Origin of the sequence: Vibrio sp. D54 (assembly GCF_021728075.1) — a bacterium.
Taxonomy (GTDB): domain Bacteria; phylum Pseudomonadota; class Gammaproteobacteria; order Enterobacterales; family Vibrionaceae; genus Vibrio; species Vibrio alginolyticus.
In genome coordinates, this window is sequence record NZ_JAKKCS010000001.1 from 115,344 (window position 1) to 230,686 (window position 115,343).

Consider the following 115,343-nt stretch of genomic DNA (forward strand, 5'->3'; position numbering starts at 1 on the left):
AGCCCCTTCCGAGTAACGGAATAAGAAAAATTGTCGTGAAGTAGAGAGAGGGTGCGCCCTTGTTTGCCAAGGGCGCGAGCTAGTCCATTCCTATAGGGGAAGAATGATTTAGCTTAAATCGACGTCTTTGCAGCCAAAGAAGTAAGTCGCGAGGAAGCCGACGATGTAAGAGATAAGCAGGCCGGCAACAAACACCATCATGCCCGGGAAGATGCCATTTTCAGATGTCATGAGAGGAATCGCCACGATACCGGATGGGCCAAACACCGTATTAAGACCAACTGGTAAGCCAAGGTAAGAAACTAAACCGATAAAGAAGCCGCCCGCAGCACCACCAATACAAGCGGTAACGAATGGTTTTACGCGTGGTAATGTCACGCCGTAAATCAATGGTTCGCCAATGCCTAGAAGACCCGGAATAATAGCGCCTTTAACTTGAGTGCGCAGTAGAGCGTCTTTTTTTGCTTTGAAATACAGCGCCATTGACGCGCCAACCTGACCGCCACCAGCCATCGCCAGGATAGGAAACAGCGAGTTAAAACCCTGTGCTTCCATCAATGCGAAGTACACTGGAACAAAACCCTGGTGGATGCCAAACACCACAGAAATTAAGAACAAACCTGCCAAGATTGCAGCGCCTAATGGGTTATCGTTTAAGTTGAGGAACAACCAAGACATCCCTTTAAATAACTCGCCGCCGATCGGCATGATGATCAAGAAGGTTACCGCACCCATGATCAATAGAGTTATAACGGACGTTAAGATCATGTCCAGATCATCAGGCATGTATTGACGAACCTTACGCTCGACTTGCGCACCGATGATCGCTGCCAAAAGTACGCCGATAATGTTGCCGCGCGGATCAATCGCAAAGCCGAAAAACTCGTTCATGCCAGAGTAAATGCCGGATGTCGCCTCTGGGTTGTAACCCAGCACAAACAAAGAGGCGAGAATGGCACCATTAACACCAGAGCCGCCAAATGCTTGCTGCGCGTTGTAACCAATCAGAATACTTAGGAAAGCAAACAGACCCTTACCAAAGACTTTCATGTAGGCGATCAAATCCAACATAAACTGGCTTGGTGTCTGGTCGAGAACAAACATCTGTTCCAATAACGTCGCAAAACCTAGCAACAAACCAGCGGCAATAAAGCCTGGGATCAACGGCGTAAAGATAGTGGCAAACTTGCTTAAAAAACGCTGAACCGCACTGGTTTGCTTACTCTTCATCTGTTTTTTCTGCTCGGCTGCGACGGCAGAAAGATCTTGTTGCGGCATATCTGCTTCTTCACTGTCACCAGAGGTTAAGCTGTCGATCAATTGATTCATCATCTCAGCCGCTTGTTGAGCTTTTCCGGGACCGAGAATGATCTGAAACTGCTCATCGCTTTCCACCACACCCATTACGCCGGGAATTTGCTTGATAACTGATTGATCAGCCAAGCCATTGTTGGCGAGCGATAAACGCAAACGCGTCATACAGTTACCACATTTGCTTACGTTGCTACTGCCACCCACTGCGGACAGCAACTGCGATACTGTGTTTGAAGTTATTTTTGCCATAGGGTCTATCCTTCAGAACTCGGATTATTTAGTTATTATTTAGTGCTGCGCGAATAAAGCCGTTGTGCGCGGCGAGGCGTGATTTGGCTTGTTCGGCATCCAAATCGGCCAAAATCATTAAGATGGCGGTTTTGCAGTGGCGACCGCAGGCATTTAATGCTCGCTCTGCTTCTTCTTTTGATGCGTCGGTTGCTTCCACAACAATGTTGGTTTGGCGTTGTATGAGCTTGGCGTTAGTGGCTTCTACATCCACCATTAAGTTGCCAAATACCTTACCGCTACGAATCATTGCGCCTGTCGTGAGCATGTTTAGCACCAGTTTTTGTGCGGTGCCGGCTTTCATGCGAGAAGATCCAGTGACAACCTCTGCGCCAACTATCGGCAGAATCGCGATGTCGGCTGCTTCTGCCATGGCACATTCTGGATTACAGGCGATAGATGCGGTCGTGGCTCCGATGGATTTAGCGTAGTCCAAACCACCTAGTACATAAGGTGTACGGCCACTCGCTGCAATGCCTACAACCACGTCATGCTTGGTGAGGTGAAGTGCTTTTAAGTCGTCTTGACCCATTTTCGCGTTGTCTTCTGCGTTTTCTACCGCTTTTAAAATCGCTTGATGCCCACCAGCAATTAAGCCAATCACCATATCTGGATGCGTGCCGTAGGTAGGAGGACACTCGCTTGCATCAAGAATGCCTAAGCGACCTGACGTACCAGCTCCCATGTAAATTAAACGGCCACCATTTGCAAAAGCTTGGGTAATTGCGTCAACTGTCTCTGCAATTTGTGGTAGCACCGCTTTTACCGCGAGCGGGACTTTTTGATCCTCTTCATTAATGACTTGCAGCATCTCGATGGTCGAAAGCGTATCGATCTCGGCACTGGCTGGGTTACGGCTTTCTGTCACCAATCTGCTTAAATCAATTTTCATGTTTTGCACTCTTCGTAATGTTCAATCTGAGGGCGATTTTATGGAATAAAATATTCAGGTTTGGTGATAAAAATCACACTTGAGGTTATTCTTTATGCAGGAGAAATTTGGAATAATGAGAGAAAATATACGTCTATTACATCCAGGATTAACTGCCTTGGTTTGAATAATCAGGGGGTTAAATCAAACTCTTATTATTTTTGTTTTGGAATAATTTATTTAAAATTTTTGAGGTTTTTGTTGTGTCAGTTATCAATAAGATAGTCGCGAGGCGTACTCAGCTTTCGCAAAGTGGTCGTTTGGTCGGCGATTGGATTGTTGAAAACGCAGAAAAGGCAGCGCAGCTCACCAGCCAAGAACTTGCGGCGCAAGTAAAAGTGAGTCAATCGAGCATTGTAAAATTTACTCAGCGTATTGGCTTTAAAGGCTACAGCGAGTTTAAGTTAGCTCTGAATGAAGAGATTGGCCGTAAGCATGCGATGCAGTCGACACCGCTGCACAGTGATATTTTGGCTGACGACCCCATTGCGGTTATTTCACAGAAACTGGTGAAAGCGAAAACCGACGCTATGTTTCAAACTACCAATACGCTGTCTTACGAAGTGTGTCACCAAGCGGTGAAATGGTTGAGTGAAGCGCGTCGAGTGCAAGTGGTCGGGATTGGGGGCTCTGCACTGACCGCGAAGGATTTAAGCTTTAAACTGCTTAAACTTGGTATTACGGCGCTTTCTGAACAAGACAGCCACGTGCAGATTGCTGTTGCCCGCACGCTCTCTCCAGAAGATGTTCAGATCGCAATCTCGTTTTCGGGTGAGCGCAAAGAAATTCTCGTCGCGGCAGAAGCGGCAAAAGAGCAGGGCGCGAAGGTGATTGCGTTATCTGCGCCTGGAAGAAGTCGCTTGCGCGGTATTGCCGATATTACGTTTGATACGATTGCCAATGAAACGGAACATCGCAGCTCATCCATTGCTTCGCGTACCGCGCAAAACGTGATCACCGATTTGCTGTTTATCATCTTGGTTCAACAAAGAGACGACAGTGCCCGTCAGTTGATCAGCGATATCAGTACCGACATCAAACAGATCCTCACATGATCGCTTAACCAACAGCGGACTAAAGATCCGGATCGTGCCTCAGCAAAGCAATAAAAGCAGAGAGATGTTTTTCAATGGTGAGATCGGCAGAAATCGCGGGTAATTCCAACGTGATGCAAGGTAAATCACGTTCACTACACCAAGTGCCGAATGAGCCGGGTGTTTCGTAGTCGACATCGTCAACGATTGGCAGTTGGAACTGCTCGCCGAGCCATTTGGCAAGGTCGGAATGTTTGGGATCATCCACAAAAGCAAGCGGTTCATGAAACGACACCACAAACTTTGGCTTGCGCAGTTCAATCAAGTTAATTAATGCGCTAACTTCAGGCTCTAGTTGGTTTTTAGTGCCAGTTTTCACCTGTACGTCTCGAACGGGTGTGTGAGAGCTCCATCGATACACTGTGCCATGCTCAGTCCAATTTGGGGTTGGAAACGCGCGATTGAGATCCACTTGGTTTGCATTTGCGCGTGTGCCTAGTTGGTTGCCGTCAGGATTCATTGACAGAATCACATCATGTCGTAAGTTTTCTGCAGGCAAGCTTCTTAGCGCGCAGGACAAACCTGCAATCGAGGCCGTCTCGTCCCCGTGAGTGCCTGCCAAAATCAAACCTCGCGAAGCACTTTCGACTTGAGCCGGAAAATACAGTAATGGCGCACCAAGCACGGATTGACCGTATGATGTTGGCCGAATTAAAAATGCCGCTCTTTCCGTTCTTGGAATTAGACTCACCGTAATCTCCTGATTGATGAAGTAGTATCAATATCTAAGCTAATTACACCTAGCTAAACTGAACCGTTTAAACTCGTCAACGGTTGAAATGTTAATTGTGGCACTTGCTTCACAAGACGCGTTAGGAGAACGAAAAACGATATGGATTTTAAAAAACATTCAACGGCGTTGCTGATTTCCTCTTTATTCACCCCTTTTCTTGCTACATCAGTTGCTGCGGAGACCTTACCTAAAGGCATTCAACTTGCCGCAGAACAGCATTTAGTACGTGCGAATGACGCAGAGGCGGCGACGCTTGACCCAGCGAAAGCCGAAGGTCTGCCAGAAATGCATGTGATTCGTGACTTATTTGAAGGGCTTGTGATTCAAGATCGTGACGGAAACATTATTCCCGGTGTGGCAGAATCATGGGAAACCAACGACAACCAAACCTTTACTTTTCACTTGCGCAAAGACGCGAAATGGTCGAATGGCGAGCCTGTGACAGCGGATGATTTTGTCTATTCACTGCGCCGAGCGGTGGACCCGAAGACCGCTTCTCCAAATGTTTGGTATCTCAAACTCACCAAGATCAAAAACATCGCCGATGTAGCAGAGGGCAAAAAGCCTTTGGACGATCTCGGTATCAAGGCAGTGGATAAATACACCCTACGTTTTGAGTTGGACAGTCAAGTGCCGTACTTTGTTGCTATGACTGGGCACACGTCCATGATGCCAGTGCATCAAGCGACAGTGGAAAACCGCGACAAGCCGTGGAGCGATCCAGACCAATTTGTTAGCAACGGTGCATTCACATTGGATAAGTGGGTCGTGAATGAGCGCATTGAACTGGTTAAGAGTCCAAGTTACTGGGACAGCGCAGATACGCATCTAAACAGAGTGACTTACATTCCGTTTGAAAACCAAAACGCGTCTATCAATCGCTATGCGGCAGGAGAGCTGGATATCACGTCAGATGTGCCGACTCATATGGCGCAGAAGCTTAAACATGATTACAAGCAGGCTTACACGGTGGTGCCATTATTGTGTACGTATTACTACGCGTTCAATACCACTCGTCCGCCATTTGATGATGTGCGAGTGCGTCAAGCGGTGTCGTACTCCATCATGCGCGATGTGATTACGAATGGTGTCACGCAAGTGGGTAACCTTCCTGCTTATACTTTTGCGCATCAGTACACCGCAGGGTTTGATGCGACGCCGCCTGAATACAGTAAGTGGAGTCAGCAACAACGTGACGAGAAAGCGCGTCAGTTGTTAAAAGAAGCGGGTTACAGCCAAGACAAGCCGCTCGATTTTAAATTGCTGTACAACACCAGTGAGGCAAACAAATCGATCGCGGTTGCGATAGCGTCGATGCTACAAAAAAATCTCGGTGCACACGTGGAGTTAGAAAACCAAGAGTGGAAGTCATACTTAGTGGCGCGTAAACAAGGCAATTTCGATGTGATGCGCGCTTCCTGGTGTGGTGATTACAATGAAGCGTCTACTTTCCTGAGCTTACTTCGCTCAGGTTCTTCGGGTAACTTTGCACGTTACAGCAATGAAGCGTACGACAACGCGATGAACAGTGCATTGGCCGCAACCGATGAGAAAGCGCGCCAAGGTTTCTATGATCAAGCCGAGCAATTGTTGGCGGCGGATATGCCAATCGCACCGATTTACTACTACATGCAAGCGCGTTTGGTTCGTCCTACGGTTGGCGGTTTTGCCAAGAACAACGTAGAAGGTCGTATCTACTCGAAAGATCTCTACATCAAGAAGTAGCGCTCAAAACAAGCGATAAATATGAAGCCCCGAAGATGTATCTTACGGGGCTTCTTTTTATTGTTAGCGAGTGGAGAGCTTGTTCACGAGCATAGCGACTCGTTTGCCAAGATACTCCGCTGTTCCAACATCAGAAGTATGCAACTGACCACCTTCACCACCTTGTGCAACAATACCACCTTGTACACCATAACGATTCAGGTTTTGCTCACCAGAATTGCTGATCTTATCCAACCCGACCCACATCATGCCGTGTTGGTTAGCGAGCGTTTGTAGATATTGTAATGTGCAAGATTGGTCGCCATTCATTGCCCCACCACTGGTAAAGCCAGCCGCGATTTTGCTCGCCCATTTTTGGTAATACCAAGATTCACTGCTTGCATCTGCAAATGCTTTAAACTGCGCTGCTACACCGCCCATATAGGTCGGTGAGCCAAAGATAATCGCATCACACTCAGCAAGTTCATCCATTAGTTTAGGGTTCACAAAACGTCCCTCAATAATCTCACTGCCTTCAATTCGGTGAGAGAGGATTTCACATTCATCTTGCTGCTTAATGCCTTGTTGTTCAACGCCTGCGGCAATCGCGCGAGCAAGCTGACCAGTAACGTCGGTTTTAGAGAAATAAATAATCGCAATTTTGGACACAATGGTTCCTTTTTTCATTGTTGATTTTTAATCGTGCGACTAAGGCTAAAACCTCAAGCTAAGTTGAGGTCAACACTAAAACTTAAAAAGAAGTGTATTAAAAAAGCCGATGTAGATACATCGGCTTTTTAGTGGGTTATTTCTTTCTGCGAGTATAAATCCGAGATTTTACTTTACTTGGCTCTGGCTTGTTTTTCGCCAGCTTTAGCACTGCTTTTTGCAAAATCTGGTTGTTTGGGTAAGTGATTAAGTTTCCGTTGTCGTGCTTAATTAACACGTGAAACATACTGATTTCTTGAATCTCACCGCAGATGTCTTCATCTTTGTCTACGACTTTAATTCGGTCACCCACTCGGTACGGGAAGACAAAAAAGATCAAAAAGCTGGCAGTGATGTTGCTCAGAATTGACCACTGCGCAATAAACGCCACACCTAATACGGCAAAAATGGACGATAGGAACAAAGACACATCGCCATAGCCAATACCTGTGATAATGGCAAAAATAGAGGCGGTCAAAAATAGCAGCGCGACATTGAAACAGCGCTGAATAAAACTCAAACGAGCCTTTTTTACACCTTTCGTTGTTGCCAAATTTAGGATGGCTCTATTTACAATCCTCTTCAGGATGCGATACGCGATCAGGACAAAAATGCCCATCATTAGTTTGTAACCGAGGGAGCCCGTAGTGAAATACTGGCTCACTTGCTCTAATTGGATCCAATCATTCATTTCTTCATCTCGACGATATCTAGAAAGCGGCTTTTATAGCTGATTTTTTGCTGTAAGTAATCACAATTTTTCTTTACACCATTTGTCTCTGTGTTGAGGTTCCACAGAGTACTATATAAGTTAATCAAAGACTTAGTGAGTATTACGAACTCTTTGGCTTCATTACTTATATTCAATCAAAGCTGACGTGATTTTGAAGAGAGCAATCTTTGAGCTGTATCCCATATCCGACATTCTATGACGCTAGTTCCCTATAAACGAGCTGAATATGACTTTTGTCCTGATAACCTAAGGTGTATTAATTGAAATAGCTTTTAGGGCGTTGAAAAATGGAAGAAGATGAAAAGGCGATTATGATTTTATTCGTCATTGTTGGCCTTGTACTCGTTTGGGTCGCGCTTGAAGAACTTAATTATCTCGGGCTCCCAATAAAATAAGCCCCGTTAAACACAAGTTAAACGGGGCCCTTGTCTTTTATCAATGTGAATTCAGGCTAGCTAACCGCACGCACTTTGCCTTGTTTCAAATCGTTCAGCACTTGCGCTTTAGGACCATCTGCAATGATGCTGCCTTTTTCCATCACAATTACGCGATCAACGATGTCGAGCATAGACGTTTTATGCGTAATCAGAATCAGCGTTTCACTAGGTTTCAACTGTGCTAATTGATGCTTAATGTGCATCTCTGAGCGGTTATCCATCGCACTGGTTGGTTCATCCATGAGTAGAACAGGAGGACGACCCAAAAATGCACGAGCGATCGTGACTGCTTGACGTTGACCACCCGAAAGCATTGCACCACCTTCACCAACTTGGCGTTCTAAGCCCGCTGGGTCAGATTGCGTAAACGCAGTAACACCGGCACGATTCGCTGCGTCTAGTACGTCACGGTCATCGGTTAATGGGCGACCTAGCGTAATGTTGTCGCGGATAGAACCAAAGAACAGATTCGAATCTTGCGGCACACAACCAATATTACGGCGAATGTCGACATGATGCAGTTGTGCGATGTCGGTATCATCAATGCGAACATGACCTTCCGTCGGCTGATACAAGCCCATGATGAGACGTTCTAACGTGGTTTTACCCGAACCGATACGGCCTATGATCGCTACTTTTTCGCCTGGGTTAATGGTCAAGCTCAAATCTCGAATCGACGCCACCGGTGAATCTGGGTAGTGGAAGGTCACGCGTTCAAGTTCAATTTTGCCTTGTACTATCGGACGGTGAATGTAACGTTTACCTTCTTCTTGTTCATCCGGCATTTCCATGACTTGATTGATAATTGTCATAGAAGACTTCGCTTGGTTGTAGCGCGTAGAGAGTAAGGATAACTGAACCAAAGGACCAATCGCGCGGCCGCTAAGCATGGTTGCGGCAATCAAACCACCCATGGTTAAGTCGCCCTCTGCAATCAAGTAAACGCCTAGGATGATCATCCCTACGTTACTACTTTGCTGCACAAAACCTGCTGCGTTTTGAATGCTATCCGTAATTCGGCGGCTTTTTATATTCCAGTTCGCCATGTGCGCAACTGCCTCTTCCCAGCGGTATTGGAATTGGCTTTGCGCACTGAGCATTTTTACGGTTTCTAACCCAGCCAAGCTCTCTATCAAATTGGCATATTTTTGCGATGCTAGGCGTGAACCCTCCTCTATGGAGCGACGCAGCGGTCCTTGTATCAGTAGCGAATGAATAATCAAAATGACCACGCCCACCATCGGTACATACACAAGATCGCCAGCCATTAGCCATATAATCACTAAGAATAAAATGGCAAAAGGCAAATCAATGAGAGCACTGACGGTCGCTGAAGTAAAAAACTCTCGAATAGATTCGAATTCTTGTAAATGGCGAGCGAAGGCACCGACCGAAGGCGGCTTCGATTCCATTCTAATCCCCATCACTTTGCTGAACAGTTTGGATGAAATCAGAATGTCAGACTTCTTGCCCGCCACATCAATGAAGTAATTTCTCAGCGACTTGAGAATGAAGTCGAACAGGAACACGACAAAGATGCCACTTGCTAGTACCCATAGGGTTTCAAACGCAAGATTCGGAACCACTTTGTCGTACACCAAGCGAGTGAATAGCGGAGCGGCAACCGCAAAGAGGTTGATGAGAAGTGATGCGATTAAAACATCACGGTAGATGCGTTTTGACTGCCACAAGGTTGACCAGAACCAGTGGCCTTCGTTGGTTTTGAGCACTTCGGGAGAGCGCTCATCGAAACGGAATTGCTTTTTAACTAAAAAGTACCGACCAGTGTATTGCTCAAGTAGGTCTTCTAATGGAATAGAGATCGGCACCATTCCACTTTCTAGGGTGGTGACTTCGGCCTCGCGTTTCTCCATATTGATGCTGTTGAGAACGCAAGAGTCACCGCCTTTAAGAACTAAGATTGCCGGCAGAATTAGGCTGGAGATGCTCTCCAGCTCTGCGCGGTTTTCCTTGGCAACCAATCCGGCCCTTTCCGCTGCTCTTGGTAGCAAAAATGGGGTCAGTTTACCGTCAGATAGCGGTAGTCCGTTGACTAGCGCTTCTGGCGAGTTAGCTAACCCATAGTAACGGCTAACGTAGATGAGCGAATTCAGTAAAGGGTCTTTCATCGTTGATAAACCTTTTTATTCCTTGTCGACGATGAATCCTTGGAATACCTCAACAAAATGTTCAGTGAGGAAATCCAACTGGATTTGAGTTTCGATACGCGATGCGATAGTCGTAATACCAAGGTTGTGGGCAGTACGAGAGATCGACGTTAGCGTGAATTTCTGTTTTTCGTCGTGCAAGTTGTGTGTGAATAGGTAATCGAGCTTCACATAGTTCGGGCGGAACTCTTGGATGTATTCCAAAGATTGGAAGTTACGTCCGTAGTTATCTACGCCGAACTCAGCACCTGATTGGCGAATGGCATTACATAACAGTGCTGTGTGGTGAGGCTGATCGATAAAGCATTCCTCTGGAATTTCAAAATGTAGCTTAGAGGCCACTTTGGCGTGTTTCTCTAGCATGCTCGTTGTCCAGCGAATAAACGATGGTTGAGATAAGCTGCTTTGCGCGATGTTAATCGCGACTGGGTCATTAAGTTCACCACTTTCTAGCATCTTAATCATTGATTCAATGACATACTGGTCAAAGATGTTGGTGGCGTCTAACTGTTCTAGTGCGAATAGGTATTGATTCGCACGATACGTTTCACCATCTTTTTCGATGCTTGAAAATACTTCGTTGTGGAATACTTTACCCCATGTGTTTTTCGCAGCTTGGAAACGGAATTTAACCCAATCACTATGAATGGCTTCTTCAACCAACGCTTTCCATTGCTGTTTACCCATCAAACTAGAAGGTGTATCACTGCCAATGAAGCCGTATGGCTTGTCTGGTTGCGCTTTGGCTTTCGATAGTGCGTTGTCCACCATCGAGAGGATTTCAGAGCGCGTTTTCTGATCTTTGCTGTGTGCAACCCCTAGTGACGCTTTAGGTTTTGCTAAGCCTGTTGGGTCAGTATTTAGGCCGTTCACACAATTGACGATGCTGTCCGATAAAATGCGTAACTCGCTCTCATCCATATGAGGGAAAAGCAAGCCGAACTCATCACTAGACAAGCGAGCAATAGTGGCACCCGGTACATCAATGGTGTTTTTCAAACGTTGAGACAGTTCTTTAACGTGGGCATCTGCGCGTTGGTAATCTTTGGTCTCGTAAATGTCCCCAATGTATTCAGCATGGAGTAGCGCGATACCCCCTTGCGTTTGCTCTGCAAGCCATTGGTCGATTTGGTTGATGTAGAATGAGCGGTTACCCAATTTAGATATAGGGTCGAGGTAAGCCTGAGCACGCAGACGTTGCGCCTCTTTGGCTTGCTCTTTGAATGATAGCTCGATTTGAGCAGACATCATGTTAATGCCATCTACCACCGCGATAAGATCTTTGGTTCTTGGACGAGCAAGCGGTTCACCAAATTGGTTATTCGCGATTTCATGCATTTTATTTACGATGGCCGTTAATGGTTTTAGCGAGCGACGTAGGATGTATGAAATTGCCACTAAACCAGCTAGAAAAATGACACTGAATACAGACAGCAAGCCAATAAAACCTTGCCAGAGCTGCTCGTAAGCTGCGCCTGGGTGGCTAATGATTTCTACTTCGGCGAGCTGCATCCAACCACTGGTCACAACACGCTTATCGTGAATCGCTTTAAATAGATTCATGTCGATAAACCATTGTGGCACCGTACTTGGTTTAACTGGGTAAGTACGCACGATCTGGTAGTCAGAATCTAATGCTGTAAGACGAACAACGGAGTAGGTGCTGCCGTCAAATAGAGCATTAATCACGGACTCAACCGCGACTTTATCTTTGTCCTTTAGGTAAGGAGCCAATGCCAAACCTACGGTGTTAATAGTGTTGTTGACCTCTGAACGTTGCTGTTGCTCCAAGCTGTCTCGAGTCGTGTTGAATTGGATTACGAATACTGATGCCAACAAGAGTATAAAGACCGTAACCATCCCCACCACAAGCTTCTTATATAGGGTCATGTTTCTCACTCGTCATAGTTAATTTTAGGTTTATTTAACTGCAACTTACGTTCGCGCGAGCGTAAGTCATTCCAAAGGCTCAACCGTGATGCTTTCCCTGCCAGCTCTCCAGTGCTAGCAGATGACTTCATCAACCACAGGTTTGTACCATTAAAACTGTATATCGGTAGCAAGTCGCTACGCTTAGAGGCTCGGACAATGTCAGGATTGATATTATCGAGAATGAGCGGCTCAGAACTTGGGGTAGGGTAGTAAGCTAATACCATGTGAAACTGATTCAGTTCGATGGCTTTTACGTATATTAACCGCATCTTTGAATCTGGTATTCCTAGCTCGAGTAAAGAGAAGTACTTAGCAATAGTGAAATCTTCACAGTCTCCTGCGTTACTCCCTAAAAATTCGAGTGGCGTAGCCCAATAATCTGTCTTTCCCCACAGTTTTATGTCGTCAACGAAATACAGCTGATTAAAAAAGTCGTTAACGCCAGCGAGCTGTTCATGAGTCTCTAATTGTTTAAATAAGTCGAGGTTCTTTCGCCATGTATTTACGCGCAATCCCGCACGTTCGCCGTACACCGCTGTGACCGTATTGACCCATCGTTGTTCTTTACTGTTCAGCGCACCAAGTTGGAACGACAAACAACTTAAGCTGATTAATAATGTAACTTTACGCTGCAAATTGGATCGCATATTCGACTCGTATCACAAGTATACTCTTCTAGAGAGTTCGTCAGTGAGAAATAAGTGCTTTTTATTTAATCACTTATCGCTCAATACTCCCTATCGCGAGTATCTTAATGTGGTTTACTCCTTCAAGGCGTTAGTTTTGGCACTTAAGATAGGCTTAAGTAGATACTCCAAAACGGTTCGCTTCCCTGTGATGATATCGACCGATGCTGTCATTCCTGGAATGATTGGTAAATCTGCATCTTGACCAAAGTTTGTTTTTTCGGTGCGTACACGAACAATGTAGAAGCTGTTGCCTTCTTCATCTTGAGTGGTATCCGCGCTGATATGTTCCAACTCACCCTCTAAACCGCCGTACTTTGTGAAGTCGTAAGCTGTAAACTTCACGATAGCATGAAGATCTGGGCGTAAAAATGCGATGTCTTTTGGCGCAATTTTCGCCTCTACCAATAGTGTGTCTTCTGTTGGTACGATCTCGACGATATCCATACCAGGTTGGATAACACCACCGACAGTATTGATGTTCAGTGTTTTGATTTTGCCTGTTACTGGCGAATTCACAACCGTTCGGTTTACTCTATCTTCCAAGCCCACCGCTGATTCAACCAAAGCAGATAACTGGTCTTGGGCGCTGTTGAGTTTCTCTTGCTGTTCAGAGCGGAATTTGAGTGCAACATCAATACGGTTGAGCATGGATTCTCGAATCGCTGATTGCAATACGGGAATCTTGAGCTCACTGGACGTCATTTCACGACGGGTATCGTTGACTTGGCGCTGTAATTTGAGCAGTTCAATACGAGGAACAACGCCCTCGTCTGCCAAAGGTTTGGTGATATCGAGTTCTTTTTTCGCGTATTGGTAGCTTTGACGCAAGTTCCTTACTCGCGCTTGGATCTCTACCAAGTCCTGCTGCTTTTGCTGCACTTGTTGGTCAATAACAGAAAGTTGGTTGCGCAAATTATCTAGATCTTCGCGATATTCTGCTTTTTGACGCTGTGTGAGTTGAGGTCGAGTCTCTTCCAAGGTTGGTGGGAAGGTCAGTTTACCGTAATCAAGTAGTACACTTTGACGCCAGTTTTCCGTTTCAAAATCACGATTAACGGCAACACTGTTAATAGAAGCGGATAGTTGCAGCACAGATGCGGTAAGGTTGGCAACTTGTTGCTCACGTTCACGAAAATCTGAGCGAAAGCGGGTGTCATCGATAAGCAGTAACTGTTGGCCTTTTTCAACCAACTGACCTTCTTTGACCAAGATTTCTTTGACTAAGCCACCTTCTAAGTTTTGGACTACTTGTATCTGTGAGGAGGGAATCACTTTGCCTTGACCAACCGTGACTTTGTCGATTTCAGCCCAAGATGCCCAACCTATTGCTGCAATGAAAAATAGCACCATAACCCAGAGCATAAAACGCGCGCTGTTGGGGGTATTGAGGAGCAATGCTGCAGTTTTGTCATCAACAAAATCCAACTCTTCATCGTTGAGTTTGTTGTAGTTATCTCGGCTCATCACAGTCCCTGCTTATATAATTACGGATTATCTTTTTGATCTTATTATTATTAACCGATCATGTCAGCATGCTCGGCTAATAAAATATGAGAAGAGGGTTATTCTCTCTTCAAATGAGCTTTCTTACACTTTCTAAATCAAACAAAAGCATAATTAGCGCCGGAGTATAGCTATTACGCCTTGAACTTGGCTTTATCCAACTGATGTTTTTTTAGTTTGTCGTACAAGGTTTTGCGTGATACCTGTAATTCTAGTTGAACCTCTTTGAGTCTGCCGCGATGTCTTTGCAATGCATCGAATAACAAGCAATATTCAAAGTATTCTGTGCGCTGAGTCATACTCTGAATTTCAAGACTTTTCTCACTATTCCAATCTTCCATTCTAAAAGTATCTGGCTTGAGGGCACGAAGTTCAGCAAATTGGCGTAGCTGCTTAACGTTTTCTGGCCATTCGAGATTGGTGAGGTGTTTGACTTCTTCTAGGCTGATATGTGGTGGCTGTAACTGATATCGGCTCGCGGTGTGGCGCACAAAGTGCTTGTATAAAGGCCCTATATCTTCCTTTCTTTCATCGAGCGTTGGTAAGTGAATTAGAGTCGCCAGGGATTTTAGAGGCGGCTCGGCTTGGGTGGTCGCGCCAAAAACACGTTCAAGTTTTGGGTGCTTGAACAAGTATTCCCATTGCTCAAATGATACATGCTCTGCGCTATGTAAGTACAAACTGCAGTGGCGTTTTCCTTCACTTAAGCGGTGTATGGCTTTGTCGAGCGCTTCTAATGAAAGCTCATAGAGGTCTTCACCAGAAGCGGCGATTAGCTCACTATCTGGTGTTGCATGTATGTCGTGGGCAAATTGTGCAGCGAGTCGCCGACCCGTACCATCTTGACCTACAAAAATGAGCGGCTGGCTTGTAGGCGCACTGATCAAGGCGCGACGAATACTAACCATGGCCTTACTGTGACCAATCATTTTCGGACCAACATGAGTTTGCATGTCGAGCTCTTTCTTAAGCCAGATGTTTTCTTGCAACAAGTTCAGTTTATCGCTGGCATTGTTGAGCGATTTCATGAGCTGTTCCGTTGAAAACGGTTTTTCTAGAAAGTCGTACGCGCCGCTTTTCATCGCATCTACCGCGGTTTTCACATCTCCATGTCCAGTAAGTACGATGAATTGAAAGTGATCGTTTTTGCTTCGCAAAGTTCGCATAAACTCCAAGCCATCCATCACGGGCATATGGATATCGGTAATGATAATCGCAGGTGTATTTGAGTCGATTACGCGTAAGGCTTCTACTGCGTTTGGTAAGCAGGTGACGTCTATCCCTTCAATCAGCAGGGCTTGAGACACGGCATCACGAATGTGTGGTTCGTCATCAACAAAGAAAACTGGGTTATTCATGGTCGTTTTCCACTTCTGGGGTACGTTTATTCTGATTGACTATTGGCAGCGTCACGATAAAGGTCATCCCTCCTGCTTGTTGTTCTGTGTTCTGATGTTTATAGGCACAGAGGGAGCCGTGATAGCTCTCTAAAATGCGTTTGGAGATGGTCAAACCTAATCCTAAGCCCTCTGGCTTAGTCGTAAAAAAAGGATCAAAGATTTTTGCTAGGGCTTCGTCCGACATGCCAGGCCCGTTATCGGAAACAAGGATGTCGCAACTGTCATCATGACACTGAACAGCAATGGATATTTGCGGATCGATACAGTGGTTTTCCATCGCTTGTGCGGCGTTGTGGAAGAGGTTTATCAGTACTTGTTCTAATTCAACGCTGTGAATGGCCAGCTTCACATCATAGTCGATGGCCGGAACTTTTAGTGTTACTCCTTGCTTAATAAGCTTGTTGCTCAAAATGCTGGTGGCAGTATGTACCGCGTCGTGCAGTACTGAGATTTCATTGTGTGAATCGTGCGTGGCTTTCCGAGTAAAGACTTTTAAGCGGGCAATGACTTCCGAAATGGTGTCATTAAGTGTCAGCATTTTGCCCAAATTGTCGGCGACCATTGGGTATTTTTCCATTGCCAACAAACGCTGCGAGTTTTCGGTATAGGTTCTTAGTGCGGAAAGTGGCTGATTTATCTCATGATTAATACTGGCTGATAGCTCGCCCAACAATGCCAATTTCGCGGCTTGCGTCAGTTCTTGTTGTGTTTGTTTAAGCTCTTGTTGGCTTTGCTCATATTGGCGGATGGTCTGTTGTAGTTTTTGGTTGGCTTCACTCAGAACTAGTGTCCGTTGCACTACTTTTTCTTCTAGGCTCACATTGAGATGGGCAAGGCGTGCTTTGTTAACTAGGGTTTGGAACCACGCTAACGCAATTAGAGCAATGAGCGCATATAAGATCAGGAAGACGATATCGGCCTGTAAAACGGCGGCAAGAACGCTGTTGTGGTTAATTAAGGCAACGACGCGAAACCCTTTATCCAATAAGTGTGTTGCGTATGCGAGGTAATTCGGTGATAGAAGCAATTGATTGTCATCAAACTCCGTGACACCACTGTGTGCCGTTAACTCACCAAAATATTCGGGTAAGGTATCGCCATATTGACGCGTTTCGGTAAGTTCATTTATTGCACTCGATGACAGTGGGAAAAGTGCACGATAGCGCCAGTCTGGTAAATTGCTCATAAACACGACATTGTGTTTATCTGTAATGAGTACGTCAGTCGTGGTTTGCGAAAGGCGCTGTTCTAATTGCTCCAAATTCACTTTTACTGTGATCACGCCAACGACTTCCTCATTTACCCACAGCGGAGATGAGAAGAAGTACCCACGTTTATTCGAGCGTACGCCTAATCCAACGTATTGAGCGGGCTCACCGCGTCGCGCATTTTTAAAATAGGGGCGATAGCTAAAGCTAGAGCCAACAAACGTATCTTCTTGCTGAAAGTTACTTGAGGCTATGACTAACCCGGTGCGGTCATGAACGTAAATCGTATCGGCCAAACTTTGCTTCAACCAATCTGATAACAGTAGGTTGAGCTCTTGAGAGGGCGTTCCGCGCTCTACTGCTTTGAGTAGCCTTGGGTCGTGACTTAATAGGTTTGGTATCTGTTCAAACTTTGCCAGTTCGTAGTCCACTTCTTGTGACACTTGAGTGGCTTGTCTCTCTAGCTTTTGTTGCCATTGATCATGTTGGTATTGAGTTGCGTAATGATGAGTAAGCGCAAGCCCTGAAATGCCGACGGCACACAGTAGCAGTAAAAAATGACGTAGGGCTTTGGGGTTGAGTAAGTTCACGATCGGCTCACTGGTTTTTTGTGTCATGGTATCAAATGACGCACTGTGATGCTGTGAGCGGCAACGATAACAAGCACAATGATGTCCTTGTATTTCCTCAGTATCGGGAGCACAATCGACAAAAACGAGTGAAGGAGTAAAGATGGAACTTGCTGATATTCGTCGTGAGTACACCAAAGGTGGGCTGCGTCGTAAAGATTTGAAAGCTGATCCTATTGATCAATTTAATCTGTGGCTAGAGCAAGCAGTTGAAGCGGGTTTAACGGACCCGACTGCGATGACAGTTGCAACGGTTGATGAAAATGGCATGCCGTTTCAACGCATTGTTCTATTGAAAAACGTCGACAAAGATGGTTTTGTGTTTTACACCAACCTAGGCAGTCGCAAGGCCCAGCAGCTAGAGCATAACAGCAATATTAGTTTGCACTTCCCTTGGCACCCGTTAGAGCGCCAAGTTCATATTACTGGTGTGGCTGAAAAGCTTACCGCCGTAGAGAATATGAAATACTTTACTTCTCGTCCTAAAGAGAGCCAGTTGGCCGCAATCGCGAGCAAACAAAGTAGCCGTATTTCTGCCAGAGGTGTGTTGGAAGGTAAGTTTTTAGAGCTAAAACAGAAGTTTGCTAAGGGTGAAATACCAGTACCAACCTTTTGGGGTGGCTTTCGCGTAAAACCAAAGAGCATCGAATTTTGGCAAGGTGGCGAACATCGCCTTCACGATCGTTTTCTTTTCTCCCAGCATGATGGAAGTTGGGACATTGATCGTTTAGCGCCATAGGCTTATGGTCCCTCATGAATAAACAAACACCGCCGAATTGGGGCGGTGTTTTTGTAGGTAGAAGCGATGCGAATTATCGCTCTCCATTCAACACAACCGATAATTGATGCTTAAGCAGCGTTTTGGGTACAACAGAGCCGTAGCCTGCTTCCATTGCTTTATCTATTAGTTCGTTCTTGCTGTTCGCTGCAAACTTATTACGTAAGCGTGCGACGTGACCTTCAACGGTTTTTGTTGATATGCCCATGACCTGAGAGATAAATTGAGGCTTTTTGCCATAGAGCAAGAGGAAAAGCGTTTCTTGCTCGCGGCATGTGAGCTTCTCTGGTTTTGGTTGTAAGTCAGAAAAACGAAAGATGGATTGTTGATTTGGGTTGGTACTGATTGCACGACAAACCCAATACCCGACTTCAATCACGGCGGTGTCGGTGAGTTCTCTTCCGTAGAAAATGGTGCCTACAATGTCGCCATTGTCATCTCGCCACGGTGTTTTAGTAAATATATGTGCTCGCCAGCGGCCATCTGGATAAGGGTGGATATCCAGAATTTTTAATGACTCGCCAGTTTCGAGAACGTGTTTATCTTGGCGTTGAAATTCTTGCGCGCATTCAGTGGTTGGGCTGGCCATATCAAAATCAGTTTTACCCAAGCACTCCTCGGGCGATGTGTGCCCTAACAGTTCTGCGTATTCCTGGTTTACGTATAGGAATACCGAATCTTTATCTTTGCATCCCCAACAACCTGGTAGCTGTTTAAGGAGGGATTGTTCTATGGTATCGACTGAAATATTCACAAAAGGACTCACTACATACTGCTTATACCAATACAGAGACGTCCGTGTTATATGGCTCGTATTGATGTTGCCAAGTAGGCAGTTACGTTGCTAGAACACGTTCGTTGATTGGCGCTCAATCCAATTAAATTCATGGTGTTCGATGTTTTCGTCAGGTAGTCATAGACAACGACGAAATGGAACGAAGAGTTTAATTGGGAAAATGGTCTGTTTCATTACAGATATGTGCGCTCACGGATGTCCGCCTAATGTTCGGCTTACAACTCGTATCGTCCTTGATCATGCTTCCTACAACTCAGTTGTAATGTGTTTGACTTTCATATCACTTGTGAGCGAAAGAGCAGCACCTAAGCATATGAGAGGGACAGTGAGACAAAAGCTATGATATCAGCTTATGCCATTGTTTTCATTGTTGAGAAGCGAAAAAAAAGCCAGCCTGAAGACGGGCTGGCAACACAAGATATAATCTTGTCGACGTGTAGAAGAGGTTCTAAATTACCTAGCGAGGGTCTGCTAAGTAAGTTAGAGGTATCAATGAGATACCGAGAGCTTTAGATCGTATGCATCTTAAAGCTCGATAACTAATGTATTGAATCAGAGGCATATTAGTAAGGGGGGAAATCCCTCTATGTTGAGTTTAAGCGTGGGTTTCGATCCGTTTCAGAGACGACTTATCTAATATGGAGCACGGTGTTTTACAAAATAACAGATTGTTCGGTAACAAGGATCTTTACATTGATTGATTATGTATACGTAAGGTGTTGCCTATCTATCCGTTTTTGTTAATAAAATTGGTTGCTCACTGACCGTAAATTAACCTCGCATGATCATCGTTCCGGAACTATGATCATGTAAATGAACTTGATCATGCTGATTTGATCTTGTCGATTGAGTTGGGTAAAAGTTGCAACCCAACAAAGAAGGTATATGATGCGAAGACGTAAGCTGACCGTGTAAAGACGACTGTTTAAAATGAGTGATTCAGATAACCAAAAAATCCTTTCATATCAAGAGATTATGCTGCCAAAACCGGCGGAGCTGATCACACTTCCGTCTTATATGGATTGCCACGATCATTCTTATACGCAGATCGTGATTGGTTTAAAAGGGCAAGCCGAATTTGAAGTGCGCGGGCGAGGTAATCTTGTCGGCCCTGGTCAAGGTTGTGTGGTCACCGCATGCTCTGATCATGCTTTCGGTGGCGTCATCAATCAATCGGATATTTTGGTGCTGAATATGCCCAAACCGACAAATGATGATCCCGAAATGCTTCAAAAAATCAATAACCTGGAGAGAGATCATGTCTACTTCCAGTTAGATAGTCAAATTCAGAAGCTGATACAGATGTTGGTTCAGGAAATGCGCAACCATCCGGATGACCTGCTGTTAAGTCGTGCGTGTAACGACACTGTGATTGCATTAATGCAGCGCCATATCTCGGCATTTGAGACCAGTCGAAAAGAGTCGCGCTTTGATTTGGAGGCGATTGATCGTTACATTGAGCAGCACCTGAGTCATAAGATTAGTGTGGCTCAATTGGCCGGGCGAGTGTTTCTTGGGGAAAGTCAGTTCCATTGCTTGTTTAAAGAGCAGATGGGGATTACACCTCATCAATATGTTCTCGGAAAGCGTATCGACATGGCTCGTGAATTAATCGAGCAAGGGCACCTTTCTTTAGGGCAAATTGCCGAGTTTACTGGCTTCTCAAGCCAAAGTACTTTTACTCATACTTTTACTCGCTTACAGGGAATATCACCTTCCCGTTATAAAAAACAAGTTGGATAACAACGCGTGTTTTAGGTCAAATAATCATCAATTCAGAATAAAGCCATGCACTCTGCATGGTTTTTTTATGTTTTATTCACGTGACCTATCTCTCGTTTTTTAAATTCTCTGTTCTTTGCAGTGGCTGATATGCCACTTGATCCTACATTTTCTCTTAGAACGAGCTCTTCACAAAAATCTTATTGATATTCTTGATATTTTGTTGTGAATGCAATGAAAAAATTAAAATTTACAACACAAAATATTACCTATTTGAATGTGACTATGTGGATGTTTTGTTATAAAAGCGAGTTTTTGGCAAAAATGTCGTAGTTTTTGACAAGTATTCTTATCGGCCTCAAAATACACTGCCAGCCATTGATAATCCTCGAAGCGGTTTTCGAGGAGTGAGATTGAGGAACACACATGTTTACAGCTACGAACGTGTTGACACCGGAATTTATCGGGCAGCCGCTTGATAAGTTGTGGTCACTGATCTCGCCATTATATATGGTGGACGAGTCTCAATGGCTAGAGCAACTATTGCCACTAGCGACGCCGACAGAGGATGAAAAATCGGCGATCACTACCCAAACGACCCACCTTATCGAAGCCATTCGTGCCGATAAGAAGTCAATCCAGATGATTGATGCTTTATTGCTGGAATACAGCTTAGATACTCAAGAAGGTATCTTGCTGATGTGTCTTGCAGAAGCATTAATGCGCATCCCAGATGCCGCGACAGCAGATTCTTTGATTAAAGATAAGTTGAGTGTCGCAGACTGGAAATCTCACCTGAAAAACTCTGACTCTGTGTTTGTTAACGCCTCAACATGGGGCCTCATGCTAACAGGTAAAGTGGTTGGTCTTGGTGAGCAAGGCACCCAGAGCCCAGGTCAGGCTGTAAACCGTCTGGTAAATAAATTCTCTGAGCCCGTGATTCGTAAAGCCATGTATCAGGCAATGAAGATCATGGGTCACCAGTTTGTTCGTGGTCGTACGATCGAAGAAGCGCAAAAGAACGGTCGCCCAATGCGCGACAAAGGTTTCACCTACTCGTTTGATATGTTGGGTGAGGCGGCGTTAACTACAGCGGACGCGAACAAGTACTTCAAAGATTACCTAATGGCGATCGAAGCGGTAGGTCGAGAAACTTACGGCAATGACACCAGTCCAGCGCCTTCGATTTCCATCAAGCTTTCTGCATTACATCCGCGCTACGAAGTCGCAAATGAAGAACGTGTAATGACAGAGTTGTATGACTCACTAATGCAACTACTAAAACGTGCTATTGAAGTCGACGTTGCAATCACAATCGATGCAGAAGAAGCGGATCGCCTTGAGCTTTCTCTGAAGCTATTTGAGAAAGTGTACCGTAGCGATCTTGTGAAAGGTTGGGGCAAGTTTGGTTTGGTTATTCAAGCCTACTCAAAACGTGCGCTACCAGTCTTGGTGTGGCTAAATGCACTCGCAAAAGAGCAAGGTGACGTTATTCCTCTGCGTTTGGTTAAAGGCGCGTACTGGGACAGCGAAATCAAGTGGTCTCAACAAGCGGGTTATGCAAACTACCCAGTATACACTCGCAAAGAAGCGACGGACGTTGCATACCTAGCTTGTGCTCGTTTCCTACTTAGCGAAGGTGTTCGCGGTAATATCTACCCACAATTTGCAAGCCACAATGCTCACACAGTTACGGCAATTGCTGTCATGGCGGAGCACAAAGAATACGAGTTCCAGCGCCTGCATGGTATGGGTGATTCACTGTATAACCATGTTATGAAAATGTACGGTCAGCCAGTACGTATTTATGCTCCTGTCGGTAGCCATGCTGATCTTCTTCCGTACTTGGTTCGTCGTCTGCTTGAAAATGGTGCGAACAGCTCGTTTGTACACCGTCTAGTTGATGCGCGTTGTCCGATTTATGAGTTGACCCATCACCCTGTGGATGTGTTGACGGGTTTTGACACGCTACACAACGACAAAATTCCATTGCCTGCCGATATTTTCCCTGAGCGTAAGAACTCATACGGCGTCAACATTGATATCGACAGTGAGGCGAAGCCATTTGAAGCGCAGGTAGAAAGCTTCATGGACAATCAGTGGGTTGCAGGCCCGATGATCAATGGTGAGCGTTTTGCCGAAAGCATGATCAAGGAAAATTCGGCTGAGATCATCACCGCACCATACGATCGCCGAATTGAAGTCGGCAAAGTGGCATTTGCAACTCTTGAACACGTTTCCGCTGCAATTGATGCGGCGCAAACTGCTTTCTCTGATTGGAAAGCCGTTCCTGTTGAGCAAAAAGCGGCTTGTTTAGAAAAGCTTGCTGACTTAATGGAAGAAAATCTGGCTGAGCTGGTGGCGATTTGTCACAAAGAAGCGGGCAAGACGATTCACGATAGTATTGATGAAGTTCGTGAAGCGGTGGATTTCTGTCGTTATTACGCGAAACAAGCGCAAAACCTACAGCCATTTGAGCTAGAAGGTTTTGACGGTGTGAAAGGCATTTCTAGCCGTGAAGGTCTTGGTGTGTTTGTGTGTATCAGCCCTTGGAACTTCCCGTTGGCTATCTTCCTTGGTCAGGTAACGGCAGCACTGATTGCAGGTAACACTGTGGTTGCAAAACCTGCTGAGCAAACAAGCTTAATTGCCGCTCGCGCTATTGAATTAATGCTTGATGCGGGTTTCCCTGCTGGTGTGATTCAGTTACTTACTGGTCGCGGCGCTGAGATTGGTCATGCACTGACTTCTCATGATGCCATTGCTGGTGTGGCATTCACTGGTTCAACGGCAACGGCGCAACGCATTAACGTCACGCTTGCGGAGCGCAGCGCGAAACCGGTTCCGTTTATTGCGGAAACAGGTGGTCAAAACGCAATGATCGTGGACAGTACTGCATTGCCAGAGCAGGTGGTGCGTGATGTGATTCGTTCGGCGTTTGCATCTGCAGGTCAGCGTTGTTCTGCCCTTCGTGTTCTATTTGTACAAGAAGATGTAGCAGACCGTATGATCAACCTGATTCAAGGTGCGATGAATGAGCTGCATGTTGGTTTACCTTACCTACACAAAACGGATGTTGGTCCGGTTATCGACAGCAATGCAAAACAAAAACTCCTCGCTCACCTTGAGCAAATGAGCAAAACACAGACTAAAGTCGCTCAGCTACAGCTGGATGAATCGTGCCAGCATGGTGACTTTGTCTCACCAAGTGCGTTTGAAATCTCGGGCATCGATGTGCTGAAAGAAGAACAATTTGGTCCAATCTTACACATTGTTCGCTTTAAAGCGTCTGAATTACCGAACGTGGTTGCGCAGATCAACAAAACGGGTTTTGGCTTGACGATGGGGATCCATAGCCGTAACGAAACCACGTACCGTTGGATTGAGAAACATGCTCGAGTAGGTAACTGCTACATCAACCGAGACCAAGTTGGCGCTGTGGTTGGTGTACAGCCGTTTGGTGGTCAAGGCTTGTCGGGTACTGGCCCGAAAGCTGGTGGTCCACACTACCTATTCCGCTTTACTCAACATCTTCTTGCTCAAGCAGAAAACGCATAAGGAGTCGCATTATGGTTCATCAGATCACCTATTTTAAAGATGCATTCTCTGCGTGGGAGCAGTGGAATCTGACTGATTTTGATTACAAATGCGAGCATGTTCTGGCATTTAAATCTGCACTAGAAGGGCAGCAGTCTACCGTTGCCAAAGTGGTTTCTTACCACTTGCAACAAGCATCAGCTCTTCTTGCAGAAACTCACCAGTTAGTTGGCCCTACAGGGGAAACTAACGAACTGTATGCCGCAGGACGCGGTGTGGCTTTGGTGATTTGTGAAAACAACATCGAGCCTGCTGATAATGCGTTATACAGTGCTTTTGCGATGATCGCCTGTGCCTTAATTGCAGGCAACAGTGTGGTCGTTTGCAGTGACAATGCAGAGCTAAACCAATTGGTTAAGCAAGCTGTAGCGTTGGCAAACTTCCCATCTAACTTAGTCCAGGTTGTTGCGTACGATGCGTCTGCCCCGTTGCTTGAGAGCGATGTACGTAGTGTGGGTTATGTTGGGCGTTCACAGATTGAGCATGCGCTCAATCTTCAACTAGCTAAGCGTGACGGTGCAATCGTCGGCTTAGTTTCTGAAACGGATTTAGAGTCACCGAAATTGGCTCATGATCCTCATCTCTCGTTGCGCTTCATTACTGAGCGCACTCGAACGATAAATATTACCGCGGTGGGTGGTAACGCAACTCTACTCGAGTTGGGGAACGAAACTCACTAACCTGACTTGTAATGCCAATCTGGAGTAACTGGACTGAGAGCCGGTCCAGATTGGTTTTTTATACTCTGATGTATTGCTGAGACGGTAAAATATCAGGGCAGGCAAGGAAGGAAATAATTATAACGAGGACTATCTAATGATAGAAAATAGCTTTGCTATCACGTCCACTTTTGTGGCGTATTTACTGATTATGGTTGCTATTGGCGTTTACGCGTATAAGAGGACTTCCAATTCATCTGACTACTTCCTAGGTGGCCGTAGCCTAGGTCCGTGGCCTGCTGCATTATCTGCAGGTGCTTCAGACATGAGTGGTTGGTTGCTGCTAGGCTTGCCTGGCTATGCGTACGCTGCGGGTATCGAGGCCTTCTGGTTAGCCGGCGGTCTACTTCTTGGTACATGGGCAAACTGGCTCATCAGTGCAAAACGCCTTCGTACCTACAGTATCCAAACTGACGCGCTAACGTTGCCAGAGTTCCTGTCACGTCGCTTCAACGATAAGTCGAAACTGATTCAGACAATCTCTGCGTTTTTCATTCTTCTATTTTTCCTTTTCTACACCAGCTCAGGTTTGGTCGCAGGGGGCAAACTGTTTGAGACGGTATTCGGTCTAGATTATACCTACGCTGTTATCATCGGTACGGTGTGTGTCGTTTCTTACACATTATTCGGTGGTTTCCTAGCGGTATCTTGGACTGACTTAGTGCAAGGTCTGCTAATGGCGGCTGCGCTAATGATTGTTCCTATAGCGGTAATGGACGGTGGTTTAGGTCAGCTAAGTTCTGATCTACATGACATCAACCCAGAACTTGCAACGCTATGGAATGACGCGAAAGGCGAACCATTATCTGCGATTGCCATTATCTCTCTAGCGGCGTGGGGCCTTGGTTACTTTGGTCAGCCACACATCCTAGCGCGTTTTAAAGCGTCTCGTTCAAACAAAGATCTAACGACTGCACGTCGTATCGCAGTGATTTGGACGGCACTATCTATGGTTGGTGCAATGCTTGTTGGTCTTGTTGGTCTGGTTTGGGTTACGGGTCATCCGGGTACTCAACTAGAAGACGGCGAGAAGATCTTCATGCTATTGGTTAACGCAGTATTCCACCCTGTCGTTGCGGGTATGTTGTTAGCAGCAATCCTAGCGGCGGTAATGAGTACCGCTGACTCACAGCTCCTTGTTTCATCTTCAGCGCTTGCAGAAGATTTCTACAAGCAAGTATTCAAGCCAGAAGCGTCTTCTGAAGAAATCGTAATGATTGGTCGTATCGGTGTTATCGTTATTTCGCTTGTTGCGCTATTCCTAGCGATGACGCCTGATAGCTCAGTACTTGGTCTTGTATCTTACGCTTGGGCTGGTTTTGGTGCGGCATTTGGTCCTGCGGTTGTACTTAGCCTTTACTGGAGCGGTATGAACCGTAACGGCGCGTTAGCAGGTATTCTTGTTGGTGGTATCACTATCGTGGTTTGGAAGCAGCTAACTGGCGGTTGGTTTGATGTGTACGAAATCGTACCGGGCATCATCTTCTCTACGCTTGCTATCATTGTGGTAAGTAAAGCAACGGGTGGTGCTGCGCAAGACGTGTTAGACCAACACCAGTCGTTCGAGAAAAAACTGGTTGAACTAGACTAGTAACTTCCCGTATATGAACATAAAGCCCGCTATTTTAGCGGGCTTTGTTTTATCTGAAACTTAATTAACGTTAATGGTGGTAGCTTGAGATCAAAGCTTAGCATTGCTCGGTTAGATTAGAGTGTTAGTCGCGACGAATTTTGGCGTAAATAACGGTGTTACTCAACTCTCCCGATGTAGTCAGACGTTCGTTTCTGAGCTCTCCTTCGAACTCATAACCACAGCGCTCGGCTACAGCCCGGCTCTTTTGGTTGGTGCTATCAGCATGAATTGCGATTCTCTTGGCGCCCAAGTCATCAAACGCATAGCGCTCAACTTCGAGCACAGCCTCGGCAACATAACCATTGCCAACGGCAGCATTATCTAACCAATAACCTATCTCAAAGGATGGTACGTCGGGATCTCGAATCATCAGGCCGACCGCACCCAGTAAGCGATCGCTTTCCTTTTCAATCATGTAGTAACGCAGCTCTTCTTCGAAGTTTTCAAAGTTTGCGATGGCTTTCTCTGTCCCTTCTATCATCGCTTCTAATGTCAGCACATGAGGCACCCACGGCAGATAGACTTCGAGAGTTTTTTGGCTGCGAACGACAGCTTGATGCGCCTCTTCGGCTCGTTCTAAACAAGCAGGGATGAGTTTGAGACGTTTCGTTTCCATGCCGACTCTCCTATGGGTGAAAAATGAACGGAAAATCATTTAAACAGATGTACTTAGAATGATCTAGTCAACGCCGTCATATTATTCACTTGGTTTGCCAGAGAGAAACTGAGAGAATCGAACCGTTATCAAACCAACTAGGTTCATTATGAAACTTTTAGTAAGAAACTTGGCTCGTCACATGACCGAGCAAGATATCCGCAAATTATTCTCAGCGTACGGCAAAGTAGAACTGTGTTCGCTAGTGCTTGATCAAGACACGGGTTTGTCGAAAGGCTTCGGTTTTGTCATCATGCCGGACGAAGCAGAAGCCATTTCTGCTCTTGAAGCACTGAATTTGACGAACGTAGAAAAAAGCAAAATTCGCGTGAAAGTCGCACAAGACTAACACAGAGAAAAGCCAGCGTAATTGCTGGCTTTTTTGTCTTTCTATTTAGAGACCAAATTGGAAACTTCTGGAATATCCTCTCTTTTTGCTTTAACGACGTTGATCATCAAGCCTCTTTTCAAGTTGTTTCATTAAATCTTTTAACTGCAGAGAATCGAAATTGTCTGAATTCGGCACTTGGTAAGCGTCGTTGACTGTGTAGAGCATCAAACTTTTGCTAGAGAAGAACTCTTTCTGTATTTGGACTTTGACAATGTCATCAAGAGGTAGACGGAAGTAAACCGTTGAGCCCTGGCGGTACTTCAAGGTGTTGGTGCTTGCATCGATATCTAGCGTTTTAGGATTGAACGCGCGGCGCGTGAAGTACGTTGAGAGCAGTTTCAATCCTATTATTGTGAGTGCTACGAGTCCAAACTCGACGATCTTGTCTGCTAGGTAGGAAAAATAGAACAGCGACAACAATACAGTTCCTAGCAAGAAAGGGTTGTTCTTGGGCAGATTTTGTGAAGTTTCATGGATAATCATCCGACATATTCCTCGACTTTATTCAGAAGCGACGAACGTGAGTTGGTAGACACAAACCTTTCGTTCTTTGCCTTGCATGCGCAATGTTTTGTCACCGATGTAAGGGATATTTAGTTTTTGGATCACCGATTTAGAACGCTGATTGTCCACCAAATGCATCACGGTTATTCCGTTTAACTCAAAGTGCATTCGAGCAAATTCGAGTAAGGCTTTGGAGGCCTCGAATGCATAGCCTTTCCCCCAATGTGGCACGCCAACCCAGTAGCCTAATGTACCGTAGCCCTCTTCGATACGCGGTAAACTCACCGCACCAAGTAACTCCCCAGTGTTTCGCAAGGTAATAGCGTACACCACGCCTTGATGCTGCTGATACATCGGTTCGTGCCTATCTATCCATGCTTGCGCCATCGGTCGCTCATAAGGATGAGGGATATTTGCTGTCATGTCGGCAATTCGCTTATCTCCAGCGAGTAAAGCCACTTGTTGGCAGTCATCGATATTGAATGGCCGGAGGACGAGTCTTTCGGTAGTGAGAATCGGTTGTATCGTCATGCATTTCTTCCTTGATGAGACGGCTATAGCTGCTAGCAACTGGTTTGCGGGGTAAATCAAGATAACAAGGCGTCTCGAAAGCTCGATCTAGCCAGCTGTAAAGTTGTCATGCGCCTTACTAAATAATAAGCCCGTACAATTGCTTATGTGTAATGTGTCGTATTATTACACACATAAGCACGTTTGCTCATATTGATGGTGCAAAAGTTGAGGTCTGACCAATGTCTCAGTTTTTTGATACTTTCGTTCAATTTTTTGAAGATAGGGCACAAAAAATTAAAGGAGCTTTTTAATTGTGGAATTATTTTGAACAAAATATGTCAATTGTCAGTAGGACGAAAAAGTAGGGAGAAGAGAAATGCCGGATATATATTGCGCAGCTTGTAGAAAATCAACGCAACATAAAGTGATTATGAAGCGTTGCGAGCCTCAGTCTGTTGAGTCGTTAACAGGCAAAATGGTGAGTTTTACACAGCTGATGGCGAAATTTGTATCAGGTGAACATTATTACGAGATGGAGCCACAATACTACTGCCGTTGTTGTAATCATCGTGCAATTGGAGAGGTTGTTCCACATCCTACACGGCATACATCGGCCGCACTCTAACTCTGAGTGATAGCCATGATTAATGGCTAAATAGGGCGGCGTTGCCCGAACGACATATCTATACAGGCGTGTCATGCGCTTTCAAATTTGCGACTCCGCGGGAGCCGCTAGGTTGCTTTTTCTCTTCATATCACGGTTACTAAGTGAAAGGCAATAATCATAGCTCTTTCCCTCCTTCGTTGTTTTCTAGTTATTCTCTGCTGAATTTCACATGCTGTGCATTTGATGGTTTGCAATTGTTTGAGCAACGATTAATGTGATGCTTTCTAAGTGGTTACAAGGAAGCGGGTTAATGAGTTATCAATTGGACCGGATTGATTTACATATTTTGAGAGTGCTTCATTCGAGAGGCAGAATTCCAGTTGTAGAACTAGCAAAGCTGATTAACTTAACGACTTCTCCATGTTCTGACCGTGTAAAGCGACTAGAAAAAGAAGGGTATATCAATGGTTACCATGCAGAGTTGAATGCGGAAAAGTTGGGGCTGGATGTGCAAGTATTCATCCATATTCGTTTAGACCAAACCAGTTTTTCTATTTTTGAAAAGTTTGCGAAAGCGGTGGAATTGATGCCTGAAATTGAAGAGTGTTACTCGCTCTCTGGAGATTTCGATACCATGATAAAAGTTCGTGTTAAGAGCATGAAAGCGTATCAGGAGTTTATGTCGAGCAAGTTAGGCACGCTTCCGGGCGTGATTCAAACTCGTAGTGAAGTGGTCATAGAAGAACATAAAACGGGATTTGGTGTTAATCCCGAACTCCTTGGTTAGGCGAGGCATGTGTTGAGCCTCCTTATTTAGCGTGGCTTGGTATATTACTTTTTCTCGATTAAAAAAGGAGCCGAAGCTCCTTTTTTAATAAATCGGTGAGCGATTATGCCCCGATAAAGGTACTGATAACGCCAATTAAACCACCAAAAACACCGCCCCAAACGACTAGCCAGCCAAGGTGTTCTTTGATCATCTTTTGCACCATTTCTTTAACTAATGCCGGTGTTAATTCGCTTAAACGTTGATCGATGATACCTTCAATGTTCTGCTTTATCTCATCCATCATTGCAGGAGATTCGAATTGCTCTTTCAGTGCTTCTTTGATGTTATCGCTCTTGCTCAACTCAATGATGGATTCTTGCATCTTTTCGACGAAAGGTTGGCGCATGGGTTGTAGCGCTTCCGAGCCGCCAAACATCGCTAGCATGCCGCCAAATTGAGAGCCTTCAATTACTTCCACTAGGGAATCAAATGCTGGATTTAAATCTACTTTCTCAATTACTGGTTGAAGATCGATGTTCACACCGCCCGCCATTTCTTTATTTAAGAATCGGTCAATGTTCGCTTCAGTAAAAAACTGTTCCATCATCAGGTTTTTGATAGCTAGTTTAAACTCTTCAAATCGCGCGGGGATCACGCCAGAACCGTATAATCCAGGCACTTTCTCAAACAGCATATGGATGGCAAGCCAGTTGGTGATGGCGCCTGAGAACGCAAACAGCCCTGCATACCAAAGATAGTCGTTTTGTAATTGATGACCTCCAGCCATCAAAGCGATAGCGAGGACATTCGTTAGCAAACTTTTGTTCATAGTGACCAGTTATATGTGAATATCGGAATAAATAAGTGGGCCTGATTCTATACCTAAGTCACATTGAGATGCTAGGTTTTGCCGTGATGAGTGACCGTGTTGCGAAGGGATAAAAATGGATGTACAGAAAAACAAAACCCGACAATCATTGTCGGGCCACTGCTTTTTCTTAGAAAAACTAAGATTCTATTTTTAATTTTAGATGCGGTAGATCTTACAACAAAGTTGGCATTTCCATCTTTCAGAGTAGCCAAATAGCTTGTCAGCCCAACTTGGTTTGAGTTGTACGATCTGCATTGAACCACATTTACACATAAGCTAATTACCTTATTGTTAATATAATAACTAAGCCATCTATTGAGTATAGCTGTTTCTCAAAAAGTGAAATGACAAATGAAGACGGCTCAATACTCTGTATTGTGTTCATTGCAATGGATACGCAACGAGGCGGTATATTAGCAGAAAAAGTGTGAGCTTTATCATGGAGAGTGTTTCATATATGAGAAACCACAATGGCTATATGAGCATCTAGCCATGGATTTAAATAAAAAACGGCGCTTAAAGCGCCGTTTTTATTGAGCTTATCACTCGTTAAGAAGCGTGTTGATTGTCTAGTTCTTCAGCGATAAATCCGCCAGTTTGATGCGCCCAAAGCTGGGCGTAAATGCCGTTATTCGCAATGAGTTCTTGATGAGAACCTTGTTCAACGATGCTGCCTTTATCTAGCACGATGAGGCGATCCATTTGTGCGATGGTCGATAATCGGTGAGCGATAGCAATAACCGTTTTCCCTTGCATTAATTCATTCAAGCTTTCCTGAATCGCTGCTTCGACTTCTGAATCTAGAGCCGATGTTGCTTCATCCAATACCAGCAATGGTGCATCTTTGAGTAGCACACGAGATATTGCGATACGCTGACGTTGGCCGCCAGACAGTTTCACACCACGTTCACCAACTTGCGCATCGTATCCGACATTACCAAATGGGTCGGTCAGAGTTTCGATAAACTCATGGGCATGCGCTTGCTTAGTGGCTTTCAGCAAATCTTCTTCTGTCGCATCTGGATTGCCATACAAAATATTGTCTCGAATTGAACGGTGTAGCAGAGAAGTATCTTGGGTCACCATACCGATCTTTGAACGCAAAGAGTCTTGTGTAACTTCTGAGATGTTCTGTCCATCGATCTTAATGCTGCCGTCTTCGACATCGTGGAAACGAAGTAACAAGTTCACCAAAGTCGATTTTCCGGCGCCGGAGCGCCCAACCAAGCCTACTTTCTCTCCTGGTTTGATGTTGAGATCGAGATGGCTAATTACGCCTTTGTTCTCACCGTAATGGAAGCTGACGTTATCAAAGTGAATGCCTCCTTCAGTGACAACCAAGTCTTTTGCGCCTGGTTTATCTTTAATATCAATAGGCTTAGAGAGCGTTTTCATTCCATCGACAACGGTTCCCATGTTTTCAAAGAGGGCGCCAACTTCCCACATTATCCACATCGACATACCGTTTACGCGCAATGCAAGACTAACAGCAATCGCAATCGCGCCAACGCTAATGGCACTATCCAACCACAGGTAAATCGATAAAGCAGCAACGGAAAATACCAAAATATAGTTTGAGATCTCTACAGCGACGTCGAAGCCGGTCACTAGGCGCATTTGACGATAGACCGTATTCAAAAATCCTTTCATGCCTTGCTCGGCATATTGGGTTTCGCGCTGGCTATGAGAAAACAGTTTGACGGTTTGAATATTGGTATAACTGTCTACGATGCGCCCTGTCATTGTCGAACGTGCATCGGCCTGCGCTGAAGCGACGTCTTTGAGCTTAGGGACAAAATAGATTTGGATAGCGATGTAAGCGAGTAACCAGACGATCATTGGGATCATCAAACGCCAGTCTGCCGTCGCTAACATAATGATCATGCTGGTGAAGTAAACCGTAACGTAAACAAACACATCCATAGCTTTCATTACGGTTTCGCGCACAGCTAATGAGGTTTGCATGACTTTCGTTGCGACTCGGCCTGCAAAATCATCTTGATAGAAGTTCAAGCTTTGATTGAGCAAATACCGGTGTGCAAGCCAGCGGATAGACATTGGGTAGTTGCCCAATAACGTTTGATGAACGAGCAACGAGTACAAGATCACCAATATAGGCATGACAACCAGCAATAAGGCTCCGTAGAAAATCAAATCCGATTTGTTGTCTTGTAAGAACGTTTCTGGATTGCTGGTAGACAACCAATCAACCAATTGTCCCATGGCGCCAAACAACATTACCTCAACAACAGCCACAATTGTGGCCATCAAAGACATGATGATCAAAGGCTTTTCATAACCACGAGTGTAATAACGCAGAAAAGCGAACATCCCTGAAGGAGGCTGATCCGGCGTAGATTTGGGGAACGGCTCTGTAAAGCCTTCAAATCGTTTAAACATAACTCATCCTAAAGTTAAAACAATGCCATATGGGGTGGCTAAATCCATCGATTCACGCTGCTTTGGACGAAACCGCGTGTATGAGAGTTTCTTGCCTGCTCCTCGAGAAAGCAGACGGATTGACGAGAGGGGCGAAAAAATAGTCTAACCGATTGTGTTTTAAATGTAACTAGTTGGTTATGGGTGTGGTTGTCTATGGTTCTGATTCTTATGATGAATTCTTAGCATGTTCATCGCGATGCCATAAAACCTTAAACCTGCATAGTGACAATAAAATTTCGGGATAAATAAGCTAAGTGCAGTGAAAATTACTTCTAGATAATTAAATTAATTGTGAAAACAGCAAAACTGAAGTTAACAATAAATTTACAATCTCCTCATTCTAGTGATAAGGAATGTATTGGATGCTATTACACGAATCAGTGACCCAATTTGCTAATGGGAAAGAAGAAAGCACGCAAAGTGCTCAGCGCCAAACCGCAAACTGCGTAGTGATGGTGCCACCGAAAGAGTTTCGTTTTAATGAAGAAACCGCACAAGATAATGAGTTCCAACATAAAGTGTCACTCAGCCAAGAAGAAGTCTCACGTCGAGTAATGGCCGAGTTCGCGAGTATGGTTGCAACGCTGCGTCAAGAGGGCGTTCAAGTTGTTGAGTTTGATTATCCAACTTCAGATGTTGCAACGCCAGACGCGGTATTTCCAAACAATTGGTTTAGCACTACGCCAGATGGCACGTTGTACACCTTTCCAATGGCCTGTGAAAACCGTCAAAAAGAAGTACGTCCCGATGCACTTGTGGCAGCACTAGCGCAAGCAGGGCGAGAAGTTCATCGACGCAGCAGTCTAACTGAATATCTTGACGAGCAAGCGTATTTAGAAAGCACGGGTGTGATGGTGTTTGACCACCTAAATAAAACGGTCTACGCCGCACTCTCACAACGTTGTGATCGTCTGGTTTTAGAAGATTACGCCGATCGTATTGGCTATGAACGAGTGATTTCTTTCCAAACTCGTTTGCCGTCTGGTGCGCCGATTTATCACACCAATGTGATGATGGCGGTTGGCGAACAGTTTTGCGTGATTTGTGACGAAGTGATCCCAGAATTTGAGCGTCGTTTTGTAATGAAGTCACTCGCCAAAGACAAGCAAGTCATCTCAATTTTGCTTGATCAGATGAACCAGTTCTGCGGTAACATTCTGCAACTAGAAACGATCAACGGCGACAAGGTGATTGCGATGTCGCAATCGGCGTACGATGCATTCTCACCTGCACAAAGAAAGCAATTGGCAACGCACGGTAAATTGCTGCCATTCGACGTTTCTACCATAGAATCTATTGGTGGTGGTTCGGTTCGTTGCATGTTGGGTGAAGTGTTCTTACCGAATCGTAAAGCTGTGCTTTAATAAACTGCACATTTCTTTTCAGCCGCAGTGAAAGGCTGACGAAGCGTTCACTTCAAGGGTTTTTAGCCGTTAGCTCTGTGGCAGTACAGACTAACGGCTTTTTTGCGCTTTTTTGTTTTCTGACGATTTGCGTAGGCGCCGCTTGGTTTAAGCGCCTAAAATAGGATGGTTCACCTAACAGATTGTGGTAAAGTCCGCGCCTGCGTTTTACCGCATCTTCATTGTTTTTATTGCCTCTTCAACCAAAAGTACAAGGTTTCGCTAATGCCATTTTCTACTCTCTCATTGAGTTCTGAGCTGATTCACTCACTGCCAAAAGACTTCAAGAAACCGACCGATATTCAAGCGTTGGCCATTCCTGAGCTGTTGGCTGGTCAAGATCTATTGGCTTTGGCAAATACAGGCAGCGGCAAAACCCTTGCTTATGGTTTGCCTTTGTTGGAAAAGCTGGGTGTCAATCCAGAGCAAAAAGCGCTGATTCTTGTGCCAACTCGTGAGCTGGCAATGCAAGTGAGTGAAGCAATTAACCAAGTTGGTCAAGTTCTTGAACTCAACGCAGTGTGTTTGTGTGGCGGCGTTGATAAAGAGCAACAACAGCAGGCGCTAGCGACAAATCCTCATATCCTTGTCGCGACGACTGGTCGTTTGGTTGACCTAGCAAATAATGGCTTGGATTTGAGCAATGTTCATTATCTAGTATTGGATGAAGCGGATCGTCTGTTGGATATGGGCTTTTGGCCTGACGTGCAAAATATTGCGGGGCTGATTTCAAACCAGCGTCATACCGCAATGTTCTCGGCAACGTTTTCAGATGAGTTGAAGGGTAAAGCGAAGCTGCTTATGCAGGCACCAAAGCAAGTTGCAGCGCATCAAGAAAACAGCACCAACCAAGATATTGCTGAAACGCTGTACCTCGTCAACAAAGGCAGTAAAACCAAGGCATTGATTGAACTGATTCAAAAAAACGCGTGGACTAAGGCATTAGTCTTTATTGGTGCGAAAGAGAACGCCGATGGCTTAGCGAAGAAGCTGAATAAAGCGGGCATCTCAACCAATGCGCTGCATGGCAATAAGAGTCAAGATGAGCGAGAAGAAGCACTGGCGCAGTTTAAATCTGGGCAAATTCAGGTGTTGATTGCCACCGATCTACTAGCGCGCGGCATTCACATTGAGCAATTGCCTGTAGTGATCAACTTTGAACTGCCAATGCATGCAGAAACCTATGTTCACCGAGTAGGACGCACCGCTCGCGCAGGCGAACAAGGTGTGGCGGTGTCATTGGTTTGTCATGGTGAAATGGACGCACTAAGCGCGATTCGTCACCTGACTCAACGTGCATTACCAGTGCAAGATCTGGTTGGTTTTCCAGTAACGGATAAGCCATCAACTGGCGAGAGCAAACGCGCGCCACGCGATAAAAAAGCCAACCGTCGAACTCATGCTAAGAAGAGCATTAAGCAGTTCCGAGGTAAGTCGAGACGCCCAGCCCCGAGTGCGAAGTAAACCAAAAAAACACGCTCTGACGGCATAGTCGGTTCAGAGCGTGGCTTAAATTTTACTTTGGGGTGTTAACCCACAGTTGGGCCAACCAAGCGCATTTCCCAATCTTCAACTTCGCCAGTTTCTAGGCGGCGCTCGACCAGCTTGCCCCAAGACTCGACTAACGGCAGCTCAGACAGCTTAGTGAGTTCTTTTCTATCTAAACAGCCAGTGAAAACCGCACCCATGATGCGAGCCAATGGCCATTCTGGATAAGGTCTTTCGCGCAGAATAATATCGTCACCTGCACCGATATCGCCTTCTTCCAGCACTCGGAAATACCAGCCTGTTCGAAGCGTATCTTGCAGTCTTCTCGCCATGTCGTGTTGGTCAAAGCGTACGTTAAGTTTCCAACAAGGCATACGACCTTGCGACACTTCCAGTAGTGTTGAGCCGATGCGAATTTTATCTTTCAAGCAAATCGTGGATTCGGTGACGCCTTCGGAGCTGATGTTTTCGCCAAAGCCGCCGGCGGATTGGAAAATTGGTCTTTCGCCTAATTCTTGTTGCCAGATTGGGTAGTGCTCGCTTGGGTAAATATGAAGCGCTTTTTGAATGCCACCATGAAAGCGCGGATCACCTTGCTCATCACTGGTAAAACCAAGCTCTGTTGCGTGCTGGCGCTCAGGTAGCACTTGTTTGTTGATTGCGCTTTGCGCTCCATGAGCATAAGGGACGGTTTTCCCTGCTAGCACAGCTTTTACGACGCCGATTTTCTTCATATAACCTCCTTATTATTTGAATGAGAGATAAAGTGTTTACCTTCATTCGCGATGCGGAGCATGATAGCCTAGTAAACGTGTGTCGGCATAGGGATGAAAAGACAACTAACAATGCTAACTCGCCAAATTGATTCGAAGTCAGGCGTCGTCACCTCCAATGAGATGATGGCCGCGAATTCCCATTCTCCTGTTTTAGTGAAAACCATCGACATGCCAAAAGGTTACATTGATGCGCTGCATCGACACACTTGGCATCAAATCATCTTTCCTATCAAAGGGTTATTGCAAACACAAACGGAGCATTATCAGCATTTGGTTCCGCACACTTCTGCGTTATTTGTTCCTGCGGGTGTTCAACACGAGTCGATTGCTCTAAGCAATACGATATTTGTTGGCATTTACCTCAACCCTGAGTTTGGCGCAACGTACGAGTCACAAGTGAGAACCATTGCTTTAACGCCGTTTTTAAATGAGCTTTTACAAGAGATCCGCAGACAGTGTGAAGGTGAGACAAGCCACGAAGAAGTGCTGCATTTGCTGGCGGTGTTGCATGATCAAATTTTGAAAAGCAACGTGCAGACATTTCAGTTATTGCTACCACAAGACAGACGACTAAAACTGATTTTCGAGCAGTTGACCGACGAGCCCGCGTTGAGCTGTTCGCTAAAAGAGTGGGGGGAGAAAATTGGGGCGTCTGAGCGTACTTTATCACGGCTGTTCGCCAAGGAATTCAACACTTCATTTCTACTTTGGCGGCAACAAATTCGGCTAATTTACTCGCTTTCTTTGTTAGATGAATCGTTGCCAATCCAAGCCATTGCAGACCTAGTGGGTTATCAAAACGACTCATCCTACATCAAAGCATTTAAAGCCTATTTTGATATGACGCCACAACAGTTTAGAGTGAACGGCGCATCGCGCAGGTAGAAATACAGAGCTTCGACTTCACTTAATGCTTTTGAGTAGAAGTCGCGAAACTTCCTTTTTGAATTTCAATTACATGGTATGAATAACAATGGCACCAACGATAAATACTCGAGTGAATCAACTCTGTTTTGGTCAACCCAAAACGTCGCTGTCGTTGGAAAAAGAGCCCCTCAAACCGCTTGCTCAGGGCAAGGTTCGGGTGCGACTGGAAGCCACCAATATTAACTCAAGTGACTTGCTTTCCATTCATGGTGTTGGGCAATACCGCCGCGTTCACGTACCACCTCGCGTGCCGGGATTTGAAGCGGTTGGGCGTGTGGTGGAAGTCAGTGCAGTTGATCAAACTGACCTTCAAGTTGGGCAAAAAGTGTTGGTGGCGATGAGTGGTACTTGGCAATACTACATAGATGCCTCGCCTGAGAATCTTTTTCCGCTACCTGAGAGTTTGGAGAACGGCTATGCCTGTCAGTTGTACATCAACGCGTTAACCGCGTGGGTGATCACCACTAAAGTAGCTAAGTTGAACAAAGACGATGTGGTGATCATCAATGCAGCAGGGTCAGCGATCGGTAAGATATTTGCCCAGCTCGCCCATTCACTGGGTTTTACACTGATTGCTGTGACTTCAAAGCCAGACGAGTATCCGTACGATACGATTCCAGTATTGGACGCGAAGCAAGACTTACACGCGCAGCTGCAAACGCGCCAACTGCCACAACCAACGGTCGCTCTGGACGCGATAGGTGGTGAGGCTGGCACGGATCTTATTCGTACCTTGAAAGAAAACGGCCAATACATCAACTACGGAACATTGTCGTTAACGCCTTATACGCCTGAGTTTTTTGAATCGATGAAGGCGAACAACATCGACTTTAGTACATTCTTTTTGCGGTATTGGGAAGAATCGGTAGGTAAAGGCGGGAGAAAGACGGTGTTCGCTGAAATGTTAGAACACTTTATTAGCAGCGACATAAAGTTAAACGTTGCATATGATCTGTCGTTAGAGGACTTTCAAACAGCGATTGAAATGGTTGAGCGACGCTCGTCAGCAGTGTCAGGTAAAATCATTTTGACGCTATGATTTACAGTGAGTCTGTTGAGAAAAGGGAGGATAAAATCCTCCCTTTTTTATGGGTTTATTTGTAATGATAGGGCTATTTTAGATGGAAGATTTGCTCTGTTTCGAGCGATGTCATCGCACGTACCTGACGCCAAATGTAATAAAAAATACCGAACATCATCAACATACTTGGGATGGCAATCATTGGGTAACTGTACAGCGTCATTTTTCCTAACTCTTCGTTAAAGGCAGCAGTACCAGAAGGGCTAGTCACAATCCAAGTCGCAAGGAAGTAGTTCATTGCAGATGAGAACGCAAAAGTACTTGCAAACAGGTAGTTAGAAGACATAAGGCAACGTTCGAACGCATCGGTTTTACCATTTTCTTTTAAACGTTGGTTAATCAACGCGAGGTTCAACACAGTGTCATTCAGTACTAACTTCTGCATCAGCGGGTAGCGGGTAAACGTTGAACCCAAAACCGCTAAACCGATCAGGCCAGGAATCAGGGCTTCTTTTAGTGCTAACCAGCGTGTATCAAGCTCTAACAAGCCGATGCCACCAGTTAGTAGAACACTGATAAAGCCCAGAGCAGAAATAAAGTTAAATTTCTTGTTACGGACAAGGTCCATACCGCCATAAATGATAGGAAATAGCAAAGCGACAACCAGCGCCATTGCTGTCCCTAGATGCTCATCGCCACTAAACTTCATCAAAATGAAGGAAGGGATAAATACGTTGAAAAGGATTTCAAATAAGGGATTCGGCTTTTTCGCCGTCGTGTTACTCATAATGTTTTACTGACTCTACTCTATGTCGGCTGTTATTGTACTTTGACAAGAAGTGTTCATCTAGTCGCGCTTGATGTAAAGCGTTAAAGCGTCGAGTTGTGTAACGACTTATGAAATAGACCGGAGCATAGCCAGTTAGTTTACATGGTTGACTACTTTTTGTGTCTTAATGACTCTCCTTCTGTGCGATGATCTGATTACGCGCTCTGAATAATCGAGTCGCCACTGTGTTGTGGTTGAGCCTCAAGGCTTGGGCAATTTCATCATGATTCAACCCAGCCACTAAGCTCAAGAGCAACGGCTCTCGGTATTTGGGTTCGAGAATCATCATTTGTTTTTGAAGCCAATTTTGGGCCATATCGTAGTCACTGCCAGGGTAGGTTTTTGTCTGTATTGCACACTCATCAATGTCGACAAAATCGTACTGTTTTCTATCAAAGCGCCGAGCATTCTCACGACGCAAAATAGTAATGAGCCAAGACTTCGCGGCGTTGGGGTCATTTAATTTATCAAAGAATCGCCACGCTTTCAGAAAGGTTTCTTGCGCTAAATCTTGAGCAAGGTGGTGATCTTTGCATAACCAATACGCGAGACGGTAGATCTCTTGGTATCGCTCTTTCGTCAGTGCTTCGTAACGTTTACGTTTTTCCATAGCATTAAGATAAAAAGTTTGGAGAGCACGTTGTGTCTGCCAGATGAACGACAACCCTTTTTATCGCTTTTACAGTGATAAAAAGGGTTGTTCGATTAGGAAGACAAATTCGAAGAGTTAACCTTCCAAATATCGAAGGGTGACTCTGATTTCTTTCTTACACGCTTAAAATGGTTGGTTGGAAAAGCGTGAGTACTGGATGGCATCTGCGACTTCCTGGGCTTTAGACTCTGAAGTCATAAGGTGAAGTAGCTTAAGAGCAGCTTGATAGCTAACTAGGCTACCGTTCGAAGTGATAACGCCATCATCAATGACAAAATTCTGGTCGACTTGTACTTTGACTGCAGGGTAATCTCTTTGAAAGCCGTTTTCACCTCCGGCCCAAGTTGTTGCTTTTTTGCCGTTTAAAAGGCCAGCTTCGGCTAACAAATACGCGCCAGAGCAATTACTTGCCATCCAATCTGCCGCCTTTGAGGTAGTTTTAATAAAGTGAATGAGATCTTTATTTTCGATTAGTGCATCCATGTCATAGCTAGATGTTAAAACCAATACGTCGAGTTCCGGCAGATCACCAATCCAAGCATCCACACCAATTTTTAATCCTTCTTCAGTGGTGATGGTTTTCTGATCTGAGACGGAAATGGTGAGCACGTCATAATCGCTAAACCAAGTGAGACGACTTGCGACGCCAAAAACCTCTAAAGGCGCAGTAACATCAGAGGTCAGTACGCCATCGTAAACTAGAATACCAATTCGTTTATCTTCGGCATGTGCTGTTTGAAGCACCCCAAAGAATAGGACTAGTGTTGCTATCAATAGTTGTAGTGCATTCTTCAATCCGTTTTTACCCATGGTTTTTTCCTCGCTAACAGAGCATCAAGTTATTGAGGTTCATTATATTTAGGCTAATTAGTGATTGAAGAGCCACTTGGTCTTTACTAAAGTGAATAAAATTCATGAATAGAGTTCATTGGTTATATGGATAAGATACGGTCCCTACGATTTTTTATTGCCACTTTAGATGGCGGTAGTTTTGCTGCGGCTGCCAAAGTGTATGGCACTGACCCTTCGACTGTGAGTAAAGCCATACATCGTCTTGAAAGCGATTTGGGTATACAGCTTTTTCAACGTTCTACGCGACAGAGCCGCCTGACAGAAGCTGGTCGTCGGTACGCAAATACTGCTAGGTTTGTACTGGAAGAGCTGGCGGCATGTGAGGATTCATTAAAAAGTCACAATGATGCGCTTTCAGGGCAGCTTAAGATTAATGTACCAGTCTCGTACGGTCGCCTCTATATTCGTCCTTTATTAAAAGAGTTTTGCCGCCGCTACCCTAACATCACTATCGATATTCATTACGATGACGCCTACGTTGATATTATTGAGCAAGGTATTGATGTGTCGATTCGCTCTGGTGTCGTTCACGATAGTCAATTGATTGTGCGTCAGCTGAGCCCTATCGATTTTATCATTTGTGCCAGTCAGGATTACTTAGCGCGCCATGGTGTCCCGAGTGGCCCGGATGTATTCAATGACCATTCTTGGGTTCGTTTTCGTTTTAAACAAACGGGGAAACTGTTGCCGATTCGGATGCCAGAACCAGACGGTGCGAGTGAATATGACCCCGAAAGAAACTATATTGTAAATGACGGTGAATCCATGGCAGAGCTTTGCGCAGAAGGCTTAGGATTAACTCAGATTCCTCATTTTATCGCGAGAGACTGGCTTAAAGCGGGGCGTTTAGTGCCGATATTTCCGAGCATGCGCCAAGCAGGAAATGGCGTGTATCTTCTCTATGCCAACCGGGAATATGTGCCTGCACGAGTTAGGGTGTTCATCGATTTTATCACTCAAGCAATACAGGATATGGATGAAACGCCATTCCATACTTGGGCTGAAACGTTGCCGATTTATCGACCGAACCAAGGCGATTGAAAACTTCACGTGAGTCTTTGGTTAAAACCCCCTAAGCTATATGGCGCTTTTATTGGTTTTTGTTAGTTTATTGGGCGTTATTATCGAAAAGCGCAGTTTGCTCTTCGTCACTCATAAAGGAAAGACAATGCCAACTAAGATCTTAGTGCCTGCTTTGGCCCTGCTTCTCAGCGCATGTGGCGGCGATGGGGAGTCGTCAGCCTCAGCAGAAAGCGGCTCACAAAACACAGGTTCCACATCGTCACAAGGCACATTTGCCGAGCAGATGCTTGCAGCGGTCAACAGCGCCCGCTCTACTACACAACAGTGTGGTGCAACCACCATGCCACCTGTTGGGGCCCTGACTTGGAGCTACGATTTGGAAAGCGCCGCTTATCGACATTCAAGCGACATGGCGAACAGCGATTTCATGAGCCACACAGGCTCTGATGGCAGCAAGATGTCAGATCGAGTTAACGCAACGGGTTATGCTTGGAGCGCCATTGGTGAGAATGTCGCCGTAGGGCAAAGCACCATTAACGCCGTCGTGAATGCTTGGTTATCGAGTGAAGATCACTGCCTTAATATCATGAGTGCGGATTTTGATCAGATGGGTGCGTCGCTTGTCGAAAATCACTCTGCACGCTACGGGTATTACTGGACTCAGGTTTTTGCCAAACAGCGCTAATGCGATAAAGAAGCCTGATAGATAAAATAAAACGCCAGCAGTCACTATCTGCTGGCGTTTTATTATTTACATCTCTTTTAGCTTGTCAGGTTACGAAGTTTTGGGTCATCCACCAGGTATTCAACAAATTCAATCTCAAAACCGGCAGGGTCAACAAAATACACATTTTTGCGGTATGGTTCATCAGCACCAGGTTGGGCAATCGGATAACCTGCATCGGTTAGTCTTTTGATGATTGCATCGACGTTGTTGGTCACATAAGCAAAATGCGCTAGCCCAACTTGGTGCCCGCTCAACTCGCGGTTTTCTCCTTCGCCATGGTCACTCATGGCTATGTATTGATACTCGTCGCCAAAATGTAGCCAGTTTCTTGGTTTGCCACTCCATTCGCCTTTACCTTCATCACGCACGTACCAATGTGGAAATGCAGTTTGGTAAAACTTCAGCATTTCAGGGATATCTTTCACGACTAAGTTAATATGTTCTAGTTGGATCATGATGTGCTCCTTTTTGTCATTTTCTAGCCAACGATGAATATGCTAAAACCTCAAGTTAAGTTTAGGTAAAGGGCTTTTTTAAAATTTTTTAGGGTTGATATCTTTGGATCTGGATACATTGAGAGATTCGGTGGGTTTGGTGCTTTGAATCTGAGAGCTGGGTTAGGGGCTTGCAACCTTGTTTCAACTTTTGTTTGTTCGTGCTACTCATTTTCGATCGAGTTTACGGTGAGTAGATTCCCAGTCTCACCTAGGTTCGCGGGAATGACGGGAAGAGAACGCTAAACGAACAGCGTCATTCTAAAAGAGCCTAAGCGAGTATTCAGAATCTATTTGCAGCGCGTTTTGATGCCGGTGGAGTGAATTGAATTATCTGTGACTGTAAAACTTGCCACCTGCACTCGGAATGCTGAGATCTTAAGAGTTTGATATAAGCGAAGGTTAGATGGGATTGGTGGTTGAATGTTGGGTTAGGTGCTTGCAACCTTGTTTCACCTTTTGTTTGTTCGTGCTACTCATTTTCGATCGAGTTTACGGTGAGTAGATTCCCAGTCTCACCTAGGTTCGCGGGAATGACGGGAAGAGAACGCTAAACGGACAGCGTCATTCTGAAAGAGCCTAAGCGAGTATTCAGAATCTATTCGCAGCGCGTTTTGATGCTGGTGGAGTGAATTGAATTATCTGTGACTGTAAAACTTGCCACCTGCACTCGGAATGCTGAGATCTTAAGAGTTTGATATAAGGGGGAGGTTAGGTGGGGTTGTTGGTTTGAGGCTGAATGTTGGGTTAGGTGTTTGCAACCTTCTTTCACCTTTTGTTTGTTCGTGTTCTTGCTAATCATTTTCGATCGAGTTTTTGGTGAGTAGATTCCCAGTCTCACCTAGGTTCGCGGGAATGACGGGAAGAGAGCGCTAAGCGAACAGCGTCATTCTGAAAGAGCCTAAGCGAGTATTCAGAATCTACTTTCAGTGTGTTGTTATGTTGCGTTGTGAATTGAATTATCCGTGATTGTAGAGCCATTCCCTCCAGTTTGAACTCGGAGCGCTGAGAGATTTGCTTACACCTCTCCCCAAACAAAAAAAGCCAGCAGTTAATATCTGCTGGCAAAGTCTTTGGGCTTCTAGGTTTTTTGATTTTATTTCTTGTTACTCATCGCTGTCACGGTGCCCCGATTGGTTTTCCGGGGAAGAAAACACAGCACCGTGCGCTTTGTGCTCAAGAAATTGGAGATTAACCTTGCTTACGGATTAGGTAGTCAAATGCGCCTAAGCTTGCTTTTGCACCTTCACCCATCGCAATGATGATCTGTTTGTAAGGAACGGTTGTTGCGTCACCCGCTGCGAACACACCTTCTAAGCTAGTATCGCCACGGCTACCGACTTCAATCTCGCCGCGCTCAGATAGGGCTACTTCTGAATCTTTTAGCCATTCTGTGTTTGGTACTAGACCGATTTGAACAAAGATACCTGATAATTCAATCTCTTTGATTTCATCTGTGTTGCGGTCTTTGTACTTCAAGCTTGTTACGCGAGTACCGTCGCCCACTACTTCTGTTGTTTGCGCCATCGTGATGATGTCTACGTTTGGTAGTGAGTTCGCTTTGTCGATAAGCACTTGGTCTGCACGAAGTACGTCTGCGAATTCAAGAACCGTTACGTGTTCGACGATACCAGCAAGGTCGATAGCTGCTTCGATACCTGAGTTACCACCACCGATAACCGCAGTTTTCTTGCCTTTGAACAGTGGACCGTCACAGTGTGGGCAGTACGCGACACCTTTGTTGCGGTACTCCTGTTCACCCGGAACGTTCATTTCACGCCAGCGTGCACCAGGGCTAAGGATTACACTCTTACTCTTCAGCGTTGCGCCGCTTTCAAGTTGGATGTGAATCAAACCATCTTCTGTGTGTGCTGCGCCCATTAGCTTCTCAGCTTGTTGCTCAGTCACGACGTCTACGTCGTATTCTTTTAGGTGTTCTGCTAGGTCAGTTGCCAGTTTTGGACCTTCAGTACGTTTTACCGAAATGAAGTTCTCGATTGCCATGGTGTCCATAACCTGACCACCAAAGCGCTTAGCGACAACGCCAGTACGAATACCTTTACGAGCAGCGTATAGAGCAGCAGCGCTACCACCAGGGCCACCGCCGACAACAAGTACGTCGTATGGGTCTTTTTCGCTCAGTGCTTTCGCGGCTTTCTCGCTTGCGCCGTCATCCACTTTGTTTAGGATTTCTGTCAGAGACATACGGCCTTGACCGAATAGCTCACCGTTCACGAATACGCTTGGTACGGCCATGATGTCGCGTTGTTTCACTTCATCTTGGAACAAACCACCGTCGATCATGGTTGCTTTTATTTTCGGGTTGATCGCCGCCATCATGTTGAACGCTTGAACCACGTCCGGACAGTTTTGACACGACAGTGAAATGAAGATTTCTACGTCTAGATCTTTGTCTAGTGCTGCGATTTGCTCAATCACTTCTGGTTCTAGTTTGATTGGGTGGCCGCCAGAGTGAAGCAGTGCCAATACTAGAGAGGTAAATTCGTGACCCATTGGCAAGCCTGCAAAGCGTAGTGCTGTGCCTTTTGCTGGGTTAGTTACCGCCATCACTGGTTTACGTGCGCTTGCGTTGTCGTCACGTTCAACGGTGATTAGGTCGCTCATCTCTGCGATTTGGTTCGCTAGAGACAAAATGTCATTCGATGCTTTGCTTTCATCTAGACTAACCACTAAACGAACTTCTTCTTTTACATTAGCCAGATATTGTTTGAGTTGTTGTTGGATCGCTTGGTCTAACATAGTTGTTACTACCTTAATTAAATAGTTACCAATCAAAACAAGTATTTGTTCATTCTTGCTAGCTAAAATCGTTGATAACTGCGTTATAGATTTTGTAGTTAGAGTAACTAGCTATCGAAAATCTATGCCTGGTTCTAAACGATTTTTTCTACGCAATTACTGCACACCTACTTATTCAGATAGGTAATAAAAAGTGGTTACTGTAGATAAAACCTGAGGGGGAGAGAGCAAATCAGGCAGAAGGTCGTCAAGGTATCTAACCTGAAGTGCTCTCTAATTCAGTTCTAATCAGAAAAAGGAAATCGGAACTGATTAGAACTTAAATTTCAGTGGCTTAGATTTTGCCAACTAGGTCTAGTGATGGAGCTAGAGTCTCTTCACCTTCTTTCCATTTAGCTGGGCAAACTTCGCCTGGGTGCGCTGCTACGTATTGAGCTGCTTTCACTTTGCGTAGTAGGTCTTCTGCGTCACGACCGATACCTTCAGCAGTGATTTCCATTGCTTGGATAGTACCTTCTGGGTCGATTAGGAACGTTGCACGGTCTGCAAGACCTTGACCTTCACGCATCACACCGAAGTTGTTTGTGATGTTGCCTGTTTGGTCGCCAAGCATGTAGTACTGAATCTTACCGATTGTGTCTGAGCTGTCGTGCCATGCTTTGTGAGTGAAGTGTGTGTCAGTTGATACTGAGTAAACTTCTACGCCACGTTTTTGTAGCTCTTCGTAGTGGTCTGCTAGGTCGCCCAGTTCTGTTGGACATACAAACGTAAAGTCTGCTGGGTAGAAGAAGAATACTGCCCATTTACCTAGGACGTCTTGTTCTGTTACTTCAACGAATTCGCCGTTTTTGTACGCTGTAGCTGCAAATGGTTTGATTTGAGTATTAATCATAATTTACTTTCCTTTGAATGTTTTAAGCTGAGCTGTTGTTGCTTTCGGAAAGTATATTCTCATCGGAGTGTGTTTAAGGAAAATCGCTTATAACTATCCTATTGATAGCCATTTCCTATTTCACTTGATAGGGAAATCCGATGTAAGTGAGTTTGCATTGATAAGTTTTATTGAAGATGAAGGCAGATTAGCAATAGAGAATACCGATGATTACTTTGAGTAGATCTTCTCGCTAAGATCGAAGGAGCCTGCATCTCGGCAGGCTCTTTCTAATAGGAAGTGGTGAAGCGGATGCTTCTATCTTGTTAGCTCAGATTTTCGAGCACTTTGCCGCACAGTTTCTTCAGCATGATCATTTCATCCAGCTCTAAGGTGATTTTACACATCATGGCGTTTGGCACTGACTTGGCTTGTTCCTTAAGATCACGACCTTGTTCTGTTAGGTTGAGTACGCGAACACGCTCATCGGTTTCACTGCGACCACGCTCTACATAGCCTTTTGCTTCTAAACGTTTAAGCAGCGGTGTGAGTGTGCCTGAGTCCAAATGCAGTTGTGACCCCAATTCTTTTACGCTGGCACCATCTTTCTCCCACAGCACCATCATCACTAAGTATTGTGAATAAGTCAGATCAAGCTTGTCCAGCAACGGGCGGTAAGCTCGGATCACTGCATTTGCTGCGCTGTAGAGCGGGAAGCAAACTTGGTTTTCGAGTAAGAGTTTATCGTCGTCGGTCATGGTGTTGTCGGTGTAACACTGGCTCATTGGCGTTGCCTACCTGATCACAGAGAAAGAGAGTTATAAAATAAATTGTGCACAATATAGTTGCAAACTATCTTTACTTCGATATAAGATTGCAAGCAATTAAATTGTGCACAACTTAAATTAAGAAGGACACTCGCATGACTACTCTATACAAAACTCAAGCTACCGCTTTGGCTGGTCGTAATGGTCAAGTAAAAACAGATGACGGTCTTCTCGATCTAGAGCTGTCATACCCGAAGGAAATGGGCGGCACAGGCGCAGCAACTAACCCAGAACAGCTGTTCGCAGCGGGCTATTCAGCGTGTTTTTCTAACGCGATTTTGCACGTAGCACGTGAAGGTAAAGTAAACCTGAAAAGCGCTCCTGTAACGGCAGAAGTGGGCATCGGCCCGAACGATAACGGCGGCTTTGCACTGACAGTGAGCCTAGCGGTAGAGCTAGACATGCCACAAGAACAAGCGCTAGAACTAACGCGCATCGCACACCAAGTTTGCCCATACTCAAACGCAGTTCGTGGCAACATTGATGTGGCAGTAACGGTAAACGGCGAAGCAATTTAAGCGGTTCTTACCACGTTACAAAGACAAGAAAGCCTGCAAGTACGCAGGCTTTTTCTATATTTGAAGTAGGAGTCTAAATTTAAACTTAATTTGGTTTGTTCGAAATGCACAGGTATAGTTGGAAAGATTAGGTCAAAATCTAAACGAAAAATAGAATGTGATTAGCACTTTCTATTGATTCAAATATTTCGGTCAAACCTGCAGTATATCTCGGCTGGGTTCGCTTGTTGTTACACCAGCGAGGTTGCCGATAGGAGTCATGTGATGAGCACTGAAACGGTAAGTTATCTAAAAAAGAATGCTGCGAAGCTTGAACTGGATGAGCCAATGACGATTACGCAAAATGGTAAGCCTATTTATGTCGTTGAGTCTTATGAAGAACGTCAGAAGCGTGATGAAGCCATTGCTTTAATGAAGTTTGTTAGCTTTGCTCAAAATGATGTTGCGAATGAACGTGTAAAGTCATCAGAAGATATGAAGAGCACGTTAGCAGCACTCAAAGATTGAGTTTGATACGAGCATGGAAGCAAAAGTTCTCTATACACAAACCTTTGAAAATACGGCTATTCAGAGTATTAACTATTTATCGAACTGGAGCGCTCGCAACGATGTGATTGATAGATTAATTGCGGTTCAGCAGAGGTTTGAACACAACGTTTTGAATAACCCGTCTATCTATCCGCCTTGTTATGAACTGACAACAATCGGTGTTTACGACATCCGGCAATTTAGCTTTGATGGTTTCAAGCTGCTTTACCGAATTGGTGACAAAAATACTATCTATGCTCTAGTGATTCTGAGTGACAAACAAAACCTACAAAACGCATTGATTGACCACTGCATCATGTTCAAATGATTCTATGAGAGACCGCATTAACGCGGTCTCTCTTGCTTTCTGGCTCTAGTGTATTAACGCGACTCTAGCGGGTAAGAGCGGTAACTCCACATGCCGTAAGTACGCAGTGCATCGCGGTAAATACCAAGCAATTCGCCATCGCTGGCTTTGACTAAGTCTTTCAGTGGTTTGTCTGGGTAGCTCACTGTGTCGAAAGTGATGCCTTGTGGGCCAGTTTGCCAGCTTGCGATTTCAAACAAGGTTTGACCGCGGCGTACGTGGCTCGCTGAGCTTATGATGGTTGCGTGTTTGATGTTATGACGCGCCAACGCGTAGCTGCTGAATAGGGCGTTACCTACCGTGCTGGTGGCGTAGTTTTCTTCAATGATGCGATCTTTGCTGATGCCTTTTTCAATCAGCCAATCTGCCATTAACTTGCCTTCGGTTTTGTGGTTCTTTGGTACGCCGCCCGTCAATACGATCAACGCGTCTGGGTTTGCTTTTGCCATGGCTAGCGTGGTTTCCAAACGCTCAACCAAGATCTGGTGCATCGAACCATCTGGGTTCAGCGCGTATCCCAGCGTGACGATTGCGCCTTTGTCATCCAATTTGCCTTTGTCGGCTTTCTCTTTTAGCGGCGTGGCAAGTACGCGGTCAACGGTGTCGAAGATACGTTGGATGTCTGCCGCTTTACCTGCATTGAGCTTAGTGAGCGTCGCCATGAGTTTCGCTGATTCTGCTTGGTTGCCCTCAAAGCGTTGCCATACCGCTAAGTAAGCGTGCAAATCCACATCGTCTGGTGCAACAGAAAGGGCTTGTTCAAACAGTTCAATCGCGCGGTCTGCATTCTTGTTGTAGATCTGCGCGTTGGCCGCAGAAATCAGTAGGTCAGTACGGTACGGCTCAAGTTTGTAGGCTTCTAGTAAGCGGTCGGTAACAATCTCCATGTTGCTCGGCATTTTGGCGGTAAAACCCGCATGCGAGATACGCGCAGGGGATTTGAATGCTTGTACCGCGTCATTCAGCAGTTGGTCGACAACCTGACGTTTGGTGACGATCTGTGAGTAGTCGGCGGAAGATTGGACAGCAGCATCGTTAGCCGCGATAGAGTATGGGGCAGCAGTCAGCGCAATCACGCTACCAAGAGCAATGGCAAGTAAGTTCTTCTTCATGGAATGTCCTAGAGGTGTTGTAGTACCTAGTTTTTATTGTGCCTAGCGTTGCAGGTCGAACGGGGTCGATGGAATTTTTTCAGTCTAGGTTCGCTTCATGAATAATCTGTGAAATGAATCCCAACTCAGCCGAGCAAATGAACGCGCGTGGTCAAAACGCGAAGTAGGATCACGAAAATACTGAGGTATTCATTCGTGTTCTAAGTAATTGGATTAAAAGATAAACAGCGTTTGGAAGAACGGATTTAAGCAACCAGAGTAAGAAATGAAAAAGCCTGCAACGATGCAGGCTTTTGGTTTATTTGATGGCAGTGCAGAAGCTAACGTCTGCATGGTGCGTTTGTGGGTCGAAGCTGTGGTAAAGCTCAAAGCAAGGTCGGTCGTCGTTCTCAATACCGGATTCAATCACTTTGCTCATGACATCATCCCACGCTTTTGAGTATTGGCTCGGGTCAGTAATGTGCTGGCGCATCACCGCATACTGACCGCCGGGGAAGTCTTGCAGTTCAATGCCTTTCGGTACTTCGGTATCTTCTGGCACCATTAGACAGATGTCAGTACGGCACTTCTCGTCTGGCGTGATTTCTGGGTTGTCATGGTAGATGAAGATGCAGGTATTGCCTGCCAAACCTTTCATTCCTGCCCATTGATACAAGCGACCTGATGGCTCCTCATAGCCTTGGCCGTAAGGGCCGTTTACACGAATGTAAGCCAGTTTTGCTTTTTCAAAGTTTTGCGTTTCCATTGTCATGCTCCATTTGGTGAGTTCAGAGCCAGTATATGAATCGCTTGGTGTTACTTCGTTTCCATTCTTGCGCAACGTGTGTCCAATCTTGCTGTTTCGTGCTAATTCAGAAAACTGCTGGTAGTTTTCGCAGTCACGAAAGGCTGTAGGTGTGACGCCATAATGTTGTTTGAAGGCTTTGGCTAAGCTCTGTGAGCTAGAAAATCCGTACTCTAGGGCAATGTTCAATACCGATTGCTTGGATTTGAATAAGTCATCGGCAGCGGCTTCTAAACGCAAACGTCGAATGAAATCGGCTAATGTCTCGCCTTGCACGGCTTTGAAGGTGCGATGAAAGTGATAAGGGGAAAGGTTCGCCAGCGCGGCCACTTCTGGTAGGTTGAGCGGTTCATTAAAGTGTTGTTCTAAATAACGAATCACAGGAACCAGTCGTTGGTGGTAGTCGACGCGCATCGGGGGATTTCCTTGTTCTGTTCAGCTTGTATTCTCTGCTCAAAGCCTACCGCAATCCAACAAGCTTGCAAGGGAGCAGGGTGAGAAATGCGTGGCGAGATGAGCGTCAATCAGTCACACTCAACGAGCAGATGTTTAAGCAAAAACGTTGCGCTTATTATCTTTACTAACCGCTAGGACAATCATGATAGCTTGGAAACAGTCTCTGCCAGAGTACGAATGGCTCATTCATCAAATTTGGTACTTGGAAGTGCCAGAGGGTGAAGTCATTGACCCCAAGCCGCACCTTATTCCAAACCCGCGTGCTCATTTACTCTTTACGCCACCAGAGCAAGGCTACAGTTACGACACGAGGGACATTAAGCTTGCTGGCAAAGGCTGCCACTTATTAACGGCTAACGAACATTTGCTGTTGTTGGAAGATAGGGCGCCCATCAAGCGTATTGGTATCACCTTTCGTCCAGAGGGTTTGTATGCCATTGAGTCACTTTTTAGTGATGCATCCCAAGTTACAGCAATTAACCAATGCGAATGGTTTGATTGGCTCAACACGGCGTTTGATGAGCGCTTTCAACAAGGTCTATGGCAGTTAGAGTTGCAGGATTCACCGCAATGTTTGCTGGACTATATCAAGCGACATTTAGATGCGTTAGATATCGAACCTTGCCGTATCAAACCGTTTTTGGCATCGCAAAAAGCGGTGTCCGTGATGGATGCTCAGGCGCTACGCTCACCTGAGTTAGCGATGGATATTGATGAGATAGCCAAACAGTGCGCCTGTTCTCGCAGAACGCTTGAGCGCAGTTTCAAGCAGGTGGTGGGGTTGAGCGTTAAGCAGTATCAACAAATGGCACGTCTGGAGCAGATGATTTTGACTCTCTACAAGCAACAAGAAGCGATTGATTGGGCGAGTTTCTCCCAACAATTTGGTTTCAGTGACCAATCGCATTTGATTCGTACCCTCAAACAGCAGCTAAGAAAAACGCCGAGCAAGTACTTGAAAAAGCGTGACTTAACCATCGATATCTATGGCGACTTTGAGTCGTAATACATTGCTAATCAGCCCGAAAGTTGTCGCAAAAATCCAATTTTTCTCTTATCCGCTGGGCTACTATCTTCAGCAGATAACGAGGTAACACATGTCATATCAAAAACTAAAACAAGGCGAAGCCATCCCATTTAACGAATCGTTGACTATCCAGCTGATTCAAGGCTCTGATCTACAAGATATTATCGAGATGCTGAACGACGATAAGGTCAATCAATATCTGTTCTTCGCACCTGCTGACAACAGCCTATATGAAGGCTTCTTTGGCCCTATTATTGAAAATACGGCACAAGCGATCAAAGACGGTGTTTGGCCAGACAGTCCAACGTTCGTGATTCGTGACCAGCAAGGTCAGTACATGGGAATGTGTGCGGTGACCGCAGTGATGTTCTTAACTGGCAACTACGAAGTGGGTTATCAGTTACCTACTTGCGCATGGGGCAAAGGCGTTGCGACTCGCGCTTGCCAAATGATGACCGAGATTGGATTTACTGAGCTAAACGCCCATAAAGTCAGTGCCGATTGCTACGCTTCTAATGCTGGTTCTTACAAGACGTTAGAGAAAAATGGTTTTACTCAAGAAGGCCGTCAGAAAGACTACTACAAACTAGAGCAAGGCTTTGACGACAAGCTTTACTACGGCATGACAGCAGAGCAATTCGTGTCTTTAAATCGCTGATTATTAGCTGACAAAAAAGTCGCCAACAAAAAAGGCCGTTAACCCAAATGCTCGGGTTAACGGCCTTTTCTATATTCAGCGCTAAATGGCTAAGACTTATTTGCCTTGGTTTTGGCTTTGAAGCTTCTCTTTTGCTTCTTCAACCTTTGAGAAATCCAATCCCAACTCGTCTACGGCTTCTTTGATTAGCGCAGGGTTTTGCATCACTTGCGCCATCAGCATTTGTAGCTTGTCTTGTGGCAAACCTAGTTGGCTGATGGTTGCCATTGCCGCTAGAGGGTTTTGCGTCAGAGTTTGAAAAATCTCGTTGATTTGTTCGTCGCTGATGTTGTTCTCTTTTAGCAAGGCGATAATTGGGTTCATCATATTTCCTTTCAATTATTCATTGGATGACACTGAGGTGCAGTGTATCACTCGGTTACCTGTGTTTGTACTAGCTGAATAATTGGGGTAATCACTCAACTTTTCAATACCCCGTTAGTTCCATATAACCTGTCCCAGAATGAGAGCCCTCAATACGCACTGGGCCTTCCCAATAAGGCACAGAAAGGGGCATTTTCGCGTTCGGGTTGAGGGCAGAAACCGTAAGTTCGATTTGCTGGTTAGGAATCGATACTTGCCACTCGGTTGGATACTTTCGCCCTTGGATTTCTGTTTGCTTAGTTGCCTTTAACTGAATGTCTTTTTGAGAAATGGCGATGCCAGAGCCATCTTGCTGCATCAGTCTTGCGTTGGAGTAACTGGCTGCTCCGGTTTTGGAATCCCGCAACTGGAACACCACCAAGCTGGTCTCGTCATTCAATCTTAGGGCAAACCAGTCCCAGCCTTGTTGCGAGTCTAGTAAGAATTGCGAGCTCCACTCTCGGTCTATCCAACCTTTGCCGGATACTTGATGGGTTTTGCCATCGATCGTGACTTCACCGGACACATCAATAAACGGTTGGCTGTAGTAATAGGAAGCCACACGGCCATCGGCACTTTTGGTGCTGTAACCTTGTTCGCCTTGCTTTTGATAAGGCGCGCTGCTGGTAAGCATCAGCGAATAGCCAAACTGTTCGGAGTTCGCCTTCAATGTTGCAGGGAAGAGGTCGTTGGTTGAAGAGGTCCACTGCCAATCATCGAGATAAACTCGAAATGGTGAAGTGTCGACGCCAGCGAGGGATGTTTGAGCGCGCGACCATTTTTCATCGGCGTAGTGTTTGTCTGCGGTCGTCACTGCGCTGTGCGCCATGTAGATTTGCTGAGTTTGCCATTCGGTTTTCTTTACGTCATCTTCGCCTTTTGGCGGCGCAGCAGCAAAGCGAAATTGTGTCCACTGGACGCCAAGTGGAGTGCCATCTTCATCAATTAAGTTAGCGGTTAAGTACCACCATTCATGACGAAAATCCCGGTGTGCTTGATGGTCTGCCGGGAAGGTGAGTTCAATCCCTTTTTCTACGGGAGTGAATAGGTTGCTCTCGCTTTGCGTATCTCCGCTTCCCAGCAACGTGCCCATATTTTGCGTGCCCATATTTTTTTGTTGGGCATCTTCACAACCGAACAGGAATAAACTGCTTATGAGTAGAGTAAGTTTGCTTGCTATTCGAACCATCACAACACCTCGCTTTGCAAACTGGATACGACAGGCTTACTGACCAATCGCCACAGCGGAATCAAGGTTGCGATCACTGCCACCAAGATGGTGATTGCCGCAATGCTCAGCGCATCACTCCAATTCCACAGATAATTTAAGCTCCAACCAAAAGCTCGTAAGGTGACGATGTCTGTCAGTACATAACCCACCATCGCACCGAGGGGCAGGGCAATAACCAGCGTAAAACTGACCAAAGCGACGATCTGCCCGATCACCATGGTCATTAATTTACGACGGCTGACGCCAAGTGCATACAGCCTTGCAATGGCGGCTTTGCGCGCGTCGAGCAACATAAAACAAGCACTGAACAAACCAATCACCGCGACCATCAACGTCACGCCGTTGAGTGCGCGTGTAATGGCGAAGGTCTGCGAGAAAATATCTAACGCGATGGATTTGATTTGCGCCTGATCGTAGAGCTGACTTGGATGCAGATTCAATTGCTCGCGCAGTTGGTCGTAGACGATTTGTGGGTCACCAGAGACTTTAATGCCAAGGCTTGTTGGCAGGTCGGTAAAGCCACTCTCTTGCCATAATTTGGGTGCTAATAAGACTTCACCGTTAGGTGAGCCGTAATCATGGAATACCGCACCCACAAGTAGGTTCTTATTTGGAACGGCATCAAGCGTGAGCTCGCTACCCAGTGATAAACCCAGTTTGACCGCGGTTGGTTCACTGATGGCGACTAATTCACCTTGGTAAAAGCGTGGCCAGAAGTTCTCCAAATGCGATTTGAACACCATGGTTTGCTCTAAGGTGTCTTTGTCTTTGGTGCCAAGCAAAATCGGTAAGCCTTGCAGGTTATCGTCGACGTAGTATTGCTTGTAGACGGTCTCAACCTTGTCGAACTGCCCTAATGCGCGCTCTACATCAGCGATTTCTCCTTGGGCAGGGCTGACGTAAATATCGGCGTGTAACCTTTGTTCTAACCACTGTTTTAGGGTGGATTCAAAACTGCCAACTAGCGTGTTCATGCCCATATTGGCCGTAACGGCGAGTAGCAGTGCCATCATGGCGAGAGAAAGCGGAGAAATCAGCTCGCGCAGCTCAGCAAATAGATACTGCATCAAACCGGAAGTGGTGCGCTTTTCACACCAATTGGCTAGTACGCTGAGTGTTTTGGGTAGATACAAAGGAATCGACACTACAAGCACGCCGAGCCACGCCATGGTGAAGCGGTGATGCTCACTCAGCCATAACCCTGCGAGTGCGAGAGTCGTCAACGCAGCACCTATCACGAACAATTGGTTTTCGTTAGAGGCTTCAGGTGCTTGATAAAATCCACCATGAGAGGAGAGCGGTTGGCGCACTCGCTGTTTAAAGTGCTGCCAACATGCTAATAGGGTGGCGGCTAACGTGAGCAGCAGGGCTTGCGCCCACCATTGCCACTGCCAAGTGCCGGGCAGCAGTGTCGCGCCGTAAAGTTGTTCAAGCGTTAGTGCCACGGTCGGGTGTAACCAATGGCTGAGCTGCATGCCCAATACAAAACCGAGGGAAGCACCGATGGTAACGAGAAGAGTGAGTTCAACTAACAGCGCAGAGAACACAATGCTCGGCGCAACACCCGCTTGTTGAATTTGCACTAACAGCCGATTGCGTTTAAGCAAGCTGTACTTTACGCCGTTGTAGGCAATGAACAGCCCGACTAAAAAGGCAAGCAAGCTCATTGCGGTGAGATTGAGGTGAAAGCTGTCGGTCAGCGAACCAAGGTCTGTACTTTGATTATTGGCAATCCATTGTCCTTGCTCGCCAATCAGCTTCTGCCATTTTGCTTGCGTGTCTTTATTCCCTTTATCACCGGAATGGAAAACCGCAATGTAACTGAGCTGCCCTTGTTTATTGAGCAGTTGTTGGGCAAAACCAATATCCATCAACATTCGGCTACCTAACTGCCACTCGTCAGGTAGCACCACCACTTGGGTTGGAATGTCGTCCAGAGTTAGGGGTTCTACCTCACCTAAGTTTTGATGTTGAGATTGGCTCATCATCACGATTGGCTTGCCAGCTAAAAGCTCAGGCAAAGGTAAAGCACTGTCGAACAAAGACACGTTTTGCTCACTATCCGATGAATAGCGCGAACGTGAAGAGATGGCGGCAATTAACTCGTTACCTTGTACTGACCAACGACGACCTTGTTCGTCTCTCACTCGCCCTTCGATTACAGGTAGTGTTGCACTGAGTCCGTTTTGTCTGAGGGTGAAGTAGAGCGATTCGGGCAGATAGTTTTGCCCTGCGGGTGGAATAATTACGTTCTGAGCTTGTGCGCTAAGCTGCTCGGTAGACTCCGCATAACTGCGCTTGGCATTGAGGTTGATGGCTTGTACCGCAACAAACAAGGTCACAGCCAGCACGATACCGATCAGAATTGCGGCGGCTTGCAGTGGCGCCTGCCGATAGTGCGCTACAAACAGATCCAGGGCGAGTCGAGTATGAGTAAATCTGGTGTTTGATAGCTTAGCTTGCTTCATGGCGAAGCTCATGTTTGTTTACTTGATGACAGTTCTGTAGCTGACTATTATCCAATCGCAGCCGTGTTTTCATAAATTCAGCGCATTCAGGGCTGTGGGTGACTAACAGCACTGCCGTATTGCCTTGGGTGGTGATTTCACTGAGTAATTTCATCACTTCCAAGCCGGCTTTTTGGTCGAGGTTACCTGTGGGTTCATCGGCGAGTAGAAGCTTAGGTTTGTGTGCCAATGCGCGCGCAATAGCGACTCGTTGTTGTTGACCGCCGGAAAGGGCAGAAACATGTCTATCAAGCAGTTGGCTGATCCCTAGAGTCTCGACCAAATAATCGCACCAGTCGTTCCATTTCTGCTGATTCAAATACAGAGGGAAGGCGATGTTTTGCTGCACGTTGAGCGGCGTTAATAGATTGAATTGCTGGAAGATAACCCCCAGTTTTTGGTGTCGAAATCGGCTCCATTGTGGGTCTTTCCAAGCCGCTGTGTTATCGCCATCTAACCACAACTCACCTTCGGAAAGTGGCTCAAAGCCAGCGATGACATTGAGTAAGGTACTTTTGCCGCTGCCACTTGCGCCCGTCAGCGCAACACTCGATCCTGTGTTCAACGTAAAGTCGACGCCTTCCAACACGCGATGTGTCTCTTTACCATCAACAAAGCTTTTGCTGGCGTGTTTGAGTGTGACAAGTGGGCTTTCCATTTCCTCTCCCTGGATTAAAAAGGTGTCGTTTCTTTTGGCAATCGCTATTGCAGTTCGTTCTTTAGAAACTTTAGACAACAATCAGATAAAAACAGCGATTTATATCGAGTTTAGGGTCTGTTGACCTTTCGAGCTGATTTTTGCAGCGAATTGTTGGGTATTTGTGCAAGGCAGAAGCTTTGATGTGTAGTTAGCCTACATGAAAAAGCTGATAACGCAGTAGAAATGACCAACAAACGCTGCCCAAAGGGTTCGGCTAAAATCGTTCTATGCTTTGTTAAGGAGTATTTACTTAGAATGCTAGGCTACACACTCCTTGCCTCGCCTAAAACGATTTTATCTCGAACAAAACTTAATCTCGAAAGATAAACAGACCCTACTTTGTACTGAAAATAAGAGGGAAGAGATTAAATGAGGAAGGGATATGACAGGCATTAAAAAAGCCCGAGTCAAACTCGAGCTTTCAAAGATATTCAGCGTGGTCAGCTTACACGTAGTACGCTTCAACTTCGCCTTTAAGTTTGATTAGCATTGGGTTACCGAAACGGTCTTTTGCTTTAGGAGAAGCAATTTTCACCCAACCTTCGCTCACGCAGTATTCTTCTACGTCTGTGCGCTCTTTGCCGTTGATACGAATACCGATTTGGTGCTCGAAGCATTCTTTGATGAAGAATGGGCTACGTGGGTTACCCGCTAGGCGATCTGGTAGAGCTGGTTTAGCTGTATCTGTCATGTTTGTGACCTAAATTCCGTAAAAAGTGCGCCATTGTAGTCAGTGCACAGTGAGTGTTCAAGATATGTTGAGAGTCGATGCGTTGTTTAACTTTCAAGTACCGCCTATAACCCCTTTAAATACTGCGCGTTGGCTGTCGGTTGAATCATGGGATTCAGCGTTTGGATGGCTTGTTCGCTGTACTCTGCAAGTAGAGCTAAGAACGCGTCAATCAACTCAGGTTTGCTTGCTGAGACTTTCGTTTCGGTCTGGATATCACGCAGATCGATCAACACATCAGTACACAATTGCGGCAGATCGTGCAGCACTTGCAGGTTTAAGACGTTGTACTCGCTGTAGATTGAATTGTGACTGCCTTTTTGTTTTTGCACCACATACGGATTGTCTTTTAAGTTGATGATAGACGTACGTTTATCACAGCGTTTCAAACAACCTTTGTTGACCTTAATCTTGCGGCATCCTTCGGTTTGTTGGAACAAACATTGGCGGCTCGTGAGTAGGGTATTTGGATGATAAATGCTGTAGAAGCAGCGCATGTTTTTCGGGCGCTTTATATGGCGCATCTGCTTCATATTCAGCTCATTAGAAACAAACGCGCCACTTGCCGCGAACTCGTCTTGAAGGCATTTAAACGCGTATGAGTTCACCGTGTTCAGTTGTGGGCCTGCCACCCAGCCTAAGCCGAGCTCTTTTGCGATCATGCCGACGCCTGAGTTGTTGGTGATCAACAATTCAGGTTGGATGGTTTCCAAAAATACGCGCGCGGCTTGGTAGTCTTCGCCAATCAAAATGGCAGGGAACCAAGGTTTGAGCATTGGGTTGGCTTGGAACAATTCAATCATCGCGCTCAGTTCACCAGACAATCCCATTGGCAATTGATAATAAACATCAATGTCGCGGTATTCGCACAGCATGGCTTCTTGTGCTGACGAGATCAGAACCGATAATTTTGGCGCACCTTGGCGAGGGTCTGGTTGAGGTAACGCTGGTAGAGTTGGCACATCAATCGACCCTTTCAAGCTGCTGCCGGATACTTGTGTTGAAGTGACATCGAACGACTTAGTTTGCTCTGCCACTTTCTCAATGATCGCGGTTTTGTCGTCGTAGAGTTTCTTTTTCACCGCTTGTACATCATCAGCAGACTGGCATTGGTAAACCTTCGAAAAATGCTTTACAGCGTGGTCGCGCGGGTTGTCGATGTACATCGCCTTGCCGAAATCACCTTGCAAAAATGCGTTGGAGAAATCACGGTTGAACACCGTGTATAACTCTGTGGTGTCTTCAGAGAGTTTCAAACCCTCGCACAAGCGATCAATCTGTTTACGCCAGTTATCGACCACGGTGTACACGTAGTGGGATTTCTTAATGCGGCCTTCCACTTTCAACGAATACACACCCGCATCAGCAAGCGCTTCTAAATCGCTAAATGCGGAGTTGTCTTTCATATTAAGTGGGTAGTTGTTGCCTGTTTTGGTCGTTTCGTACTGTTCGCGACAAGGTTGGCTACAGCGTCCACGGTTACCTGATGCGCCATTGCGAGCTGAACTGATGTAGCAAATTCCGGAGAATCCGATGCAGTATGAGCCGTGGACAAACACTTCCATCATTACGTTGTGCTCGCGACCAAATTGCGCCAGATGTTTTATTTCATCGATGTTAAGTTCGCGAGATAAGTTTACTCGGCTTGCGGTGAGCTGGTTGAGAAAGAGGATTTGGCCTTCGTTATGCGTGTTCAGTTGTGTTGAAGCGTGCACATCCAAATCGGGAAAGTGATGTTTGAGAATATAGGTCAGACCGAGATCTTGCACGATCACGCCATCGATTTTGGTGGTGTTCAGTTGGCTGAGTAAGCGAACAATCGCTGGAATTTCACTTTCTAAAATCAGCACATTCAACGTTAGGAAAATCTTACAGCTGTGCTGATGGGCTAACGTTAACACGCCATTTAAGTTATCTAAGGTGAGGTTGGTCGCTCGGTTACGAGCATTGAAGCGGTCGAGCCCACAGTAAATTGCATCGGCGCCAGCGGCAATGGCGGCTTTGATGGAATCTAAATCACCACCGGGTGCTAATAACTCAAATTGATCGCGTGTCACTACTTTTCTCTTTCTTACCAAAATAGGCTGCAAATGTTACGTATTTCACGCTTTTGATGCTCGGCTAGTTAATGCTTTATTAATCTGAATCAATTAATCCGTGTTACACGGTCGACTCTTGAGTGGGTAGAGTGCAATTCGCGATAGTGGGATCTGACTTCTATAGTTTTCCTACACTTGGTTTTTCTATATCTAGTTTTCGACTCAGAGAGAGGAAGGGACGACAAATGAAAAAAGTAATCATCGGGTTGGTCGTGGCGTTGACGTCATTGAGTGCGTTGGCTGGTGAGGGTGTGGTAACCGTTGCGAGCACGCATTCAGCAAAAGATACGGCGGATAAATTTGTCGCTATCGCGCAAGAAAAAGGGTTGAACGTCTTTGCGCGCATTAACCATCAAGAGAATGCCACGAAAGTCGATATGACGTTGCGACCAACCGAAGTTATCGTGTTTGGAAACCCTAAAGTGGGCACGCCACTGATGATCTGTGCGCAGGAAGTGGCGCTCGATTTACCCCAAAAAGTGTTGGTGTATGAAGATGCTGAAGGCAAAACGTGGTTAGCTTATAACGATCCTATGTATTTAAAGCAGCGCCATCATATTGAAGGCTGTGACGAGGTATTGAACAAAATCAGCGGCGTGCTGGGCAATTTAACCAACGCGGCGGCGAAGTAGGGTGCAGTATTAGGGCTGCTTGTTATGTTGAAGAATAAAAAAGCCCCAATGATTGGGGCTTGAATGAAGCGAAGTATGCCGTTTAAAAATAGTAGAAGATCGGCGGTTCATGCATCAAGAAATTTTGATGGGAGATGTTCCACGCATAGGCGCCCGCTAAGGTAAACACAACATAATCACCAATATCGACGTGGGCGACGTGTTGATTGCGTGCCAGCACATCTTTGGGCGTACAAAGCTGGCCGACAAAGGTCGCTTGTGCATGCTGAATTGGATGAGAAATCTCATGGTGTTGCTCGCTTTTCAGGATGACGAATGGATGGTCATGACTCTGCGCCGCTGGCGTGCGGAAGTGGTGAGTTCCCCCGCGCGCGATGACAAAGTTTTCGCCAAGATTTTGCTTAATATCGAGCACTTCCATCACGTAATAACCGCATGCCGCCGTGATGAAACGTCCGCATTCAAAACGCAGTGTCCAGTCTTGCACTTGCTCTTTGGCTATGAGGAATTCCAACTTGTCGCAAAACTCCATCCACGGAAAGTGTTGCTTAGGGTTTTGGTAGTTAATCCCCATGCCGCCGCCCAAGTTGATCATCAGCTCACCGAGTTCAAACTCTTGTTGCCACGCTTTCACGACTTGGAAATAGCGCTGCATTAACGCTAAGTGACGTTCAACATCGAGCTGATGCGACATCAAGTGAAAATGGAATCCTTTGAGTGACACTTGCGGGAAATCGCGCAGCAACATCAAAGCATTGCTCAGTTCGGACTCGTCAAAACCAAAAGGGGTCGGCTTGCCGCCCATCGCCAACTTGCTGAGCGTGATGTCGCCGATATCAATGTTCATACGCAAAAAGATCGAAGCAGGGCGGTTGAGGCGCTCGGTTAGTGCTCCAATGCGTTGTAGCTCGGTGAGGCTTTCGACATGAATTGCATCAACATCAAGCTCAATCGCTTGTTGCAATTCACTTAGCATTTTTCCGGGGCCACCGAAGATCAATGGCTTATCGAGTTGTTGCTGGTGGAGGTGTGTCAACTCCCCGCCAGATGCCGCTTCAAAACCATCGACATACGGCGCGAGCGTTTTAAGAATCGGGCCCGATGGATTGGCTTTGGCTGCGTAAAATAGCTCGACATTTTTCGGCAAAACGTGACGCAGTTGTTTGATGTGTTCTTCTAAGGCGTTTAGGTCATACACGTACGCGCACAAGGGTTGATTTTGCTGCTGTGCGAGCGTGTGAACTTGCTGGCAAACGCGTGTCGGTAGAGAGAGTGAATTAGACATGTTGCGCTCCTTTTTCGTGTTGCTGCCAAGGCGCGGCGACTTGGGTATAGCCCGACTCCTTATCGGCTTTTTGCATCAAACGCGTGGTGAAATTATTTTTGCTTGGGAAGTGACCGCCATTTAGCAACGTTTCTAGTTCCGGCTGTTTTCCATTCACTGATTGCCAATGCACAATGGCACTTTGCACCGCATTCCACAGCGTTTGCTCTAGTGGCTCATCACCTTCTGCGATGAAGAAAATCGCTTCGCTGATGTTGTTGATAAAGGTGCAGTATCCGATGCGATTCCAGCCTTGTTCGCGACTGTAGTAAACCGATTGTCGTGCGCGTTCAGACAAGTCAGTTAATGTTTCTGCTGGCCAGAACTCCGGCAGTAATTTAGTGCCTTCCAAATCACGAATCCAAACACAACACGGCATCTCTTGTTCAAAGCCAATCAAGGTGTTTTGCAAATGCGGCTCAAACGCCACCCCGTGTTTGAAGTAGTAGTTAAACACACCTGGAATTAGGCAATGCAAATAGCGTTCAAACCACAGTGTCGCGATGTCGGAATAGCGATTTTGCGTTGTACGCGCTTTGTTTTTAAGGCGTTGAGCAATGCAACTGTTGCCGTTTTTGTCGTAAGCAAACAGAGCGCCAGCGAGGGTTGGTTTTAAGATATCGACTTCGCTCAACGAGAAATTTTCGCGATACAAAATCCCAAACGATTCGCGCGCTTTGGTGTTGTCGTCCCAGTTGTGCTCAGCGACACTTTCTAGATTCAACGTGGTGGCGTAAGGCTCTGTCATCACTTTAAATACGGGGTTGTGCAGCTGTTCGTTTTCTCTAATTGGTTTGAGAATCGACGTGAGCTGCACGGCGCTGTCGAGTTCGTACCACGCGTTTTTGCGCACGCAATTGGTTAATCGTACGTTGATGGAGAATTTCGCAAACCAGTCCATGTCAGGGTGGTAGAGGGTACGAACTGAAGAGGTCGGCTGCATCTTTTCACCACCTAAACCCAGTGGCGTGATCTTGCCTTGTTCAATGGCGCGCTTCACGCTTGGGTTGCTCAAAATGGTGTAGCTTTCCCAAGGATGACAAGGGTAGAGGGGCTTCCTATCGCTGGTGGCGTGTTGTGGCGCGAGCTGTTGTAGCATGCGTTGTGCAGGGTTAGCTTCTCCGTCGGAACTCAGCACATCAAGTAAGGACGTATCGACTTCAAACCAGTACAGCGGGACTTGCGCGCCGACTTCTGGAGAAAACGCTAAGAGATCATCCATGGTGACGCCCGAACGACTTTTCGGGGTCGGATGGAAAGTATGCCCCCAAATCAGAGATTGTTCCGAAGCGATAAATTCGTTGTGATGCGATTTGGGCGCGACGTTGAGAAACTGCTCGGTAACCAGCACGCTATTTTCCAGTTGTTCGATCAGCTCATGGTTAAACGGGATCGCCAACACCTGCTTGAGATAGTTAAGCAAAAGCGTAAGAGTTTGCGTGGCATCCAATTTCGCCCAACCAGATCCCGGCATTTTTGCCCAAGGCAGTTCTGCTAATTTGATTTTGCCCAGTTTGCTCGCGTAGTGAATCGGTAAAACCAGCACGCCATTTTGTTGAGAAAGATGAACGGCTACCCGTTGCTTGGCGGAATAGTTGCGTTTTAATGTTTGGGGTAGCGATGTCGATTGGTAGTGCCATTCTACTTGTTGATTCGGCAGTGCAAATTCACGTAAGTAACAATTAAGAACACCCATTATCGTGTTGAGTTGGGCCTTCTCCCGATTGAGCTGCACATCATGCGCGCGCAGCTCGCTAGTCTGAGAGGATTGAGTTTGTAACATGTTGATTTCCAAATTTTGAATGGAGAACCAGCGCGATCAAGGTGATTACGCTGACTATCGCAGAAAGTAGGAAAGGAACCTCAAGTAGCCCCAAGCTAGAAATGAAAGAAGCGCAAAATCCCGCTGCCACGCCACCCCATTTGGACATGGCATCAAAGCGAGAAAATACTTTGCCACTGAATTTGCGATCCAGATTGCTCGCAAGATGCTGATGCAATCCGTGATAACAACACACCATCGCGATGCCGAAGATAATTCTCGCAGCAATGAGTGCGGTTTCGGACGCAATCAAATGCAAGGCAGAGCTCACGGCAAGCAATGCAAACCCGAGCCACAACGTGCGCAGCGGTTGATGGCGATTCAACCCATCTGACAAAACGTGGATTTTGCCTGCCAGCAACAGATAGACGCCATGCGGCAGTGCGTACAAAAAACCGATCCATGCGTGGTGAGTGATGCCATATTGCTGCACAAACGGCGAGAAATAAGGAAAGGTCACCACCATAGAAAATGCAAACCCGAACTGAGCAAAGAAGATCCAACGAATGGCATGCATTGCGTTTTTCTGTGCAACCGGTTTTTCTTGCTGAGATTCTGAGTTTGGCTTTTCGAGGTTTCGTTCGGCGGGTTTATCCGCAGGCAGTGTTAGCGTGATGCCCATCGCAATCAAAGGCAAAACGCATAACCAAAGGTACGCGTTGAGCGGGTTGGTCTCTGACAAGCTCCAGCCGAGCCCAATAGGCGCAACGATCAGCGCCAAGCGAGCAGATAGCTGGGTTTTATTGAGTGACTTGCCGAGTGTTTTGGCTTCTTTAATTTGACTAGATAAGTAGCTGTTCGAGGCGGCCATGGTGCCGCCAAAGGTTCCTTGAACAATAAGACCAAACACAAACATGGCGAGGTTGTCTGCCAAGCCGCACAGCGCAAACCCTGCTGCAAGGCCAAGTTGCGCACGCAAGAGTGAGCGGCGGCGACCGTAGCGATCTGCAAAGTTGCCCCAAAATCGCGCCGCCAACGCAGTACAAAACGTGGGTAGGATAAACAATACCCCTGCCCAGTCCGCATCAATGCTTGCGCCTAACGTTGGCAACACGACGGGTAGAAATAGCGGCATACCTAACGCGGCAAACGCAGCGATAAAGTGGCACAACAACACACTGTAGATGAGTTTGGTCATAATCGTTTAACGTACGCTTTTTTTGATGGCTTCTAAGTAGGCGCGTTGCGCTTCTTCGCTAGAAAGCAGCAAGAAGTTCGGAGCCGACAAACCATAGAACTTATTGATGTCACTCGCGCCGGAGGCCTCTTTCGAGAGCAAACTGCCAGAGCTCAACAAGTACTTGGCGTACAAATCAGGCGCCTCTTGCAGTAACTCGCGTGCCAGTTTTGTTTCTAACCCTTCGCCTTCCAATCGGTTGAGTTGCTCTGCAATGCTTTTGGCCACGATGGCGTAAAGCGATGCTGAAGAGGCAATGCCCTTCGCTGCCATGGCTTCTACAATTGCTGCGATATCCAATTGTAATGTGATGGTGGTAAACATCTGACCGAGCGCCAATTCATTGTCGACTTTGATGCGTTGGTCGAGCAGTTCATCGCAATCCACTGGAATTGTTCCTGCGCCCTGTTTTTGGGCGGCATGCTCTGTTGCAAAGTGGAAGCGCTCTGGCCAAATTCGCGCTGCGTCGTTGTCTTTCATCGCGAGCGTCATTTTGCCCTGTTGATCAAATGCAACGATGGCGTTTTGCTGGTTGGACTCCAATGCAATGCCATAACGAATCCACAAGGTGAGGTGTACTTGGCAAAGAAGGTCGACGTAATCTTTGAACCACGCCAGCGTATCTTGTTGATAGTACTGCTCTGCCAAATGTTCTAAGAACAAGCGGTCGTCAGGCATTGGGCTTGCCAGTGCTGCAACCGGAACTAACGCTTTGTCTTCGCAATGAGTAAGTGGGTACTCACGTACGATGTACGCGAAGGTTTTACCCTCGCCGACGTGTCCACCGTGTTTTTCGTTGCAATGGAACAAGCGAGTGTTTAAGTCGGCGTCCGTTTGTTCAAGGTGGCTGAGTAGACGTTCAAACCAGTGGCCGTCATACAGTGTTGAAGGCTTGATTAAGCGAATGTTTTTCGTACCTAGCGATCGCATGATCAGCGGAACTTTGATGTGAATATGCGGCGCGTCGTTGACTACCACAGTACGAACGGAAAGCGTTGGCGTCACGTCTAGGTACGTAAACGGCGCTTCGATCATGCCTTCGGGTAAGGCTTCTAAAGAGCGAAGGGTGAGCGGATGCGCAGGGAACAGTACGTGGCTCAGTGCAAAATCAGCAGGAAGCCCGACTTGTTCCATTGTTGGCCAGCAATCAGGTTGTTCGCTGGTTAATGTTCCCAGTGATTTTTCAATCGCAATCCAATGCAGAGCAAAGCTTTGTGCGAACTCGGGCGCGTACTTAGCAAGGTCTTCATCGCTCAGGCCAAACTTCGCCCGCGCAGTTGGATAGTACGGGTGGTCAAGGTAAGAAGCGATCTGGTCGGCTAGCAGCAGTTTTTGATGCCAAGAACCAAGCTCGGATATTGGTTGAGAAATGTGGTCTGCGTGATGATGAAACGCTTGGTCACACAGCGCTTTGTGTTTCTCTGCACATTCCAGTTCTTGAAGGTATCCCGCCAGCAACTCGTGAGAGCTCTCATGCGCCAGTGTCGTTAGTAGCGCAATCCACTCTTTGTAATGCTGTTGATGCTCGACTTGGCCATTTTTCTCCACCCACCAACCTGGTGGTGTTTCGTCATTGGCGTGACCGTAGCGCCAGTGCTGCATGTAATACGTTGGCACAACAGGTAAATAGAGCGTGAAATCCTGATTATCAAAGGTTAGCCAGACTTGCTCGTCTTGAGGAACAATTACCCCTTTTGGCGCGTCTCTACTGAACTTGGCCTTCGACAAAATGCCAAACATGTCTTCGCGCAAGCAAGTGTCGATCAATCGTTGCGTTAGATACAAAGCGTTGTCATTCATGCTGCCACCTCACGAGTCGGAGCGAGATCGAAATTGCTAAGCGCGTTCTGCAGCGCTTGGTCGAGGTTTCGCCCTGATGGTGAGACAATCGAAATTCGGGCGAGATAATCCTTATTGGAATAACTCTGTTGGAAGTGTTCTCCAGCGGTTTTTAGTACCTGTTGCTGGGTGATGATATCGTCATCGTGTTGGATGAACGACGTCGAACCTCCGTCAATCACACCACTGTGTCCCGCAACTACGTAGTGCACGTGCGCTGACCCATGAATTTGGTAATCGCCGTCCAATCTTCGACCCAGATGCAGACCCAAAATCGTGCTAAACCAGCCGAAGTGAGCGAGATTGTTGAGCAAGAATTCGCGGCCATCTCCAATACTGCGGTAGTTAATTTCCACCAGAACCGGGCCATTTTCCGTAATGATAAATTCGCTGTGGCAAACTCCAAAACCAACGCCGAACGCTTTCAGTTGAGCCAAGCAAGCTTCTCGGTGAGCAATGCCGTTTGGTCCGTTCCAGTCTGCGGCGGTTTCGATGAAGTAAGGCGGCTCAGAGAGCGACACATCAAAACCGCCCACGGCGATAAGTTGGTTACCATCTCCTAAAGTTTCGAGCGTAACCAACGGTCCTTGAAGAAACTGCTCCACCAGAATGGTGGCGTTTGGGTGCTTTTGCCAAAACGTATCGCAGTATGCATCGAGCTCGCTTTGGGAGTCACAGCGCTGTACATCTATACTTGCCACGCCTTCTTTGGGTTTTGCTACGACAGGGAAGGCCATGCCTAATGCCACATTCGAATGGCGATGCAGCAAACAGCTTTGTGTGTTGGGTAAGGATTTTTCATTTAACACTTGTCGAGTTAAGTGTTTGTTTTTGGCCTTTAACGTGACAGACCAATCTTTGGCTGGTAGACCAAAAAATTGCGCGCAGATGGCGGTGGAAGTTTGTAAGTGATCACTATTGCTGAAAACAGCGTCTGGCTTTAGTTCATGCTCCGTGATGGTTTCGATGAGTTCTAATGGGTTGAAGACATCACATTCTAGAATGGTATCCGGATTAAAGTGACTATCACGACTCGCCAACTCTAAATGGCTGAGCTTATGGTCGGTGATAAGAACGACGTGAAGGTCCATCGCTTTAGCTGCAGGCACGAAGCCGTGAGTGACTGCATCGTTAACGACATGACTTACGATAATCATCGTAGATTTCATGAGCTTTCCTAATTTTCTAACATTTTCTTCTAACGTTGATAAAGTCGCTCACGGTCGTCTTCCAATGTGCCTCTCGCGAGACGGAGGGCAGAAGTTTTAGTGTTTATTGTTATTATGTTTGGTTTTTGTTGTTGTTAGTTGTGTTTTTAGGGTAAATAAATATAGAGCATAAAATTAATATTGCAAATAGAAATAATATTTGTTCTTATTTCCATCCGTTGGCTTTATAACAACTAAACGGAATTATGGAATGAATAAATTATTGACCCTGACCCCCTTGGCGGTCGCGATTGGTTCTTCACTAGTAGCACCAAGCGCAGTGGCTTCAGAAGAGACGAACTCAACCTCATCAGCAACTGAAACGATTCAAGTCTTCGGGCATCAGTACGAAGGTTATGCTGAACACATGCCTCAATCAGGCACCAAAACCGATGTGGAATGGCTTGATGTCCCACAAGCGGTATCCGTAGTAACGAAAACAGAAATGCAAGACCGAGGCGCGGTGCGCTTAGTGGATGCGCTAGATGGGGTAGCCGGGGTCAATAACACCTTGGGCGAAGGCAGCCGCGATCAGTTCATGATACGTGGTTTTGATTCACTCAACGATATGTACCGTGATGGCTTGCGAGATGACGGTACGTTGCAGTCTTACCGCAGCTTAGCGAACGTTGAACGCGTTGAAATTGTGAAAGGCCCTGCGGGTGCTTTGTATGGCCGTGGTTCGGCTGGGGGCATCATCAACTTGGTGACGAAACGCGCTAACGGTGAGAATTTTACTCACGTAAACGGCAGTGTAGGTAGCAACAACCAGTATGTTGGTCAGGTCGACAGCTCAATGGCGTTTTCAGATAAGGTCAACGGGCGTATTAACTTGGAATACCGTCAAGCCGACTCGTACGTTGATCATGTTGATTCAAACGATTTCTTCATTGCACCGACCATTCGTGTGTTACCAGCGGATGGTCACACCATTGATATTGACGTGGAATACGCCCATCAAGAACTAGTGCCGTATCGTGGTGTGCCATCAAAAAATGGCAAGCCAGTTGATTTGCCAGTGAGCACTTACTTTGGCGGCACAAACGACTATCAGGAGTCAGACAGTCTCCGTATTGCGGTGGATTACGAATGGCGTCTGAATGATCAATGGGTATGGAACAACCGAGCGGCGTTCAACCATATCGAACTTGAGCAAAAAGGCACGCGTCAGGGCAAAGTGACGGGTAATGAAGTGTCTCAAACCGTCAACAACTTTGGTTACGATCCACGTACTACGACCACTTTACAATCTGAGTTGGTTTGGGAAACCAGGGACAATCAATTGATGGTGGGTGCAGATTTCAACCAGATCGATATCGACCTAACGTTGGCAAGTGACAAAACGCTTCCTGCGCAAAATATCTACGACCCAGTCGTTGGTCCAACGCCTGATCCGGGCTTTAAGCCATTTCGTGACAATACCACCACCACGACAGGTTTGTATGTGCAAGACGTCTATACGTGGGGTGACCTTTCTTTGATCGGTAACGTGCGTTACGACTCGATGGAGCTAGAACAACAAAAAGCGGGCTCAGATAAGGAAAAATTGGATGATGACAAAGTCAGCTACCGTGCTGGTTTGGTATACCGCATCAATTCCGACACATCCGTATACGCCAGTTTAGCGCGCTCTTGGCAGTTACCGTACGCTGGTATCTACATCAATCCAAAATTGGCGGAATTCTTCCACACCGACTTAAAAGAGGTGGGTGCGAAAGCGTACCTTTTGGATAACGCATTAATGTTGAATGCGGCACTGTTCCAGATTGATCAAGAGCAACCACAAACTAACGTGGACGGCGATGTGATCGATAAAATTGAAGTGCGTCACCAAGGCATTGAATTAGAGGCTCGCGGCCAAATCACCAAACAGTGGGACATCTCTGTGGGTTACAGCTACTTAGATGCGGAAGACAAAGCCACAGGCAAAAAGCCTAACGATGTATCAGACCACTTGTTCTCTCTTTGGAGCACTTACCAATTGGATGACAACTGGCGTTTAGGCGGTGGTGTGAAGTACGTGGGCGACCGTTACGCAGGTAACGACGAAGCTGTCGCACTTGGCGATTACACAACGGTGGATTTGATGGCGGCGTACACCACTGGTCGTCATAAAATCCAAGCGAACGCTTACAACATTTTGGATGAGAAATACATTCTTGGCGCAACAAACGGCACGTCTGGCTTAAACCAGATTGGCTACGGCGCACCAGCCGAGTTCATGCTCAGCTACGGATATCAGTTCTAGGCTTTTTGTGCGTAGTTAGCGCCTGTTAGCCGATTTTTACCTCATATTGAGGATGTTTAGCCCCGAGAGCCTACGGGATGTATTCTGCCCGAGGCTCAATTTCTCGCAAAGGAGATCTTAATGTCTTACCAGAATTTGGATGGTAAAGTGCGTGTACGTGCTGGTTTGTCTACCACTTACAGTGTGCTTGCGATTGCAATCGCTTCTGCCACATCCATGAGCGCGGTTGCCGCTCCTGCTAAAAAAGAACAAACTACCGCGATGGAAACTGTCGTTGTCACTGGTAGTGTGATTGGTAACTCTGAAATTGAAGACGTCAAAGAGTACCCAGGTGCTCGTACCGTCATTACCCGCGATCAAATCGAGAAAACCGCCGCAGGCTCGATTGATAACGCGCTACAGCGCGTGCCGGGTATTAAAGTTCAGGATGAAAGCGGAACGGGCGTATTGCCTAACATTTCCGTACGTGGTTTGAAAGCAAGCCGTAGTGGTCATGCTCAGTTTTTGATGGATGGTGTACCGCTAACACTTGCGCCATATGGTCACACTGGTCAGTCTATCTTCCCAGCAACACTGTCGATGCTTGATCGTATTGACATTGTACGCGGTGGTGCCGCAGTACAGTACGGCCCAAACAACGTCGGTGGTGTGATCAACTTAGTGACCAAACCGATTCCACACACGTGGCAAACTGAAATCAGTAACCGCCTTACCGTGTTTGATGGCGGTGATGCGCCGCTGAATGATTTTTACCTACGCACGGGCGGCTGGTTAAGCGACACATTTGCACTACAGTTGGAAGGTAACTTCCTAAAAGGTGAAAGCTTCCGTGAACATTCCGATACGGACGTGAAGAACTTTCAAGCTAAAGCACAGTGGCTATTGAGTGACACTCAAGAGATTCAAGCATTCCTGCAACGTTACGATGCTGAAACGCAAATGCCGGGCGCACTTTCGCCACAAGACTACGAACAAGATCGTCACCAATCGAAACGTCCTTACGATGATTATGAAGGTAAGTCGACACGCTGGAGTGTTAAGTACATCCACGATTTGCCATTTGCCGACAGTGCTGAGCTAGAAGTGCTAACGTTTGGCCATAAGTCAGAGCGTCTTTTCAAGTGGGGCTTTAACAGCGCGGGTGGCCATTGGGCGGATCCGGCTTTGCCAGCGACGGACGTTCGTACCTCTCCACGTGAATTTACCGTGTATGGTATAGAGCCAAAAATGGCGATGTACTTTGGCGAAGGTAAATCCGTTACTCAAAACTGGATCGTGGGTACCCGTTATGTTAACGAAGACATCGACTACAAACTCACTCAGACTCCAATCGCCGGTGGTGCAACCAGCGTTCCGCGTGATTGGCATTTAGATACGGACGCGTTTGCTGGATACGTTAGCAACGAAATTGGTTTGTTCAATGATACATTGAAGGTAACGCCTGGGTTGCGTGTTGAGTCGGTTCGAATGACGTTTACCGATCGTGGTAAAAAACAAACAGCAGACAACACCGTGACGGAATGGTTGCCAGGTTTGACGGTGGCATACAACTTAACTGATCAGTGGGTGACGTATGCGAACGCGCAAAAATCACTTCGTGCGCCACAAATTGCCTACATCCGAGGTTTGGGTGAAGAAGGTAGCGAACTGGCTTGGAACTACGAAGTCGGCGCGCGTTACACCCAAGATGCGACCAGCTTTAACGCTGCACTTTATCGCATCGACTTTGAAGATCAATTGCAATGGCAAAGCTCAACGCAGACTTTCGATAACATCGGAAAAACACTTCACCAAGGCATAGAGCTTTCTGCTCGTTATGTGCCTGAAGTTCTACCTGCACTGAGTTTAGGCGCAAGCTACAACTATCTAGACGCTACGCTTGAAGAAGAAGGCGCGAATAAAGGTAATCAACTGCCTTACACCTCTAAGCATCAGCTTGGTTGGGATGCAACTTACGCATTTTACGGCATGGACACCACGCTATCGGGCTTCTACTTCAGTGATTCGTATACCGATAACGCCAACACCAGTGCCGAAGATGCAACAGGCGCAACGGGTAAAGTACCATCTTACATGGTGTGGAACTTCAACTTGGGGACGGATTTATACAAAGACGACAAAGGCAAGTTGCGCATGAATGTTGCGGTGAACAACTTGTTTGACGAGGAGTATTACTTCCGCGGGATTGATACAAGCCCAGTTGGTCGGTACCCAGCTCCGGGACGCTCTTACACACTGGATCTGAACTATCAGTTTTAAGCGTTTCGTTCACCGAGTTTGAAAAGAAAAGTCGCCAATTTACCTTGGCGACTTTGCCGATCTTAGGTAATGGAAAACTCTTAGCACTGGAAAAAAGCAAGATGAAAAATAAAAAACAATTTACGATCAAACACTTTTCAACCGTTTTGCTGATGCTACTGAGCTCAGCTTTGATGTCATTTAGCGCATTTTCTCAGGCGCGCAGCGTGCAAGATGAGCAAGGCACGTTTGAGCTAGAAGCGATACCTCAACGTATTGTGGTTTTAGAATTTTCGTTTGTCGATGCATTAGCGGCAGTCGATGTCTCACCTGTAGGCGTCGCCGATGACAACGATGCCACACGAGTTATCCCTGCTGTTCGCGCCAAGATTGAGCCTTGGCGATCGGTCGGCATGCGTTCACAACCGAGTTTAGAGGCTATTGCGGTGCTCAAGCCTGATTTGATCATTGCTGATGCAGAACGTCATCGCGCGATTTATCAAGATTTGCAGCGAATTGCGCCAACTTTGCTGTTAAAAAGCCGTGGTGAGACATATCAAGAAAATCTCGAATCCGCACACAAAATCGGCGTGGCAATTGGCAAACAAGCGAAAATGACACAACGAATTGAGCAGCACAAACAGACAATGGCGGAGTTCAAACAGCATTTTGCAACACAAGAAACCATTCAGTTTGGTGTGGTTTCTGACAAAGGGATGTGGTTGCATAGCCCGGTTTCTTACGCTGGGGGCGTTTTGAGTACGCTGGGCATCCAAAGCCCGCTGGCTCCATCTGAGCAAAAAGCGTATATCCCAACCAGTTTCGAACTTTTACTAAAAACCAACCCTGATTGGTTGTTAGTTGGACTTTACTCTCAACCAAATATTGTGGATGAGTGGCGCAAAAATCCATTGTTTAAGTTGCTAACTGCTGCGAAAAAACAGCAACTTGTTGAGGTTTCTCCTGAACTGTGGTCGTTAAATCGCGGCATGTTGGCTGCGGAAGAAATTGCCCGCAATCTTGAAGCGTTATTGGGGCGCTCATGAGTGCGGCGATAAGCTCGGAAAGCGCGTCTTCGGTTAGCAAATCGCATTGGAAAGCGAGCTTGTTTGTCTGTGCTATGGCGTTGTGTACGCTCTCAGGCTATGCAGCCTCAATGATTGGCTGGTCCAACTTTTCTTTGAGCGTTAATGATCTGACAAGCTATTGGTTTGCGTTTGATGAGGGCAATATGCTGCATCAAATCCTCGCGACGCTGCGTGCGCCTCGTACCTATGCTGGGTTATTAATTGGCGCTTCGCTTGCGGTATCCGGAGTGCTGATGCAAGGATTGACTCGTAACCCTTTGGCGTCGCCATCCATTCTCGGCATTAATGCTGGTGCCGCTTGTTTTATGGCCTTGGCGTCCATCGGCGTACCATTCTTTAGTCAATTGAACCCAATCATCAACGCAGTACTCGGCGCGCTACTAAGTGGTGGTGCGGTCATGTTGTTGGGCGGTTTTTTCTCCGCGCGTTCTCACCCATTGCGCTTAGTGCTAGCGGGCATTGCCATCAGTGCGTTGCTGATAGGGTTAACTCGTGCGTCGGTAATTTTGGCGGATGACATGGCTTACAGCGTGTTGCATTGGTTAACGGGTTCACTCTCTGCGGTAGATTCTGAGCAGTGGCAGCAACTGTGGCCTTTTGCGACTTTAGGTTTGGTGCTCGCCATGGGATTAGCGCGAAACTTAAATTTACTCGCGTTGGGGGACGAAGTTGCTGTCGGGTTGGGTGGTAACATTCGTCTTACGCGATTAATCAGTGGTTTAGCGGTTGTGCTGTTGGCGGGTACTAGCGTAGCGATTGCTGGGCCAATTGGCTTTGTCGGGTTGTTAGTGCCGCACTTGGTACGCCCGATTGTTGGTCACAACTATCACATTCTCATTCCGGTTTCCGCTTTGTGTGGCGCGGCATTGGTGACGTGGTCAGATGCTTTGTCACGCGCGATTGCCTTTCCGGCCGAAACGCCGGTGGGCGTGATTACCGCACTGTTGGGCACACCTTGCTTTATCGTGATTGCAATGAGGAAATCATCATGATGAATCAAACCAAACTGATGGCACTGCTTGGGCTTTTGCTGATTGCGTCGTCTCTCACGCTGTTTGTTGGCGCGGCGAATCTGTCGGCTCAACAGGTTTTTGCATTGTTGTTTTCTTTCTCTGATTCGGACTTTGTGATTCACCAATATCGACTGCCGAGAATGTTGCTCGCCATTGGCGTGGGCGCTGGATTAGGACTATCAGGCGTTTTAGTGCAAGGCGTCATCCGTAATCCCCTTGCCTCCCCAGATTTGATGGGGATAAGCGCAGGGGCAGGGCTGGCGGCTACCGCTTGCTTGGTGTTGTATCCGAATGCGCCGGTGGCAATGTTGCCGATGGTCGCTATGGCGGGAGGCTTGCTTGCCGCAGGCTTTATTGCAGTGTTGGCTTATTGGTCGAAGCCAACGCCTGCGCGCTTGGCGCTGATTGGCGTTGCTGTCAGCGCGTTTTTAGCCAGCGGTATCGACTTTCTTCTGATTGTGCACCCTATCGAAATCAACACAGCGATGGTATGGCTAACGGGCAGTTTGTGGGGACGAAACTGGCAACAAGTGCCATTTATTTGGAGCGCTCTAATGCTGCTACTGCCATTGGCGTTTTGGCTGGCTTGGCGGTTAGATGTGATGGGACTGGGAGAAGAAAGTGCCACTACACTTGGCACGAAACCAAGACAGATCCAAATTCTTGCGTTGATTGCTGCCGTGCTATTGGCGAGCATCAGTGTGTCTGTGGCAGGCACGATCAGCTTTGTTGGCCTGCTTGCGCCGCATCTTGCGCGTTTGCTGTTTGGTCACAACCACAAGTTGTTGATTCCTGCTTCTGCAACCCTTGGCGCGCTGTTGGTGATTTGCGCCGATGGTCTAGCGAGAGGCTTACAGCCACCAATTGAGCTGCCAGCGGGTGTGCTGACTTCTGTTATTGGCGCACCATATTTCATTTTTCTTTTGTATCGTTATAGAGGTTGGTAAGCATGTTACGAACGCAGAACTTATCCGTCGCGTACGGCAAACAGACCATCATTCCAGATCTCTCTTTGTCGATTCCTCAAGGTAAAATTACCGCACTAGTTGGTCCAAATGGTTGCGGTAAATCGACACTATTAAAAACCTTGGTACGCATCAATAAACCCGCTTCTGGCCAAGTGTTGTATGACGACAAACCACTAAGCAGCTACGGTGATAAACGCTTGGCGCGTTCGTTGTCTTTGCTGCCGCAGATTCTTGTCAGTCCTGAAGGTATTACCGTCAGAAAACTGGTCGAATATGGCCGCTCGCCTTATCTCTCTCATTGGGGCCGGTTAAGTCAACAAGACAAGACCTTAGTCGAGCAAGCAATGCAAGATACTGGCGTGATTGAGTTTGCTGACAAGCCAGTTGAATCGCTGTCTGGCGGTCAAAGGCAAAGAGCGTGGATTGCGATGGTAATGGCGCAAGATACCGACGTAGTGATGCTTGATGAGCCAACCACTTACTTGGATCTCTCTCACCAAGTTGAGCTGATGAAACTCATGAGGCAGATGAACGACAAAGGCAAAACAGTGGTCGTAGTGCTGCACGATCTAAACCAAGCGTGCCGTTACTGCGATCATTTGGTGGTGTTGGAAAAAGGTCAGTTAGTCACGCAGGGAACACCGCAAGAGGTACTGACAGAAGGTATGTTGGCATCGGTGTTTGATTTACAAGCGAGAGTATTTAACGACCCAATCTCAGGCACGCCGATGTGTGTGGCGGTGTAGGTTTACGTCTTTCGAAAGCTATCTGCAATAAAAACGTCGATCCATAAAAACAAACCCCGCTAGTAACAAAGTCGCTAGCGGGGTTTGTTGTTTTTAAGAGCGTCCTTAATGTGGCGTTTAAGCCAGTTTAAACGTTGCCACTTTCGAGTTGAGATCCTCAGCTTGCGATTTCAGCTCAGCAGATTGATTCATCGATTCTTCGGCACCAACTACCAAGTGATCGGTCACATCTTTAATGGACGTGACGTTTTGCGTGATTTCATTGGTTACGTGCGTTTGCTCTTCGGCGGCGGTCGCAATTTGCGTTGCCATATCGCTGATCAGCGCAACGGCCGCGTTGATTTCATCCAGAGCCAGTGCTGCGCGATCTGCATCTTCCACCGAACCTTGCGCGAGCTGAGAGCTTGTATCCATGATGGTCACAGCGCGTTGTGTGGTTTGCTGCAAAGTCTCGATCGTCGAGCGAATCTCTTCGGTTGAGGTGTGTGTGCGTTGTGATAGCACGCGAACCTCGTCTGCAACAACGGCAAAACCGCGACCTTGCTCACCTGCACGCGCCGCTTCAATCGCCGCATTCAGAGCCAGTAAGTTGGTTTGCTCTGCGATGTCTCGAATCGTTGATAGCACGGTTGAGATGTCTTGCGCGTGCTGGTTGAGCTCGCCGATGACAACGCTCGCTTGGTTGACTTCAGAAGACAAATTGTTGATGGATGACTTGGAGTTGATCACTAACTCATGACCATTTTGTGTGCTTGCTGAAGAGTCTTGAGCGGCTTTAGCCGTCTGCTCTGCATGTGCTGCAATCTCTTGCGTTGCCGATGCCATTTCAGTCACAGCGGTCGCCACCATAGTGATTTCTTGTTGCTGATGGTTCAGATCGGAAACCGATTGATTCGCGCGAGTCGTGCTCAGCTCCGATTGTTGGCTCAGTTCTTCCGCTTGGTGACGAATGTGACCAATAAGTTGCTGCAAACTTTCAACGAACTGGTTGAAGTTTTCAGCCAGCTCACCAACTTCGTCACGGTTTTCTACTTTGATGCGTTGAGTTAGGTCGCCGCTACCGTTTGCGATTTGTGCAAGCGCATTCGAAACGTTGTAGAGCGGACGGAACAAGATGTTACATAGCAGATTAAACAAAGCTACGCAGATAACGACGACGATGGTGGTTGCGATGATCTGATCCCAAACAGCATCGTAGAGTGGGGCAACCAACGAGTTTTGATCTAACACCGTCACTGTTGTGAGCTTGGTACCCTCTATGTGGCGCGCGTAAATCACATATTCGGTGCCGTTAATAGAGACGCGACGCTCTGTACCTGAGCGTGCAGCGTTGGTGATGTCGTTGTTGTTTAAGCCCAGTTTGCTAACCGGTTGATTCAGCAGTTTACCGTTGTTATGAGTGAAAATATTGCCCTGTTCATTGGCAATAAACATATAACCTGCACCCGGTAGGATCACTTGGTTCAGACTGTTCAGGATATCACCGATCTCTACGTCAGCACCCAGAACGACGGTTTGACCATGCAATTGCAGGGCTTTACCGAGCGACACGACGTTAGCCCCCGTGGCCGCTGCGACGGTTGGGTTATCCATAAAGACTTTCGATGGGTTGGCGATTGCATTGGTATACCAACCCCACTTACGAGGATCGTTATTACCTGGTGGCAAAACCACCCCATTAGCGTTGTCTTGTGACCCGTCCGGGTAAGCGAGGAAAACGTTATCGAACGCGCCAGAGTCTCGGACTTGTTTCAAATGCGTAACCAGAGAACGTTTCTCTGAATCAGAAGAGAGTGAAGTTAGTGCGCGCTCTTTAGAGAGTAGCCAGTCCTTTACGTATTGATTGTAAGATGCGCTAGTGCTTTCTAGTCGCTGTGCGACTTCGACATCGAGCCTGTTTAATGAATCTCGAAAAGACAGCCCCTCTACCAGCACTCCCCCTAGAATGATGGCGGCACTGGCAGAGATTGCCAGTTTGTTTTTTAATGATAGATTTTTGAACATAAAGCGAATAATAGATCTTTGAATAATAGTTGTTGTGTTTTTATTCTCATCAGTGCTCTCTGCGCTGTTGAATATGCAGCAGAAAGTTAGATTCGAATCTGTTCAATAATTATATTTTATTGCTCAAAATAAATACTGACTCCATGTCGCGAATTTGAGTTTTACATCAAATAAGCAAAAGGATTTGGAACGATATTATTTATGTATTTGTAAAGTAAGGATTTGTCGATTTTTGTAAATGAGAATTGATTTCAATAAAAAGTGATCTTTATCACATTCGCGCGTCTGATAATCCATTAAAAATGTGAAGGTTATAGCACCGGATATATATTAATTAGCTTAATCATTGTTATGGGCAATCGTTATGCGCAGTATATTGTTAGTCCCCGCGTTATTAGTGTCAGGGTGTGCTCTGATACAACAGTCGACGCCGATTCAACCTGACGCCAACTGGCACGTGGACCAGTTATCGAACGGTATGAAATACCATCTTTATCCAACAGAAGACCAAGAAGTCTCGGTCCGTTTGGTGATGAATATCGGCTCATTCCAAGAAACATCTTCTCAAAAGGGTTACGCTCACTTTGTTGAGCATATGGCGTTTAATGGTAGTGAACATTTTACCGGTAACGACGTTGTCAAACTTTTCGAGCAATCTGGTGGTAGCTTTGGCGCTGATATCAACGCTTTTACCAGTTATCAGCAAACGTCTTACCAGCTTGACCTTGCGAATAATACGAAGCTAGAAGATGCCCTGAAGTGGATGAGAGATATCGGTAACGGACTTGAGTTTGCTCCTGAGCAAGTAGAGAAAGAAAAAGGGGTGATTCTTGGGGAATGGCGACGTGCTAATCCGGATGATAAGTCCTTTTCTATGCATGCTTACCAAGCCTCGATTGAAGGCACTATGTATGGTGAGCATGACCCAATTGGTACTCGCGAAGCGATTCAAAACGCTTCCTCGAGTAAGTTAAAGGCGTTTTACGACAAATGGTACCAGCCACAAAATGCCGAGTTGATTGTGACCGGTAATATCGACGTAGATTCACTGTCCAAGATTATCAAAAGCAAGTTCTCGAACTGGGAAAGTACCTCGGATACGGTAATAGAGAAGCGCCGTGATATTCGAGTGAACAACGAAAACAGAATCTTGCCAAGTAACACGATGGAATCACCAAGTCTTCATTTAGTGATTGAGCGTGGTCTAAGTGGCGGCACGACGATTGAGCAACAACATGAAGTGTGGCGTGATGAAGTCGCAACACAACTCATTCAACAGCGTTTGATCCGTGTACTCAGTGATGCCGCTGAACCTTTTCAATACGCTTATGCAGAGCCCTATTACTCTAACTATCAGCGTATGATGTCGGCAGGGATTTCGTTTGCACCAGATCGCCGCGAACAAATGCACCAGACTTTCATTCGTACCTTGGCGTCGTTGAGAGATTATGGTGCGACTCAATCCGAGTTAGATAGCGTTATGTCAAATTGGCAAGGTGAACTTGCAAATATTGATTCAGATTGGAGTCAGCGTAAGCCAAACAGCTACGCAGAAGCACGTGTTTTTCAAATTGGACAAGACAGTGTCAGCCAATCAAAAGAGAATTACGCCCAGAGTTTGGCAGAATTCATCAACAACGAGAATTTAGAGAGTATTAACACACAATTGACGGCTTTGTTATCTCAGCAGCCAAGCTTTTTTATTGGTTTGGGGAAAAGCGAAACGTCAGAACAGTTCAATGGTGTATTTGCCGCTCTAAACAGTGCCTATCTTCAAACTGGCGAAAAACCGTTAGAGATGTATGACAAAGTGGATGGATTCTTAAAGCCTACCCAGGAAGGCAGCATCACGAGCATGCGTCAGGAAGCGGGTGGTTTTCAAGTCTATACGCTATCAAACGGTGTCGAAGTGTGGTTCCAAAAAGATACTAAAGCGGGTGGTCGAGCGTATATTTACTATGCGAGCCAAGGTGGTAAAGCCGCTGTTGATCCGACGTTGTATGCCGCTTATGAAATCGCAGCAACAACGGCAATACGCAGTGGGTTAGGGGCATTTTCTGGTTCAGAGCTAGATAGCTACTTACGCAAAAACAACATTGCGCTTGGCGCGATGCTTGATGCGACCAGTCACGGAGCGCAAATTACGGCGCCAAATACGCACCTAACCGATGCTTTGAATGGACTATACAACCTAGCGACGGAGATTAAAGTCGACGAGCGCCAGATGGCGGCAGCGAAGCAAGAGTTTAAACAGCAGAGCGGCGCTTTTTTTGAATCACCGATGGGAAAACTGATTCAAAAAGCAAACGGCAATTCTTATTTGCCGGGGAGTCGTCATCGTATAGTGTCCAGTGATGATGTTGAACAAGTGACTTCCGAGCAGATACTAGCGGTGCATGAGCAACTTTTCAAAACCAATGATGGTTTTAAGATGGTTATTGTTGCAAACGTAGAGCCGGAAGAAATTACACCACTTTTGCGTAAGTATGTGGCCTCTATCGAAATGAAACCTAGTCGTTCGATTGATTATCGCGTTGCGTTTAACCCGGAAGTGCCGGAGCGAACTGTGGTTGCGGATGGGCATGAACCTTCATCGTTGTATGTAATGCGTTTGACTAATACGAGCGATTACCAACGTACGGCAAGAGACACGGTTATCGAAGATATTTTGCAACGTATTAGTAATGCGCGTGTTTTGGATATTGTGCGAGAAGAGTCTAGCCTTGATTACAGCCCAAGCATTTACACCATGACACAAGATCGCGAACCCATCTCTGATTGGCTTTTGGAGTCTCAAGTCGAGCCCGAAGACGTGGCTCTTTTAGAGAGTAAACTGGGCAAAGTGTTTGATGATTTAGCGTCAAATATTACCCAAAAAGAAGTGGATACGGCCGCGAAACAACTGGCAGTCGCGATGCAAGGATTGGATGACAACCCAGCACAGAGATCATGGGCATATACTCGTTATTTGGTGCATGATTACGGCGTCGATGTGTTACTTGACGTTGAGAAAGTGGCTAAAAGTGTGACGTTAGATGAAGTGAAAGCGCATGCAAAATCAGCTTTTGGTCCACAAGCAAAACGCTCGGTGATGGTTTTAAATCCGGCCGAATAATCACGTAGTTTCTGACGAAAATCGTGGCAATAGTAATAAAAAAGACGGCGTGAAAGCCGTCTTTTTTAAGCACTTTAATCAAAGCTTTTATGCTGATTTACGCGAAAGTCGCTTTTCATTGTTGGTGTTGTTTTCTTTTGTGATCGCACTGTCTTGAGCATTACCCTTTAACGTTACCACTTCCTTTTCAGGTAATTCGGCTGCTTCACCAAAGAATTTGCCACCAGGTTCAATGCTGAGGTTATTGCTCCAGATCCTACCGCTTACGCGTCCCTTGGCAAGCACTTGAATGTGTTCTGCGTGACAGTTTCCGTCCATCATGCCGTTAATGATCAGCTGTTTAGCGTAAATTTCACCGTTTACTCGCCCGCTTTCTGCGACAACGAGAGTGCCTTCCACGTTAATTTGACCATCGACGATGCCATCAATCTGGACATCGTTTTCTACTTTGAGTTCTCCGCTAAGAGAACAGCCTTTGGCGATGAGAGTTGAAGCTGCTGAGCTACTCGTTGTTCCACTGTTTTGATTAAAGATTCCCATCGTATTCTTCGCTCCTTAGTAAAAATGTCTTCGAAATCATTAAGGCTCCAATCGACAAATGGTTTCGGATTCAGTGCTCGCCCAACAAATCGCACCTCGTAATGCAGGTGAGGGCCAGAAGAGAGCCCACTGTTGCCGGAAATTGCAATCAGCTGCCCTTTTTTGACGAACTGACCACTTTTTACTTTGAACGCTTTCAAGTGCGAATAAGAACTCGAAAAACCGAAAGAATGTTGTAGCCTGAGGAAGTTACCAGAGCCTTTATTACTGCGGCGGGTGACTTCCACTACCCCATCGGCAGGGGCATAAATTTTGGTGCCGATATTTACGGCAAAATCGAGCCCACGATGCATCTTGGCAACTTTTGTCACCGGATGGATACGCTTACCGAATCCGGAAGATAGCCGTACGTTGCCGACTGGAGAGCCACTTGGTATTTGGTTTAATAACACCATGCGAACGTTTGAGGTTATCGCCGCTGCATCGAGCCTAGCATCCAAGTTATTTGTCGAGGTATGTTCTCCAACCCCAAGCACTTTCTCTAATTCACCCAAACGTTCCGAAACAAGTTGTACCCGTTCTTCCCGTTCTGAAAGGTCATTTTCTAGCTCTGATTTAAGTGTTTTCAGTGTGCTGAGTTCTTCACCCATGGTGCGTGAATGCTCTGTCAATTCAGCTTGTTTTAACGCTGCATTATCAACGCGAGTGTACAAGTGATGAATTAAGATTACGGTCGCGGCCAGAGCAACAACAAAAAAAACGAAAAACGTTTTTATGTTGCGTTGCATCCTTTTACTGAAGTACCAATGTCTTGAGCCATTGATAGTTGATATAGAGATCGTCAACTGGTCTTTCATCGTCTTCTATTGCTCGTATTTGGTATACGTCTCGTCACTGAGTTAGTAGGAATGTAAGGAAAACGAGTAGGGACTGCCAGAGGCAAATTGGAAAGAAGTGTCAGGTCGTGAGGCGTTTTCAGATATTAGATAAAAGACTCAATAAAGATTTAATATTCTGCTGATTTTGGTCGTAATTACTCCAAATCGCTTCATTTAACTGAATATTATGATTTTTAAGGCGGTTATCCGAGAAATTGGATTGTGAATATTGCCAATAGCATCCGCACGCAATTCAACTTACTTCACGGTTTGCCTTATAAATGTTGGATAATTTATCAAACCGACATTCATTACATCGATAACTTGTTTATGATAGCGGTTGATATAAAGCACTATTCATTGGCTTTAAACCTAAGCGTTACATTTCGTTTAGGAACACATAACTATGACAACGGAGTTGGTCGTGAAAAAACTACTATTGGCTACAGCAGTGGTCGCAGCAGCAGGGGGCGCTGGCTACCTGTACCAAAACAATACTACCGCGAGTGATGCAGGCTCACTGTTAACGCAAGTTCCTGCAGATTCACTTATGGTGACGTATCAGACAGAACCTTTTAACCATTATAAATACATGAACGCATTCGGTACGGCGAATCAAGGCTCGATTGCAGAACTTTTTGCCGATGAACCACTGTCTCCACAACAGCAGTTTGCAGTTAACTTATTCGATGGATACCTAGAGAGTGCTGCGTCGCCAGAAACATTAAAAGCTTATTTGGGCACCGGGGAAAACATTAATCCTGTGTTGTACACAATTGGTATGGTACCGGTGTACAAAGTGGATATTGAAGACCCTGCCGCGTTATGGAAAACACTGGATCATGAAGAGCAGATGAGCGGCGCTAAGCATGAGTTGGTTAAGCTTGGTGAAGTCGAGTATCGTCGTTACGAGATGACTGATTCAATTGACCCGCAGGACGGTATTGGCTTGGTTGTAGCCGTGGTTGATAACGTGCTTACGTTAACGATTGATGTTCCGCAACTGGGCGTTCAAAACCCGATTAAAATGGCACTAGGGCTTGAAGCACCAAGTCAAAATATTGCTGACAGTGGACGCCTTGAGGCGTTGCAAGCCAAATACGGTGAAAACAACAACTCTTTTGGTTACTTTGATCATCGCGAAGTGATTAAAGGTTTGACGACTAAAGATGGCAATATGTTTGCTCGTCAAATCAGCACGTTGGATGCAATAGATCCTGAACCAACTATTGAGGAAATTCGTTCACCAGCCTGCCATACTGAGCTTACTCAAGTTGCAGAAAACTGGCCTCAGTCCGTCGCGTTTGCAGAATACAAGATGAAAGGCGATCAGGCGTTCATTAAAGGTTCTTTTGTTGTTGAGTCCAACAATAAAGTGATTCTAGATGCGCTCAAGTCGATTCGTGGTGTATTGGCAGAGTCTAAAAGTGATAAGAGTTTCTTTAGTATGGCGCTTGGTTTAGACATTAATACGCTAGCGCCATCGATTGGTCAGATTTGGGCTGACTTGACTCAGCCTCAATACCAATGCTCTTTATTGACACAAATGCAGCAAGAGATGGGCGGCCAGAATCCAGCAGCCGCTGTAAGCATGGGGTCAGGCATGGTTAACGGCCTCAAAGGGTTAAGCCTGCAAATGTTTGATATCAAAGTAGATACTAATGCTCAGCATGGTGAAGTATTTAGCCAGCTAGATGGTATGTTGTCTCTTTCTGCCAATGATCCAATGATGCTTATTCAAACTGCGCAAATGTTCGTTCCTGAACTTGCTCAATTGCAAATTCAACCGGATAACCAACCTGTTAATGTCAGTGACCTATTAGAAATGCATACTGGCATGAAGGTGGACGTGTTTGCTCGTCTAAACGAAAACCATTTCACCCTTTACAGTGGTGATAGTGCTGCGGAAGCAAGCAAAGAAGTGATGGCGCAATCACTTTCTCCAAATGGCTTGTTCAGCTTTGATTTTGATTCAGAGCGTATTTTGGAAGTGTTAGAGAGTGCGTCGTCAATCACTGGGGAGCCGGTTCCGGATGATGTTGTCAAAAGCTTACAAGGCGAGCTTGTTGGTGGTATGACGATGGACGTGACAGACCAAGGTATTGGTTTTGAGTTTGATTACCGTGGTGCAACTAAACCTGTAACGGTTGCACAGCAGTAACACGTTGAGTAGAAAAGGCGGCGCAATGCCGCCTTTTGTTATTATGTACCGTATTAAAAAGCGAGTGGGAAGAGCGACGCTTACTCATCTATTTGAGGATGAGAGTATTGCTGATATTCAGGTAACTCTTTTCTTAAGTTACTAAATGTCGCCCATGCACTTTCTTTTGAAAGTTTGTTGATCAGCCAGTTTGGCAATAGACCTCCGGGATCAGCAAACGCCTTGTATTCCACGAGTGTTGTATCGTTTGTGAGTTTTTGTAACTCCCAAGTCGCATCAACCGAGCGAATTCGAACATAACCATTTTGTTCAGCAATATATGAGTCAGGTGCGCTTTTGATTTCTATCGTGAATCCCAGCTCATCGACCCAGTACTTTGAGTAGGTGACCATATCCCGATTTTTGGCAGGCCATGGTGCTTTAAACTGGGTGTAAACGATGTTCTCGGTGGCCGATATTTGATTTAAAACCCGGCTATGACTGGCATTGTCAATCCAGTTCGGGATATTGTCACTGTCTTCCAGTAGCGTTAAAAATGCACCATAGCTGGTGGGTGTGAACATCCGGGCACGGATCTCAACTAAACCGTCACTATGTTCTCGGGAGTAAATTGTGATTCCATTCTTGTCACTCTCGAACTGCCAGTTCTCGTTGGCGCTCGCGTCAGTACCAGCGGATATCAATGTGGCGAGTGTTAAGGCGCCAATTCTTAAATGCAACATCATGTTAGTATCCGCCAACTTTTCCTAAATTTAAGTTTATACGATTTGTCGTAACTATAAGGACAATAGTATGTTTTTGTTATTGTTCTGAAGGTTGCTCTGCACTGAAGCCACGTTGAATGTTGGTGAAGGTAAGCGATGCAAATATTACGATAACGATCGCTAGATGCCATGCTTGACTCAATCCAAGCTGTACCAGAGTTAAGCTGACCAATGAGGAGACGACCATTTGTCCACCACCAGACATTGCCGCTGCGGCACCTGCTTGCTTTTTATAAGGTTGCATTACCATCGCTTGTGCACAAGGTAGGGCAATACCATTACCCAAGATCATTAATAGCTGTCCTAGCATCAGAAATAGAGGCTCAACAGGACAGAAAAATAGCCATATTGCGGCAGCGAGGTGAAGAAATGGGGTGCAGAGCAGCATTTTCTTATTGCCAATAATTGGCCTTACTCGGTTACAAATCGTGGTACCACATAACATACCCAAAGCGGGAATGAGTGCCCACATTGCGTATTGAGCGGAGGTCATGCCAATTTGATCTTGCATGATAAATGGCATCACAGAGACTGTCGTAATCATTAAGCTGAAGTTTAACCAACTGATACTGGCGAAACTCATAAAGTAACGAGACGTAATTAAGCTCTTGTATTGTAGTAACATTTTTCGGGGTGATGGAATGACAGAACGTTTTGTGATGGTTTCTGTGAACTTAAAGGCGATGATTACCCAGGCCAGCGAGACATAGCCCAATAGAGAAATAAACACCATACTCCAACCGAAGTGGAAGTTGATAAAGCCGCCAATTACAGGTGCAATAAGTGGCGTGATTGAAGCCGCCATGGCGATGTAAGACATTGCCACTGGGAGTTCATCCCCGCTAAACCTATCTCGAGTCGACGCCCTCGCGAGTACCGCGCAGCATCCTGTACCTAACCCTTGTAAAAAGCGCCCCATCACCATCCCTGTAAATGTGTCACTGAAGAAAATAATCATCAGCAGACCAGACATCGCGATGAGTAAACCGGTAAGTAATACTCTTTTTCGTCCTAAAGCATCTGACACTGGCCCGTAGATAAATTGAGAGGGGCCAAAGCCGAGCAAATAAATACTCACAAGTAGTTGAGCTTGGTCGAGGGAGATGGAAAAGTCTTTTGCTATCCATGGCAAAGAGGGCATGACTAGCCCCATGCTCAACTGGCCAACGCTAATAATAAGACAGGCGAGTAGTATAGTATGAAAGTTGATTGGGCGACTCATGACTGGTCTCCATTCAAACAACCTTTTTGGCGTCGTGATCTTAAGCCGCCTTCGTCATCCACTTCATTTAGCTTTGCTTTGACCCGCTTCACAGTCGATAGACTGACTTCGCATTGCTCTGCCACGTTTTGCAATGTGTAGCCTTCTAGCAGTAACGTTGCGATCTGTTGGTGTTTGGTTTTGTTTGCGGGGCGGCCGCGAAACTTCTGTTTCCATAATTCTGGCTGCTCTTTAATGGCCTGTCGCCCTTGCTCTGCGGCAAACAGGCGATGTTCAGTCTGCACTTTCCCATATCCAGATAACACTGTGAGTAGTGTTTGAGTTTGAACAGAATCTGGCTCAAAAGTTAGTGATTCACATACGGTTTTCAATGTTACCCCTTTATCGAGTAGCATTTTTATTGTGTTCAATGCTTGACTAAAGTCGCGACCAAATGCGGTCAGCCACCAGAGCACAATCGTATCCCCAGCTCTGACGGAATCGAGCAGTTGTAAGAATGCCTCTCTCTCGGTTGGAGGCATGCAACCACGAACCTTATCCTCAAAATGCTGAGCTTCGGGCGCAAAAGCTTTTAGAGTATTAAGGTGCTCTTGGTAAGCTCGATTTTTTGGCGAATAACGAGTGTAAAGATACGTGGTCATAAGGATTATGAGCCTTTTTTTGTTTGGTTCATATAGTGTAATAGCTCATAAATATACATGGGTTCATTAATACTGACAACACTAAATGAGCCGTTTGGGAGTCAGAGGCAAATAAAAAAGCCAACCGAATGGCTGGCTATAGCTATTTAAGCTTTTGTTGTCTGTCGCTCGATTAACTTCACTGGCACCATCATTTTTACTAGGCTTCCGTTTTTTGTATTAATTTGATCAACAATGATCTTCACGCATTCGCGAGCGAGGCGACGGAAATCCTGGCGGAATGTGGTTAATTGATAGCTTAACCATTCTGTCTGAGGAATATTATCAAAGCCAATGACTTGTAAGTCCTGAGGAATGCTCAACCCGCATTCTATACGAGCGATATCCATGACCGCCATCGCAAGGTTATCGGTTGCACAGAACACCGCTTCAGGCCGATTTTTGTCTGCCAGTATGGCACGGACTTTATCAAGTGAGCTCGCGTAGTCATAGCTGGCTTCAATGATGCGTGGCGTCTTGCCGGTTAGGTCTTCAAATTCAGAGCAGAAGCCGCTTTGGCGTTCGTCATTCGTAAAGGTTGGCACTTCTCCCGTCAAATAAACCGCGTTCTTCACGCCACTTTTGAGCAGAAGTTGCGCGGCTTGTTGGCCTGCTTCGTAGTTGTCACTGATAACGTAGCTACTCCTAGTACCTTCAACAACTCGTGCGTATTGAACAATTGGGATATTAAACTCTTCACATTCTTCATAAAGGGACTTATTGAAGGTTGCGGAAGCGGCAATGACACCATCGACGCGATACTGGAAGATATTTGGGATTGAGTGGCCCTCTTCTTCATCCACTTGCCATGGAATCAATACGGCAGAATAACCTTTTTTCTGTAACTCACTGGAAATTAATTGAAGTGTTTTCATATGGATAGGGTAATCCGCATCAGGAAACACCAAACCTATCAATTTCGATTCGTTTGTGGTCAGGCTACGTGCAAAGGCGTTAGGGCGGTAGTTAAGGGCTTTAGCCGCTTCAAAGACTTTTTGCTTGGTCTTTTCGGATACTGAGCTACCCGGAACAAACACGCGCGATACAGTAGATTGAGAGACGCCTGCCATCTTTGCCACATCTTTTGATGTGACTACGTGTTTAATTGATTTCATGAATAAAACTTAGTTGCCAGTAATTGAGGTCATAAGACTAGCATAAATAGGTACGTATTCATAAATGTTCTGACGGGGTATCCTAAGTAGAATAATGGCTTTGGAGTATTAAAAAGCAAAATGTGGGTTAACCCATTTGGTTTGCTTTGAGCTAGCACTAGATCTAGTGCGTAGATACTGTCCGTTTGTTGGACGTGCAGTATCTACGTAAAGAAGATTAATTTGCTTGTTTGACTGCAACTTTACGTTTCGGGGAGAGGAGTGAATACCCCATGTATCCGATGCAAGCGGTAGCGACAAGAATAGAGCAGCCACGCATAAAGTTAATCAGCATAGGAGCGTTGTCGGTAAACGCGTTGATCCCCCAAAGCATCACGAGAGAGAATACAAACATCACTAGTAAGCCATAACATGGAGCATCGATTTTGCCGGGAACGACATACCAACCATCTTCCTTGATTGGTTTATTTAGACGAGCATATTCCGCTTGCTGGCCTTTCACTGTGTAAAGATGCATTTCATCTTGTTTACCCGTCAGGAGAAGGCTAGCAATGTAAGCGACAACGGCATTCACAAGGACGCCAATCACGCAATACCAAGGCCACGCAATATCGGTCGCAACGGCTACATACCAAATCACCAAGAAGCTAGCAGCAACGCCAATCAACAAGCCTTTTTCAGTAATGTGTTTTGAGTAGAACCCAAGGACAAACATACAGAAGCTTGCACCGACAAAGTAAGAGCCTGCCTTACTCAGCACTTCCAGTACCGAGCCTGTGCTGGTGGCAAACATGATCGCTGGAATGATGACCAAAATCGCCCACGCCACCGTGAAGAAACGCGATACCTTCAAGTAATGCTCTTCCGACTCGTTTTGCTTGTAGAAGCGTTTGTAAAAGTCAGCCACAGAAACGGTCGCCATTGAGTTGAACGCAGAGTCGAGACTCGACATACTTGCCGCCAGAATCGCAGCGGCAATGATGCCCATCAAGCCTGGCATTCCATATTCACTCGCATAATGAAGAATGATGGTGTTGCCGTTTTCAAACTCTTTACCGTCGTAATAAGCGTTGAATAGGACACCAAGCAAGATAAAGACAAAGTAAATAAAGAAGGCCACGTAGCCCATCATCAACATTGCCTTTTTCGCATCGCCCATGTTTTTCGCGGCCATACAACGTTGTACCATCATCTGGTTACCGCCATACACGGTGGTGTGGAACATCGTCATTGCGATAACGCCGGCCCATACCGTCGTTACTTGGCTTAGGTCAAAACTTGTTTGTAGGGCATCGGTCATTCCTTTCGCTTTGAGTTCTGCCATGACCTCCGTCATTGGAGCAGGCATGCCATTCCAAACGGCTTCAATGATGATGAATGCGCCAATAAATAAGATTACTGCTTGAATCACATCGGTCCAAATGACAGCCGCGATACCGCCCATTACGGTGTAGATAAGGGCAATTGCAGTGACGATCATGATGCAGTACATCACGTCGATACCAGTAATGAACTCTAAAATCATTGCTGTCGCGTAGAGTACGGCTGCCGAGCTCAATGCTTGTTTGATAAGGAAGATAAACGACAAAGTCAGTCGTGAAGCCTTACCGAAGCGTCGTTCTTGATACTCGTAGATGGAGGTTAAACCGTTGTTGTAGAAAAACGGCATAAACACAGCCACGATGAAGAAGATCACCAGCGGATAATTGAGGTGAATCGCGATAACCGACAGGCCTTCTTTGTAAGACCAAGCTGGCCCACCAAGGAACGACATGGCACTCACGTAAGTACAAACGACAGAAATACCGATCGCCCACCAAGGGATGCTCTTATCACCCAAGGCGAATTGACTAGCTGAAGTGACTCGCTTTCCGATTACTGCACCCAGTACTAGCGTTAGGGCGATGTATCCCCCAAGGATGCTCCAGTTAAGTGCGCCAAACTCATGCATAATTAGGTCCTTCTAACTGTTCTTTCATTTGTGCAAACACGTCATAGCCAAGTTGCAGCAGGATATGAACGATGTCGATCGCTACCCAGTTTTCCTTCAGTAAATCGCCTTCGCGTCGCCAAATGTCCATAACGCGAAGTTCGATGTGTTTTCCGGTTGGGGCGAGACCGAGCCAGCCACTGTAACCAGTGTGAGTACCATGCATATGTGGCCAACCACCTGTGGATACGTAGTCATTTTTGGCCAAAAAATTGACCTCAATATCGACACTTCGGTCAGGGAAGGCAAACACAAATGGCGCTTGATGGTGGTTACGGAAACCTTTGATACCGCGCGTAGTACCAATACCAGCAGGGCCGTACCACATGAAGTCATTGTGCCAGTAGTTTTCTAAATCCATCGAGAAAAGATCTTTGCCATCAAAACGACCCAAGCAAGACAGCATATCTTCAACCAGTTGGGCGCTCTTTTCACTTTCTTCCAAAGACACAACAGATTGTTGAATACCGTTAGAAGTTGCAGGAGAAGGAACCAAGCCATCGTGACCTAAGCTTTTACGAAGAGGGTTGCAGCCTGCTTGATTCATCGCGTCGATGAAGTCTGGGATCATGTAAGATTCGATGATTTGGTCGTTCTCCACACACACCATTTCGGTGTAACGTAAGTAGAGTGTTTTCCCTGTTGCTGGTATGCCAAATAGTGGTTGTTCAAATGTACCGATAAAGTAGCCGGTAGAGTTGTACCAAGTGCGGCCTTCGTATTCGCCGTGCATCACAATTATTGGTCGGCGCTCGGCGTCAGGCAAAGCATTAACAAGTGGTGAGAGGAAAGATTCGTGGGTTGCATCTGGGCCATTAAGATCGTTCACAGGGTGCGCCACGCACCATTTTACGTCAGGGTTCAAAGCTTGCAGAGCGGCCTGTTTTTGCTCGATGTCTGCGGCTTTGAAGTAGTTCTGGTAGAACTGTTCGATGATGTTGAGTGACATGTTGCTTCCTTACTGTCTGTGATTTTAATAAATAGTGTTTAGTCAGCCGTTAGCCTTGCTGTAGCAGGATTTGCTTCCAGATTGCGGTCTCGTCAAACAAAGTGAATTCGCGACGAAGACCCCAAGGGCCAAACTCAGCGTGGCTGATCCCCATGATGTAAACCTCTTTTCCTGAAGGCTTACCAAACATCCCATATCCCTCATGCTTACCGTGCAAAGACCATCGAATTGCCGCGCGTGGTGACATCATGTCGTCATCCCGGCCAATACGATGGTGAACGGTAAATTGAGCATTTGGGAAAGACGCACGAAGTGCCATCCAAAAATGATCGACTTCCGAGTGTGATAGGGCAGTTTGACCGCCAGTGTATTCGCCGATGCAAGCACGGTCGTACTCTTTCGGTACTATAGAGAACTCGGCATTCATAAGGCTTCTGAGAATTGCTTCATAGCGCTGACCATATTCGTTGTCGTTGCCTACGCCCAAATAAGGTCCAGGAATGTCGATTTCAGGTGTGAACGGAAATGGGCTTGATTCCACGCCACCTTCAAATTCGATTTGTTGGCGTGCAAATTCTTCTGACGTCATACCCAGTTGTTTCGCGATATCGGCTTGATCGCGAACCAACCATTCGTCATTGATTTGGTTATTGATAGCGTGGCAATCTGCGATAATACGGAAACGAAGTTTGCGATTCGAGGCTTGCCCGTAGAAGCCGTTGCCACTGTGTGTTGCAGTAGAGATGATTCGATGAGAAGAAAGCATGCCTTGTTCCGGGGTGCCTGACCAAATGACGTCTTCGCCATATAGCGTGCGATCGGGAAACTCGGCCAGTGTCGCCATTGTTGCACTGATCACCCCTTCGTTTCCTTGAACGATGGAGAGTGGAGTGCGCACAACAATGTCGGGAGAGTAGTAGTGTTCTAAGGTGTTTAAACCTCGGTCTTCCCAAATCTCTTTTGTGATACCAAGAATGTAGTCGGGAAAGTCACGCCACTTTTCATCGAAGCCAACCATGGCCATAAATCACCTCCGTAATTGAATAATTATGTTTGAATTATGTTTTGATTACGTATTCAAAATATATCATGTTGCCATTTTGTCAACGGATTGTTTTTCGATTGTTTAAATAGCGTGCTGATGATCAGGTTTTTAACAATTGAGCAGAAAACAAACTAAAAAAGTACAGGCGAGATGGAAGCTATCTCTTATCGAGACGTGTTAATAAGAAAGGAGGTCAAAGTTTTTTGTATGAATTCCCTAATATCTTATTGTTTTTTAATCGCTTAATTTATTTTGATCTGTTTGAATGGAAACAAATGATTAAGCCAAAACTGATAATCATGCAGATCAAGGCACCCAAATAGACTTTATCGCTAATATTCAGCTATTTTGGTGTCAATTATCCTTATATCTTTCAAATTCTCCTTTTGCATACGAATGCTTAAAGGCTTTTTTATTAAATCGGAAGTAGATAACGAATAAGCCACTAGAAAGGTGTTTATCTAGTGGCTATAACAGTCATAAGCGCTCTATGAGTGCAACGATCAGGATAAAAGCGCAGGTAATGATAGCGAGATGGCAGGGATGAAGGTAATCAACATCAAGGCCACTATCATTGCACCAATCCAACCCATGATGGCTTTAGAGAGCGACTCTATCGGTACTTTGCCTACCTGACTTGCCATAAACAGGTTGGCACCCAGAGGAGGCGTAACAAAGCCAATGGCCAAGTTCACGATCATCACGATCCCAAAATGAACGGGGTCCATGCCGAGTGCTGACGTAATGGGTAACAGAATTGGTGTGAGAATAACAATCGCTGCCAGCGTTTCCATAAAGGTACCGACGAGCAACAACAGGACATTGATGCAAAGCAGTATCAGAAGTTTGTTTTCGGTAATCGATAGAATGAACTGAGCAATTTCAGTCGGCAGACGTTCTAGGGTCAATATGCGGCCAAACGTCACGGACGCACCCACAATGACGAGCACAGCGCCAACTAACAGTGACGACTCTAGAATGATTTTCACCACTTGCGCTGGTTTGAGTTCTTTATAAACAAACATGCCAAAGAATAAGCCATAGAGAACTCCGATGGCGGCTGATTCGGTAGGCGTGAAAATGCCAGAATAGATACCGCCGAGAATGATCACGGGGAGTAGCATTGCCCAGCTGGCTTCTTTTAGCGCAGCAAGACGCTCTGCCCAAGTCGCTTTGCGTTCGTTACCTGTGTAGCCCCGCATTTTTGAGACAATTAGACAGTAGCCGATCAATACCATACCGACGACCAAGCCAGGAATGATTCCCGCCATGAACATCTTAGTGACGGAGACTTCAGCAGTGATCGCGTAGACGATCATCACCACAGAGGGTGGAATAATGACGCCAATTCCGCCGGAAGAGGCTATCAAGGCACCGGCAAAGCTGCGGTCGTAGCCTTTCTTCACCATCGAGGGAATCATCGTCAGGCCGATAGCGGCAACAGTGGCAGACCCTGTACCAGAGATGGATGCGAAGAACATACACGCCACAATGGCCACGATACCAAGCCCGCCAGTAAAGTGGCCAAAGAAGACCTCCGCCACATGCAATAATCGTTTTGAGATCCCTCCTTGGCTCATAAGGTTACCTGCTAAGGTAAAAAGAACGACGGCGAGGAGAGGGAAGGAGTCGAGCCCTGTCACCAAGCCTTGTACTAAAAACTCGATGTTAAGGAATGGCAGGCTTAATATCGCGACCATACTGGCTGCCGCCAGAGCAATACCGACCGGAACGCCAATGAGCAGAAGCAGACCAAAGCTGCCAAACAAAAGTGCAGACGTCATGCGTTAAACTCCAATAGTCGGTTAGAAGTACGATACTTTGCTTTGATATGGCGATAGCGTTGGCGAGAAAAGCGAACTCGTTCATTGCTGGTGGAGCACGCGTTCACACGTTGATAAATGCTTGTCACTAGGCGCGCGCAGCTTAATAGTGCGCAAACTAAAACAGAGGCATACAAACACGCAATAGGAATTTCCATTGCGGGTGCAATCTGACCGAGTTGCAGGCTGCGGTTTATAACCTTAAATCCAAACCAGGCGACAGTGGCACTAAAGGCAAGGTAGATAAGATCAGAGACAATCAAACTGAATTGCGTCCAATTGCCCGGAAGTTTATCGATGAACACACGAATGCGGATGTGTCGATCATCTCGGATACAGTAGCTGATGCTCAGGTACATCGCCCATACGAATAAATAACGAGCCAGCTCTTCAGCCCACGCGATCGTTGCATCGAACAGGCGTAGGGCGATTTGCAAGCACAGTAAAGTTGTCATCGTTGAGATCGCGATAACGATAAGGGTTGGTTCTAGGTATTTGTCTAGTAAGCGAAACCACTTCATGTTCACCTCCAAAACGAGAAAGCACGACCTGTTGCCAGATCGTGCAAAAGAGTGGGAGTTATAGGCGTTCTATCTCGGCCATCACGTTGTCAAACAAGTCTTTACCCGTTTTACTGCGCAAGTCCTGGTACACGGCCGCATTCATTTTCTCTTTCATGATGCTGCGTACCTCGTCTGGGACGATGTTAACCGTCATGCCTTTTGCTTCGAGCTCTTTGATTACTTCTCGGTTTTGCTGCGCGGCGAGCTCACGCTGTTTTGCGATGGTTTCTTTGCTTACTTCACTGATCAGCGCTTGTTGTGCGGCCGGCAGTGAATCCCAAAACGATTTGTTCATGAACAACACGTAGTTGGTGTATATATGGTTAGTTAAAGAGAGGTACTTTTGTGCCTCGTAAAAACGTTCGGCATAAATAGAGTAGATAGCACTTTCTTGAGCGTTAATCAGGCCTTGTTGTAACGAGGTGAAAATTTCTCCCCAAGACAGAGGTGTTGGCGCAGTACCAATAGATTTCCACGCGCTTATTTGAGTGGGGTTAGATGCCGAGCGAATCTTTAGCCCTTTCAGGTCCTCAATACTATCAACTGGCTGTTTGTTGTTGGTCACGCTACGAAAGCCGACCTCCATAAAGCCAAGTCCATGAAAGCCTTTTGATTCCATAGCATTCAACAATGGTTGTCCGATCTTCTCACTGTCGAGCGCTTTGTGTGCTTGCTCTTCGCTATCAAAAAGGTAGAACACGTCGAGCACGTTAAACTCTGGGACGTAGGGAGAGAGTAAAACTGACGCACCAAACGTCATTTGTAAGTTGCCTTGCTGTACGAGTTCAGTCGTCTCACGCACATCGCCTAGTTGTCTCGCCGGATAGATTTCAACTTCTATCTCACCGTTTGAGCGAGCTTCCACTTCTTGTTCGAAATAGAGCATTGCTTTGTGTACGGGAGAGGTTTCTTGACTGTCATGAGCAAGACGAATAACACTGGTTGCAAACGTATTCATACTGCTAAATGCAAGCCCCAGTGCGGTAAGTGAAGTAAGGATTACTTTCTTCATCGTTCTTCCTTGTTTCTGGTATGACCTGCCATTGGCATTCGTCGGCAAGTCACACAACTTTTTATGTTTTTATAAATTAGTTGAGCAATTCATATCCATTTTGCATACGAATCCAAAATAAAACATTAAAGTAACAAGTCAATAACAAGATTGATGAATTGATGAGAAATTAAATAACGATTGGTGAAAATTTAATCGTGATCACAGAAAATGCCTTACTCGAAAGCAAGGCATTTTGTTTATGAAGAATGAATAAAAATGGATTTATTAAATGGTGCTACTACGTTCGATCAAGGTGCCTTGCTCGAAAAGGTATTCGCCAGTTGCATCCAGGTTGCCGTTGATTCGATTCATCAAGTCTTCAACCGCTCGTTTAACAATTTTGTCGACTGGTTGAGCAATGGTGGTCAAATCATAACTCGGCCATGCAGACATCGGAATGTTATCTACACCCATCACAGAGAAGTCTTGGGGGATCTTTGCTCCGGCTTGTCGCAAGCCATCCATCACACCCATGGCGAGGATGTCGTTTGCACAAAAAATTGCATCGGGTTTGCTAGTGTGCGACAAGATCGCTTTCGCCGCTTCTAAGCCTGCTTCAAAGCTGTACTTGGCTTGGATAAAGGTTGGTGACGGGGAGCCGAGTTCTTGCAATTTTGAAGAGAAACCCAGCCAACGCTCTTCACTGGTCATGGAGCCAGCATCGCCACTGATATAAGCACACTGTTTTGCGCCTTTCTGCGTTAAATACTCGGCTGCTTGTTGGCCCGCCAATCGGTTATCAATACCAGAGCTGTTGGCATTAATACCCTCGGCGTAGCGGTTGATCAAGCTTAAATGAACGCCAAACTTTTCGCATTGGGCAAACGCGCGTGAGGTTAAACGGCTGGTGGCGATAACGAGTCCGTCCACTTGGTATTCAATGGCGCGTGAAATGGCGAGATCGAGGTCGTCCTTGTCGATAGGGCAAAGCACAACTTGTCCGCCTCGCTTTTGAATTTCGACAGCCAAAGCACGAGATTGCATGTCGTACATTGGGTTTGATTCGCTATCTAACGCAATCGCCACTAAGCCTGAACGATTCGAAATCAGACCTCGGGCGATGGCATTCGGTGTGTATCCGAGCTTAGCTGCGGCATCCATCACCATTTTGCGTTTCTTCTCGCTAATACTCGCAGTCGGGCTGAATGCTCTAGATACCGTCGATTGAGAGACGCCGAGCATCTTCGCGACGTCGATCGAAGTTACTTTCGCTTTAATGGTGATACTCCTTATTTAAGGCCATTGAACCTTCTCATACGTGCTGAGTGTATGGGCTAGGGGATTTCTGTGTCTAGAGCATTACATTGATAAGGCGTAAATATCAGAGAAAACTCAAGAATTCATCACATTTCTCTCTTGCTTGAAGCCATCAATGATCATTTTGTGTTCAGAGCTAACACAAAAGAAGCTAACGCCGAGTTCACGCCATTCCCGAGCTTGTTGAGCCGTCGCGACAAACATGCCAACAGGTTTATTAGCGGCTCTGGCCGCTTCGATTACTCGCATACTTGCTTGTGCGACTTTCTCATCATGAACGCTATCAGCACCATAAGCGACAGTGAGATCAACTTGGCCAATGAAGAGCGCATCAATTCCTTCAACATTGGCAATCGCTTCAACATTTTCGACCCCTTGAGGGTCTTCAATTTGTGCAATGACAATCGTATTCGCACGGCTGTCTTTTAAGTGTTCAACCATGGGCTTAGTGGCGTATTGCGCTGCTCGACTGGAACCTGCATACCCTCGGCCACCTTCTCCGTAATGGCAGATTTTCGCCAGTTGCGTCGCTTGCTCAGCAGTACAAACATGGGGAATTTGTACACCCGCCGCGCCACAGTCAAGCGCGTTCAAAATGGTTGAAGGAGCGCTGTCTTGTACTCGTACCACGCACGCGAGGTCATTCGCTCTGGCCGCCATGATGCACAGATCAAGCGAGGAACGATCGAAAGGTGCGTGCTCTGCATCCAGTACCACAAAAGGCAACTCTGCCAGTGCCAATACCTCGATAATGTGAGGGTGAGGGGTTTTAACAAATGTACCTAATAGCGTTTCTTTAGTCAGACGTTGCTTAAAATTGCTCATGATTATCTCCTTTGCAAAGGTATGCAAAAACTAACACGGAGAAATGTAAATGATGAGTAAAAATGATGTGATCTAAAACTCATTTTTGATTAAAAATTAAACTCAATCAAGGTCCTTATTACTTGCTTTTATTTGTTTAAATTAATTAATACAAAGGCTTAAGGGTGGTTTTTGTGGTTTGTTGACTTAACTTGTCAAATGTTAATTAAGTGTTTAATCTGATTTTGCATTCGTATCCAAAAGCATAAAAATAACCGTTCGTCAGCCTCAATGTTCAAGGAGAAAACCAATGGCACGCATTTTAAAAAACGGAATCACTGAAGAAGCATCAGCATCAAACGACGCAAAAGTGCGTCAGATTGTTGAAAGCATTCTTACTGATATTGAATCGAAAGGTGATAGCGCTGTACGTGAGTTGTCTGAAAAGTTTGATAACTGGTCGCCGGAGCAATTCCGCCTGTCAGAAGAGCAGATCCAAGCCTGTGTGGATGCGCTTGATGAATCGACTCGTCATGATATCGAGTTCGCTCAGCAACAAGTTCGAAACTTTGCTCAAATTCAACGTGACTCAATGAAAGACGTCGAAGTAGAAACCATGCCTGGTGTGGTACTGGGGCATAAAAATATTCCAGTAAACAGCGTGGGTTGTTACATCCCTGGTGGAAAATACCCATTGGTTGCATCCGCTCACATGAGTGTACTGACGGCGAAAGTCGCGGGCGTAAAACGTGTTATTGCTTGTGCGCCTCCGTTTAACGGCCAGCCGAATGTCGCGATTGTCGCTGCGATGGCAATGGCGGGTGCGGATGAAATCTACTGCTTCGGTGGTGTTCAGGCGGTAGGTGCAATGGCTCTTGGTACAGAGACTATTGCGCCAGTCGATATGATTGTAGGGCCGGGTAACGCATTTGTGGCAGAGGCAAAACGTCAGTTGTTTGGTCGCGTTGGTATCGATTTGTTTGCAGGGCCAACGGAAACCTTGGTCATTGCTGATGAGAAAGGCTGTGACCCGGAATTGGCAGCGGCAGACTTGCTTGGTCAGGCTGAGCATGGTTACAACTCTCCCGCTGTATTGTTGACCAATAGCGAAACATTTGCGCAAGAAACCATCAAAGAAATTGAACGTCAGTTAACCATTCTTCCAACGGCTGAAGTCGCGGGTAAAGCGTGGGCAGATTACGGACAAGTGATTGTGTGTGATAGCTACGAAGAAATGGTGGAAGTGGCAGACGATATCGCTTCTGAACACGTTCAAGTGATGACGGAAGATCCTAAATACTTCCTAGATAACATGACCAACTACGGTGCCTTGTTCCTAGGTCGTGAAACCAACGTTTCTTACGGCGATAAATGTATTGGTACCAACCATACACTGCCAACGAAGAAAGCGGCGCGATACACCGGTGGTCTTTGGGTAGGTAAATTTATCAAGACCTGTACTTACCAGCGTGTAACGGAAGCTGCGTCGCTAAAAGTCGGTGAGTACTGCTCTCGCTTGTGTGCACTCGAAGGTTTTGCTGGCCACAAAGAGCAAGCGGATATTCGTGTGCGCCGTTACAAAGGCAAAGTGGAAGAGGCGTAATATGTCGAAACTTGCCTTAGTCACAGGCGGCAGTGGCGGACTGGGTGCCGCCATTTGTCGCAAGCTAGCTGAATCGGGATATCGCGTAATTCTGACTTACAACAGTAATCAGAAAGCGGCCGAGGATGTGCTTTCCTCGCTGCCACGTAACGAGCATCTAGCATTCAAATTGAACGTGGCAGATTCTAGTGCGATTGAACAGCTTAAACATCAAGTCAGTGAAATAAGCGACAAGCTGGATCTGTTGGTCAACTGTGCGGGGATGACGAAATTCGTCGCGCACTCTGATTTGCAAAGCTTAGATGATCAACTGTTTGACCAAATTTTCCAAGTGAACGTCCGTGCGCCTTTTGCCATGGTTCGAGCGTTTGAGCCTTGGCTTAAGCAAGCCAATGGTTGTGTGGTGAACATTACTTCTATCGCGGCACAGACTGCGATGGGGAGCAACATTGCTTACTGTGCAAGTAAATCTGCCGCGGAGAACATGACCCGTTCTTTAGCTCGCGCTCTGTCTCCCGAGGTTCGCGTTTTGGCTGTTGCTCCAGGGCTTGTCGACACTGAGTTTGTCAAAGGCTTGGATGACGCATGGCGTAATCAACAAGAACAATCCACACCGCTTAAGCGTTTAGCCAATGATGAAGAAGTCGCTCAAGCCGTGTACGCCGCGGCAGATCTTCTGACCTTCTCGACAGGCAATACCATCGCGGTTGATGGTGGGCGACCTTTAGGTCTGTAACTAACAATTCAAAGGCTAGGTCCAAACAAGGACAACAAGGATTTACAATGACTCTACAATCTAAAATGAATAATAACCTGGTCCGCTACATGGAACTGATTCCGGGTACGAGTGCGTTTATTGATGCGCGCACGCCAGGCAGTGATCTCAAAGATAACTTTTGTATTATCGGTGCAGGGGTGGCAGAGAGCAGTCGTCAGCATGTTCATATTCGCGATACGGCGGGCTTTAATATTGGTGCCGCAGGCCAACCGCCAGGCATCAAGAATTCGTTACATTCTCATCGCACCGCTGAGCTTTTCTTGGTGTTCAAAGGCCAGTTCCGTTTTTATTGGGGGAACGATGGCGAACACGAGGCGGTGTTGTCTCACGGTGACGTCATCTCGATTCCAACCAATCTCTTCCGTGGATTTGAAGTGGTTGGCCGCGATTACGGCTTTATGTTCTCGGTACTTGGCGGCGACGATTCAGGTGGCGGCGTTATTTGGCATCCAAACGTTATTAAAGACAGTCAAGGTTATGGTTTATACCTCAAAGCCGATGGCACACTCGTGGACACCATTAATGGCGACCCGATGCCACAAGAATCAGAATTGATGCCGCTGCTTACCGAAGAAGAGCTCGCGACCTTCGATACCTACACCGCAGAAGAGATGATGCCATTTGTCGCTCTGCAAAAAGATTATCGTGAAATCAAAGGCGATTTCAGCGGAAGAAACGTGAAACAATACGCCTTAACGGGTCATCCTTTGGCGAGTTATGACTTCCAAGTAAAGAGTGAAGATGAAGTGAGCATCATGGCTTATGAGCTTTCTGAAGGTGGCTCGATTCCTCAACACTGCCGAGAAGAAAAACAAGTGCTTATCAACTTTGATGGCGATACAGAGGTGGTGCTCACACATCAAGGCGAACAAGCTAACGTTGTTTTAACGCGCGGTGATGTGCTGAATGTTCCAGAAGGTGCGTCATACTCACTGACGAACTTGCGTGGTAATAGTTTGACGTATTGCATTCTTGGGTCTGATCAACCAAAGCCGCTTGCAGGAGAATAAAATGACGCAACCCACCTCGTTAGTTTGGCTACCCGGACTACTTTGTGATGGCACATTGTTTGAGGATATCAACCGAGCGTTGCCAAGTTGGGTTGAGCCTACATGCCCGACGCTGGCTTCATTGCCGTCAATGGAACAGCTGGCGCAGAGAGTGTTGCAAGACGCACCGCGGGAGTTTGTCTTGGGTGGCTTATCAATGGGTGGGATTCTTGCCTTTGAGGTGTACCGTCAAGCGCCAAACAGAGTCAAAGGCTTGATCCTCATGGATACCAACGCAGCAGATGAAAAGCCAGAGGTGACACAAAAGCGTGATGCACTGGTTAGCCGTGCATTAAGTGGTGAGTTTGAACGCATTACGCCTGACACTCTGATGCCTGTGCTGATTCATCCAAGCCGTTTGCAAGACAAAGCGTTAACTGAGCGTATAGAAGGCATGGCGGTCAATGTAGGTTTGGAGGCATTTGAAGCACATGCTAAAGCGTTAGCAACTCGCCCGGATGCTCGACCTTTATTGGCGGACATTCAAGCTCCTACGTTGGTGATAACAGGTAAAGAAGATAAGCTTTGTCCGCTAGACAATCATCTGCTCATGGAGAGATGCATCCCAAACGTCACGCTTCATGTTATCCCTGAGTGTGGGCATCTATCTACGCTTGAGCAGCCTTTAATTGTTAGTGAAGTGATGACTACTTGGCTTCAAGATAACTTTGCTTTGTGTTGATAAGAACTTCATCACTCACCACCTTAAGGTTACTTGGGTATAGGTGGTGAGCGATGAGTGTTATCAGAAGTAGTAGCGAATACCTGCCGCGAATTGATCATCACGGTTTTCGAATTTGCTGCCATCGTACTGATCTTTACCTAGGTCGAACTGGTATTCAGTCCAAACTAGGAATTTGTTCTTCTGGAAGTGGTATTCAAGACCAGGAATCAGCAAGTTACGCTCGTAACCTTGCGTCTCGTCACCACGATCTTCCATGTAGTTGTAGTTCAACGTTGGGCGTAGGCCGTTATCGAAGTGGTAGTAAGTGTAGATTTCGCCACCTAGGGTATCGAACATTACGTCCGTACCGCCTTGGCTCACTGCTTCCCAGTTTTCGCCAACGTGGAAAGTCGCACCTGCGTAGAAGCCACCGTTGCTGTAGTTTGCGCCCAATAGCATGATGCGCATGTTGTCGCCGTTTTCTACGCCAACCACGCTTGCGTCTAAATCAGCAACTTCATTTTGATGGTAAGCCGCACCAAGTGTTACGCCATCAACCGGTTTGTAAGTGATAGACGCACCCATGCCGTTTTTCAGTGAGGCTGTCGCATTGCTTGCTAGAGCGACATCTTCACGCGTGGTTTGGTAAGTAAAGCCGTAGCTCACTTTTTCATTAATTGAATTACGGTACGTAAATGAGTTTTCTGCACGACCCGCGCCGGATGCGATACCCCAGTCAGCTAGGTTGTAAACACCTGAGCCACGAGTACCGAATACACGACCTAAATCGGTGTACCATGCTACGTCGTAGAAGGTAGACCACTGCTTAGTACCTGCAGCAATCTTGCCATATTTTTCGTGATCAACACCTGCGTATAGCAAGCGGTCGTAAATGTTGTCACCGTTCGCGCCAGAGTTGTAGCCCCATTCCGCGTGACCGAAACCAGTCCAGCCGTTATCCAGACCCATTTGGCCTTTCAAACCGAAACGTGAGCTGCCGCTGTTCCATTCGCCGTTGTCATCACCGCCACGGTCTTGGTAGCGAAGATCGAAACGGCCATCGATGGTTAGGCTGTCGCCAGCGTCATTAACAAAAGTGTGTGCAGCAAAGGCTGAGCTAGAAGTAAGCGCTGCTAAAATCACTGCAGAAAGGGTCGACTTTTTCATCATCAATCTCATTATTCAGGGCGCAGAAAGCCACCGTGCGTTCATGCCCGTTTTGAATAAGGGTTCTATCTTGAGGTTGTGCCCCATCCTTGAGGCATGAGTTGGGAGCATGTCGCCTGAACCGAGAGGGGATTCAGGCAACATAACGGCGGGTTAACAATCCGCCCCTAGGACTTCTTATAGAGAAGGGTTTAGGATCTGTTGAGTACGCTCGAACACGTCTAGACCTTGCTGTTTTAGCCAGTAAGGAAGGTCGATCAGTACCCAGTTCTCAGATAGCTTGTCGCCGTCACGGTAGTAAACGTCAACCACTTGCATGTCTGCGCGTACTTCACCACCTGTCATACCTAGGAAACCACCGATTGGCGTGTTAGATAGGTTTGGCCAGCCGAAGAAACAAGAGAAGTTACCTTCTGCGAAACGACATACGTGGCCGTTAAACTTCTTGTCTTTCAGGTTGTTACGGAATGGTAATTGGTGCTGCTGTTGGTAACGAGGGATTGTGTAAGACGCACCGATACCACATGGACCGTACCAGATCATGTCTTTAGACCAGCTCTTCTCAAGAACTTCTGGTGGGCAACCCATAGCGCCGCTGTCGTTTAGTGCAGATAGGTCATCAACCATCTTGTTCACTAGTGCTAGTGTTGCTACGCCTTCTTCTGGTGCTGCGTCTTCGAACAGTAGACCGTCGTGGTTACGAGGACCAGGGTATACGAAGTGCTTACCTGTTGATGGTGGTAGTGGGTAACAACCCGCTTGGTCCATCGCGCCTAGAAGGTCTAGGAATAGGCCAGTCTTAGTGATCTTGCCGTTTTCAACACAGTTAAATTCTGCGTAACGGATGTTCATGATTTTGCCAGTTGGGCGCATGCCTAGGTATTCAGCGTCGAATAGACCCATGAAGTGACCCATGCTCATTACCCAGATTTCACCTGATGTTACTTCGTTCTCACCACCGATGAAGATGTCTTGACGACGCTGCATGCGAGTCATTGATTTCATCAAAGGAGCCCAGAAAACGTCAGCCGCTGCTTGAGCGCCTTGTTGCTCACGGAATGGGTAAACACCACGCCATAGGTAATCTTCTGAAGTGTGTGCTTTTAGTACTTCTGCCACGTTCTCGTGAGTTGCGTTTTCCATTGCGCTGAAGTATTCACGTACAACGCGTTTCGCTTCTTGATATTTAGACATAATAAACTCTCTTATTTGCTGTCGAGTCGGCTTTGGGAACAGGACTCGAAATTAAGTTTTTTCATCCGGCCGGGGAGCCAGCCGGAGTTTTTGAAATTCAGTTACGCTTTTGCTGCTTCGGCTTTTTTGCTCTTATCGAACACGCCGCCTTTTAGTGTCTCTGGCAGTGATAGCCATAGAAGACCAGCAAGGATCCATACGATTGGTGAACCCCACATTGCGGTTTGTAGGTCGGTACGCTCTTGGATGAAGATAAGTACCATTGGTGCCCACATACCGAGGATACGACCGCCGTGGAATAGCGCCGCGCCGTAGCTACGTAGGTGTGCTGGGAACAGTTCTGAGAAGTAACCACCCCATACCGCTGAAGAAGACAGGCCGAAGTTGTAAATCAGACCAAGTAGAGCCAGCATGTTTAGGCCGCCAATCACCATGTCGCCAGGTGCAACAAAGAAGATTGAAACCATGATGCCCGCTAGAATGAAGCCAAATGCGTTCACCTTACGACCGAATTTGTCAGCTACCCAACCCCAGAACCACGCACCAAACAGTGAACCAAATGCTGAGATAGAGAAGATGAGACCGATGGTTGCACCGTCGAACATACGTACATCACGTAGGTAAGTGGTTACGAAGCCACCAAAGAATTGGAAACCGTAGAAGTTAAGGCCAGCCAGTAATAGACACGTTAATGTGATCTTACGGTAAGGCTTGCTTAGCATTTCGCCCCAAGAGCCTTTTTTCGCTGGTGTATTTGATTCTTCTACTTTTGCTTGCTCTTCTTCACCGTAAGCGATCACTTTGCTGTCGCTAGGTAGTACAAAGATCATGACCACAGCGGCTGCCAATGGTGGGATACCACCTACAAGCATTAGGCTTTCCCATGGTGCATCGATGCTTGCAATAAATGCTGCATACGCACCCATTACCATCAGTGCTACAGAGAACATAGAAGACGCGAATGCCGTCAACTTACCACGTACCGTTGGCGTAAATAGGCCGATCATTAGGCTTACTGCCACGGTGAAGTAACCACCCAGTGACAAACCAATGATGAAACGCATTGCTGCCCATGTTGTGTAGTCGGTGAACATCATATTGATGATCGTTGCGCCACCGTTTAGGGCTGTGATGGTAATAAGAGTGGATTTCTTACCAAATTTTGTTGCGAACCAAGCACAGCTCAATGCACCGATAAGTGCACCAACCGACTGCCATGTATAGAACTGGGCAGTGTCTGACAGGCTAATACCATCATACGCTTCAACGATGTATGGGCGTACGTAGTCAATAATTACAAAGTTATAACAATAGAAAAAGTAACCAACCAGTATCGCTAGATAGGCAGCTACCCTTTGAATCATAGGAACTTCGCTCATGTGTCTTTTGGCATTCATGACCGATAAACCTCTATTTCACTTAGGATTTGTTGCTATTCAAACTTAATGAACACGATCTTATTTGGATCATCTTCGATTTCGTGTCGGGGTGAATCATAGTTTTTTTAAGGTTATTAGATCCGTGATCAAAATCAATTTTAAAATGAATGCGTACCCATTTTGTGGGTTTTAGTGACAAGGATCTCACTAATCGGCGATTTTGGCGATTTTGAATACATTTTCGCCTATATTGGTGATAATAATCACACTTACAGTGGGATTGTCGTTTAAAAATGCCTTTTTACAGTAATATCTGGGCATAATAATTAGCTACCCAGAATTAGGAAAACCTTAAAATGGTTACGTACTCAAGTTTTGTGGTGATTGCGTTATATGTAGCAATTACCATACTAATCAGCTATTTAGTGAATAAGCGCTACAGCAATGGTGGCGACTTTTCCACGGGTGGAAAGCAATTTGGCTGGTTTACGGCAGGTGTTTCGATACTTGCGACTTACATTAGTGCGATGACGTTTGTAGGGATGCCTGGTTGGGTTTATAGCTCTGGCATGGAAGCGATGAGTATTCACCTTAACTATCCCATCGTTATCTTTTTCACCGTCATTTTCTTTGTGCCTGTCTTTTATAAGCTGGGTCTGACTTCGATTTATGAATACCTTGAGCACCGGTTTGGGGTGTATGCAAGAACCATCAACTCGATTGTGTTCATTGTGGTTCAATGTATCTCTGCGGGTGTGATTTTGTATGCCGTGGCGCTGATCTTAGTGCAAGTTCTGCCTATCAGTATTTCTGAAGCCATCATCTACATCAGTATTTTCACCGCTTGCTATACCTATGCGGGCGGGATTTCCACGGTTATCTGGACCGATATGTTGCAATCTGCAGTATTGGTGGCAGGCAGCATCGCTATCTTTGCCATTCTAATGAAGGAGATTAATACGGCAGATTACCTTTCTCGTGATCACCTGAATATCATCAACTTAGACTTTGATTTGGGCGTGGATACTACACTCTGGGCTGGTATGGTTGCCGTGAGCTTTTTGCATTTGAGTGTGTACGGCACCAACCAATTGATCATCCAACGCACGTTAGCGACGAGATGTGAAAAGACGGCGCAGAAGTCGATGCTGTTGTGTGGTTACGGTGCATTTTTTGTGTACTTATTCTTCGCGGTACTCGGTGTTCTTTTGAGTGTTTTCTATCAAGATCAATCGTTTGAAAACAGCAACGAAGTGATTTTGGATTTCGTCTTCAACCACACTAACCCAATCGTCGTTGGTTTGATCATTTCCGCGTTGGCGGCGGCCGCAATGTCGACCTTGGATTCGACCTACAACTCAATGGCGACTGTCGCGACGTTCGATATCTACAAGCGTTTCGTTCGCCAAAGTGCCGATGATGAGCACTACGAAAAAGTCGCAAGAAAGATGAGTTTGCTCGCTGCGGCTATGGTGGTAGTGCCAGCTCTTCTGGCAGTATCGAATGAATCGGTACTCAAAACCATCGCTAGTCTGACTTCTATCTTCGTTGGTATCCGTTTGGGTTCATTCGTGCTTGGCTTATTCTGGGCGAAAGCCAATGAGAAAGGCGTGATCGTTGGCAGTATAATGAGTGTGATTGCGGTGTTTACTGCGATGTATCTCGACGTGGCTTGGCCGTGGTTTGCGCCAATTGGTACGTTCGTCTTCCTTTTGTTTGGTGTGTTAGTGAGCCGTCGTTGGGGCGCTGTGACTGCCGAGCAACAAATCTTTATCAATAATCAAAAACATCTTTTTGCAAAGCCAACCGCAAGCCATTACGGGCTGTTGGTGTTCGCTGTGGCGACCATCGCTGCTTGTATGGTTCTCCCTGATTGGCTTTATGCTGCATTGTCGTAATAGGTAAGTTTATGCTGTCCATCTTTGATATTTACAAGATTGGTGTGGGTCCTTCTAGCTCTCACACCAATGGTCCAATGATCGCGGGTTACCACTTCACTCGTTTGATTGAATCGAACTTGGCAAAAGTGGTTCGTATTCAAGTCGATTTATACGGCTCACTCTCGTTAACAGGGATTGGTCACCATACTGACCGTGCAACCATTTTGGGTCTGTTGGGTAACAAACCAGATACCATCAAAATCGCTTCTGCGAATAAAGCGATGCGCAAGGCGATTGAAGAGGGCATGATGTCTGTCGATGGCCGTCATGAAATCGAATTCAACTACAAAACGGACATGTTGTTCCATGAAGAGAACCTTCCTCTGCATGAGAATGGCATGACGATTACTGCGTTAGATGCGCATGGCAATCAGGTTGGGTTTGAAACTTACTACTCTATCGGTGGTGGGTTCATCGCAACGGCGGATGAACTGCAAAATGGCAGTGCGACTGCACCCGTAGAAGTAGAGTTCCCATTCTCCAGTGCAGACGAAATGTTGGCACAGGCTGAGAAGAATGGCATGAGCCTCGGCGGCATGATTCTGAAAAACGAACAAGCGCTTCAGGATATGGAAGCCATTAATCAACGCGCAGAACAGATCTGGCGTGTGATGACGCGTTGCATGGAGCGCGGTTTCGAGACAGAAGGTATCTTGGATGGCGGCTTGAACGTGACCCGCCGTGCGCCTAACTTGCTGAAGAAGCTTGAAGCAAATGAAGCAATCGAAAACGATCCGATGGAAATCATGGATTGGATTAACCTGTTTGCTTTTGCTGTGAGTGAAGAAAACGCGGCTGGTGGACAAGTCGTAACGTCGCCAACTAATGGTGCGGCGGGTGTGATTCCTGCGGTATTGATGTACTACCATCGCTTCATCAAAGAGCTTGATACTAAACAGCTTAAAGACTTCCTTGCTGTGTCCGGTGCGATTGGCATTTTGTACAAAACCAACGCGTCTATTTCGGGTGCCGAAGTAGGTTGTCAGGGTGAAGTCGGTGTATCTTCCTCTATGGCGGCAGCTGGCTTGACCGCGCTACGTGGTGGCAGCAATGAGCAAATTTGTATTGCGGCTGAGATTGCCATGGAGCACTCGCTAGGCATGACTTGTGACCCAATCGGTGGCTTAGTGCAAGTACCGTGTATTGAGCGTAATGCAATGGGTGCAATGAAAGCGATCAATGCATCTCGCATGGCATTAAAGCGTAATAGTAAATGTCTGATCTCGTTGGATAAGGTAATTGAAACCATGTACCAAACGGGCAAAGACATGAACAAGAAATACCGTGAGACGTCACTGGGTGGGTTAGCTTTGATTCACCTAGCGCCGCCTTGCGAATAATGAGTTAGGCACATCTAACCAACAAAAAAGCCGAAGCACTGAGATGCATCGGCTTTCCTTTTTTGGAGCGTTTATAACTTAGCTATGCGTTTGCTCACCTTTTGGTGTGCTTTGGTTTGGTTGATAGTGCAAAATCACCATCGAGGTGGGTGACAGCAAGACTTCGCCTTCAGCATGTCCTGGGTTGAGATTGCGTACGTTTGTATCACAGATCGTCACCCATTCTTGCTTTCGCTCATTGGGGAGCTTAAAGCGCGCTGTGGCGTTAGTTTGGTTGATGAGGTAGACCAGCTCTTGCCCTTCTTTACCGATACCAAGGTGAAGTGCGACGGAGCTTAAACGGTTCCAATCATCGTGCTCCATTAAGCGACCGTCTGTACGGCGCCAGAAAATACGGTTGTTATTGCGGTTTTCGCCACTGAAAGCTCGGATAAATGGCACCATGTATTGATTTCGGTTGGCGACCATTTGTGACATCCATGCTTTGAAATGTTGCTTACGTTCTGTCTCTTCCCAGTTCATCCAACTGGTTTCGTTGTCTTGGCAATAGGCATTATTGTTACCGCCTTGGGTGTGAGACAGAACATCAGCAGTGAGAATGTGTGGGATACCGAAGGCAAACAGCAAGCTAGCAATAAGGTTGCGTTTTTGCTTCTCACGCGTGGCGATGATCATCAGATTTTCCGTCTCGCCCTCAACACCGTAGTTTTCTGAACGATTGTCACCGTGACCGTCGCGATTTTCTTCGCCATTGGCTTCGTTATGTTTGTGCTTGTAAGACACTAAATCTTGCAGTGTGAAGCCATCGTGATACGTGATGTAATTTACGGTGAGTTTGTATGGCCAGTTCGCTGCACTATAAATGTCACGAGAGCCCATTAATCGAGTGGCAAACTCTTTTAAATAGCCTTGATCACCGCGCCAAAAACTGCGGGAAATATCACGCAGTTTGTCATTACATTCGTTCCAACCAAATGGAAAGTTACCCACTTGGTAGCCATTTGGACCAATATCCCAAGGCTCGGCAATCAATTTGGTTTCACGCAAAATTGGGTCTTGCGCAACGGCTTTAAAGAAAGCTGCTTCTGGGTTGTAATCATCGCCCTGTCGACCTAACGTTGCAGCCAAGTCAAAACGGAAGCCATCGACTTTAAATTCGCTAACCCAGTAGCGCAATGTATCCATCACAAGGTTTAACGCTGGTTGGTAGGTGAGATCGACTGTATTTCCGCAGCCAGTGTAATTGGCGAAGTGGTTGCCATGTTTGATGTAAAAACAGGAATCGAGGGCCTTCAGGTTGAAGATTGTAGGCCCTTCACCACCTTCAGCAGTGTGGTTGTAAACCACGTCGAGAATCACTTCGATACCGTTTTTATGCAATTCGCGAATTGTTGTTTTTAATTCCGTAACGGCGTCTTGTTCTGCGTAGCGCGGATCGGGCACCATAAAGAGATAAGGGTTGTATCCCCAATAATTGACCTTTTCCATCTCTAGTAGGTGAGGCTCATGCATGCATGCTGCGACAGGTAGCAATTGCAGCGTGTTGATGTTTTGCTGTTTGTAAAAGGCCAGCATTTCAGGTGATGCAAGACCTAAGTAGCGCCCCTTCAGCTTGTCTTCAACCTCTGGGTGGCGTTGGGTAAGCCCTTTGACGTGCGTCTCAAACAACACCATCTCTTCTCTGGGTATACGCGGGTGATCCGTGTTTTGCCAGTCAAAATCATCTTCGATAACGACGCACTTCGGCATATCGAAACTTTTGGCTGGAGAGTAGGGAGGGTGATAGTGGAGGGCTTTATCTATTGATTTTGCGTACGGATCAGAAATTAACAGTGGCTCGTCCTTGTGGGAGACAAGATAACCGTATTTTTGCCCCGGCTTAATATCTGGAATAAAAGTATGACGTATGCCAGCGTATTCATTCGGTAAACCGCGAAGCTCGTAGCTGCCATCGTCTGCAAACAATGCCAGTTGAATGTCTTTTACGCCCGGAGCATGAATAGAGAAGTTACAGCCTTCTTTATTCAATGTTGCGCCCAGGGGGTAGGGGCGAGAGAGAAGTCGTGTCATCGGAGATACTTTATTTAATATTTATTGCTACCTTTAGGAAACTATAAGTTAAAAACTTTGTCTTACTAAGGTCAACCACCCTAAATATAAAAATATTCGTGTAATTTAATTACTTTATGTGACGGCTTAGAGTCAAAAATATGAAATGGCTATCACTTTGTAGCGGCTCAAAACCGAACAAACTTACTAATTCCTCCCTAGATTGGTGATCTGACTCGAAAAAACACCATTCGGTAAATTTTCTACTCCCTTCTCATCCCCCTTAAATTAGTTTAGGGCGGAGGAAGTCATCCTTGTACGCCTCGGGTAATCTCACAACTGTTGAAACAAACGGGGATTCGTTCCCATCTTACCTCTCTTTCTTTAGGTGTGTTTTTACTGCCTATATTCACCTAAAAGAGTGAGCAGGGAAGACAGAATTATAAATACCCTTAATGGAGTTAAGAATGAAAAAAGTAAGTGCAATTGCTGCTGCTGTAGCTGCAACTTTAGCTGCTGGTTCTGCATTCGCAGTGGATTTCCACGGTTACATGCGTGCTGGCGTTGGCGTGAACGCTGACGGTGGTCAACAATTAACATTCGAAAAGAACAAGATCGGTCGTCTAGGTAATGAAAGCGATATCTACGGCGAGATTCAACTAGGTAAAGAAGTTTACAACAACAACGGCAAAACGTTCTACGTAGACTCTATGGTTGCAATGACTTCTAACGGTTCAAACGACTGGGAAAGCACTTCTGCTAACTGTGGTTTGGATAACGGCGAAGTGAAATGTGTAGACGATGCACAATTCGCACTACGTCAGTTCAACGTTCAAGCTAAAGGCCTACTAAACTTTGCTCCTGAAGCAACGCTTTGGGCAGGTAAACGCTACTACCAACGTCACGACATTCATATCTCTGATTTCTACTACTGGAACATCTCTGGCGCGGGCGCTGGTGTTGAAGGTATCGAAGCTGGTCCTGGTAAAGTTTCTTTCGCTTGGGTTCGTAACGACCGCGGCGATATCGCAGACCCAGGCAACGATGGCGGCGCAACAAACGTAAACACTTTAGACGTACGTTACGCAGGTCTTCCTCTATGGGACAACGGCTCTCTAGAAATGGGCTTGAACTACGCAATTCTTAACGAAACTGACGCTGCGCCAAACGGCACTAAAGATGCGAAAAACGGCGTAATGTTCACAGCAGAATTGACTCAAGGTCTAGACGCTGGTTTCAACAAAACAGTGCTTCAGTACGGTACTGAAGGTTACTCAAAAACAATGGCATTCTACGGCGACGGTAGCTGGTACGGCGCAGAAGCTGACAACGGTGCATCTGGTTACCGCCTAATCAACTGGGGTGTAATCGGCATGGGCGACAGCTGGGAAATGGGTCACCAGTTAGTGTACGGTGTTGGTGAAGACATGTGGGCTGGCCAAGACAAGTGGGAAACAATGTCTGTTGTTGTTCGTCCAATGTACAAATGGGATGACAACCACAAAACTATCTTCGAAGCTGGTTACGCTATCGACGATAACGACGGCGAAGAAAACAAATACGGTAAGCTAACTGTTGCTCAAGCATGGTCTGCTGGCTCTAGCTTCTGGGCTCGTCCTGAAATCCGTGTTTACGCTTCTTACCTAACGGCTGACAAAGAAGACAACTCAAACACATTTGACAACGGTCGTTCAGACGATACGTTCCAATTCGGTGTACAAGCTGAAGCTTGGTGGTAATCATCTAACCACTAAGTCCTAAATTGTCCTAGAATGATACAGCCAGAACTTATCTGGCTGTATTTATTTAAAAAACAATAAAGAGTCGAGGTAGACAGTAATGAAAAAATGGCTTGCTCCCGTACTGCTGGGCATGTTGGCTACTGGTTGTGCGTCTGTAGAACAAGTAGAGATGAGTCCAAAAGGTCAGCAACAAGTGATCACGCAATCGGGTGATATTCAATGGGTACCGCTTAACGTGCCTGTGGTTACTGAGTTCGCTTTGACTGATAAAAGCCAAATGTTGTTGGATGGTAACAGTGCTGGCGCTATTGCAGCGTTTGCTCTTCCAGGTAACCGTGGCAGTCTCGATATCAAATTAGAGACATTCGTAAGTAAAGAACTTCAATTTTATGCTCCTAATGTCGCAGTGATGAACTCGGCAGGAGAAACCATTTACCAAGCAGATTTTTCAAAGTTTAAGTATGAACCAGCAAAACTGTTGGACAACGATAAATTCGTACTTGATCTCAATGTGATTCCAGACATGACAGGTAACGATCTGCATGTGTTGGTTTACACGACTTCCGCCGATCTAAAAGGAAGTACACAAGTTTTACACCCTGCAAAAGCCTTCGCCATGGCGCGCCACACTCAGCCGCCAGATATTGCAGACCCTCTAGCGAAACATAGCCCACTTGGTCAGTTCCGCTTTTCGGTATCCGCGAATGATATTGTGAATACTAAGATTGTTGCGAAAAACGACAACATTCCCCAAGGTACGGACCTTACTAGCTACTACTACAGCTCAATTGAAGCGGCAGTCGCAGCGAATGATATTCCGAAAGCGCTCACTTTGCTTGATGAAGCAAAAGAGCTGGGTATCGAAGGTGCGCAACAAGTGTTTGTGAAAGCCGTAAATAGAAAATAATCAGATAAAAAAAGGTCAGCGAAATGC

The 115,343-nt window shown here is 46.2% G+C and carries 95 protein-coding genes; 38 read left to right on the forward strand and 57 right to left on the reverse strand.

What is annotated here, in order from left to right; genetic code table 11:
- Positions 1 to 108 precede the first annotated feature (108 nt).
- Both murP and murQ read right to left on the reverse strand, forming a co-directional pair.
- Positions 109 to 1,563, reverse strand: coding sequence for a PTS N-acetylmuramic acid transporter subunit IIBC (murP, locus tag L3V37_RS00580; RefSeq protein WP_025500819.1), 1,455 nt, complete (start codon positions 1,561 to 1,563; stop codon positions 109 to 111).
- Positions 1,564 to 1,591: 28 nt separating this feature from the next.
- Positions 1,592 to 2,494 (reverse strand): N-acetylmuramic acid 6-phosphate etherase, encoded by a 903-nt coding sequence (gene murQ, locus L3V37_RS00585; RefSeq protein WP_017635657.1) that lies wholly within the window; start codon positions 2,492 to 2,494, stop codon positions 1,592 to 1,594.
- Positions 2,495 to 2,736: 242 nt separating this feature from the next.
- On the opposite strand from murQ, the gene L3V37_RS00590 reads away from it, so the two are divergent.
- The gene (locus tag L3V37_RS00590; protein ID WP_213968200.1) at positions 2,737 to 3,588 is read left to right on the forward strand and encodes an SIS domain-containing protein; all 852 of its coding nucleotides are present in this window, start codon (positions 2,737 to 2,739) and stop codon (positions 3,586 to 3,588) included.
- A gap of 19 nt (positions 3,589 to 3,607) precedes the next feature.
- Here L3V37_RS00590 and mpaA read toward each other — a convergent pair whose 3' ends face one another.
- On the reverse strand, positions 3,608 to 4,318 hold the full coding sequence (gene mpaA / locus L3V37_RS00595) for a murein tripeptide amidase MpaA (protein ID WP_213968201.1): 711 nt from the start codon (positions 4,316 to 4,318) through the stop codon (positions 3,608 to 3,610).
- A gap of 141 nt (positions 4,319 to 4,459) precedes the next feature.
- Here mpaA and L3V37_RS00600 point away from each other — a divergent pair, with 141 nt between their 5' ends.
- Positions 4,460 to 6,085, forward strand: a complete 1,626-nt coding sequence (locus L3V37_RS00600) for an ABC transporter substrate-binding protein (RefSeq protein ID WP_213968202.1) — start codon at positions 4,460 to 4,462, stop codon at positions 6,083 to 6,085.
- 63 nt (positions 6,086 to 6,148) lie between these two features.
- On the opposite strand, the gene L3V37_RS00605 is transcribed toward L3V37_RS00600, so the two are convergent.
- The 8 genes from L3V37_RS00605 to L3V37_RS00640 form a co-directional block, all read right to left on the reverse strand.
- Positions 6,149 to 6,733: a flavodoxin family protein gene (locus L3V37_RS00605; RefSeq protein WP_237305633.1), complete on the reverse strand. Its 585-nt coding sequence runs from the start codon at positions 6,731 to 6,733 to the stop codon at positions 6,149 to 6,151.
- 136 nt (positions 6,734 to 6,869) lie between these two features.
- Positions 6,870 to 7,463, reverse strand: a complete 594-nt coding sequence (locus L3V37_RS00610; protein ID WP_170889917.1) for a mechanosensitive ion channel family protein — start codon at positions 7,461 to 7,463, stop codon at positions 6,870 to 6,872.
- A 493-nt stretch (positions 7,464 to 7,956) separates the two neighbouring features.
- Positions 7,957 to 10,071 (reverse strand): type I secretion system permease/ATPase, encoded by a 2,115-nt coding sequence (locus tag L3V37_RS00615; RefSeq protein ID WP_005374556.1) that lies wholly within the window; start codon positions 10,069 to 10,071, stop codon positions 7,957 to 7,959.
- Positions 10,072 to 10,086: 15 nt separating this feature from the next.
- A complete protein-coding gene (locus tag L3V37_RS00620; protein WP_005383568.1) occupies positions 10,087 to 12,000 on the reverse strand; it encodes an EAL domain-containing protein in 1,914 nt (637 codons plus the stop codon).
- Positions 12,001 to 12,005: 5 nt separating this feature from the next.
- A complete protein-coding gene (locus L3V37_RS00625; protein WP_005374561.1) occupies positions 12,006 to 12,689 on the reverse strand; it encodes a transglutaminase-like cysteine peptidase in 684 nt (227 codons plus the stop codon).
- A 114-nt stretch (positions 12,690 to 12,803) separates the two neighbouring features.
- Positions 12,804 to 14,195 (reverse strand): HlyD family type I secretion periplasmic adaptor subunit, encoded by a 1,392-nt coding sequence (locus L3V37_RS00630; protein WP_005374562.1) that lies wholly within the window; start codon positions 14,193 to 14,195, stop codon positions 12,804 to 12,806.
- Positions 14,196 to 14,368: 173 nt separating this feature from the next.
- Complete coding sequence (locus L3V37_RS00635; RefSeq protein ID WP_017634536.1) at positions 14,369 to 15,592, reverse strand: sigma-54 dependent transcriptional regulator; 1,224 nt, start codon at positions 15,590 to 15,592, stop codon at positions 14,369 to 14,371.
- Positions 15,585 to 17,459: an ATP-binding protein gene (locus L3V37_RS00640; RefSeq protein ID WP_237305634.1), complete on the reverse strand. Its 1,875-nt coding sequence runs from the start codon at positions 17,457 to 17,459 to the stop codon at positions 15,585 to 15,587. Before L3V37_RS00640 ends, L3V37_RS00635 begins: the two co-directional genes overlap by 8 nt.
- A gap of 115 nt (positions 17,460 to 17,574) precedes the next feature.
- Between L3V37_RS00640 and pdxH the strand changes: the two genes are divergently transcribed.
- A complete protein-coding gene (pdxH, locus tag L3V37_RS00645; RefSeq protein WP_005374570.1) occupies positions 17,575 to 18,210 on the forward strand; it encodes a pyridoxamine 5'-phosphate oxidase in 636 nt (211 codons plus the stop codon).
- Positions 18,211 to 18,283: 73 nt separating this feature from the next.
- Here the strand turns inward: pdxH and L3V37_RS00650 are convergent, their stop codons facing one another.
- The gene (locus tag L3V37_RS00650) at positions 18,284 to 19,003 is read right to left on the reverse strand and encodes a PAS domain-containing protein (RefSeq protein ID WP_082240199.1); all 720 of its coding nucleotides are present in this window, start codon (positions 19,001 to 19,003) and stop codon (positions 18,284 to 18,286) included.
- Positions 19,004 to 19,975: 972 nt separating this feature from the next.
- On the opposite strand from L3V37_RS00650, the gene L3V37_RS00655 reads away from it, so the two are divergent.
- The 4 genes from L3V37_RS00655 (at position 19,976) to putP (ending at position 26,674) form a co-directional block, all read left to right on the forward strand.
- Entirely contained in the window at positions 19,976 to 20,788 is an 813-nt protein-coding gene (locus tag L3V37_RS00655) for an AraC family transcriptional regulator (protein ID WP_025768702.1), read from the forward strand.
- Between the two features lie 405 nt (positions 20,789 to 21,193).
- Positions 21,194 to 24,325 (forward strand): bifunctional proline dehydrogenase/L-glutamate gamma-semialdehyde dehydrogenase PutA, encoded by a 3,132-nt coding sequence (gene putA, locus L3V37_RS00660; protein ID WP_237305635.1) that lies wholly within the window; start codon positions 21,194 to 21,196, stop codon positions 24,323 to 24,325.
- Between the two features lie 11 nt (positions 24,326 to 24,336).
- Positions 24,337 to 25,044 (forward strand): 1-pyrroline-5-carboxylate dehydrogenase, encoded by a 708-nt coding sequence (locus tag L3V37_RS00665; protein WP_130545661.1) that lies wholly within the window; start codon positions 24,337 to 24,339, stop codon positions 25,042 to 25,044.
- Positions 25,045 to 25,180: 136 nt separating this feature from the next.
- Positions 25,181 to 26,674 (forward strand): sodium/proline symporter PutP, encoded by a 1,494-nt coding sequence (gene putP, locus L3V37_RS00670; protein ID WP_005374582.1) that lies wholly within the window; start codon positions 25,181 to 25,183, stop codon positions 26,672 to 26,674.
- Between the two features lie 124 nt (positions 26,675 to 26,798).
- Here the strand turns inward: putP and L3V37_RS00675 are convergent, their stop codons facing one another.
- A complete protein-coding gene (locus tag L3V37_RS00675) occupies positions 26,799 to 27,332 on the reverse strand; it encodes a GNAT family N-acetyltransferase (RefSeq protein ID WP_042522265.1) in 534 nt (177 codons plus the stop codon).
- A gap of 148 nt (positions 27,333 to 27,480) precedes the next feature.
- Here L3V37_RS00675 and L3V37_RS00680 point away from each other — a divergent pair, with 148 nt between their 5' ends.
- Entirely contained in the window at positions 27,481 to 27,720 is a 240-nt protein-coding gene (locus tag L3V37_RS00680) for an RNA-binding protein (protein ID WP_005374587.1), read from the forward strand.
- Between the two features lie 90 nt (positions 27,721 to 27,810).
- On the opposite strand, the gene L3V37_RS00685 is transcribed toward L3V37_RS00680, so the two are convergent.
- Positions 27,811 to 28,245: a hypothetical protein gene (locus L3V37_RS00685; protein ID WP_130545662.1), complete on the reverse strand. Its 435-nt coding sequence runs from the start codon at positions 28,243 to 28,245 to the stop codon at positions 27,811 to 27,813.
- Between the two features lie 18 nt (positions 28,246 to 28,263).
- On the reverse strand, positions 28,264 to 28,797 hold the full coding sequence (locus L3V37_RS00690) for a GNAT family N-acetyltransferase (protein WP_130545663.1): 534 nt from the start codon (positions 28,795 to 28,797) through the stop codon (positions 28,264 to 28,266).
- A gap of 358 nt (positions 28,798 to 29,155) precedes the next feature.
- Here L3V37_RS00690 and L3V37_RS00695 point away from each other — a divergent pair, with 358 nt between their 5' ends.
- Together L3V37_RS00695 and L3V37_RS00700 are read left to right on the forward strand one after the other, a co-directional pair.
- On the forward strand, positions 29,156 to 29,404 hold the full coding sequence (locus tag L3V37_RS00695) for a hypothetical protein (RefSeq protein WP_130545664.1): 249 nt from the start codon (positions 29,156 to 29,158) through the stop codon (positions 29,402 to 29,404).
- A gap of 292 nt (positions 29,405 to 29,696) precedes the next feature.
- Positions 29,697 to 30,173 carry an Lrp/AsnC family transcriptional regulator gene (locus L3V37_RS00700; protein WP_005374595.1) on the forward strand — a complete coding sequence of 159 codons (477 nt, stop codon included), beginning with the start codon at positions 29,697 to 29,699 and terminating at the stop codon, positions 30,171 to 30,173.
- 103 nt (positions 30,174 to 30,276) lie between these two features.
- Here the strand turns inward: L3V37_RS00700 and L3V37_RS00705 are convergent, their stop codons facing one another.
- Together L3V37_RS00705 and L3V37_RS00710 are read right to left on the reverse strand one after the other, a co-directional pair.
- The gene (locus L3V37_RS00705; protein WP_005374596.1) at positions 30,277 to 30,984 is read right to left on the reverse strand and encodes a DUF445 domain-containing protein; all 708 of its coding nucleotides are present in this window, start codon (positions 30,982 to 30,984) and stop codon (positions 30,277 to 30,279) included.
- A 591-nt stretch (positions 30,985 to 31,575) separates the two neighbouring features.
- Positions 31,576 to 33,426, reverse strand: a complete 1,851-nt coding sequence (locus tag L3V37_RS00710; RefSeq protein WP_005374597.1) for an ABC transporter ATP-binding protein — start codon at positions 33,424 to 33,426, stop codon at positions 31,576 to 31,578.
- A gap of 404 nt (positions 33,427 to 33,830) precedes the next feature.
- Here L3V37_RS00710 and L3V37_RS00715 point away from each other — a divergent pair, with 404 nt between their 5' ends.
- Both L3V37_RS00715 and L3V37_RS00720 read left to right on the forward strand, forming a co-directional pair.
- Positions 33,831 to 34,832, forward strand: coding sequence for an arginine deiminase-related protein (locus L3V37_RS00715; protein ID WP_237305636.1), 1,002 nt, complete (start codon positions 33,831 to 33,833; stop codon positions 34,830 to 34,832).
- A gap of 264 nt (positions 34,833 to 35,096) precedes the next feature.
- The gene (locus tag L3V37_RS00720) at positions 35,097 to 36,335 is read left to right on the forward strand and encodes a DEAD/DEAH box helicase (RefSeq protein ID WP_237305637.1); all 1,239 of its coding nucleotides are present in this window, start codon (positions 35,097 to 35,099) and stop codon (positions 36,333 to 36,335) included.
- A 65-nt stretch (positions 36,336 to 36,400) separates the two neighbouring features.
- Here the strand turns inward: L3V37_RS00720 and L3V37_RS00725 are convergent, their stop codons facing one another.
- A complete protein-coding gene (locus L3V37_RS00725; protein ID WP_237305638.1) occupies positions 36,401 to 37,093 on the reverse strand; it encodes an MOSC domain-containing protein in 693 nt (230 codons plus the stop codon).
- Between the two features lie 111 nt (positions 37,094 to 37,204).
- On the opposite strand from L3V37_RS00725, the gene L3V37_RS00730 reads away from it, so the two are divergent.
- Entirely contained in the window at positions 37,205 to 38,020 is an 816-nt protein-coding gene (locus tag L3V37_RS00730) for a helix-turn-helix transcriptional regulator (RefSeq protein ID WP_237305770.1), read from the forward strand.
- An 88-nt stretch (positions 38,021 to 38,108) separates the two neighbouring features.
- Positions 38,109 to 39,101: a zinc-dependent alcohol dehydrogenase family protein gene (locus L3V37_RS00735; protein WP_237305639.1), complete on the forward strand. Its 993-nt coding sequence runs from the start codon at positions 38,109 to 38,111 to the stop codon at positions 39,099 to 39,101.
- 73 nt (positions 39,102 to 39,174) lie between these two features.
- Here L3V37_RS00735 and L3V37_RS00740 read toward each other — a convergent pair whose 3' ends face one another.
- From L3V37_RS00740 to L3V37_RS00750, 3 genes are all read right to left on the reverse strand, one after another.
- On the reverse strand, positions 39,175 to 39,870 hold the full coding sequence (locus L3V37_RS00740; protein ID WP_005383527.1) for a VC0807 family protein: 696 nt from the start codon (positions 39,868 to 39,870) through the stop codon (positions 39,175 to 39,177).
- Positions 39,871 to 40,036: 166 nt separating this feature from the next.
- Entirely contained in the window at positions 40,037 to 40,567 is a 531-nt protein-coding gene (locus tag L3V37_RS00745) for a sigma-70 family RNA polymerase sigma factor (protein ID WP_346014758.1), read from the reverse strand.
- 120 nt (positions 40,568 to 40,687) lie between these two features.
- Positions 40,688 to 41,374 carry a DJ-1/PfpI family protein gene (locus L3V37_RS00750; protein WP_064355013.1) on the reverse strand — a complete coding sequence of 229 codons (687 nt, stop codon included), beginning with the start codon at positions 41,372 to 41,374 and terminating at the stop codon, positions 40,688 to 40,690.
- A 126-nt stretch (positions 41,375 to 41,500) separates the two neighbouring features.
- Between L3V37_RS00750 and L3V37_RS00755 the strand changes: the two genes are divergently transcribed.
- Both L3V37_RS00755 and L3V37_RS00760 read left to right on the forward strand, forming a co-directional pair.
- Complete coding sequence (locus tag L3V37_RS00755; protein WP_017820076.1) at positions 41,501 to 42,457, forward strand: LysR family transcriptional regulator; 957 nt, start codon at positions 41,501 to 41,503, stop codon at positions 42,455 to 42,457.
- Between the two features lie 127 nt (positions 42,458 to 42,584).
- On the forward strand, positions 42,585 to 43,124 hold the full coding sequence (locus L3V37_RS00760) for a CAP domain-containing protein (protein WP_237305641.1): 540 nt from the start codon (positions 42,585 to 42,587) through the stop codon (positions 43,122 to 43,124).
- Between the two features lie 77 nt (positions 43,125 to 43,201).
- On the opposite strand, the gene L3V37_RS00765 is transcribed toward L3V37_RS00760, so the two are convergent.
- From L3V37_RS00765 to L3V37_RS00780, 4 genes are all read right to left on the reverse strand, one after another.
- Entirely contained in the window at positions 43,202 to 43,621 is a 420-nt protein-coding gene (locus tag L3V37_RS00765) for a VOC family protein (protein ID WP_054578593.1), read from the reverse strand.
- A 1,230-nt stretch (positions 43,622 to 44,851) separates the two neighbouring features.
- Entirely contained in the window at positions 44,852 to 46,420 is a 1,569-nt protein-coding gene (gene ahpF, locus L3V37_RS00770; protein WP_039987737.1) for an alkyl hydroperoxide reductase subunit F, read from the reverse strand.
- A gap of 334 nt (positions 46,421 to 46,754) precedes the next feature.
- Entirely contained in the window at positions 46,755 to 47,312 is a 558-nt protein-coding gene (gene ahpC / locus L3V37_RS00775) for an alkyl hydroperoxide reductase subunit C (RefSeq protein ID WP_005374632.1), read from the reverse strand.
- Positions 47,313 to 47,617: 305 nt separating this feature from the next.
- Positions 47,618 to 48,076, reverse strand: coding sequence for a MarR family winged helix-turn-helix transcriptional regulator (locus L3V37_RS00780; RefSeq protein WP_237305642.1), 459 nt, complete (start codon positions 48,074 to 48,076; stop codon positions 47,618 to 47,620).
- A gap of 137 nt (positions 48,077 to 48,213) precedes the next feature.
- Here L3V37_RS00780 and L3V37_RS00785 point away from each other — a divergent pair, with 137 nt between their 5' ends.
- The 3 genes from L3V37_RS00785 (at position 48,214) to L3V37_RS00795 (ending at position 49,492) form a co-directional block, all read left to right on the forward strand.
- Positions 48,214 to 48,636: an organic hydroperoxide resistance protein gene (locus tag L3V37_RS00785; RefSeq protein ID WP_005374640.1), complete on the forward strand. Its 423-nt coding sequence runs from the start codon at positions 48,214 to 48,216 to the stop codon at positions 48,634 to 48,636.
- A 264-nt stretch (positions 48,637 to 48,900) separates the two neighbouring features.
- Complete coding sequence (locus tag L3V37_RS00790) at positions 48,901 to 49,143, forward strand: type II toxin-antitoxin system Phd/YefM family antitoxin (RefSeq protein ID WP_005383516.1); 243 nt, start codon at positions 48,901 to 48,903, stop codon at positions 49,141 to 49,143.
- 13 nt (positions 49,144 to 49,156) lie between these two features.
- A complete protein-coding gene (locus L3V37_RS00795; protein ID WP_020195558.1) occupies positions 49,157 to 49,492 on the forward strand; it encodes a type II toxin-antitoxin system RelE/ParE family toxin in 336 nt (111 codons plus the stop codon).
- A 53-nt stretch (positions 49,493 to 49,545) separates the two neighbouring features.
- Here the strand turns inward: L3V37_RS00795 and L3V37_RS00800 are convergent, their stop codons facing one another.
- Both L3V37_RS00800 and L3V37_RS00805 read right to left on the reverse strand, forming a co-directional pair.
- Positions 49,546 to 50,643, reverse strand: a complete 1,098-nt coding sequence (locus tag L3V37_RS00800) for a YdcF family protein (protein WP_237305643.1) — start codon at positions 50,641 to 50,643, stop codon at positions 49,546 to 49,548.
- A 298-nt stretch (positions 50,644 to 50,941) separates the two neighbouring features.
- Positions 50,942 to 51,841, reverse strand: coding sequence for a GyrI-like domain-containing protein (locus tag L3V37_RS00805; RefSeq protein ID WP_213867946.1), 900 nt, complete (start codon positions 51,839 to 51,841; stop codon positions 50,942 to 50,944).
- Between the two features lie 184 nt (positions 51,842 to 52,025).
- Here L3V37_RS00805 and L3V37_RS00810 point away from each other — a divergent pair, with 184 nt between their 5' ends.
- Complete coding sequence (locus L3V37_RS00810) at positions 52,026 to 52,889, forward strand: AraC family transcriptional regulator (protein ID WP_237305644.1); 864 nt, start codon at positions 52,026 to 52,028, stop codon at positions 52,887 to 52,889.
- 91 nt (positions 52,890 to 52,980) lie between these two features.
- Complete coding sequence (locus L3V37_RS00815; protein WP_237305645.1) at positions 52,981 to 53,568, forward strand: GNAT family N-acetyltransferase; 588 nt, start codon at positions 52,981 to 52,983, stop codon at positions 53,566 to 53,568.
- A gap of 96 nt (positions 53,569 to 53,664) precedes the next feature.
- On the opposite strand, the gene L3V37_RS00820 is transcribed toward L3V37_RS00815, so the two are convergent.
- From L3V37_RS00820 to L3V37_RS00845, 6 genes are all read right to left on the reverse strand, one after another.
- On the reverse strand, positions 53,665 to 53,931 hold the full coding sequence (locus L3V37_RS00820) for a DUF2999 family protein (RefSeq protein WP_237305771.1): 267 nt from the start codon (positions 53,929 to 53,931) through the stop codon (positions 53,665 to 53,667).
- 103 nt (positions 53,932 to 54,034) lie between these two features.
- Entirely contained in the window at positions 54,035 to 55,159 is a 1,125-nt protein-coding gene (locus L3V37_RS00825) for a lipocalin-like domain-containing protein (RefSeq protein WP_237305646.1), read from the reverse strand.
- On the reverse strand, positions 55,159 to 57,669 hold the full coding sequence (locus tag L3V37_RS00830; protein ID WP_237305647.1) for an ABC transporter permease: 2,511 nt from the start codon (positions 57,667 to 57,669) through the stop codon (positions 55,159 to 55,161). The genes L3V37_RS00825 and L3V37_RS00830 overlap by 1 nt, the downstream gene beginning before the upstream one ends.
- On the reverse strand, positions 57,656 to 58,366 hold the full coding sequence (locus L3V37_RS00835; RefSeq protein ID WP_237305649.1) for an ABC transporter ATP-binding protein: 711 nt from the start codon (positions 58,364 to 58,366) through the stop codon (positions 57,656 to 57,658). Before L3V37_RS00835 ends, L3V37_RS00830 begins: the two co-directional genes overlap by 14 nt.
- 487 nt (positions 58,367 to 58,853) lie before the next feature.
- Positions 58,854 to 59,099: a DUF3297 family protein gene (locus tag L3V37_RS00840; RefSeq protein ID WP_237305650.1), complete on the reverse strand. Its 246-nt coding sequence runs from the start codon at positions 59,097 to 59,099 to the stop codon at positions 58,854 to 58,856.
- A 104-nt stretch (positions 59,100 to 59,203) separates the two neighbouring features.
- A complete protein-coding gene (locus L3V37_RS00845) occupies positions 59,204 to 61,195 on the reverse strand; it encodes a U32 family peptidase (RefSeq protein WP_237305651.1) in 1,992 nt (663 codons plus the stop codon).
- A 227-nt stretch (positions 61,196 to 61,422) separates the two neighbouring features.
- Between L3V37_RS00845 and L3V37_RS00850 the strand changes: the two genes are divergently transcribed.
- Positions 61,423 to 61,869 (forward strand): DUF302 domain-containing protein, encoded by a 447-nt coding sequence (locus tag L3V37_RS00850; RefSeq protein WP_005383492.1) that lies wholly within the window; start codon positions 61,423 to 61,425, stop codon positions 61,867 to 61,869.
- Positions 61,870 to 61,951: 82 nt separating this feature from the next.
- Here L3V37_RS00850 and L3V37_RS00855 read toward each other — a convergent pair whose 3' ends face one another.
- Genes L3V37_RS00855 through L3V37_RS00875 form a run of 5 tightly spaced genes read right to left on the reverse strand, consistent with a single transcriptional unit; the run spans position 61,952 to position 69,200 of the window.
- A complete protein-coding gene (locus L3V37_RS00855; protein WP_237305652.1) occupies positions 61,952 to 63,154 on the reverse strand; it encodes a type III PLP-dependent enzyme in 1,203 nt (400 codons plus the stop codon).
- Positions 63,147 to 64,976 (reverse strand): IucA/IucC family siderophore biosynthesis protein, encoded by a 1,830-nt coding sequence (locus L3V37_RS00860; RefSeq protein ID WP_237305653.1) that lies wholly within the window; start codon positions 64,974 to 64,976, stop codon positions 63,147 to 63,149. Before L3V37_RS00860 ends, L3V37_RS00855 begins: the two co-directional genes overlap by 8 nt.
- The gene (locus L3V37_RS00865) at positions 64,948 to 66,153 is read right to left on the reverse strand and encodes an MFS transporter (protein ID WP_237305654.1); all 1,206 of its coding nucleotides are present in this window, start codon (positions 66,151 to 66,153) and stop codon (positions 64,948 to 64,950) included. Before L3V37_RS00865 ends, L3V37_RS00860 begins: the two co-directional genes overlap by 29 nt.
- 6 nt (positions 66,154 to 66,159) lie before the next feature.
- A complete protein-coding gene (locus L3V37_RS00870; protein WP_237305655.1) occupies positions 66,160 to 67,992 on the reverse strand; it encodes an IucA/IucC family protein in 1,833 nt (610 codons plus the stop codon).
- A complete protein-coding gene (locus tag L3V37_RS00875) occupies positions 67,989 to 69,200 on the reverse strand; it encodes an acetyl-CoA carboxylase biotin carboxylase subunit family protein (protein ID WP_085569434.1) in 1,212 nt (403 codons plus the stop codon). The genes L3V37_RS00870 and L3V37_RS00875 overlap by 4 nt, the downstream gene beginning before the upstream one ends.
- A gap of 250 nt (positions 69,201 to 69,450) precedes the next feature.
- Here L3V37_RS00875 and L3V37_RS00880 point away from each other — a divergent pair, with 250 nt between their 5' ends.
- The 6 genes from L3V37_RS00880 (at position 69,451) to fecE (ending at position 77,540) form a co-directional block, all read left to right on the forward strand.
- Entirely contained in the window at positions 69,451 to 71,487 is a 2,037-nt protein-coding gene (locus L3V37_RS00880) for a TonB-dependent siderophore receptor (protein ID WP_237305656.1), read from the forward strand.
- A 120-nt stretch (positions 71,488 to 71,607) separates the two neighbouring features.
- The gene (gene pvuA / locus L3V37_RS00885; protein ID WP_053350165.1) at positions 71,608 to 73,746 is read left to right on the forward strand and encodes a TonB-dependent siderophore vibrioferrin receptor PvuA; all 2,139 of its coding nucleotides are present in this window, start codon (positions 71,608 to 71,610) and stop codon (positions 73,744 to 73,746) included.
- Between the two features lie 101 nt (positions 73,747 to 73,847).
- Positions 73,848 to 74,771 (forward strand): Fe(3+) dicitrate ABC transporter substrate-binding protein FecB, encoded by a 924-nt coding sequence (locus L3V37_RS00890; protein WP_237305657.1) that lies wholly within the window; start codon positions 73,848 to 73,850, stop codon positions 74,769 to 74,771.
- Entirely contained in the window at positions 74,768 to 75,805 is a 1,038-nt protein-coding gene (locus L3V37_RS00895; RefSeq protein ID WP_237305658.1) for an iron ABC transporter permease, read from the forward strand. The genes L3V37_RS00890 and L3V37_RS00895 overlap by 4 nt, the downstream gene beginning before the upstream one ends.
- Complete coding sequence (locus tag L3V37_RS00900; RefSeq protein ID WP_131169595.1) at positions 75,802 to 76,773, forward strand: iron ABC transporter permease; 972 nt, start codon at positions 75,802 to 75,804, stop codon at positions 76,771 to 76,773. The genes L3V37_RS00895 and L3V37_RS00900 overlap by 4 nt, the downstream gene beginning before the upstream one ends.
- 2 nt (positions 76,774 to 76,775) lie before the next feature.
- Positions 76,776 to 77,540, forward strand: coding sequence for a Fe(3+) dicitrate ABC transporter ATP-binding protein FecE (gene fecE / locus L3V37_RS00905; protein WP_054575393.1), 765 nt, complete (start codon positions 76,776 to 76,778; stop codon positions 77,538 to 77,540).
- A 117-nt stretch (positions 77,541 to 77,657) separates the two neighbouring features.
- Here fecE and L3V37_RS00910 read toward each other — a convergent pair whose 3' ends face one another.
- Positions 77,658 to 79,544 carry a methyl-accepting chemotaxis protein gene (locus tag L3V37_RS00910; RefSeq protein ID WP_237305659.1) on the reverse strand — a complete coding sequence of 629 codons (1,887 nt, stop codon included), beginning with the start codon at positions 79,542 to 79,544 and terminating at the stop codon, positions 77,658 to 77,660.
- Positions 79,545 to 79,908: 364 nt separating this feature from the next.
- Between L3V37_RS00910 and L3V37_RS00915 the strand changes: the two genes are divergently transcribed.
- Positions 79,909 to 82,659, forward strand: a complete 2,751-nt coding sequence (locus L3V37_RS00915; RefSeq protein ID WP_130545696.1) for a pitrilysin family protein — start codon at positions 79,909 to 79,911, stop codon at positions 82,657 to 82,659.
- Between the two features lie 87 nt (positions 82,660 to 82,746).
- Here the strand turns inward: L3V37_RS00915 and L3V37_RS00920 are convergent, their stop codons facing one another.
- Both L3V37_RS00920 and L3V37_RS00925 read right to left on the reverse strand, forming a co-directional pair.
- A complete protein-coding gene (locus L3V37_RS00920) occupies positions 82,747 to 83,199 on the reverse strand; it encodes a polymer-forming cytoskeletal protein (RefSeq protein ID WP_130545697.1) in 453 nt (150 codons plus the stop codon).
- A complete protein-coding gene (locus L3V37_RS00925) occupies positions 83,103 to 84,056 on the reverse strand; it encodes a M23 family metallopeptidase (protein WP_005374721.1) in 954 nt (317 codons plus the stop codon). The genes L3V37_RS00920 and L3V37_RS00925 overlap by 97 nt, the downstream gene beginning before the upstream one ends.
- Positions 84,057 to 84,483: 427 nt before the next feature.
- Between L3V37_RS00925 and L3V37_RS00930 the strand changes: the two genes are divergently transcribed.
- Positions 84,484 to 86,238, forward strand: a complete 1,755-nt coding sequence (locus L3V37_RS00930) for a hypothetical protein (protein WP_207220425.1) — start codon at positions 84,484 to 84,486, stop codon at positions 86,236 to 86,238.
- Between the two features lie 80 nt (positions 86,239 to 86,318).
- Here L3V37_RS00930 and L3V37_RS00935 read toward each other — a convergent pair whose 3' ends face one another.
- The 12 genes from L3V37_RS00935 to L3V37_RS00990 form a co-directional block, all read right to left on the reverse strand.
- Positions 86,319 to 86,963 (reverse strand): START domain-containing protein, encoded by a 645-nt coding sequence (locus tag L3V37_RS00935; RefSeq protein ID WP_130545699.1) that lies wholly within the window; start codon positions 86,961 to 86,963, stop codon positions 86,319 to 86,321.
- Positions 86,964 to 87,039: 76 nt separating this feature from the next.
- Entirely contained in the window at positions 87,040 to 88,224 is a 1,185-nt protein-coding gene (locus tag L3V37_RS00940; protein WP_025768669.1) for a multidrug effflux MFS transporter, read from the reverse strand.
- On the reverse strand, positions 88,221 to 88,865 hold the full coding sequence (locus L3V37_RS00945; RefSeq protein WP_130545700.1) for a recombinase family protein: 645 nt from the start codon (positions 88,863 to 88,865) through the stop codon (positions 88,221 to 88,223). Before L3V37_RS00945 ends, L3V37_RS00940 begins: the two co-directional genes overlap by 4 nt.
- Before the next feature lie 146 nt (positions 88,866 to 89,011).
- A complete protein-coding gene (locus tag L3V37_RS00950) occupies positions 89,012 to 90,019 on the reverse strand; it encodes a LacI family DNA-binding transcriptional regulator (RefSeq protein ID WP_130545701.1) in 1,008 nt (335 codons plus the stop codon).
- Between the two features lie 217 nt (positions 90,020 to 90,236).
- On the reverse strand, positions 90,237 to 91,970 hold the full coding sequence (locus L3V37_RS00955; protein ID WP_005383442.1) for a sodium/solute symporter: 1,734 nt from the start codon (positions 91,968 to 91,970) through the stop codon (positions 90,237 to 90,239).
- Entirely contained in the window at positions 91,963 to 92,958 is a 996-nt protein-coding gene (locus L3V37_RS00960) for an ester cyclase (protein WP_130545702.1), read from the reverse strand. The genes L3V37_RS00955 and L3V37_RS00960 overlap by 8 nt, the downstream gene beginning before the upstream one ends.
- A gap of 49 nt (positions 92,959 to 93,007) precedes the next feature.
- Positions 93,008 to 93,982, reverse strand: a complete 975-nt coding sequence (locus tag L3V37_RS00965; protein WP_085569426.1) for an ester cyclase — start codon at positions 93,980 to 93,982, stop codon at positions 93,008 to 93,010.
- Positions 93,983 to 94,506: 524 nt separating this feature from the next.
- Positions 94,507 to 95,787 carry a TRAP transporter large permease gene (locus tag L3V37_RS00970; protein WP_064376318.1) on the reverse strand — a complete coding sequence of 427 codons (1,281 nt, stop codon included), beginning with the start codon at positions 95,785 to 95,787 and terminating at the stop codon, positions 94,507 to 94,509.
- Positions 95,784 to 96,347 (reverse strand): TRAP transporter small permease, encoded by a 564-nt coding sequence (locus tag L3V37_RS00975; protein ID WP_025768663.1) that lies wholly within the window; start codon positions 96,345 to 96,347, stop codon positions 95,784 to 95,786. Before L3V37_RS00975 ends, L3V37_RS00970 begins: the two co-directional genes overlap by 4 nt.
- Positions 96,348 to 96,405: 58 nt before the next feature.
- A complete protein-coding gene (locus L3V37_RS00980; RefSeq protein ID WP_130545705.1) occupies positions 96,406 to 97,401 on the reverse strand; it encodes a TRAP transporter substrate-binding protein in 996 nt (331 codons plus the stop codon).
- 267 nt (positions 97,402 to 97,668) lie between these two features.
- Positions 97,669 to 98,625, reverse strand: coding sequence for a LacI family DNA-binding transcriptional regulator (locus L3V37_RS00985; RefSeq protein ID WP_025768661.1), 957 nt, complete (start codon positions 98,623 to 98,625; stop codon positions 97,669 to 97,671).
- 150 nt (positions 98,626 to 98,775) lie between these two features.
- Complete coding sequence (locus tag L3V37_RS00990; protein ID WP_130545706.1) at positions 98,776 to 99,525, reverse strand: HpcH/HpaI aldolase/citrate lyase family protein; 750 nt, start codon at positions 99,523 to 99,525, stop codon at positions 98,776 to 98,778.
- Between the two features lie 289 nt (positions 99,526 to 99,814).
- On the opposite strand from L3V37_RS00990, the gene hisD reads away from it, so the two are divergent.
- From hisD to L3V37_RS01010, 4 genes are read left to right on the forward strand one after another with little or no spacing between them, the layout of a single operon-like run.
- Positions 99,815 to 101,107 carry a histidinol dehydrogenase gene (hisD, locus tag L3V37_RS00995; RefSeq protein ID WP_237305660.1) on the forward strand — a complete coding sequence of 431 codons (1,293 nt, stop codon included), beginning with the start codon at positions 99,815 to 99,817 and terminating at the stop codon, positions 101,105 to 101,107.
- Position 101,108: 1 nt separating this feature from the next.
- On the forward strand, positions 101,109 to 101,843 hold the full coding sequence (locus L3V37_RS01000) for an SDR family NAD(P)-dependent oxidoreductase (protein ID WP_025768659.1): 735 nt from the start codon (positions 101,109 to 101,111) through the stop codon (positions 101,841 to 101,843).
- A gap of 47 nt (positions 101,844 to 101,890) precedes the next feature.
- A complete protein-coding gene (locus tag L3V37_RS01005; protein ID WP_237305661.1) occupies positions 101,891 to 102,895 on the forward strand; it encodes a cupin domain-containing protein in 1,005 nt (334 codons plus the stop codon).
- 1 nt (position 102,896) lies between these two features.
- Complete coding sequence (locus tag L3V37_RS01010) at positions 102,897 to 103,616, forward strand: alpha/beta fold hydrolase (protein WP_237305662.1); 720 nt, start codon at positions 102,897 to 102,899, stop codon at positions 103,614 to 103,616.
- Positions 103,617 to 103,679: 63 nt separating this feature from the next.
- Here the strand turns inward: L3V37_RS01010 and L3V37_RS01015 are convergent, their stop codons facing one another.
- From L3V37_RS01015 to L3V37_RS01025, 3 genes are all read right to left on the reverse strand, one after another.
- Positions 103,680 to 104,765: a porin gene (locus L3V37_RS01015; RefSeq protein WP_237305663.1), complete on the reverse strand. Its 1,086-nt coding sequence runs from the start codon at positions 104,763 to 104,765 to the stop codon at positions 103,680 to 103,682.
- A gap of 177 nt (positions 104,766 to 104,942) precedes the next feature.
- Complete coding sequence (locus L3V37_RS01020) at positions 104,943 to 105,959, reverse strand: nuclear transport factor 2 family protein (protein ID WP_005374772.1); 1,017 nt, start codon at positions 105,957 to 105,959, stop codon at positions 104,943 to 104,945.
- Positions 105,960 to 106,060: 101 nt separating this feature from the next.
- Positions 106,061 to 107,356 carry an MFS transporter gene (locus L3V37_RS01025; RefSeq protein WP_237305664.1) on the reverse strand — a complete coding sequence of 432 codons (1,296 nt, stop codon included), beginning with the start codon at positions 107,354 to 107,356 and terminating at the stop codon, positions 106,061 to 106,063.
- 338 nt (positions 107,357 to 107,694) lie between these two features.
- Here L3V37_RS01025 and L3V37_RS01030 point away from each other — a divergent pair, with 338 nt between their 5' ends.
- The gene (locus tag L3V37_RS01030; protein ID WP_237305665.1) at positions 107,695 to 109,236 is read left to right on the forward strand and encodes a sodium:solute symporter; all 1,542 of its coding nucleotides are present in this window, start codon (positions 107,695 to 107,697) and stop codon (positions 109,234 to 109,236) included.
- 11 nt (positions 109,237 to 109,247) lie between these two features.
- The gene (locus L3V37_RS01035) at positions 109,248 to 110,618 is read left to right on the forward strand and encodes an L-serine ammonia-lyase (protein WP_237305666.1); all 1,371 of its coding nucleotides are present in this window, start codon (positions 109,248 to 109,250) and stop codon (positions 110,616 to 110,618) included.
- Positions 110,619 to 110,696: 78 nt separating this feature from the next.
- Here L3V37_RS01035 and glgX read toward each other — a convergent pair whose 3' ends face one another.
- Positions 110,697 to 112,688 (reverse strand): glycogen debranching protein GlgX, encoded by a 1,992-nt coding sequence (gene glgX, locus L3V37_RS01040; protein WP_237305667.1) that lies wholly within the window; start codon positions 112,686 to 112,688, stop codon positions 110,697 to 110,699.
- A 446-nt stretch (positions 112,689 to 113,134) separates the two neighbouring features.
- On the opposite strand from glgX, the gene L3V37_RS01045 reads away from it, so the two are divergent.
- Both L3V37_RS01045 and L3V37_RS01050 read left to right on the forward strand, forming a co-directional pair.
- A complete protein-coding gene (locus L3V37_RS01045; RefSeq protein WP_005374784.1) occupies positions 113,135 to 114,406 on the forward strand; it encodes a maltoporin in 1,272 nt (423 codons plus the stop codon).
- Positions 114,407 to 114,506: 100 nt separating this feature from the next.
- Positions 114,507 to 115,316, forward strand: a complete 810-nt coding sequence (locus tag L3V37_RS01050; RefSeq protein ID WP_005374786.1) for a MalM family protein — start codon at positions 114,507 to 114,509, stop codon at positions 115,314 to 115,316.
- The last annotated feature ends 27 nt before the right edge of the window (positions 115,317 to 115,343 follow it).

Coding starts and splice junctions, on each gene's coding strand:
- murP (WP_025500819.1), bottom strand. CDS start 1,563: ATGGCAAAAATAACTTCAAACACAGTATCGCAGTTGCTGTCCGCAGTG.
- murQ (WP_017635657.1), bottom strand. CDS start 2,494: ATGAAAATTGATTTAAGCAGATTGGTGACAGAAAGCCGTAACCCAGCC.
- L3V37_RS00600 (WP_213968202.1), top strand. CDS start 4,460: ATGGATTTTAAAAAACATTCAACGGCGTTGCTGATTTCCTCTTTATTC.
- L3V37_RS00610 (WP_170889917.1), bottom strand. CDS start 7,463: ATGAATGATTGGATCCAATTAGAGCAAGTGAGCCAGTATTTCACTACG.
- L3V37_RS00615 (WP_005374556.1), bottom strand. CDS start 10,071: ATGAAAGACCCTTTACTGAATTCGCTCATCTACGTTAGCCGTTACTAT.
- L3V37_RS00620 (WP_005383568.1), bottom strand. CDS start 12,000: ATGACCCTATATAAGAAGCTTGTGGTGGGGATGGTTACGGTCTTTATA.
- L3V37_RS00625 (WP_005374561.1), bottom strand. CDS start 12,689: ATGCGATCCAATTTGCAGCGTAAAGTTACATTATTAATCAGCTTAAGT.
- L3V37_RS00630 (WP_005374562.1), bottom strand. CDS start 14,195: ATGAGCCGAGATAACTACAACAAACTCAACGATGAAGAGTTGGATTTT.
- L3V37_RS00635 (WP_017634536.1), bottom strand. CDS start 15,592: ATGAATAACCCAGTTTTCTTTGTTGATGACGAACCACACATTCGTGAT.
- L3V37_RS00640 (WP_237305634.1), bottom strand. CDS start 17,459: ATGACACAAAAAACCAGTGAGCCGATCGTGAACTTACTCAACCCCAAA.
- pdxH (WP_005374570.1), top strand. CDS start 17,575: ATGGAACTTGCTGATATTCGTCGTGAGTACACCAAAGGTGGGCTGCGT.
- L3V37_RS00655 (WP_025768702.1), top strand. CDS start 19,976: ATGAGTGATTCAGATAACCAAAAAATCCTTTCATATCAAGAGATTATG.
- putA (WP_237305635.1), top strand. CDS start 21,194: ATGTTTACAGCTACGAACGTGTTGACACCGGAATTTATCGGGCAGCCG.
- L3V37_RS00665 (WP_130545661.1), top strand. CDS start 24,337: ATGGTTCATCAGATCACCTATTTTAAAGATGCATTCTCTGCGTGGGAG.
- putP (WP_005374582.1), top strand. CDS start 25,181: ATGATAGAAAATAGCTTTGCTATCACGTCCACTTTTGTGGCGTATTTA.
- L3V37_RS00675 (WP_042522265.1), bottom strand. CDS start 27,332: ATGGAAACGAAACGTCTCAAACTCATCCCTGCTTGTTTAGAACGAGCC.
- L3V37_RS00680 (WP_005374587.1), top strand. CDS start 27,481: ATGAAACTTTTAGTAAGAAACTTGGCTCGTCACATGACCGAGCAAGAT.
- L3V37_RS00685 (WP_130545662.1), bottom strand. CDS start 28,245: ATGATTATCCATGAAACTTCACAAAATCTGCCCAAGAACAACCCTTTC.
- L3V37_RS00690 (WP_130545663.1), bottom strand. CDS start 28,797: ATGACGATACAACCGATTCTCACTACCGAAAGACTCGTCCTCCGGCCA.
- L3V37_RS00695 (WP_130545664.1), top strand. CDS start 29,156: ATGCCGGATATATATTGCGCAGCTTGTAGAAAATCAACGCAACATAAA.
- L3V37_RS00700 (WP_005374595.1), top strand. CDS start 29,697: ATGAGTTATCAATTGGACCGGATTGATTTACATATTTTGAGAGTGCTT.
- L3V37_RS00705 (WP_005374596.1), bottom strand. CDS start 30,984: ATGAACAAAAGTTTGCTAACGAATGTCCTCGCTATCGCTTTGATGGCT.
- L3V37_RS00710 (WP_005374597.1), bottom strand. CDS start 33,426: ATGTTTAAACGATTTGAAGGCTTTACAGAGCCGTTCCCCAAATCTACG.
- L3V37_RS00715 (WP_237305636.1), top strand. CDS start 33,831: ATGCTATTACACGAATCAGTGACCCAATTTGCTAATGGGAAAGAAGAA.
- L3V37_RS00720 (WP_237305637.1), top strand. CDS start 35,097: ATGCCATTTTCTACTCTCTCATTGAGTTCTGAGCTGATTCACTCACTG.
- L3V37_RS00725 (WP_237305638.1), bottom strand. CDS start 37,093: ATGAAGAAAATCGGCGTCGTAAAAGCTGTGCTAGCAGGGAAAACCGTC.
- L3V37_RS00730 (WP_237305770.1), top strand. CDS start 37,205: ATGCTAACTCGCCAAATTGATTCGAAGTCAGGCGTCGTCACCTCCAAT.
- L3V37_RS00735 (WP_237305639.1), top strand. CDS start 38,109: ATGGCACCAACGATAAATACTCGAGTGAATCAACTCTGTTTTGGTCAA.
- L3V37_RS00740 (WP_005383527.1), bottom strand. CDS start 39,870: ATGAGTAACACGACGGCGAAAAAGCCGAATCCCTTATTTGAAATCCTT.
- L3V37_RS00750 (WP_064355013.1), bottom strand. CDS start 41,374: ATGGGTAAAAACGGATTGAAGAATGCACTACAACTATTGATAGCAACA.
- L3V37_RS00755 (WP_017820076.1), top strand. CDS start 41,501: ATGGATAAGATACGGTCCCTACGATTTTTTATTGCCACTTTAGATGGC.
- L3V37_RS00760 (WP_237305641.1), top strand. CDS start 42,585: ATGCCAACTAAGATCTTAGTGCCTGCTTTGGCCCTGCTTCTCAGCGCA.
- L3V37_RS00765 (WP_054578593.1), bottom strand. CDS start 43,621: ATGATCCAACTAGAACATATTAACTTAGTCGTGAAAGATATCCCTGAA.
- ahpF (WP_039987737.1), bottom strand. CDS start 46,420: ATGTTAGACCAAGCGATCCAACAACAACTCAAACAATATCTGGCTAAT.
- ahpC (WP_005374632.1), bottom strand. CDS start 47,312: ATGATTAATACTCAAATCAAACCATTTGCAGCTACAGCGTACAAAAAC.
- L3V37_RS00780 (WP_237305642.1), bottom strand. CDS start 48,076: ATGAGCCAGTGTTACACCGACAACACCATGACCGACGACGATAAACTC.
- L3V37_RS00785 (WP_005374640.1), top strand. CDS start 48,214: ATGACTACTCTATACAAAACTCAAGCTACCGCTTTGGCTGGTCGTAAT.
- L3V37_RS00790 (WP_005383516.1), top strand. CDS start 48,901: ATGAGCACTGAAACGGTAAGTTATCTAAAAAAGAATGCTGCGAAGCTT.
- L3V37_RS00795 (WP_020195558.1), top strand. CDS start 49,157: ATGGAAGCAAAAGTTCTCTATACACAAACCTTTGAAAATACGGCTATT.
- L3V37_RS00800 (WP_237305643.1), bottom strand. CDS start 50,643: ATGAAGAAGAACTTACTTGCCATTGCTCTTGGTAGCGTGATTGCGCTG.
- L3V37_RS00805 (WP_213867946.1), bottom strand. CDS start 51,841: ATGCGCGTCGACTACCACCAACGACTGGTTCCTGTGATTCGTTATTTA.
- L3V37_RS00810 (WP_237305644.1), top strand. CDS start 52,026: ATGATAGCTTGGAAACAGTCTCTGCCAGAGTACGAATGGCTCATTCAT.
- L3V37_RS00815 (WP_237305645.1), top strand. CDS start 52,981: ATGTCATATCAAAAACTAAAACAAGGCGAAGCCATCCCATTTAACGAA.
- L3V37_RS00820 (WP_237305771.1), bottom strand. CDS start 53,931: ATGAACCCAATTATCGCCTTGCTAAAAGAGAACAACATCAGCGACGAA.
- L3V37_RS00825 (WP_237305646.1), bottom strand. CDS start 55,159: ATGGTTCGAATAGCAAGCAAACTTACTCTACTCATAAGCAGTTTATTC.
- L3V37_RS00830 (WP_237305647.1), bottom strand. CDS start 57,669: ATGAAGCAAGCTAAGCTATCAAACACCAGATTTACTCATACTCGACTC.
- L3V37_RS00835 (WP_237305649.1), bottom strand. CDS start 58,366: ATGGAAAGCCCACTTGTCACACTCAAACACGCCAGCAAAAGCTTTGTT.
- L3V37_RS00840 (WP_237305650.1), bottom strand. CDS start 59,099: ATGACAGATACAGCTAAACCAGCTCTACCAGATCGCCTAGCGGGTAAC.
- L3V37_RS00850 (WP_005383492.1), top strand. CDS start 61,423: ATGAAAAAAGTAATCATCGGGTTGGTCGTGGCGTTGACGTCATTGAGT.
- L3V37_RS00855 (WP_237305652.1), bottom strand. CDS start 63,154: ATGTCTAATTCACTCTCTCTACCGACACGCGTTTGCCAGCAAGTTCAC.
- L3V37_RS00860 (WP_237305653.1), bottom strand. CDS start 64,976: ATGTTACAAACTCAATCCTCTCAGACTAGCGAGCTGCGCGCGCATGAT.
- L3V37_RS00865 (WP_237305654.1), bottom strand. CDS start 66,153: ATGACCAAACTCATCTACAGTGTGTTGTTGTGCCACTTTATCGCTGCG.
- L3V37_RS00870 (WP_237305655.1), bottom strand. CDS start 67,992: ATGAATGACAACGCTTTGTATCTAACGCAACGATTGATCGACACTTGC.
- L3V37_RS00875 (WP_085569434.1), bottom strand. CDS start 69,200: ATGAAATCTACGATGATTATCGTAAGTCATGTCGTTAACGATGCAGTC.
- L3V37_RS00880 (WP_237305656.1), top strand. CDS start 69,451: ATGAATAAATTATTGACCCTGACCCCCTTGGCGGTCGCGATTGGTTCT.
- pvuA (WP_053350165.1), top strand. CDS start 71,608: ATGTCTTACCAGAATTTGGATGGTAAAGTGCGTGTACGTGCTGGTTTG.
- L3V37_RS00890 (WP_237305657.1), top strand. CDS start 73,848: ATGAAAAATAAAAAACAATTTACGATCAAACACTTTTCAACCGTTTTG.
- L3V37_RS00895 (WP_237305658.1), top strand. CDS start 74,768: ATGAGTGCGGCGATAAGCTCGGAAAGCGCGTCTTCGGTTAGCAAATCG.
- L3V37_RS00900 (WP_131169595.1), top strand. CDS start 75,802: ATGATGAATCAAACCAAACTGATGGCACTGCTTGGGCTTTTGCTGATT.
- fecE (WP_054575393.1), top strand. CDS start 76,776: ATGTTACGAACGCAGAACTTATCCGTCGCGTACGGCAAACAGACCATC.
- L3V37_RS00910 (WP_237305659.1), bottom strand. CDS start 79,544: ATGTTCAAAAATCTATCATTAAAAAACAAACTGGCAATCTCTGCCAGT.
- L3V37_RS00915 (WP_130545696.1), top strand. CDS start 79,909: ATGCGCAGTATATTGTTAGTCCCCGCGTTATTAGTGTCAGGGTGTGCT.
- L3V37_RS00920 (WP_130545697.1), bottom strand. CDS start 83,199: ATGGGAATCTTTAATCAAAACAGTGGAACAACGAGTAGCTCAGCAGCT.
- L3V37_RS00925 (WP_005374721.1), bottom strand. CDS start 84,056: ATGAAAGACCAGTTGACGATCTCTATATCAACTATCAATGGCTCAAGA.
- L3V37_RS00930 (WP_207220425.1), top strand. CDS start 84,484: ATGACAACGGAGTTGGTCGTGAAAAAACTACTATTGGCTACAGCAGTG.
- L3V37_RS00935 (WP_130545699.1), bottom strand. CDS start 86,963: ATGATGTTGCATTTAAGAATTGGCGCCTTAACACTCGCCACATTGATA.
- L3V37_RS00940 (WP_025768669.1), bottom strand. CDS start 88,224: ATGAGTCGCCCAATCAACTTTCATACTATACTACTCGCCTGTCTTATT.
- L3V37_RS00945 (WP_130545700.1), bottom strand. CDS start 88,865: ATGACCACGTATCTTTACACTCGTTATTCGCCAAAAAATCGAGCTTAC.
- L3V37_RS00950 (WP_130545701.1), bottom strand. CDS start 90,019: ATGAAATCAATTAAACACGTAGTCACATCAAAAGATGTGGCAAAGATG.
- L3V37_RS00955 (WP_005383442.1), bottom strand. CDS start 91,970: ATGCATGAGTTTGGCGCACTTAACTGGAGCATCCTTGGGGGATACATC.
- L3V37_RS00960 (WP_130545702.1), bottom strand. CDS start 92,958: ATGTCACTCAACATCATCGAACAGTTCTACCAGAACTACTTCAAAGCC.
- L3V37_RS00965 (WP_085569426.1), bottom strand. CDS start 93,982: ATGGCCATGGTTGGCTTCGATGAAAAGTGGCGTGACTTTCCCGACTAC.
- L3V37_RS00970 (WP_064376318.1), bottom strand. CDS start 95,787: ATGACGTCTGCACTTTTGTTTGGCAGCTTTGGTCTGCTTCTGCTCATT.
- L3V37_RS00975 (WP_025768663.1), bottom strand. CDS start 96,347: ATGAAGTGGTTTCGCTTACTAGACAAATACCTAGAACCAACCCTTATC.
- L3V37_RS00980 (WP_130545705.1), bottom strand. CDS start 97,401: ATGAAGAAAGTAATCCTTACTTCACTTACCGCACTGGGGCTTGCATTT.
- L3V37_RS00985 (WP_025768661.1), bottom strand. CDS start 98,625: ATGCTCGGCGTCTCTCAATCGACGGTATCTAGAGCATTCAGCCCGACT.
- L3V37_RS00990 (WP_130545706.1), bottom strand. CDS start 99,525: ATGAGCAATTTTAAGCAACGTCTGACTAAAGAAACGCTATTAGGTACA.
- hisD (WP_237305660.1), top strand. CDS start 99,815: ATGGCACGCATTTTAAAAAACGGAATCACTGAAGAAGCATCAGCATCA.
- L3V37_RS01000 (WP_025768659.1), top strand. CDS start 101,109: ATGTCGAAACTTGCCTTAGTCACAGGCGGCAGTGGCGGACTGGGTGCC.
- L3V37_RS01005 (WP_237305661.1), top strand. CDS start 101,891: ATGACTCTACAATCTAAAATGAATAATAACCTGGTCCGCTACATGGAA.
- L3V37_RS01010 (WP_237305662.1), top strand. CDS start 102,897: ATGACGCAACCCACCTCGTTAGTTTGGCTACCCGGACTACTTTGTGAT.
- L3V37_RS01015 (WP_237305663.1), bottom strand. CDS start 104,765: ATGAAAAAGTCGACCCTTTCTGCAGTGATTTTAGCAGCGCTTACTTCT.
- L3V37_RS01020 (WP_005374772.1), bottom strand. CDS start 105,959: ATGTCTAAATATCAAGAAGCGAAACGCGTTGTACGTGAATACTTCAGC.
- L3V37_RS01025 (WP_237305664.1), bottom strand. CDS start 107,356: ATGAATGCCAAAAGACACATGAGCGAAGTTCCTATGATTCAAAGGGTA.
- L3V37_RS01030 (WP_237305665.1), top strand. CDS start 107,695: ATGGTTACGTACTCAAGTTTTGTGGTGATTGCGTTATATGTAGCAATT.
- L3V37_RS01035 (WP_237305666.1), top strand. CDS start 109,248: ATGCTGTCCATCTTTGATATTTACAAGATTGGTGTGGGTCCTTCTAGC.
- glgX (WP_237305667.1), bottom strand. CDS start 112,688: ATGACACGACTTCTCTCTCGCCCCTACCCCCTGGGCGCAACATTGAAT.
- L3V37_RS01045 (WP_005374784.1), top strand. CDS start 113,135: ATGAAAAAAGTAAGTGCAATTGCTGCTGCTGTAGCTGCAACTTTAGCT.
- L3V37_RS01050 (WP_005374786.1), top strand. CDS start 114,507: ATGAAAAAATGGCTTGCTCCCGTACTGCTGGGCATGTTGGCTACTGGT.